The sequence below is a fragment of the Streptomyces sp. NPDC029151 genome (assembly GCF_055564315.1).
Genome location: NZ_JBVHWQ010000003.1, coordinates 390,494 through 492,719, shown reverse-complemented (window position 1 = coordinate 492,719; position 102,226 = coordinate 390,494). Strand labels below are relative to the sequence as shown.

Sequence of the window (102,226 nt, the reverse complement as noted above, 5' to 3'; positions counted from 1 at the left end):
CCACCCCCTCTTTTCTGTGGTGGTGTGTTGCCGTTGTTTTCCCCCTCCCCCCCTTCCCCCGCCGCCGGAACGGCGCGGGCCGGCGTGCGCGGCGCGGACACCGCCGCCCGGGTGGTCCGGGTGGCCCGCAACGCCCTGCCCGGCGCCGGAGGCCACTGGCGGTCCGGCGCCCGCGCCCACCTGGTGGTGCGGCCCCTGGAACAGGAACGGGCACGGCAGGCCGGTGGCACGGCCCACCTGGCGCGCCGGCTGGCCCAGTCCCTGGCCGAGCACCCCGACGTGCTCGTCGCCTACTGGGACGAGGGCCTCGCCCGCCTGGTGGTGACCGCGACCGGCGAGGAGGCCGCCGACCGGGTCATGGAGCACGCGTCCGGCCTCGCCGAGCGGCACGGCCTCGTCCTGGCTGCCGCGGACGTGGAGGAGACCACCCATCCGGCCGACCCGGCGGGCGTGCGGGCCGCGGCCGCCACGCTCGCCGCCGACGGCGTGGGGATCGCCGTGGCCCTCTCCGCGTACGCGCTGCGGCTGCCGCCCTCGCCCCGCATGGTGACCGCGGTCGTGACCCTGTTGCGGGAGAACCCGCGATTCCGTTCCTGGCTGCGCTCCCGGATCGGCGACGCCCCCATGGACCTGGTGCTGGCCTGCGCCAACGCGGCCGTGCACGGTGCCGGCCAGACTCCCACCTCCCTGGTGCTCGACGGCGCCCTGCGCGCCTGCCAGGTGGTCGAGACGGTGGCGCGCTCGGCCGCCTTCGACACGGTGCACGACCGGCTGTGCGCACCCGGCCGGATCAGCCTCGGCGCGAGCCCGGACGACCCGCCGCGCCCGCCGCTGCGCGTCTCCCCGGCCCAGGAGTACGCGGCCCACGCCTCCGCCGGCAGCCTGCTGGGCGCGGCGGCCACCCTGCTGGTGAAGCACGACGCCGCGGAGGCCGCGGAGGCCGTGCTGGCCGGCTCCCCGAAGGCCGCCCGCTACGGTCCCGCCGCCTTCCACGCCCTGCTCAGCGCCGCCCTGGCCCGCACCGGGGTCCTGGTCCGCGACCCGGAGCGGCTGCGCCAGCTGGAGATGGCCGGCACGGTGGTACTGCACCCGAGCGCTCTGCGCACCGAGGGCGGCGAGCCCGACCCGTGGACCGAGCCGGTGCTGGACGCGGCCCGCCGGGCCGGACTGCGGGTCGTGCTCGTGGACGATCCGGCGCTGGAGGACTTCACCGGCCTCGCCGACCAGGTCGTCGACGCCCGCCGGCCGCTGGACGACGTGGTGTACGAGGCGCGCGGCGACGAGGCGGCCGTGCTCGCGGTCGCCCGGGTCGGCTCGCCCGACGAGCACGACGTGCTGGCCGCGCTGCGAGCCGCCGACGTCGCCCTCGCCCTGACCGACCGGGACGGTGCGGTGGTGTGGGGCGCGGACATCCTCGCCCTGCACGGACTGCCCGACGTGTGGCGGGTGCTGACCGCGGTCCCGGCCGCCCGCAGGGTCGGCCACCGGGCGCAGACCCTGGCCCGCTCCGGAGCCGCGCTGTCCGGGCTGCTCGTCGCCATCGGCGAGTCCGGCGGCGGAGGCGGCCGCCGGACCCTGCTGCCGGGGCTGCGGCACGCGCCCGTCGACGCCGGCGCCGCGGCGGCGCTGCTGTCCGGGGCGCGGGCGGCGCTCGGGGTGGCGACCGCCCGCGCCCCGCACCCGCGCCCCCGGGTGCACTGGCACGAGCTGGACCCGGAGCAGGCCCGGGACCGGCTGGCACGGGAACCGGCCGCCGAACCCGGCGCGTTCGACACGCTGACCGCTCGGCTGCGCAAGACGGCCGAGGGCGTCACGGGGCATCCGGCCGCCGCGCCGGTCCGCTGGTCCTACCGGCTGGGCCGGGCCGTCCGCGGGGAACTCCAGGACCCGCTGACCCCGGTCCTGGCCGTGGGGTCCGCCGCGTCGGCGATCCTCGGCTCCGTCGTGGACGCGCTCCTCGTCGTCGGCGCCCTCGACCTGAACGCCCTCGTCGGCGGCGTACAGCGGCTGCGGGCCGAGCGGGCGCTGTCCGGACTGGTCGCCGAGCAGAAGCAGAAGGCGCGCGTGGTACCGCCGGAGGCCGAGGCCCCGGCGGGCGGCACCCGCACCGTGGAGGCGGGCCGGCTCCGGCCGGGCGACGTCATCCAGCTCAAGGCGGACGACGTGGTGCCCGCCGACGCCCGGCTGCTGTGGCAGGAGGGCCTGGAGGTGGACGAGTCCGCCCTGACCGGCGAGTCGCTGCCGGTGGAGAAGCAGACGGACCCCACCCCCCACGCCGTCGTCGCCGACCGGCGCTGCATGGTCTTCGAGGGGACGACCGTCGTGGCGGGGGAGGCGCGGGCCGTCGTGGTCGACACCGGGGAGAGCACCGAGGCCGCCCGCGCCGTGCACCTCGCCGCCCGCACGCCCCCCGCCGGTGGTGTGCAGGCCAGGCTCCAGGAACTCACCCGCAAGGCACTGCCGCTGACCCTCGCGGGCGGTGCCGCCGTCACCGGTCTCGCGCTGTTGCGCGGCACCCCGATCCGCGAGGCGGTCAGCGGCGGGGTGGCCGTGGCGGTGGCGGCCGTGCCCGAAGGGCTGCCGCTGGTGGCGACGGTGGCGCAGCTGGCGGCCGCCCGGCGGCTGAGCCGGGGCGGTGTCCTGGTCCGCACCCCGCGCACACTGGAGGCGCTGGGCCGCATGGACACCATCTGTTTCGACAAGACCGGCACGCTCACCGAGAACCGGCTGCGGCTGGTGCGCACCTCCGACGCCGGGGGCACGGTCCGTCCGGTGGACGACGCCGGCTCGGCGGAGACCGTCCGGGCCGCCGCGCGGGCCTGCCCGCGGCTGAACGGCGGCTCCGACCGGCCGGTGCACGCCACCGACGAGGCCGTCCTGGACGCCGCGCCCCCCGATCCGGACTGGACACAGCTCGCCGACCTGCCGTTCGAGGCCGCGCGCGGATACGCCGCGGCCGTCGGCCGGGTCGGGGACGGCCCGCCCGTGCTGGTCGTCAAGGGCGCTCCGGAAACCGTCCTTCCGGCCTGCTCCGGTCTGCCGGAGCACGCCCCCGAGTCCGCGCACGCGCTGGCCGGCGCCGGGCTGCGGGTACTGGCGGTCGCCGAACGCCGGCTCGCCCCGGGCGAGCAGGAGGCGGACGTCCTCGAACAACCCCTGCGCGACCTGGACTTCACCGGTCTGCTGGCGCTGTCCGACGTACCGCGCGAGACCTCCACGGCCCTGGTGAACGGGCTGAACGGGGCCGGCGTACGCCCCGTCATGCTCACCGGCGACCATCCGCAGACCGCGCGCGCCATCGCCGCCGACCTGGGCTGGCCCGAGGACACCGTGGTGGTCACCGGCGACGAGCTGGCCGCGGCCGACCGCGCCGCCCGGGCCCGGATGCTGCGCGACGCGGGAGTGGTGGCCCGGGTGGCACCCGAGCAGAAGCTGCAGGTCGTGGAGGCCCTGCGGGACGCGGGCCGGGTGGTCGGCATGGTCGGCGACGGCGCCAACGACGCCGCGGCCATCCGTGCCGCCGACATCGGCGTCGGGATCAACGCGCGGGGCTCGGCAGCCGCGCGCAACGCCGCGGACATCGTGCTGACCGACGACGACCTGACGGTCCTGATCGACGCGGTCGGCGAGGGCCGCGCCCTGTGGCACAGCGTGGCCGACGCGATCGCCATTCTGATCGGCGGCAACGCCGGCGAGGTCGGGTTCGGCCTGCTCGGCACCCTGCTGTCCGGGCGGGCCCCGCTGTCCACCCGGCAGATGCTCATGGTGAACCTCTTCACCGACCTGTTCCCGTCGATGGCGGTGGCGGTGACGGAGAAGGAGGACGAGGCGGACCTGGAGCACGTGGAGGAGGCGGCCGGGGTGCTGGGCGACCCGCTGCTGCGGCAGATCCGGCACCGGGCCCTGACCACCTGCCTGGGCGCGCTCACGGCCTGGCTGATCGGCCGCTTCACCCCGGGCACCGCCCGCCGCTCCAGCACCATGGCGCTGTGCGGAGTGGTCGGCACCCAGCTGGCGCAGACCCTGCTGGACCGGCGCGACAGCCGTCTGGTGCAGGTCACCTGCCTGGGCTCCGCGCTGGCCCTGGTGGCCGTGGTCCAGACCCCGGGTGTCAGCCGCGCGGTCGGCTGCACCCCGCTCGGCCCGGTCGCCTGGGCCGGCGTGGTCGCCGCGATCGCCCTGGCCCTCGCGGGCCAGCGCAGCCTGCCCCGGCTGGAGCGCACGGTCGTACGGCTGCTGCCGGACTCGCAGGGCTCACCGGGCGCACCGGCCTGACCGCTCCGACCGGTCGGGCCGGGCGCACCGGGCTCATCCGGTCGACCCCCGCGATCGCCCTGGCGCTCGCGGGTCAGCGGCCTGCCCCGGCTGGAGCGCACGGTCGTACGGCTGCTGCCGGACTCGCAGGGCTCACCGGACTCACCGGGCGCACCGGCCTGACCGCTCCGACCGGTCGGGCCGGGCTCATCCGGTCGACCGGGCGGTCGCGTCGGCCGGGGGCGGGGCCGTCCGCCGCCGGCACCCGCCCGGAGCGGACCGGCGACGGGCGGGCTCAGACCGAGCGGTGGTACTGGTCCGGCACCCGGATCCGCGCGCCCAGCTCGCGGGCGGCGTGCCGGGCCCAGGACGGATTGCGCAACAGCTCGCGGCCGAGGAGGACCACGTCGGCCTCGCCGTTCGCGAGGATCTTCTCGGCCTGTCCGGTCTCGGTGATCAGGCCCACGGCGCCGACGGGCATCGGGGTCGCGGTCTTCACCCGGCTGGCGAAGGGAACCTGGTAGCCCGGCTCGGCCGGAATGGTGACGCCGGAGGCGTTGCCGCCGGTGGAGACGTCGAGCAGGTCGACGCCGTGGGCGTGCAGGTCGCCGGCGAAGCGGACGGTGTCCTCCGTGGTCCAGCCGCCGTCCTGGAGCCAGTCGGTCGCGGAGATGCGGAAGAACACCGGCTTGTCCGCGGGCCACACCTCCCGTACGGCGTCCACCACCTCCAGGGCGAACCGGGTGCGGTTCTCGCACGAGCCGCCGTAGGCGTCGGTGCGGTGGTTGGAGTGCGGGGAGAGGAACTCGTTGACCAGGTAGCCGTGGGCGCCGTGGATCTCGACGGCCTCGAAGCCCGCGGCGAGAGCCCGGCGCGCGGCGGCGGCGAACTGCCCGACGATCTCGCTTATCTGATCGACCGTCAGCTCGGTCGGCACCGGGTGGCGCTCGTCGAACGGCACCGCGCTCGGGGCGAGCGGCTGCCAGCCGTGCTCCTCCGGTCCGATGGGAGCCCCACCCTTCCACGGCCGCTCGGTGGACGCCTTGCGGCCGCTGTGGGCGAGCTGGACCGCCGGCACGGTGCCGTGCGCGGCGAGGAAGCGGGTGATCCGGCGGAACGCCTCCACCTGGGTGTCGTTCCACAGTCCCAGGTCGTACGGCGAGATCCGGCCCTCGGGCGAGACCGCGGTGGCCTCCACCACGATCAGGCCGGTGCCGCCGGCGGCCCGCGCCGCGTAGTGCGCGAAGTGCCAGTCGTGGGGGGCGCCGGCGAGCGGGCCCTCCGGTTCGGCCGAGTACTGGCACATCGGGGCCATCCACACCCGGTTCGGGATGGTCACTTCGCGGAGGGTGAGGGGCTCGAAGAGGGCACTCACGACGGACTCTCCATTCGTCACGGACCACGGACAGGCTCGTACGATACTCCTCGTACTACGAGGAATGTCAAATTACGAAGGCTCTCGTACAATGGGGAACCGACAGATCCCGTGACGAGGGGGCGCCCGCCGTGACCGACACCGCCACCACCGGCCGCGCGCTGCCGCACCCGGAGCGGGGGGAGATCCGGCTGGAGTCCGTGCTGCACGCGCTCTCCGACCCGATGCGGCTGCAGATCGTGCGTGAACTCGCCGCGGGAGAGGCCGAGTTGACCTGTTCGCAGTTCGACCTGCCGGTGACCAAGTCCACCACCACGCACCACTTCCGGGTGCTGCGGGAGAGCGGGGTCATCCGGCAGGTCTACCGGGGCACGGCCAAGATGAACGGCCTGCGCCGGGACGACCTGGAAGGCCTCTTCCCGGGGCTGCTCGACGCCCTCCTCGCCGCCGCCGACCGGCAGTCCGGCCGCATCTGCGACAGCCGCTGAAGGGGCCGTGGCTCACGGGCGGCCCGCCCGCCGGCCGGAAAGAGCCACGGCCTCGCGCCGACCGCGAGGCGCTACGGCACGCGTGCCACCCCGAGCAGCGTGTCCCAGTCGGCCAGCTTCACCACGCCGCGTCCCAGTCTCGCCCCCAGCTCCGCCTCGGCCCGCTCGATCGCCAGCCAGCCGTCCCAGGGCACGGGCTCGACACCCGCCGCCCGGAGGACCGCGACCGGGTCCTCCGGCACGTCCGTGCGCACGAGCGCGGGGGCGTCCGCGAGCAGGGAGGCCACCGTCTCCTTCGCGCAGGGCCGGTTGGTGCCGATGACCCCCGTCGGGCCGCGCTTGATCCAGCCGGCGACGTACTCGCCCGGGGAGGGCGCACCGTCGCGCAGGACCCTGCCCTCGCGGTGCGGGACCGTGCCGCTCGCCGGGTCGAACGGCAGCCCCTCCAGCGGCACTCCGCGATAGCCCACCGAGCGCAGCACCAACTGCGCGGGCACGTCCTCGTACCGGCCCGTGCCGGTCACGCCGCCCGCACCGTCCGGTGTCGTCCGCTCGAAGCGCACCCCGCCCACCCGGCCGCCCTCCTCCAGCAGCTCCACGGGGCGCAGGAAGAACCGCAGCCGGACCCGCCGGGCCGCGGCAGCCGTCGCGGGCCGTGCCGCCCACGCCCGCAGCACCTCCAGATTGCGGCGCGGCCCGGCCGGCAGCGCGCCCGGCCCGGCCGGATCGAGTGCCAGCTCGGCCTCGTCCACGATCACGTCGGTGCCGGGCAGGGCGCCCAGCTCGCGCAGCTCCTTGGTGGTGAACCGGGCCTGGGCGGGCCCGCGCCGGCCCACCATCTGCACCTCGGTCAGCCCGCTCGCCGCCAGCGTGTCCAGCGCGGCCTGCGGGATGTCCGTGGGCCGCAGCTCCGCGGCACCCCGGACCAGCATCCGGGTGACGTCCACGGCGACGTTGCCGACCCCGACGACGACCGCCGACCGCACCCCGCGCAGGAAGCCCGCGTCGGCCGCGTCGGGATGGGCGCTGTACCAGGACACGAACTCGGTCGCGGACCAGCTGCCCGGCAGCTCCTCGCCGGGGATGCCGAGCCGGCGGTCGGTGGCGGCGCCCACGCAGTAGACCACCGCGTGGTAGAGCCCGCGCAGGCGCTCGGCCGGCAGGCCGCCCGGGCCGCCCACCCGGACCCCGCCGAGGAACCGCACCCGCTCGTGCTCCAGCACCGTACGCAGGCTGCCCTGCAGGGACTTGATCTTCTCGTGGTCCGGCGCGACGCCGTAGCGGACCAGGCCGTACGGGCACGGCAGCCGGTCCAGGACGTCCACCAGGACCCCGGGATCACTCTGGACCAGGCTCTGGGCGGTGTAGCACCCACTCGGCCCGGAACCGACGACGGCGACACGCAGCACGGCGGTACTCCTCGCCCCAAGGAGGGTGTGCGGACGGCTCCAGGATGGCACTGCGGGGCGCCCGGCGGCAGGGGCCGGTGGGGTGACCCGATGCGTGTCCGCCGGGGTCCACCGGTTCGGGTTGTGATCATTTGGTTACGTTGCGTGCGTGCTGGAAGCATCCTTTCTTAATCTTTCTGATCGGAACGCGGGGGACTGCGCGGTCTCCGTGCGGCCCGCGTGGGAGGTGCGGGAACACGGCGGCGCGACCTCCTGGTTCCACGTCCGGCTGGCCTTCCCCGACGGTGCCGGGGTCGACGCCCTCGCCGTGGTGCACGCGGGGCGCGTCTCCGTCGAGGACGTCAAGGCCCAACCGCCCCTGTCCCTGGCCGATCTGGCGCTGCTCGCCCACTGGCTCGGCGGACCGCTGTCCGAGACGTGCGGCGCGCACGCGGACGGCGCGGCGGAGGCGGACGGCACCGCGGAGGCGGACGGCGAGGTGGACGCGGACGGCACGGCCGGGACGAGCCGCATCGCCACGACTAACGGCCTGGCCAAGGCGGCCGGTGTGGCGGACGCGGACGGCGTGGCGGAGACGGACGGCGCGGCGGACGGGGACGGCGTGGCGGAGACCGACGGCGCGGCGGACGTGGACGGCACGGGTGGCGCGGAACCGGGTCGGGGCGGTGAACGCGACCCCGTCGACATGGACGCCCGGTGTCCGGCGCCGTCCGGCGGACCCGCACCGGAGGCCGGCCGGCGCCCGGGCGCGCGCCGTGCCCGGCAGGCCTGGCCGCGCGGCATCGAGGGCCGTCGCCTCGTCGCGTGGCACTACCGGACCGCGCAGGACGCGGGCGCCGACCCGGTGCTCGCCGTGATGAACGCGACGGGGCGCGGCCGCCGGCGCGCCCTCCGGCTGATCGCCCAGGCCCGGGACGCGGGCCTGCTGACCCCCCGTCACGCCCGCCGCTGACCCCTCAGGAACCTTCCGGCCGCCGCTCCGTGGCGAAGAACCGGGACAGGTCCCCGCCCCCCGCCCCGGGCTGCGGCTCGCTCTCCGGGGGCACCCCCATCTCCCAGTCCAGCCCGTAGCGCTGGAACAGTTCGGCCCGCAGCGCCGGCACGGGCATCGGCACACCCGGCACCAGCGCCGCGTACACCGCGCCCATCAACAGGGCCCGCAGCAACGGGTAGTCGGCCGAGACGTTCTGCGCGCCGTACCGGGCGACGGTGTCGCTCAGCAGCTCCGCGAGCCGGCGCTGTTCGGGGCACTGCACGAAGCCCTCGGCCTGGAGCAGACCCGCCATGTGCTGGCGCATCAGCACGGGCCGGTCCCGGGCCAGGCCCAGGATCGCGTCGATGGCCCGGGCCAGCCGCTCCCGCCCGTCCTCCGTGCGCGGCTCCCGCTCCAGCGCCTCCTCCAGCGTGCGGTGCATGAGCCGGTGCACGGCGGACTGCACCAACTGGCGCTTGCCGGGGAAGTAGTACGACACCAGTCCGCGCGCCGAGCCGGCCCGGTCCGCGATGTCGCCGAGCGTCGTGGCCTCGAACCCGTGCTCACCGACCAGTTCGACGGCGGCCTGCAGCAGCCGTTCCCGGGAACGCCGCCGCAATTCTTCATTGACCGAGGCGCTTCGCGGGGACATCCTGTAACTCCTGCGTTGACTGGCTGCCAGCCAACTATACTCAACGCATCGGGGGCACCCCCATGCTCGGGGCCGCCCGGAACTGCCGTCCGCCTGGGGCGACGCGGGGGAGCGTCCCAGACGGACGGCGCCGAAGCGCAGGGACCGGTCCGCTGGTTCCGCCGCAGCCGCCCCCCGATTCTGCTACACCGCCGGGACTCGCCGAACCAGCGGCAACCTCCCGGTCCCGCCACGGAGTTGGGTGTGCGGTCGTCGCGCGTCCCTCGGTCCACCAGGTCCGGTACCGGCAGCAGGGCGTCCGGGCGGCGGGGCAGGCGCCGGTCGTGCAGGGCGTCGTACAGGTCCGGATCCGGGACGGGCCCGTGCAGGCGGCCCGCAGCCGGGCCCCCGTGCGCCGGACCCTACCCGCGTCGGCGCGGCGGCAGCCGGCGCCGGCCGTCGCGCGGCCGCTCGTACACCAGCACCGCCACGGCCACCACCAGCGCCCCGGACAGCCAGCCGCCCAGCACGTCCGAGGGCCAGTGGACGCCCAGCCACACCCGGGTCACACCGACGCCCGCCACCGAGACGAGCGCCGCCGCCACCGCCGTGCGCCACAGGGCGCGGCCCGGGCCGGAGCGGTGCAGCAGCCACAGCAGCAGGCCGCAGACGACGGTGGCGGTCATCGCGTGACCGGACGGGAAGGCCGTGTAGTGGGCGGAGTCGACGGGGTCCCGCCAGGCCGGTCGGGGACGGCCCACCACGGCCTTCACCCCCTGCTGCACCCCCGAGGCCACCGCGCAGGTGACCGCCAGCCACAGCGCCGCCCACCAGGCCGCCCGCCGCCACACCAGCCACACCGCGGCCGCCGCGCACAGCAGACGCATGGTCAGCGGGTCCCACACCCAGTCGGTCAGCACCCGGAAGACCCGCGTCACCTCCCGGTCGCGGACCGCCCAGCGGTGGGCGGTGTCGGAGATGTCACCGTCCACGGCGATCAGGGGGTGCCAGCGCAGGGCCACGAGGATCAGCAGCACCAGGAAGCCGGTGCCGAGGGCGGCCGCCGCCCGGGCGGCGGTGCGGGATGCCGTCGACGGCCCGGGGGAGCGGGGTGACGGGGGAGCGGCGGGGTCCTGGTGCATGCGGCGATCTTTGTGGAAGGGACGGGCCGGGCCAAGCAGCCACGGGCGGGCGCGGTCAGCCCAGTGCCCGCAGCCCGGGCACCAGCGCCACCAGGACCGGAACCACGGGCACCAGCGCGGCGGTCGCCGTCAGGCGCAGCCGGCGCAGCGCCGGAAGCCGGTCCGGCGCGGTCAGGAGCCGCCGCACGCGCTGTGGCACGTGCGCCTGCGGAGCCGGGCCGGGCCCGAACACGCCCCGCTCCTCGTTGAGTTCGACCAGGGCCAGGGCCGTGGTCAGCCGGCCGAAGCGCCGGGACGCCGTGTCGTCGGCGGCCAGCTCCACCAGCCGGTGCATCTCGTCACGGAACGCGGCGAACACCGGGACCTGCGGGAAGCCCCCCGCCAGCGCGGCCGAGCAGTGCAGCAGCCAGTCGTGCCGGGCCTGCGCGTGCCCCTGCTCGTGCGCGAGGAGCGCGTCCAGCTGACAGCCCTTCAGGCGGCGCAGCGCGGCTGTGGTGACGACCAGCCGGGGCGCGGCGCCGGGCAGCCACCAGGCGTCGGGCCGGTCCTCCTCCAGCACCACCAGCCGTCCGCCCGCCGGCTCCTCGCCCGGCAGCAGCGGTGCCCGCACCAGCAGTTCGGCGCGCCGACCGCGCCGCCGCGCCCGGGCCCCCGCGACCTCGCGGACCAGCATCGCCAGGCTCCACAGGCCGCCGCACGCGAGCAGGACGGCGGTGGGTGCCGCCCAGGAACCGGCAGCCCCGAGGGCGTACGCGTCCACGACCGCGCTCGGCGCACTGGCGAACACCGGACCGCGCACCGCCTGCCAGGCCGCCGCCGCGCTCAGTGTCATCGACAGGGCGCAGCACACCAGGACGGCCGCCACCACGCACTGCCACACCCAGAGGGCGACGACCGGCTCGCGGTCCGGCCAGTCGGCCCGGGCGAGCAGCCGCGGGGCGACGACGGCGGTCAGGGCGCCGAGCAGCAGCAGGGTCACGGAGACCATCATGGTCGGCAGCCTATGAGCGCGGGGCCGCTCGGCGGTACGGTCCGCGGAGCCGAAGTGACGCAGGCAACGCGTGACGTCCGGCGCCGGGGGTCACATCGTCAGGAGCATCGCCACCATGCCGATCCCCATCGACAGCCGGCAGGCCCGGGCCAGCTCCGGACGGTCGGCCCAGCGGACCGGGCCGGTCCCGGCCACGGGGGTGCCGGCGGGCACCAGACGGACACCGGAGAGCAGGACGTACGCCGTGAAGTACATGAGCAGCGCACCGGTCAGCAGCGGTACGCCGGCGCCGCCGTGCGCGTGGTGGGCGGCGGGCGGGGACGCGGACATCGCCGCCGCCATGTAGACCATCGCGGCGCTGCCCACCAGGTGGTGCAGATGGTGCGGGTCGCCGCGCACGGACCACAGCGCGCGCAGGGCCGCCGCACCGAACACGGCCGCGTACACCGGCCACGCCCACCGCGGCGGTGTGAAGACCGCCGCCGGAACGGCCATCGCGGCCATGCCGAACCCCATCAGCGCCTCCCCGCCCGCGGCCCGGCGCTGCTCCTCGACGGCGCTGCGCATGCGCAGCAGGCAGTAGGCGCCGGTCAGCGCACACAGCGCCACCAGGAGCCAGGCTGTCGACACCGGTCCGTGCACGCGCACCTCCACGCTCGACGGTCGGTCGAGGGATGCGATGCCCACGGCCGATGGAGCGCACGCGAGCGCAAGGGTGTACACGGGGAGCATGCGGGGGAGCACGGCGGGTGACAACCCCTCGCACCCACCGGCTGCCTCCTGCCGCGTACCCGCCACCGGAACTGTTTTACGAGTAAAACACGTGCTAAATTGATGGTATGAGCAGTGCGACCCCCCACCGTCTTCCCCTCGCCGGAGTGCTCCGCCTGGGACGCCCCACCGACATCTGGTTCAAGCCCGCGCTGAGCGTGGTCGCCGCGGTCGCCCCGCCCAACCTCGTCCTCCTCGCGCTCGGCCGCCTCGACCTCGCGATGTACACCATGGCGGGATCGCTGTGCGCCCTCTACGGCCACAACCGGCCCTACGCCGCCCGTGCCCGCGCCCTGGCCTGGGTGGTCCTCGGCATGGTCGGCGGGCTCGCCGCCGCCCTGCTCGCCGCCGCGCTCACCGCGAACGCCGTCGTCCTCGTCACCGTCGGCGCCGTCCTCGCGGCGGTCCAGAAGACCGTCTGCGACGCCACCCGGATCGGACCGCCCGGCAACGTGGTCCTCACCTTCATCAGCTCCGCCTCGCTGTTCGCACCGCAGACCCTCGACCGGCTCCCGGGGCACCTCGGGCTGGCCCTCGCCGCCGGCGCCTGGGCCTGGCTGGTCGGCATGGCGCCCGGGCTGCTCCGCCCGCACGGCCCCGAGCGCCGTGCCACCGCCCAGGCCCTGAACGCCGCCGCCGCGTACGCCGACACGCGCGGCACCGCCGACGGCCACGCCCGGGCCCGGGCCGTGAGCGCCGCCGCGATCCACGCCGCCTGGCAGTCGCTGCTCGCCGCCGGCGCCCGCCCCGACCGCACCCGGCGCGCCCTCGAACGGCTCTTGGTCCGTGCCGAGGTCGCGCTCGCCGCACCCGCCGACGCCGACCCCGTACGGCTGCGCGCCTGGGCCCGCGACCTGCGCGGGACGGGCCGGATCCCGCACGTCGAGTCGCCGCGCGGGGACACCGACGAACTCCTCGGCGTGGCCACCGCCCAGGCGCTCCCGGTCCGGCACCGCCTCGCCCCCCTCGCCCCGCTCGCCGTACGCACCGCGCTCGGCTGCGCCCTCGCCGGATACGCGGCCCTCGCGCTCGGTGTCGGCCGCCCCTACTGGGCGCTGGTCACCGCCGCCTCCCTCTACCAGGCCAACGTCACCCTCACCTGGAGCCGGGGTGTGCAGCGGGTCGTCGGCAACCTCGTCGGCGTCCTCCTCTTCGCCGCCCTCGCGCCACTCGCCCACCTGCACCCCGCGGCCCTGGTGCTGTGCTCGCTCGCCCTCAACTTCGGCGCCGAGGCGCTCATCGGCCGCAACTACTGGCTGGGCAGCGTCTGTGTGACCCCGATGGCCCTGCTCATCACCGAGTTCGCCCGCGCCCAGGACCCGGCCGAGCTGATCACCGACCGGATCGTGGACACCCTCCTCGGCGCCCTGGTCGGCTTCGTCGCCGCCGTCGCCGTCACCAACCGGCGCGCCGGCGACCGCCTGGAACACGCGCTGACCGCGGCCGAGCGCGCCCGGGAGGACGCGGCCCGCCTGCTCGCCGAGCCGCACCCCGCCCCCCGGGCCCTGGAATCGGCCCGCCGCGGCCTCGCCGCCGCCCTCGTCGACCTGCGCGCCACGGCCGACGCCGCCTCCGGCGAGTGGTGGCAGCGCGCCCTGCCCGAGGAGCGGGTCGTGCTCACCGAGCAGTCCGGACACCGTACGCTCGCGGCGACGGTACGACGCCAGGGACTCGTACCGCGGGACCGGGACACGGACCGGGACCCCGCGCGCGACGGCGACCGGGGCCCGGGCAGGACGACGGAGGACATACGGCCATGACGGCGACGAACGGCGGACCGACGCCCGCGAGCGACACGGCCGGTGCCCGGCCGGGGGGCGGCACCGACCCCGCGCGCGGCGACACCGTCTCCGCCGTCGTCCGCCAGTGGCGGGCCGTCCACCCGGAGCTGGACACCGGGCCCATGGAGGTCATCGGCCGCATCAACCGCTGCGCGGCCCTGCTCCAGCAGGCCGAGGACGCCCCGTTGCGCCGGGCCGGCCTGAGCCGTGCCGAGTTCGACCTGCTCGGCGCGTTGCGCCGCACCGGCCACGAGCTGACCCCGGGCGAGCTGGCCCGGGAGACCTTCTCCTCCGGTGCCGCCGTCACCAAGCGGGTCAAGCAGCTGACCGAGCGCGGCCTGGTCGAACGGCGCGGTGACACCCGCGACCGCCGCGTCGCCCACCTCCGCCTCACCGACGCGGGCCGCGACCTGGTCGACGGGATCCTCCCCGAGCAACTCGCCTACGAGACGGCCGTGCTGTCCGTCCTCGACCGGGAGGGCCAGGGTGAACTGGCGGGCCTGCTGGCCGAGTTGCTCACCCGCCTGGAGGGCCGGATCGGCGCGCTGCGGGCGTAGGGGCACCGGTGCGCTACAGCACGTCGTGCACCGTCCGGCGGTACGTCGAGCGACGGTCCTCGATGTCGGCCCACCGGTCGCCGTACACGTTGCGGACGATGGGCGTCTCCCGCAGGAAGTCGTGCGGGAACCCGAGCGGGACCGCGCTCACCTCGTCCAGCCGCGCCACCGCGTCGGCGTCGAGCCGTACCCCGGTGGCGGCCAGGTTGTCCGCGAGCTGCTCCGGCTTCGTCGCCGAGACGATCGGTACGACGTTCCCGGGCCGGCCCAGCAGCCAGGCCAGGGCCACCTGCGCCGGGCTCCAGCCGCCCGCGTCGGCGACGTCGAGGACGGCGCTGACGACGTCCTCCTCCCCGGCCTGGGGCCGCAGCCCGGCCGTGTCGAGACGGCCCCGCTCCCCGCGGCGGTACTTCCCGGTGAGCCGGCCCGCGGCCAGCGGCGCCCAGGCGAACACGGCGAGGTCGAAGGCCCGGGCCTGGGGCAGCAGTTCGCGCTCCGGGGTGCGCTCCAGCAGGCTGTAGCGCAGCTGCGAACCCGCGAAACACGTCCAACCGCGAAGCTCGGCCAGGGTGTTGGCCTGCGCGATCTCCCAGGCCGGCCAGTCCGACACGCCCACGTAGAGCACCTTGCCGGAGCGCACGACGTCGTCCAGGGCACGCATCACCTCGTCCACCGGGGTGAAGTTGTCGCGGGCGTGCACCCACAGCACGTCGAGCCGGTCCGTACCGAGCCGCCGCAGGCTCTCCTCGACCGACCGCACCAGGTTCCGGCGGTGGTTGCCCGCGGAGTTGGGGTCGCCGTCGCGGGTGCCGCAGGTGTACTTGCTCGCCAGCACGAACCGGTCGCGGCGCCCGGCGAGCAGCTCGCCGAGGATCCGCTCGGAGTTGCCCGCGCCGTAGTTGTTCGCGGTGTCGACGAAGTTGCCGCCCGCGTCGGCATAGGTGTCGAGGATCCGGGCGGCGGCGTCCCCGCCGGCACCCCAGCCCGATTCCTCGCCGATGGTCATCGCGCCGAGCGCCAGCTCGCTGACGCGCAGACCGGTCCGTCCGAACAGCGTGTACCGCACGTGTTTCCCCTTCGAGCAGATGGTGCGTACGACGCTAGGAGCTGGAGCGCCCTCCAAGGCAAGCCGCCGCGCAGCGTTCCGTCCACCGGCCGCCCGGCACTCCGGCCGGCCGGTACGGGCGCACCCTCTGCGCCGCCACCGCGGCGCACCGCGGGGCCCGCGGTCGGCCCCCTAGATCCCCGGCCGGTACCGCAGCGGATGGTCCGCCGGGACCTCCACCAGGACCACCGGGGTGCCGTCCGGGTCGGCGAGCCACATCTCGACCAGGCCCCAGGGCTCCCGCACCGGCGGTCGTACGATCTCCACGCCCCGTGCCCGCAGCTCCTCGTGCGCGGCCGAGACGTCCGCCACCTGGAGCCACAACCGTGCCGCCGGGGAGGGAGGGCCCTCGGAGCGGCCGGACAGCTCCAGGAAACCGCCGCCGAGGAAGTAGACCGTGCCGCGCTCGGGGCCGGTACCGAACTCCCGGTACACGGAGAGCCCGAGCTGTTCGCCGTAGAAGGCGCGGGAGCGTTCCGGGTCGGTGGGCCGGAGCAGGATCCGGCTGCTGAGTACATGCACCATGCGGGTGGAGCCTAGTGGCAGGGCTACCCTCGTCCGTGGCTCAGCCACGCCCGAGATCGGAGATCGCGCCATGGACACCCCCGCCACCGGACTGACCTTCCGCGACGCCACCGTCGCGGACGTCGACGCCCTCGTCGCCCTGGTCGAGTCGGCGTACCGGGGAGACAGCAGCCGGGCCGGGTGGACCACCGAGGCGGACATCCTGGAGGGGCAGCGGACCGACCCGCAGGGCGTGCTGAAGGTGATCAAGGGCTCCGAGAGCCGGATGCTCACGGTCGAGCGGGACGGCGGTATCGTCGCCTGCTGCCAGCTGGAACACCGCGGCGACCACGCCTACTTCGGCATGTTCGCGGTCAGCCCCACGGTCCAGGGCAGCGGCCTCGGCAAGATCGTCATGGCGGAGGCGGAGCGCCTGGCCCGGGAGACCTGGGGGGCCACCGAGATGCGGATGACGGTGATCTCCGCGCGGGAGGACCTGATCGCCTGGTACGAGCGCCGCGGCTACCGCCGTACGGGAAAGACGCAGCCCTTCCCGTACGGCGACGAGCGCTTCGGCATCCCGCTCCGCCCCGACCTGCGGTTCGAGGTGCTGGCCAAGCCGCTGGTGTGACGCCCCCGCGGGCGCCGGGGCGCGGACGGGCGCCCTGTCACGCGGTGAAGCGGCCCGTGCGCTTGATCTCCGGGTAGTCGGTCGTCGCCCCGTCCAGCTGCAGGGCGCGCACCAGCCGCAGATGGTCCTGCGTGTTGACCACCCAGCCGATGATCCGCAGCCCGGACGCGCGCGCGTGCTCGACGATCTCCAGGGTGAGCCGGCGGATGTCGAGGCACACGGTCGCGGCACCCACGGCGACGGCGCGGTCCACCACGTCGGTGCCGTACCGGCTCGCGACCAGCGCGGTGCGCACGCCCGGCACCAGCCGCCGGATCTCGGCGACCGCCTCGTCGTGGAACGAGGACACCTCCACCCGTGCGGTCAGGTCGCGCGCGTGCATCACCTCGGCCAGTGCCCGGGCCGCCGCCACGTCCTTGATCTCGGCCTGCAAGGGCGTCTGCACCGCCTCCAGCACCTCCTCGAACACCGGCACCCGCTCCCCGCGGCCCGCGTCCAGCGCGCGCAGCTCGGCGAGGGTCTTGTCGGCGATCGCCCCGGAGCCGTCGGTCGTCCGGTCCACCTCCGCGTCGTGCATGACGACCAGGGCGCCGTCCTTGCTCAGGTGTAGGTCGAGTTCGATCAGGTCGAGGCCGGCCCGCTGCGCGGCGACGAAGGAACGGAGGGTGTTCTCGGGCTCGACGCCCATGACACCGCGGTGACCGATGGTAAGGAAGTTCAAGGTTCGACTCGCTTCCGTCGACGGCGGCTCGGCGACGCGCGGACCGACGCCCCCGTACCGGACCTCGTCGTCCACGCGGCAAGGCCGCAGCCTAACGGCCGGGCCGTCCGTTGAACCCGCGGCTGCGCGGGGCATTCGGGGTGCGGGGCGGGCGCCCGTTGGCCGGTACCCGCCTGAGCCGTCACCCTCTCGTGGGCGAGTCCCCGCGCCCTTGACCGACCTGGCGGCCGCCCGTCAAGTCCGGGAGCCGTTGAGCGGAAGTGAGCGTCGTCACGGTGTAAGGCAGGAAAAACATCGGTGACCAAGGCGGTGGACCGAAGAATTTCCGGACTACGCTCTTGCTGAGAGAAACCGGGTACGCATACGGTGTGCTTACGCGAGCTTCTCCCGTGGAGGATGGGACATGACGGAAATTCTTGTGCAGGCAGGTGCGGAGGAGCAGGTTCCTTCGCTGACCAGGGTGGTTGAGCACCCGGCTTGGCCTGTGCTCAAGGATGCCGTGGAGCAGATTCGGCCATGGCAGTCGAAGGACGGATCGATCGACTTCGACGCCGAGGGCGCCCCCGAGCGGGCCGACGCCGCGGCGGCCGTCGGGCGTGTCGCGGACGCGGTCGAGCAGCTCTCCCCGCTCCTCCCGCACGACGCCGCCTACCACCAGGCGCTGGTCGCGGACCTGCGCCGCTGGGCCGAGGGCGGCTTCCAGGTGCCGGACTTCCTGGACTCCCTGCTGGCCTTCCAGCCCGCCGCGAACCGCGCCCACGGCCTGCAGCACCTGGTCGTCTTCCCGATGTACACGCAGAACGGCAACCCCGACCGCAACCTGGAGGCGGTCGTGCTGCGCATGGTCTGGCCCGACTGGCTGGCCGAGCTGGAGCGCACCCGCTACGACAACCCGCTGTTCTGCGGCATCACCTTCGAGGACTTCACCTCGGGCTACGACACCAACTCCGCGGTGCTCTTCCCGGAGACCATCGCCGTCCGCGAGGCGCCGGAACGCTTCTCCTGGGGTGGCATCTTCTGCGACCGCGAGGCCGCCCGCTTCCGCCGGGTGACCGAGGCCGCGGTGGAGATCCTGGGCCTGGAGCTGCCCCCGGACATCGCCGCGATGGTCCACGACCAGAAGCGCTGCGAGGAGGCCTTCGTCCTGTGGGACATGGTCCACGACCGCACCCACAGCCACGGCGACCTGCCCTTCGACCCGTTCATGATCAAGCAGCGCCAGCCGTTCTGGATGTACGGCCTGGAGGAGCTGCGCTGTGACCTCACCGCCTTCAAGGAGGCCGTGAAGCTCCAGGCGGACGGCGTCCCGCAGGCCCGTGACGTGCAGTACGCGGTGCTCTTCGACCGGATGTTCCGCTTCCCGGTCACCGGCGACCGCAACCGCAACTACGACGGCCTCGGCGGCCAGCTGCTCTTCGCCTACCTGCACAAGCACGACGTCGTCCGCTGGACCGACAACAAGCTCTCCATCGACTGGGAGCGCGCCCCGCAGGTCACCAACCAGCTCTGCGCCGAGATCGAGAAGCTCTACAAGGACGGCATCGACCGCCCGAAGCTGGTGCACTGGTTCGCCGGCTACGAGCTGGTCCGCACCTACCTCGCCCCGCACCCCGGCTCGACGTGGGCCAAGGGCCCCGACGCCCTGGACCTGAGCCAGCCCCCGCGCAAGCTCGTGGACGACGTGCTTCCGGACGAGTTTCCGCTCAGCATGTTCTATGAGGCGCTGTCCAAGAAGCTGAAGAACGTGATCGCCTCCACCAAGGGCATCACGGCGGACGCCGCCGAGCGGATCGCCGCGTGAGCGACCGCGTCCACAACACTGGTCAAGAGGGGAAGATCGTGGCGAACAACGGGTCTCTCAGTGGTGCGGTGATCGCGGTGGCCGGTGCGGGCGGGCCCGCCGGGCACGCGACCCTGGTCCGGCTCGCCGAGGCGGGCGCGGTCGTGGTCGGCGCCGACAACAATCCCGAGCGCCTCGCGGAGTCCGTCGACGCCGCCCGCTACGCCGGCGGCGGCGCCGTCGTCACCGGCGAGACCGTCGACCTGCTCGACCTGCGCTCGACCCGCGACTGGGCCGCGCGCATCGAGAAGGAGCACGGCCGGATCGACGGCCTGGTCCACCTCGTGGGCGGCTGGCGCGGCAGCGCGACCTTCGCCGAGACCGACCTGGCCGACTGGGACCTGCTGGAGAAGCTGCTCGTCCGCACCGTCCAGCACACCTCGCTCGCCTTCTTCGACGCCCTGCAGCGCAGCGACCGCGGCCGGTACCTGCTCACCAGCGCCGCCGGCGCGTCGAAGCCGACGGCGGGCAACGCGGCGTACTCCGCGGCCAAGGCCGCCGCCGAGGCGTGGACGCTCGCCATGGCGGACGGCTTCCGCAAGGCGGGGGGCGAGCAGGGTCCGCGTTCGGCGGCTGCCATCCTGGTGGTGAAGGCACTGGTGCACGACGCGATGCGCGCCGAACGCCCCAACGCGAAGTTCGCGGGCTTCACGGACGTCAAGGACCTGGCCGAGGCCATCGAGGGCGTCTGGAGCAAGCCCGCCGCAGAAGTGAACGGAAACCGTCTGTGGCTGACCGAGAAGCCGTGAACCCTCCCAAGACCGACGCGCGTCGCCACCACGACCCGCAGGTGCGCGGTTTCGCCAGTGACAACTACGCCGGAGCCCACCCGGAGGTGCTGGCCGCCGTGGCCCTGGCCAACGGCGGCCACCAGGTGGCCTACGGCGAGGACGACTACACCGAGAACCTCCAGGGCATCATCCGGAGCCACTTCGGCGCCACGGCGGAAGCCTTCCCGGTCTTCAACGGAACCGGCGCGAACATCGTCGCGCTCCAGGCGGTCACCGACCGCTGGGGCGCGGTGATCTGCGCCGAGAGCGCCCACATCAACGTGGACGAGGGCGGCGCGCCCGAGCGCATGGGCGGGCTGAAGCTGCTCACCGTGCCCACGCCCGACGGCAAGCTCACGCCCGAGCTGATCGACCGGCAGGCCTGGGGCTGGGAGGACGAGCACCGCGCGATGCCGCAGGTCGTGTCGATCACCCAGAGCACCGAGCTGGGCACCCTCTACACGCCCGAGGAGATCCGCGCGATCTGCGAGCACGCCCACGCGCACGGCATGAGGGTGCACCTGGACGGCTCCCGGATAGCGAACGCCGCCGCCTCCCTGGACGTGCCCATGCGGACGTTCACCAACGCGGTCGGCGTCGACATCCTCTCCCTGGGCGGGACGAAGAACGGCGCGCTGTTCGGCGAGGCCGTCGTCGTCATCAACCAGGACGCGGTGCGGAAGATGAAGCACCTGCGGAAGATGTCGATGCAGCTGGCCTCCAAGATGCGCTTCGTCTCGGTGCAGCTGGAGGCCCTCCTCGCCAAGGACCTGTGGCTGCGCAACGCCCGCCACGCCAACGAGATGGCCCAGCGGCTCGCCGAGGGCGTCCGCGCGGTGCACGGCGTGGAGATCCTCTACCCGGTGCAGGCCAACGGCGTCTTCGCCCGGCTGCCGCACGACGTGAGCGAGCGGCTGCAGAAGCGGTTCCGGTTCTACTTCTGGGACGAGGCGGCCGGAGTGGTGCGCTGGATGTGCTCCTTCGACACCACGGAGGAGGACGTCGACCTGTTCGTGGCGGCGCTCAAGGAGGAGATGGCCCGCTGAACCGCGGCCTCACCCTACGTTGCGCATAGGTATGCGGGCACTTGAAAAGTCATTGGCGTTCGGGTGTCCGCATTCCTATGCTCTGCGGACATGCAGCTGATCCAGAACACTGCCGACCTCTCGGCCTATCTGGCCGCGGACGAGGTCATCGACCACCACCACCCGGTGGTCGGGGAGACCGCGGCCCGCCTGGCCGCAGAGGCCACCGACTCGTATGAATATGCACGGGCCGCCTTCGAGTTCGTCCGGGATGCCGTCCCGCACTCCCGGGACTCCGGCGACCTCCGTGTCACCTGGCGCGCCTCCGACGTGCTGGCCCTGCGCACCGGCATCTGCCACGCCAAGTCCCACGCCCTCGCCGCGCTGCTGCGCGCCGAGGACATCCCGGCCGCGCTGTGCTACCAGCGCCTGACCGACGACGCGGGCGGCCACGCCGTTCACGGCCTGGTCGCCGTCCGCTTCCACGGCGCCTGGCACCGGCAGGATCCGCGCGGCAACAAACCGGGCGTCGACGCGCGCTTCTGCCTGGACGGCGAGCGGCTCGCCTGGGTCCCCGACCCCGCGGCCGGCGAACGGGACTACCCGCTCCTCCACGCCGCACCCCACCCGCTTGTCCTCGCCGCCCTGCGATCCGCCCACGACCGGCCGCACCTGGGGAGGCTGCTCCCCGACCGCCTCTGACCACTGGCTGATCGACGCATCATCCTCAAGTAGGGCGCCACTTCTCCTACTTGGGAAGGATGCCGAGGCCGCGCACCCCCTGTGAGGCTAGGTCCCGATCACAGGCGGCATCCCGGTGCAGCCGGTCAACGGGGGATTCACAAGGGGGAATTCAGCAGTTTCCGGGGCGCGTCGATCTTCCGCGCCCCTTCCTTTCGCGTCCTTTTCCGCGACCCGACCTCCAGGACGTGGAGGTCTCGCGCTGTGCCGACCGTGGAGAGATCCGGGTTCGTACCCGGCCGTGCCGCCTGCTCAATTCACGGGGAGAACAGTTGAATCGAAGAATCGCACGCGTGTCGCTCGGCATCGGCACGTCCGCCGCGCTCGCCGTCGCGGGCACGCTGGCCGTCTCGGCGCCCGCCCAGGCGACGTACTACAGCGGGGGCATGCCCACACGGTCGTTCAGCGTCAAGACCGTCGGCATCAACAGCGAGTGGGTGAAGTACTTCGACACCGCTCGCGGCAACTGGAACAACGCCGGTGTCGGGGCGAGCATCAAGCGCAGCTCCAGCGCCAAGCCCAGCTTCACCGCCGGCAACTACAGCCAGAGCTGGTACGGCCTGTACGCACCGTCCGGGACGCGGGCGCACCGCTCCTTCCAGATCAAGGTCAACGCCAGCACCCTGTGGCGGGACACCGGGAACTTCCCCAAGTACGACAAGTGGGTGCGCAGCACCAGCACCCACGAGCTGGGGCACGGGCTCAGCCTCGCCGACAACCCCAACACGAGCAAGGTCTCGCTGATGAAGCACAGCCGCGACCGCTCGAAGGTGCAGACGCCGCAGCCGTACGACAAGTCCGAGGTGAAGAGGATCTACCGATGAACGTGAGACGGAACATCCTCGTCACCGGTACGGCGGTGCTCGCCGCGTTCGCCGCCGTCGGCTGCTCCGCGGACGGCACCTCCGGCCACGCGGCGAAGTCCGGCGCCCCGGACGCCGTCACCTACCACGCGGACTACCCGGCGTACTCCTCGCTCGACGACGTCATCAAGCAGTCCGACGCCGTCGTCGAGGGCACCGTGGTCGGCAGCCGGGTGCAGCGGGTGCTGCCCGACGCGCCCGCGGGCGACGATCCCGCCACCAACCCGCAGGCCGGCCTCTCGCCCGCCGAGGCCAAGAAGGCCAGGAAGGAGGCGGAGGCCAACCCGGTCATCGTCACCGTCTCCCGGGTGAAGGTCACCAGGGCGCTCTCCGGAAAGGTCTCCGCCGGCGACACCATCGAGGTCAGCCAGCTCGGCGGCACGTACAAGGGCGTGGCGTACCAGGAGACGGACACCACCCTGCTCGCCAAGGGCGCCAAGAAGTACGTGCTGATGCTCGCCGCCCACGGCAGGAGCCCGTACGACCTGCTCAACCCGGAGCAGGCGCTCTACACGGTGAAGCCGGACGGCACGGTCGAGGCCGTGTCGGCCGGCGGCTTCACCGACGCGGGCAAGGTCGGCCGACTGGCCGCGAAGGTCGACCGGATCACCCGGAACGCGCGGTAGGCCCACCGCACGCGGCACACCCGCCGGTGCGTCACGGCACCGTCCGTGGCGCGCCGGCGCCGTCTCACCGGCCCCGCGCCGCGAGCCGGAGCGCCTCGCGCACGTCCGGACTCAGGGCCACCCGGTTGCCCTGCGCGGCGACCGCCGCCGCGCCCTCCACCTCGTACCAGCCCTGCGTGGTGTTCACCAGGACGTAGCGCCCGCCCTCGCCCTCGTCCAGCAGGAGCACGTACTCCTTCCCGGCGGTGAGCCCGGCGGTCTCCGGTCCGGTGCCGGGGGTCGTGTACGACACCTCGACGGAGTCGCCCGAAGTCCGGCCCTTGGCGGTCGCCAGCACCTGTGCCGTGGCCACCGTCGTGCGGACACCGTCCGTACGCTCCTCGTGCCCGGCGCCCAGCCGCGCCCGCACGATCACGTCCGCCGCCCTCTCCAGCTCGGCCGTGCTCCCGAAATAGGGCTCGTCGGCCAGGGCGCCGCCGCCCGCGGCCCCGCCCGCGGCGGCCGGCCCGCTCCGCGAACCGGATCGGTGGCCGCCCGGGCCGGCCGGGTCGCCGTGGAGGCTGAGGACGGTGACACCGGCGAGGACGGCGGCGGCCCCGCAGAAGGCCGCGGCCGTCAGCAGGCCCCGGCGGGGCGACCGGCGGACGGCGGCGGGAGGAGTGGCGGGGTGGGGACCGACCAGCGCGGAGAGTTCGTCGGCGGCGCGCGCCGACAGGGTCTCGTCCGCCGTCCCCGGGACCGGATTGGCGTTCGCGATCAGAGACTTGACACGCATCACACGGGCTCCTGAGACAGATCGTAGACGGCACGGAACGCCTTGCGCGCACGGTGCAGCCGGACCCACACCGCGGACGTGCCGCACCCCAGGACCGCCCCGGCCTCCGCCGCGCTCAGGCCGTCCCAGTAGCTCAGCAGCAGCACCTCGCGGTGCGCGGCGGGCAGCCGGTCGAGGGCGTCGAGAACGGCGTCGTCCCGGTCCGGCGCCGGGGCGCGGCCCATCGTCTCGGCGATGGCGCGGTGGATCTCCGACAGGCGTGCCATCGAGCGGCGGTGGTTGTTCAGCAGGTTGCGCGCGGTGACGAACAGCCAGCCGGTTCCCACGTCCTGGCCGTCCGTCATGCGCTCCCACGCGGTGCGGAAGACCTCGGCGGTCAGTTCCTCCGCCGCTGCCCGGTCGCCCGAGCGCCGGTGCACGTACGCGCACACCCGTGGGTGCTCACGGGTGTACAAGGCCGTGAACCGCGCGGCCAACTCGCCGTCGCTGCGGGTCTTGAGGGTCTGCACACCTCTTACATGTCCGGGAGCCGGTGCATCCTTACCGGTCCGTCCGGGAAATCTCCGGCTGACGCGGCGTCACCCGGTCGGCGGGGCGTCACGCCGGGTGCCGGATGCCGGGTGGTGGCTCAGTGGGCCTCCGCCGTGCGCAGTTCCTCCATGGTCGGAGCCGTGCCGCCCAGGTGGGTGGGGAGCCACCAGGAGTCCTCCGGGCCCTTGGGGCGGCCCGGGTAGGCGCGCTGGGCGGCGTCGAGGAGTTCCTGCACGCGCTCGCGCAGCCGGCGCGTGATGGCACCGGCGTACTGGTCGCGGGGCGCCTCCACCGGCTCGCCCACACGGATGGTGACGGGCAGGTGGTCGCGCCGGAAGTTGCGCGGCTGGCCCTTCGTCCACAGCCGCTGGGTGCCCCACACCGCCATCGGGACCAGCGGCACGCCCGCCTCCTGGGCCAGGCGGGCCGCGCCCGACTTGAAGCTCTTCAGCGTGAACGACTGCGAGATCGTGGCCTCCGGGAACACCCCGATGACCTCGCCGGAACGCAGCGAGTCCAGTGCGTGCGCGTACGCCGCCTCGCCCTGCCCGCGGTCCACCGGGATGTGCTTCATCCCGCGCATCAGCGGCCCGGACACCTTGTGCCGGAAGACCGACTCCTTCGCCATGAACCGCACCAGGCGCTTCTGCGGCAGGGCGGCCAGGCCGTTGAAGACGAAGTCCAGGTAGCTGATGTGATTGCTCACCAGCACGGCGCCGCCCGAGCGCGGGATGTTCTCCGAACCCTGGCAGTCGATCTTCAGGTCCCAGACCTTGAACAGCGTCTTGGCGAAACCGATGACGGGACGGTAGACCAGCTCTGCCATGGGCGGGGCGGACCCTTTCTGCTCTGCTCGGGAAAGGGGTTCCCGGCGGGAAGTTACGCAGCCGTAGGTTTACGGCGTCTCGCAGATCGTGCCCGAAGAACGGACGGGGAGCCAGTCCTGGCGCCCCGCGGCGGCGAGATCCTCGTCACGTCGGCCTACAGCCCGTGTCGTATCTTTAAGTCCCCTTTACGCCCGGACCTATGCCGGGCGTGGGGCGGGAATCTTCGCCGTCCTGCGCGCGCTGGGCTTGAGGACGGTGCTCACGACGGGCGGACGGGGTATGGCGGCGGAACGGGAGGACGCGGTGCGCGGGCGCGACGACGACAGGCGGCTCGGGGCGGCCGAACTCGGCGGGGAGCTGGGGGAGCGCGCCACGCTGGTGCAGTTCTCCAGCGCCTTCTGCGCGCCCTGCCGTGCCACCCGGCGCGTCCTCGGCGAGGTCGCCGGACTGGTCCCGGGCGTGGCCCACGTCGAGATCGACGCCGAGGCCCACCTGGACCTCGTACGCGACCTGGAGATCCTGAAGACGCCCACCGTCCTGGTGCTGGACGCCGGCGGCCGGGTGGTGCGGCGCGCCACCGGACAGCCCCGCAAGGCCGATGTCATCGCCGCTCTGGGGGAGGCCGTGTGAGCGGGTTTCAGGGAATCGTGAGACATCTTCCAGATCACGGAACCCGCTTGACTGCGCGCACCACCTATCGTCAGCCTGACCGTATGCCGATCGAACTCCTTCTCTACGGGCGGGTCCACGTCGACCTCGCCCGCACCGCGAGCGCGCGCTGTCCGGACTGCTGAGCAGCCACGGACCTGTTTCTCCTCCCTCGCAGAAGGACAACTCCATGACGGCCACGCCCGACCTCGGCACTCCCCAGCTCGCCTCGCCCGAACTGCTGCGTTCCACCTTCCGCCGCCACGCCGCCGGTGTCGCGGTGATCACCGCGCGTGGGGGCCGGGGCCCGGTCGGCTTCACCGCCACCTCCCTGACCTCCGTCTCCGCCGAGCCGCCGCTGCTCTCCTTCGGCATCGGCACCGGTGCCTCCAGCTGGCCCGCGATAGCCGAGGCCGACCACGTCGGCGTGCACATCCTCGGCGAGCACCAGAGCGAGCTGGCCGCCACCTTCGCCCGCAGCGGCGCCGACCGGTTCGGCCCGGCCACCGCCTGGCAGGACGGCCCGGAAGGCGTACCGGTCCTGGACGACGTGCTCGCCTGGCTGGTCTGCCGGATCGTCGGCCGGGTCCCGGCGGGCGATCACCGCATCGTGCTCGCCGAGGTCGTCCTCGGCGACCCCTCCGGCCCCGGCCGCCCGCTCCTCTACCACCACGGCCGCTTCAACGGCCTGCGGGATTGATCACGTCAGGGTCTCCTGCGGGGCGGTCGAGTTCCGGTTACGCTGCGTTGCGAAGGTCACAGTTCAAAGCGCTTGCTTAGCGGGCAGGAACTGGGTGTACTGACGAGTAATATTTCGGTCGGAGCGCGCGGACGCCCCGACCGGGATCGGCCGCTTGAGGCGCCTATGCTGCCTGCAAGAGGCAGCCCGAAATGACGATGCAGTAGGAGAGCCGGCGTGAGCTTGAGGATCGTTGTCACTGTGAAGTACGTGCCCGACGCCACTGGCGACCGGCACTTCGCCGATGACCTGACCGTCGACCGCGACGACGTGGACGGTCTGCTCTCCGAACTGGACGAGTACGCGGTCGAGCAGGCCCTCCAGATCGCGGAGAACGCGGACGACGCCGAGGTCACCGTCCTGACGGTCGGCCCGGAGGACGCCAAGGACGCGCTCCGCAAGGCCCTCTCGATGGGTGCCGACAAGGCCATCCACGTCGAGGACGACGACCTGCACGGCACCGACGCCATCGGCACCTCCCTCGTGCTGGCCAAGGCCATCGAGAAGGCCGGCTACGACCTGGTGATCTCCGGCATGGCCTCCACCGACGGCACCATGGGCGTCGTCCCGGCGCTGGTCGCCGAGCGCCTCGGCGTCCCCCAGGTCACCCTGCTGTCCGAGGTCTCGGTCGAGGACGGCACGGTCAAGGGCCGCCGCGACGGCGACGCCGCCTCGGAGCAGCTGGAGGCCTCGCTCCCGGCCGTCGTCTCCGTGACCGACCAGTCCGGCGAGGCCCGCTACCCGTCCTTCAAGGGCATCATGGCGGCCAAGAAGAAGCCGGTGGAGTCCTGGGACCTGTCCGACCTGGACATCGAGGCCGAGGAGGTCGGCCTGGACGGCGCGTTCACCAAGGTCGAGAGCGCGACCGAGCGTCCGGCGCGCACGGCCGGCACCATCGTCAAGGACGAGGGCGAGGGCGGCAAGCAGCTCGCTGAGTTCCTCGCGAGCCAGAAGTTCATCTGAGGCTCGCCCCCGCTGACCGCCCCTCAACTTCGTTTCGCAGGAGAGCAATCCCATGGCTGAAGTCCTCGTCTACGTCGACCACGTGGACGGTGCCGTCCGCAAGCCCACCCTGGAGCTGCTGACCCTGGCCCGCCGCCTCGGCGAGCCCGTCGCCGTCGCCCTGGGCAACGGCGCCGCCGACACCGCCGCCACGCTCGCCGAGCACGGCGCGGTGAAGGTCCTCACCCACGACGCGTCCGAGTACGCCGAGTACCTGGTCGTGCCGAAGGTGGACGCCCTGCAGGCCGCCCACGAGGCCGTCTCCCCGGCCGCCGTGCTGGTCCCGTCCTCCGCCGAGGGCAAGGAGATCGCCGCCCGCCTGGCGCTGCGCATCGGCTCCGGCATCATCACCGACGCCGTCGACCTGGAGGCCGGCGACGAGGGCCCGGTGGCCACCCAGTCGGTGTTCGCCGCGTCCTTCACCACCAAGTCCCGCGTCGTCAAGGGCACCCCGGTCATCACGGTCAAGCCGAACTCGGCCGCCGTCGAGGCCGCCCCGGCCGCCGGTGCGGTCGAGGCCCTGTCCGTGACCTTCTCGGACAAGGCGACCGGCACCAAGGTCACCGGCCGTACGCCGCGTGAGTCGACGGGCCGCCCCGAGCTGACCGAGGCCGCGATCGTGGTCTCCGGCGGCCGCGGTGTGAACGGCGCCGAGAACTTCTCGATCATCGAGGCCCTCGCCGACCAGCTCGGCGCGGCCGTCGGTGCCTCGCGTGCCGCCGTCGACGCCGGCTGGTACCCGCACACCAACCAGGTCGGCCAGACCGGCAAGTCCGTCTCGCCGCAGCTGTACATCGCCAACGGCATCTCCGGTGCGATCCAGCACCGCGCCGGTATGCAGACCTCGAAGACGATCGTGGCCGTCAACAAGGACGCCGAGGCCCCGATCTTCGAGCTGGTCGACTTCGGCGTGGTCGGCGACCTCTTCGAGGTCGTCCCGCAGCTGACCGAGGAGATCAAGACCCGCAAGGGCTGATCCCCTCTCGCCGCCAGGCGTACGAGGCCCCCGTGACCGGACGACGGTCACGGGGGCCTTCGCTCGTCCCGGCGCCGGCGAGGACCGCACCGGCAGGTGGTCGCCGGCAGCCGCCCGTCCACCGACGGCGACCGCATCGACCGGATCCTCGCCACCCCGGGCGTCACGGCACATCGGGCCGCGGTCGACACCTTCTCCCCGTCAGGCCGGCGCCCGACCATCGCGTCGTGGACCGGCTTCCCGTGGGTGGTCGCGTCGAAGTCGCCGGTGACGACGAGCGGCGGCGGCCGGTCGAGCCCCGCGATGCGCTGTGCGATCAGGGCGGCGGCACGCGCGCGTGCGTCCTTGCCGCGGTTGCCGAGGCGGGTGTTCAGGGCGTGGAACTCGCGGTCGCCGTCGAGCCGGTCCCGGAGGCGGGCCGGTCCCGGAGGCGGGCCGAAGTGACCGTCCGGCCGGAGCCGCCGCCCCGGGTGCCGGATCCGATCGCGTCCCTGTGCCGGTGAGCCGGACGTGGTCGTCCTCCCGCGGGACGAGTCGGCGGGGCTCCCTGGAAGACCGCCGTGCACTCGCTGCGGCCGCCGCCCGCGCGTCCGGTGCAGATCCAGGCGCAGTGGGCCCCCAGGTCGGCCTCGGTGCCGCGAAGCCGCTGGTGACGGCCTCCCGGGTGCCGAGATACGGGGCGCTCGCGGTGCGGGAGGGTGCGCGTCACGAGCCTGCGGGCGGCCGGGCTGTGGGGCTCGGCGGTGCTCGCCAAGCGGAGGTTGCACGACATGACACGCAGCGGACCGCCGTGTCGTCCGCCCGCCGCGGCGGGGCCGGCGGAGAGTGCTGTACTGGACGGGGGACGGAGATCGCGGCCGCGAGCGCGGCCACCAGACCCAAGCGGCGCGTGACGGGAGGGGAGAGGGGCACGTCTGCTCCTCCCGCGGGGCCGGAGGTGGTGTTGACCAGCGGGAAGGTTGCCGGATAACTTCGCTATACGGATTGTTGATTCCGTACAGCGGAAAGCTTGGAGGGTGTGGGATGGGTCAGCAGGAGAAGGTGGCGACAAGCCTCGCGGGCGCCGTCAGCGAGGAGATCAGCGCCTCCCTCGCACCGGTCGACGCGGAGCTGGAACGCCGCTACCCCGGGGACCCCGGCACCCGGCAGCCCGTCCACACCGTCTACGTCCCCGGCGACGCCTTCACCGCCGGCACCGTCCGCACCTGGGGCGACCAGGCGCTGGCCCTGCTCGACGAGCACGCCCCGGACGCCTCCTCCTTCGCGGCGGTCCTCGGGCTCCCGGACGAGCTGGCCGAGGCGGTCCACTCCCGGGTCCGCGCCAAGCTGGAGCGCGAACCGATCGAAGACCTGCGCGTCGACTTCGAGGACGGGTACGGCCCCCGCCCCGACGCCGAGGAGGACGAGACGGCGGCCCGCGCGGCCCGCCTGATCGCGCAGGCGTACCGGGACGGCACGGCGGCGCCGTACATGGGCATCCGCATGAAGTGCATGGAGGCCCCCGTGCGCGACCGGGGCATCCGCACCCTCGACGTCTTCCTCACCGGCCTGATGGAGGCCGGCGGCCTGCCCGAGGGCCTGGTCCTCACCCTGCCCAAGGTGACCTACCCCGAGCAGGTCGGCGCCTTCGTACGCCTCCTGGAGGCCTTCGAGAAGGCGCACGGACTGGACGCCGGGCGCCTGGGCTTCGAGATCCAGATCGAGACCAGCCAGGCCATCCTCGCCGCCGACGGCACCGCCACCGTCGCCCGCATGATCCAGGCCGCCGAGGGCCGCGCCACCGGGCTGCACTACGGCACCTTCGACTACAGCGCCTGCCTCGGGGTCTCCGCCGCCCACCAGGCAAGCGACCACCCGGCCGCCGACCACGCCAAGGCGGTCATGCAGGTCGCGGCCGCGGGCACCGGCGTACGCGTCTGCGACGGCTCCACCAACGTCCTCCCCGTCGGCCCGACCGCCAAGGTCCACGACGCCTGGCGGCTCCACTACGGCCTCACCCGCCGCGCCCTCGCCCGCGCCTACTACCAGGGCTGGGACATGCACCCCGGCCACATCCCCACCCGCTACGCGGCCGTCTTCGCCTTCTACCGCGAGGGCTTCGAACAGGCGGCGGCCCGGCTCACCCGGTACGCCAACCGGGCCGGCGGCGACGTCATGGACGAGCCCGCCACCGCCAAGGCCCTCAGCGGCTACCTGCTGCGCGGCCTGGACTGCGGCGCCCTGGACATCGCCGAGGTCGCCCGCCTCACCGGCCTCACCCGCGCCGACCTGGAGACCTTCGCGTCCCCGCGCCGCGGCGACCTGACGGCCGCCGCCCAGTAGCGGCCCGGACCGCGTCCCGCCGCACCGGCGCCGGGGAGGCGGGGCGCCGGTGCCGCGAGGCGGCCGCGCGAGGCCCGCTGGGAGGAGCGGACCCGTTCAGTCCGCGGGCGGCAGCTCGCCCGAGCCGCGGGTGATCAGACGGGTCGGCAGCTCGATGCGCTCGGGTGCGACGAGCGATCCGTCCAGCTGGCGGAAGAGGCGCTCGGCGGCGGTACGGCCCAGGGCCGCCGCGTCCTGGGCGACGACCGTGACGCCCGGCTGGAGGAGATCGGCCAGCTCGATGTCGTCGAAGCCGACGAGCGCGACCCGGCGCGACTGCTCGGCCAGCACCCGGATCACGGTGACCGTCACCCGGTTGTTGCCGGCGAAGACCGCCGTGACCGGGTCCGGGCCGGACAGCATCTCCTGCGCGGCCCGGCGCACCCGCTCCGGGTTCGTCGCCCCCAGGGACATCCACCGCTCCTCGACGGCTATGCCCGCGTCGTCCATCGCCGCCCGGTAGCCGCGCAGCCGCTCGGCCGCGGTGTGGATGCGGGGCATGTCGCCGATGAACCCGATCCGGCGGTGGCCGTGCGCGATGAGGTGGGCGACGCCGTCGCGGGCGCCGCCGTAGTTGTCGGACAGGACCACGTCGGCCTCGATCCGGCCGGCCGGGCGGTCCACGAACACGGTCGCCACGCCGGCCCTGATCTCCGGCTCCAGATAGCGGTGGTCGTCCCCGGCCGGGATCACCACCAGACCGTCCACCCGGCGGGCGCACAGCGCCAGTGCCAGCTCCTGCTCGCGCTCGGGGTCCTCGGCGCTGGAGCCGTTGATCAGCAGGGCGCCGTGGGCGCGGGCCACCTCCTCCACGGCCCGGCTGAGCGGGCCGTAGAACGGGTCGGCGAGATCCTCCAGGACCAGGCCGATGCTCGCCGTCCGGCCCTTGCGCAGCACCCGGGCGCTGTCGTTGCGGCGGAACCCGAGCGCCTCGATCGCCTCCTGCACCCGGCGCTCCGTGTCCGGCGTGACCCCGGGCTCGCCGTTGACCACCCGGGAGACCGTCTTGAGCCCGACCCCGGCGCGTGCCGCCACGTCCTTCATGGTCGGGCGGTTGCCGTACCGGTTCCCGGGAAGGCGGTCTGCGCGGTGGGTGGTCTCGGGCACGATGCGTCTGTCCTGTCTCTCGTCCGTCTCGCCGACGGTCCCTCGTCCCTCGCGGCCCACGGACCTCTCGTCCGTCGCGTCGACGGGTTCCCTCCCTCCGGTCCGGGGTCCGGCCGTGGGCTCGCCGGGTTTCTTCCCGGCGGGGGTGCGGGATCCGTGGGCTTGTATGAGGATGTGGCGTCGAGCATAGAGCCTGGACAACGTTGTCAGATGCGAGAGAGACTGTCCACCGCTGTCTCCGGCCTGCGCCCCCACCGCTTGACCGGCCTGCCTTTCCTTGGTTCTCAAGCTTCAACGGGGAGATCTGACTCTGATGCACACCGACCTTGTGGCGGCCCTGGACATCGGCGGCACCAAGATCGCGGGCGCGCTGGTGGACCGCGCCGGACGGATCCTGGCCAGAGCCCAGCGCGCCACGCCCGCCCAGCAGGACGGCGAAACGGTCATGCAGGCCGTGGACGCGGTCCTCGGCGACCTCGCCGGGTCGCCCCTGTGGGGACGCGCGGGCTCCGTCGGCATCGGCAGCGCGGGACCGGTGGACGCCTCGGCCGGCACGGTCAGCCCGGTGAACGTGCCGGGCTGGCGCGACTTCCCCCTGGTCGACCGGGTCCGCGAGCTCACCGGGGGCCTGCCGGTGGAGCTGATCGGCGACGGCGTCGCGATCACCGCGGCCGAGCACTGGCAGGGCGCCGCGCGCGGTCACGACAACGCACTGTGCATGGTGGTCTCGACCGGGGTCGGCGGCGGCCTGGTGCTGGGAGGCCGGCTGCACCCCGGCCCGACCGGCAACGCCGGGCACATCGGTCACATCAGCGTCGACCTCGACGGCGATCCCTGCCCGTGCGGCTCGCGCGGCTGTGTGGAGCGCATCGCCAGCGGGCCCAACATCGCCCGCCGGGCCCTGGAACAGGGCTGGGTCCCGGGACCCGACGGCGACGCCTCGGCCGCCGCGGTGGCCGCCGCCGCCCGTGCGGGCGACCCGGTCGCCGTGGCCTCCTTCGAGCGCGCGGCGCAGGCGCTGGCCGCCGGAATCGCGGCCACCGCGACCCTGGTCGAGATCGACATAGCGGTGATCGGCGGCGGAGTCGGCAAGGCGGGCGAGGTCCTGTTCACGCCCCTGCGCAAGGCCCTCACCGACTACGCGACCCTCTCCTTCGTGCGGCGGCTCACCGTCGTACCCGCGCAGACGGGCACCGACGCCGGGTTGGTCGGCGCCGCCGCTGCGGCCCTCAGCCGCGGCCCGGAGGTACCGGCGGCCGCCCGCTAGGGCCTGCCGTCCATCCGCGCGCGGAGGCGCGAACGAGGTCCGGAGGCCGGAGGGTGCGCCCGTGCGCGCCACGAGCCGCCGAGCCCCGTCACCGCCTGCGCCCTCCGCGTCACCGGCCAGGCCTCCGGGTACGTCCAGTGATCGTCGGCCGCACCGGGTCGCCACGCGCGCGAGGGACGCAGGGCGGCACGCCGGAAACCGCGCGCGTGCCGCCCTGCCCCCGAGGTCAGCAGACCAGCCGGACGTCCGCCCAGTCCGCGTGGTCCGAGTCGATGCCGTCGCCGCCGTCGGTCACGACGAGCCGGACCACCTGGGCGCCGCTGACGTCCGCGCTGAGCGGCTGGGCGGGCAGCGCGTTGGTCAGGACACCCGTGGCGGCGGCCCGGGTGCCGTCCGCCCAGATCTCGAAGGCGACGGTGCCCTTCGTGCCCTTCTCGTCGTCCACGCCGACCTCGGCCGTGACCTTCTCGCAGGCCTTGCCGGTGTAGAAGGAGACGTCGCTGAGCGCGTGGACGCCGAGCCCCTTGGCGTACACGGTCCCGCCGACGGTGAGCGGGGCGCCGTCGCCCGCGGCGCTCTCCCCGTTGCTGGTGTCGTGCTCCACGGGCCCCCAGCCGTTGGTCGCCGACAGCGGGCGCAGGTCGCCGAGGTACGACGTGCCCGCGGGCGGTGCCGTGACGACGGACGCGGTCAGCGGGAGGCTGCCGGTGACCGGAGTGCCGGACGGCGAGCGGTAGCTCGTGCGCAGCGTGAGGGTGTAGGAGCCGTCCGGGGTGCCGGCCGGGGCGGTCACCTGCCAGCCGGTGCGCAGGGTGCCGCCGGTGGCGAGGGCGGCAGCCGAGCTCGCGGAGGTGGCCCGTACGGTCCAGCCGGCGGGGCCGGTCAGCGCCACGGACACCTCCCGCGCGGCCGTGCGGCCGAGGTCGGTGACGGTGCTGGTCAGCGTGGCCGGGGTGGCCGCCTCCAGCAACGGGCTGCCGTCCAGGCCCGGTTCGACGGCAGGCGGCTGGGCGGCCCAGCGCGGGTCGGCCGAGACGCGCAGCAGGACGGTGCCGTGGGCGGGGACGGTGGCGGCGATGGTGCCCGCGGTGTTGTACGAGCGGTGCTGCCACAGGTCGCGCAGGGTGTAGCCGTCGGCGTCGGGCAAACCGACGGCGCTCGCGCTGGTGGCGATGCGCTGGGCGGTGCCGGACTCGTTGAACAGGGCCACCGTGCGGCCGCCGTCCTTCATCTCCTTGGCGACGACCCAGCGCCCGCCCGCGGAGGAGACGACCGTGCCCTGTCTGCCGAGCGGGTCCTGGTCGACGGCGACGACCTCCTTGTTGCCCAGGATGTCGTAGGTCGCCTGGGAGGCCTTGCGCAGGTCGGTCCCGATGAGCAGCGGCGCGGCCATCACCGACCAGAGCGAGAAGTGCGAGCGGTACTCGGTGTCCGTCATGCCGCCGTTGCCGACCTCCAGCATGTCCGGGTCGTTCCAGTGGCCCGGTCCGGCGTACGGCGCGAGGGGGAGGTTCTGCTTGAGGATCGACAGCATCGAACTCCAGCTGTCGCCGATGTCCCCGGTGGTCCGCCACAGGTGGCCGACGTCCGAGGCCCACTGCCAGGGCTTGTTCTGGCCCCACTCGCAGATGCTGTAGACGATCGGCCGGCCGGTCGCCTTCAGCGCGTCCCGCATGGTCCGGTAGCGCTGCCGGGCGTCCACGCCCTGGTTGTTGCAGTTGTCGTACTTCAGGTAGTCGACGCCCCAGTCGGCGAACTGCCGGGCGTCGCTGTACTCGTGGCCGAGCGCGCCGGGGAAGCCCGCGCTGTCGCAGGTCCTGGTGCCGGCGCTGGTGTAGATGCCGAGCTTGAGGCCCTTGGCGTGGACGTAGTCCGCGACCGCCTTGATCCCGTGGGGGAACCGGGCGGGGTCGGGCACCAGCTTGCCGTTCGCGTCGCGGGTCGGCAGGGCCCAGCAGTCGTCCAGGTTGACGTACTGGTAGCCCGCGTCCTTCAGCCCCTTCTGGACGAGGAGGTCCGCGACGCCCTCGACCATGGACTCGTCGAACTCGGCGCGGCAGTGCGTGGAGTTCCAGTTGTTGAAGCCCATCGGCGGGGTGAGCGCGAGGCCGTCGGCGAGGGCGGGGGCGGCCGGTGCGGTGGGAGTGCGGACGGGGGCGGCCAGGGCGGGGGCGGCGAGGCCCGCCGCGCACAGCAGCCCCGCGGCGAGGGCTCCGGCCACTCTTCGGGCGGTGGTGCGGGTCGTGCGGGTGTGAGGGTGACGCATCGTTACGTTCCTCCGACTCGCGAAACCGGATGACGGCACGTACGGCATGTACGTGTCATCGATGCGCGTTTACGGTAGGACGTGTCGGACTCTGTTGGAAGGGGGCGGAGTCGAGCGGCCCGCGATGTGTTCGGATCTGGTGGGTTCGGGTCCAGGTGGCGTCAGTGACCCCGCCCCGGCCCGGCTTCCACCGCGTCGGTGACCCGGCCCCGGCCCGGCAGTGGCGGCTGGGGCCAGGCGGGCGGCCAGGGCAGCGGCTCCGCCGGGCCGTCGACGTCCAGCCCGTCGGGGGGGGGGAGTCGGTGGCCCTCCCCGGAGACCGACGGGCCCTCCGCCGCGAGGCACCAGCGCCGCCCGAGGTCACCGGCCGCCACGGAGGCGAGCGGGAACTCCTGGGCGCGGAGCGTGTCGAGGGTGTCGTCCAGCGCCCAGCGGACGTACCGCTGCGGCCAGTTCCCCATGCCGTAGCCGACGACCGGGTCCAGGGGGTGCGCCTCCGGCTCGCGCAGACAGCGCAGCAGCCGGTGTACCGGGCCGGGTGGCGCCAGCCGGCCAGTGCCGGGACGAGCCGGTCCCGGGCGGGAGCGGGCGCCGTACGCCTCGGTCGTGAACCGGCCGAGAGCGCCCCGCCCAGGGCGGCGAGCCGCCCGACGGGCAGTGCGGCGTCCCGCCCGACCGCCGCGGCCGACGCCGCGTCCGTGCGCGGCCCGGGTTCACGGCCGGTGCGCGAGCCGCGGAAGCCGGACGTAGGCGTCCACCCTGTGGCGGACGTGTGCGAGGACATGATCGCGGGTCCACGGTGCCGGCTCGGAGGGTGTCCGCAGTTGTTTCCCGTGGTGGCCGGTCGCGCTGCGTACCAGCCGTTCGCCCGACCGCTGCGGCCGACGCCGCCGCGTGCGTGCGTGGCCCGGGTTCATGGCCGGTGCGTGCGAGCCGTGGCAGCCTGACGTGGGCGTCCATGCTGGGGTGGACGTGTGCGAGGGCATGATCGCGGGTTCACGGTGCCGGCTCGGAGGGTGTCCGCAGCTGTTTCCCGGAGAGGCCGGCCGCGCCGCGCACCAGCCGCTTGCCCGACCGCTGCGGCTGATGCCGCCGCGTCCGTGCGTGGCCCGGGTTCACGGCCGGTGCGTGCGAGCCGTGGCAGCCTGACGTGGGCGTCCATGCTGGGGCGGGCGTGTTCGAGGGCATGATCGCGGGTTTACGGTGCCGGCTCCGGGGGTGTCCGCAGTTGTTTCCCGGGGAGGCCGGCCGCGCTGCGTACCAGCCGCTCGCCCGACCGCTGCGGCCGACGCCGCCGCGTGCGTGCGTGGCCCGGGTTCACGGCCGGTGCGTGCGAGCCGTGGCAGCCTGACGTGGGCGTCCATGCTGGGGTGGACGTGTGCGAGGGCATGATCGCGGGTTCACGGTGCCGGCTTCGAGGGTGTCCGCAGTTGTTTCCCGGGGTGGCCGGCCGCGCCGCGCACCAGCCGCTCGCCCGACCGCACGACGTCCTCGACGTACTCCCGGGCCGCGGCGCCGGAGGCGGGGGGCACCGTTCACGCGTGCTCCTCGGCGGGCGGAACGTGTGCACGACCTCGATGCGGCCGACGATGTGCGCGTTGAACTCGTCCAGCTCCCCGGCCGGCACCCACAGCTCCAGGATGGTCTCGCCGCCGGCCTGCCGGACCGGGTAGCGGGCGAGGAAGGCGCTGTCGACCGCGAAGCGGGTGACGAAACCGGCGCCGTCGTGCCGGACGTTCCAGTCCCGGGCGATGCGGACCGCGTAGTCCTCGTTCAGCACCGGATAGAAGATCGGCTGCTCCGGAAGCCGCGGCGGCCACGCCCGCCACTCCAGCTCGCGGACCAGTTCCAGCTCCACCGGGCCCGTCGGACGCCAGAGCGTGGTGGTGGGGCGGGGGCTGGTCATGGCTGGGGCCTTCCTGCGGTCACCTCGGACGGTCCCGGCGCCGCCGGGCCTCCCGGAGACTATCCGCCGGTCGATCACCGGTGCCACGAGGTTTCACGCGCCCACGCGCCCACGCGCGGCGGACGGCGGCGGGCCGCGCCTGACGGACGCGCGGACGAAACCGCCGTGCTCCGCGTGACTCCCGGCCGCCCGCGCAGTTGAGCCGGGCATGAAGAAGCGCAGCATGCTCGCCATCGCCACCCTCGCCGCCGGATTCGTCGTGGCCGCCGTCACCCCCTCCCACGCGGCGGACGAGGGGCCGCTCGGCGACCTCAACGTCTCGGACACCCTCACCGGGGCCGGCCGCCTCGTCGCCCAGGACAGCCTGGACGTCGACCACCGGGCCCTCGGGGGCGACTGACCCGACGGCGCAGGCGTGCGTGCCGGTGCTCCCCGCCGTCCGGGGCACCGGCACTCCCGTGTGCGCGGACAGGCGCCCTCAACGGGAGCGGGTTTCCGTGGCAGGGTGGAGCGGGCAAGCCTCAGGGGGCCAACAGAAGAGGGGGAGTCCGTGACCGTCGTCTGGATCAACGGCGCGTTCGGTGCGGGGAAGACCACCACGGCACGCGAACTGATCGAACTGATCCCGAACAGCGCGCTCTTCGACCCCGAGGTCATCGGCGGGGCGCTCACGCACCTGCTGCCGCCCAAGCACCTTGCCGAGGTCGGCGACTTCCAGGACCTGCCGATCTGGCGCCGGCTGGTGGTCGACACCGCCGCCGCGATGCTCGCCGAACTGGGCGGCACCCTCGTGGTGCCCATGACCCTGCTCCGCCAGGAGTACCGCGACGAGATCTTCGGCGCTCTCGCTGCCCGCCGGATCGCCGTGCACCATCTGCTCCTCGCCCCGGCCGAAACGATCCTGCGCGAGCGGATAGCCGGGCGGGAGGCCCCGCCCGACGCACCCGACGGAGAGATACGCACACGGCAGTGGTCGTACGACCACATCGAGCCCTACCGCACCGCCCTCGCCTCCTGGCTCACCGCCGACGCCCACCCCGTCGACACCAGCGCCCTCACCCCGTACGAGACGGCCGTCCGCATCGCCGAGGCCGTCGGCAGCGGGGCGGCCCCCGCCTGCGACATCGTGCAGACCCCCGCGCCGACCGCCGAGACGCTAGCCGCCGGGGTGCTGCTCTTCGACGAACAGGACCGGGTGCTGCTGGTCGACCCCACCTACAAACCGGGCTGGGAGTTCCCCGGCGGTGTGGTGGAGCGGGGCGAGGCCCCGGCCCGCGCCGGGATGCGCGAGGTCGCCGAGGAGACCGGGATACGCCTGCAGGAGGTGCCCCGGTTGCTCGTCGTGGACTGGGAGCGGCCCGCCCCGCCCGGATTCGGCGGGCTGCGGCTGCTGTTCGACGGAGGCCGGCTGGAGCCCGGCGAGGCTGCCCGGGTGCTGCTGCCCGGTCCGGAGCTGCGGGCCTGGCGGTTCGCCACGGAGGAGGAGGCCGCCGGGATGCTGCCGCCGGTCCGCTACGAGCGTCTGCGCTGGGCCCTGCGCGCGCGGGAGCGGGGCAGCGCGCTCTACCTGGAGGCGGGGGTGCCGGTCGGCTGATCCGGCGCCGCACCCAGCGAGCGGAGCACGGCGGAGGCGCCGGACAGCACCGGGTCGCCGTGGCCGAAGCAGGCGACGTCCGCTCCGAGCCCCGCCAACCGCCGTATGGAGGCGAGGAGCCGGGCCCGGTCCAGGTTCAGCACCCCTGGGATGGGCGTGCCGTCCTCCGGGGACGCCGCCACCGTGTCGCCCGTGAAGAGCACGCCGTGCGCGGGCAGGAACACCGCGATGCTGCCGTCGGTGTGCCCGGGGATGTGCACCACGCGGGCCCCGCCGCCGAAGCCGAGCACGTCGCCGTCGGACAGCTCGGTGAGCGCGGGCGGCGGCAGCGGGGGCCCCGGGGGCAGCAGGCCGAGGGCCGCCGCGTGCAGGGGCCGCTCCCACTCCTCCAGCCGCGGCGCCGGGCCCGGCCGCTCCCCGCGGACGAACGGGGCGTCCAGGCGGTGCGCCAGCACCTCGGCCCCGCTCAGCGCGGCGAACTCGCCCGCCCCGCCCACGTGGTCCTCGTGGAAGTGGGTGAGCACCACACGTCGTACGGCCCGGGGGGTGTGCCCCAGCGCGGTGACCGCGTCGGCGATGGGCCGGCCCGCGCCGACGGGGCCGGCGTCGATCAGGGTCAACTCCCCGCCGTCGCGCCAGAGGTAGGCCTGGCCGACGGGGAAGCGGAGCAGGTGCAGCCGGGGCAGCAGTTCGATGACGTCCATGCGCCGACCGTAGGCAGGGCCCGCGCCCGGGGCGAGGGCCGTCTGCCGTGGGCAGAAGAGGTCAGCCCGCCGCGTAATTGCGCAGGAACAGCGCCTCGGCGACGGACAGCCGCTCCAGCTCCTCCGGGGAGACGCTCTCGTTGACCGCGTGGATCTGCGCCTCCGGCTCGCTCAGCCCGATGAGCAGGATCTCCGCCTGCGGGTACAGGCCGGCGAGGGTGTTGCACAGCGGGATGGAGCCGCCCTGCCCGGCGTACTGCATGGTCTCGCCCGGGTAGGCCACCGCCATCGCGTCGGCCATCGCCTGGTAGGCGGGGCTGGAGGTGTCGGCGCGGAACGCCTGGCCCTGGCCGATCTGCTCGACACCGACCCGGGCGCCCCACGGGGTGTGCGCCTCGATGTGCGCCTGGAGCAGCTTGGTGGCCTCGGCGGCGTCCACGCCCGGCGGCACCCGCAGGCTGACCAGGGCCCGGGCGCTCGACTGCACGGACGGGGTGGCGCCGACGACCGGCGGGCAGTCGATGCCGAGGACGGTGACCGCCGGGCGGGCCCAGATGCGGTCGGCGACCGAGCCGTTGCCGACCAGGCCGACCCCGTCCAGCACCCGGGCGTCCGCGCGGAACTGCTCCTCGGTGTACTCCAGGCCATCCCACTCGGCCGTGGCGTCCAGGCCGTCGACGGTCGTCGAGCCGTCCTCGGCGCGCAGCGAGTCCAGCACCCGGATCAGCGCGGCCAGCGCGTCCGGGGCGGCACCGCCGAACTGGCCCGAGTGCAGGTTGCCGGCCAGGGTGTCGATGCGCACCCGGACCAGGGTCATGCCGCGCAGGGTGCTGGTCACCGTCGGCAGGCCGACCCGGAAGTTGCCCGCGTCGCCGATGACGATCGTGTCCGCCGCGAGCAGCTCGGGGTGCTGCTCGGCGTACCGCTCCAGGCCGCCCGTGCCCTGCTCCTCCGAGCCCTCCACGATCACCTTCACGCCGACCGGGACGCCGCCGTTCGCCTTGAGGGCGCGCAGCGCGAGCAGGTGCATGATGAAGCCGCCCTTGCAGTCGGCGGTGCCGCGGCCGTACCAGCGGCCGTCGCGCTCGGTCAGCTCGAAGGGCGGGGTGGCCCAGCCGGCCTCGTCCAGCGGGGGCTGCACGTCGTAGTGCGCGTAGAGGAGAACCGTTTTCGCACCCTCCGGGCCCGGCAGGTGGCCGTACACCGACCGCGTGCCGTCCGGCGTGTCCAGCAGGGCCACGTCCGTGAAGCCCTCGGCGCGCAGCGCGTCGGCGATCCAGTTCGCGGCGGCGTCGCTCTCGCTCTTCGGGAACTGCGTGAAGTCCGCCACCGACTTGAAGGCGACCAGTTCGGCCAGCTCCGCCTTCGCCCGGGGCAGCAGCGAGGCGACGGTCTCGGCGACCGGATTCGACGGCATGGGCACGCTCCTCGTGGGTGCGACGTTGTACGGGGTGAGTACACCGGTGTTGATCGGGGTGAGTACCCCGATACTCCCACAGTGGCCTGCACGGACGGCCGCCGTAGGATGCGACAGGACACTTGGCAGCGGCTTTGATCGGAGCGTTAGACCATCGTGAGCGGCGAGAATTCTTCGGCGGACGACGTGCAGCGGGTGTGGGACGTCGTCGTGGTGGGCGCGGGCCCCGCGGGCGCCTCGGCCGCCTACGCGGCGGCGGTCGCGGGACGGCGCGTGCTGGTGCTGGAGAAGGCCGAGCTGCCGCGCTACAAGACGTGCGGCGGCGGCATCATCGGCCCCTCGCGCGACGCCCTGCCGCCCGGCTTCGAGCTGCCCTTCCGGGACCGGGTGCACGCGGTCACCTTCTCGAACAACGGCCGCTTCACCCGCACCCGCCGCTCCCGGCAGATGCTCTTCGGGCTGATCAACCGCCCCGAGTTCGACCAGCAGCTGGTCGAGCACGCCCAGAAGGCGGGCGCCGAGCTGCGGACGGGCGTCACGGTGCAGCGCGTCGAGCAGCACGGCTCGGCGGTACCGGACCGCCGCACGGTCGCCGTCGTCCTGCAGGGCGGGGAGACGGTGCTGGCCCGCGCGGTCGTCGGGGCCGACGGCAGCGCCAGCCGGATAGGGGCCCACGTCGGTGTGAAGCTCGACCAGGTGGACCTCGGCCTGGAGGCGGAGATCCCGGTGCCGGAGACGGTCGCCGAGGACTGGAAGGGGCGGGTCCTGATCGACTGGGGCCCGATGCCGGGCAGTTACGGCTGGGTCTTCCCGAAGGGCGACACGCTGACCGTCGGCGTGATCTCCGCGCGCGGCGAAGGCGCCGCCACCAAGCGGTACCTGGAGGACTTCATCGCCCGCCTCGGCCTCGCCGGTTTCGAGCCGGCCCTCTCCTCCGGGCACCTGACCCGCTGCCGTGCCGAGGATTCCCCGCTCTCCCGGGGCCGGGTACTGGTCTGCGGCGACGCGGCCGGTCTGCTGGAGCCGTGGACCCGCGAGGGCATCTCCTTCGCGCTCCGCTCGGGCCGGCTGGCGGGGGAGTGGGCGGTGCGCATCGCGGAGGCGCACGACGCCGTGGACACCCGGCGCCAGGCCCTGAACTACGCGTTCGCGATCAAGGCCGGGCTCGGCGTCGAGATGGCCGTCGGCAAGCGGCTGCTGACCGTGTTCGAGAAGCGCCCCGGCCTCTTCCACGCGGCCCTCACCGGATTCCGCCCGGCCTGGCGGGCCTTCCGGGACATCACCCGGGGCTCGACCTCGCTGGGCGAGATCGTCCGCTCCCACCCCCTCGCCCAGCGCGCCCTGACCGCCCTGGACCGGGGGCAGGCCGCCCCGGCGGAGGAGCCCGTCAGTTCCTGACGGTGACGCGGAAGACCGGGTGGTCGGGGGCGATCCGGCGCAGCTCCGCCTCCGGGGAGTCGGGGCCGACGCCGTCGAAGAAGGCCCCGACCTCCGCCTTCCAGCGCTTGAGGTAGGCGCGCAGCAGCGGGACCTTGTCGTCGTCGGCCACCTCGGTGGCGGTGAAGACGTCCACGTTCCTGCCGAGGCGGAGTTCACCGCCGCCGGCCGCGCGGACGTTCCGGGTCCACTGGACGTGACCGCGCGGGGCGACCAGGTAGTCCCGGCCGTCCACCGTCAGCAGGTTCACCGGCGTGGTGCGCCACTGCCCGCTCTTGCGGCCCCGGACCGCGAGGACACGGGAGCCCCAGACGCTGATGCCGCGCCGGGTCAGCCAGGAGACGGCCCGGTTCATGACGTGGACGGTGAACCAGCCCGGCTTGACGACGTGTGTCGACATGGAGACCCCCACGGTGTGAGAGAGCGGTGCTCTCGCTTGTCTCCAGTGTGGGGCAGACAGGTGCTCCGCAGCAAGAGCAGTGCTCTCTTTTCGGTTCAGCGCTCACATCGGTGTGCACCGCTCTCTTCCATGGCACACTGCTGGCATGAGCACCGCACAGGGCGCCCGCGCACGGGCCAGGCAGGAAGTCACCGCGGCCATCAAGGAGGCGGCGCGCAGACAACTGGCGGCGGAGGGGGCGGCGAAGCTGTCGCTGCGGGCGGTGGCTCGCGAGCTGGGCATGGTCTCGTCGGCCCTGTACCGCTACTTCCCCAGCCGGGACGACCTGCTGACCGCCCTGATCATCGACGCCTACGACTCCCTCGGCGAGGCCGCCGAGCGGGCCCGGGACGCCGTGGCCGACGCGGCGCCGGCGGCCCGCTGGGTCGCGGTGTGCGAGGCGGTGCGCGGCTGGGCGCTCGGCCGTCCGCACGAGTACGCGCTCATCTACGGCTCTCCCGTGCCCGGCTACTCCGCCCCCGAGACCACCGTGCCGCCCGCGGCCCGGATCGGCATGGTCCTCATCGGCATCGTCCGGGACGCCCACCAGGGCCCGGGTCTCACCGCCCTCCCCCTCCCGGCCGGTCTGCGCCCCGAGGCCACCCGCATGGCCGCCGACCTCGCCCCCGACCTGCCGGCCGAGGCCGCCGCGGCCCTGGTGGCGGCCTGGGCCCAGCTCTTCGGACTGGTCGGCTTCGAACTGTTCGGCCAGTTCAACCGGGTGGTGGAGGACCGCGAGACGTTCTTCCGGCACGCGGCGGGCCGCCTGGCCGAGGGGGTGGGGCTGGGGCCGGGCTGAGCGGGACGGCGCACACCTTCGCCCCGGCCCGCCGGACCCCGCCACCGCTCACCGGTCGCGTCGCGTCGCCCCCTCCGGGGTGGTTCGGCGGCGGGTCTCCCCGGCGCGGGCCACGGCTGTGGCCCAACTCGGCACGAGAATGCCGTCCGAGCCCGGTCACACCGGAGGTTCGACGCGTTCTCTGCTCGTCGCCGCGGCGGCATTCGCTCTGCTCACGGCGGACACGACCGCCGGCGCCGCCGGGACGGCCCGCGCGGACTGGCGGGATCCGGGACGGCCCGCGCGGGAGCGGTCTGGACGTGCGTCCCCCCGCCCTTCCCCGAGACACCGGGACAGGCGCCGTCCTCGTTTCCGACCACGTTGACGGGACCTCGTGGTACCTCGTGGTCGCATCCGTGCGCGTCCCTGTGTCCGGGGGTCCTGCTCACCCGGAGGCACACGTCCCGCGCACCGGCCGGACCTGCGCCAGGCGCCGGGAGCCGGACAACGGCAGGTGCACCCCCGTCGGACGGCCTGCGAGGACGCGAGCCGGGCGCCGCCGACGACCCGGTGCCGAGCCGCGTACTCCCCCGGGAGTACGGGTGATCACCTCGCCCGGCTGACGTCGTCAGGGGGTGGCGGCGTCTAGCGTGGCCCCCATGGAGGAGCAGCGCGGCGGCGGTCCCGCCCACGGACGGCGGTACGGACCCCCGGGGTGGCACCGCCCGGACGACACCGAGGCGCACCCCGCCGGGCCGCCGTGGCGCTCCACCCTGCTGCTCACCGCCTTCGTGCTGGTCGGTACCTCCTTCGCCGCGCACGGGCAGCCGTACCGGGTGCCGCTCGACGGGCCCGCGCGCGTGCTGCTCCTCGCCGCCTCCGTGCCGCTGCTGTGGCGGCACCGCCACCCCGTGGCCGTGGCGTACGGCACGGCAGCGGCGGCGCTGGCCTACGTCACCCTCGGCTACCCCTACGGGCCGGTCTTCCTGCCCGTGGCGGTCGGCTGCGTCAGCGCGGTCGTCGCCGGGCGCCGGCGGGCCGCCTGGACTGCCGTGGGGCTGCTGTGGGCCGGGCACCTCCTGGCCGCGCTCTGGCTGTACCGGTGGCTCCCGCCCGCCGGGGACCACCGCGCGGGCCTCGGCCAGGAGGCCGTCGCCGCCACCTGGGTGCTGGCCGTCACCGCCGTCGCGGAACTGGCCCGGCTGCGGCGCGAACAGTGGGCGCGGGAGCGCGCGGACCGCGCCGAGGCGGCGCGCCGGCGCGCGGACGAGGAGCGGCTGCGCATGGCGCGAGAGCTGCACGACGTCCTCGCGCACAGCATCTCCGTCATCAACGTCCAGGCGAGCATGGGCCTCGCGCTGCTCGACAGCGACCCGGAGCAGGCCCGGGCCGCGCTCACCACCATCAGATCCGCCGGCAAGGAGGCGCTCGGCGAGGTGCGCCAGGTCCTCGGCGCCCTGCGCGCACCGGGCGCCGCACCCCGCGCCCCCGCGCCCGGCTTCCGGAGCTGGTGCAGCAGGCCGCGGCGGCCGGCCTCACCGTCCGGACCGAGGGCGAGCCGCCCCGGTTGCCGCCCGGTGCCGACCTCGCCGCCTTCCGCATCCTCCAGGAGGCCCTCACCAACGTCGTACGGCACTCCGGTTCGCGGCACGCGCGCGTGCACTTCGGGTACGGCGACGGCGTGCTGCGGCTGCGCATCGACGACGACGGGCCGGCGACCGGGGCGGAGGCCGGCGGCTCCGGGAACGGGCTGGCCGGGATGCGGGAGCGGGCCGCCGCGCTGGGTGGCACCATCGAGGCGGGTCCGCGCCCGGACGGCGGCTTCCGGGTGCTCGCCGTCCTGCCGTCGGACCTCGGGGAGGACCGGTGATCCGGGTACTGCTCGCCGACGACCAGTCACTGGTGCGCGCCGGTTTCAGGGCACTGCTCGACGCGCAGCCGGACATCGAGGTGGCCGGCGAGGCCGCCGACGGGGAGGAGGCGCTGCGCCGGGTGCGGGAACTGCGGCCGGACGTCGTCCTCATGGACATCCGCATGCCGCACCTGGACGGTCTCGCCGCGACCCGGCGCATCACCTCGGCGGCGGACCTCACGGAGGTGAAGGTGGTCATGCTCACCACCTTCGAACTGGACGAGTACGTCTTCGAGGCGATCCGCGCGGGCGCCTCCGGCTTCCTCGTGAAGGACACCGAGCCGGACGAACTCCTGCGTGCCGTACGGGCGGTGGTCGCCGGGGACGCACTGCTGTCGCCGGGAGTGACCCGCCGGCTGATCGCCGAGTTCGCGGCCCGCTCCAAGGAACCCGCCACGGCGGACGCGCTCTCCCGGCTCACCGAACGGGAGCGGGAGGTGATGGCGCTGGTCGGCATCGGTCTGTCCAACGAGGAGATCGCCCGCCGGCTGGTGGTCAGCCCGCTCACCGCCAAGACCCACGTGAGCCGGACCATGGTGAAGCTGGGCGCCCGGGACCGCGCCCAACTGGTCGTCCTCGCCTACGAGTCGGGGTTGGTGCGGCCCGGCTGGCTGGGCTGAGCCGTCTGCCGGAAACGGACCAGCACGCTGACCACCCGGGTCAGGAACACCACCGGCGCGAGGACCGTGCCGAACCGCACCAGGATCCCGGAGAGGAGGTCGGGGAGGTCGAAGAGGAACGCGGGCCCGGCCACGGCGCCGAACAGCACCGCCGCCGCGAACCCCGCGCTGACCAGTGCGTAGCCGATCTCGACCGTCGCCGCGTCCCGCTCCGCCTTGGTCCGGCGGCCCCCGTATGTGTACATTCCGGCAGTCTCACAGACGTGCGCCCGGCGGGCAAGCAACTCCCGCCGGGCGCACGCGTGGAGGCGGTTCCCCCTGACCGCGGCGGCTCACCTGCGGGGCGCCGCGGCCGGTGGCGGCGCGCCCTCCGGTTCGCTCGCCGTCAGTCGCGGACCGGTACGAGGTCCGCGTCCGCCTCCTTCACGGTGGATCCGGTGACCACGACGGACCGGCCCGGCCGGGACCGGCGCAGGCCGGTGAGCGCCAGCAGCAGCCCGGCCACGGCGACGACCGTGACCACGACCAGGCCGGGCCGGTAGCTGTCCAGGACGGCCTGCGGGGTGGCCTTCTCGGGAGCGTGCGCGGTCACCACCGCCGTTACGACGGCCAGGAAGATCGCGCCGCCCAGCTGCACCGAGGTGTTCAGCAGACCGGAGACCATGCCCTGTTCACGCTCGTCCACGCCGTTGGTGGCCTGGACGTTGAGGGACGGGAAGGTCAGGGCGAAGCCGGAACCGACCAGCAGCATGGTCGGCAGGATCACGGCCGCGTAGACCGGGTGCAGGTCGATGCGCAGGAACAGCAGGTATCCGACCGCCAGCAGGACGAAGCCGAGCACGATCAGCCGCGCGGTGCCGAACCGGTCGATGACGTCCCCGACCCTGGTCGCGGAGAGCGCCACCAGCGCGCCCGCCGGGAGGAACGCCAGCGCCGTGTGCAGGGCCGACCAGCCCAGCACCTGCTGCATGGAGAGCGTGACCAGGAACTGGAACCCCGTGTAGCTGCCGACGAACGTCAACGCGCCCAGCTGGGCCCGGACCTGCGGCCCGGAGCGCAGCACTCCGAGCCGGACCAGCGGGCTCGGGCTGCGCAGCTCGACGCGCACGAAGGCGGTCAGCATGAGGGCCACGGCGGCGAAGGACAGCAGTGTCCGGGCCGAGGCCCAGCCGACTTCGGGGGCCTGGACGACGGTGAAGACCAGCAGGAGCATCGAGACGGTGCCGAGGACGGCGCCCGGGACGTCGTAACCGCCGTGGCCGCGTTCGCGCGCGCTGCGCGGCAGCAGCCTCATCCCCACGAGCAGGGCGATCAGGGCGACGGGGGCGGGCAGCAGCATGGTGAACCGCCAGCTGGCCTCGGTGAGCAGGCCGGAGAAGACCAGGCCCATGGAGTAGCCGGCGGCGGCGCAGGTGGTGTAGATGGACAGGGCCCGGTTGCGCAGCGGGCCCTCCGGGAACGTCGTGGTGATGATCGACAGGCCCGCCGGTGCGGTGAAGGCGGCGCTGAGGCCCTTGACGAAGCGGCTGGCGATCAGCAGCGGACCGGAGTCCACGAGCCCGCCGAGCAGCGAGGCCAGCGCGAAGACGCCGAGTGCCACCAGGAACACCTGGCGCCGGCCGAGCAGGTCGGCGGTGCGGCCGCCGAGGAGGAGCAGGCCGCCGTAGCCCAGGATGTAGCCGCTGACGACCCATTGCAGGGCCGACGTCGACATCCCGAGGTCGGCGCCGATGGACGGCAGTGCGACGCCGACCATCGACACGTCCAGCGCGTCCAGGAACATCGCGGCGCACAGCACCAGCAGGGTGCCCCACAGCCGGGCGGTCCAGCGGACCGCCGGGGACGGGGCCGTGGAAGGGGTGAGCGGGAAGGTCATGCCGACGAGATTACATGCGCATGCATGAAGTGCAAGTGCATTTAATGACGATGCAATGAATCGGTTTCTCTGCTACGGTGCGGTCATGGCGGCGAAGAAGCAGCCCGAACAGGCACTCGCGGAGCAGTGGCGGGACATCCTGGCCCTGCACGCCCGCACCCAGTGCGAACTCGACCGGGAGCTGCACGGGCACGGCCTGTGCGCGAGCGACTTCGAGGTCCTCGACCTGCTGTCCGAGGGCGCGGCGGCGGACGGCGGCTGCGCCTACCGGGTGCAGGAGATCTCCGACCGGGTCCATCTCAGCCAGAGCGCGCTGTCCCGGCTCATCGGCCGGCTGGAGAAGGACGGCCTGGTCGAGCGGGCGATGTGCACGGAGGACCGGCGCGGGGTGCGGGTGGCGCTCACCGCGAAGGGGCGCGCGCTGCACGGCGAGGTACGGCCGGTGCAGCGCGCGGTGCTGGCCCGGATGCTGTCCGAGTCCGGCTGACCGGGCCTCAGATCCCGGCGCGCTCCCGCCACAGGGCCGCGAGCGCGGGATCGCCCGTCACCCGTGGCGGCGCCGTCCGGTTCCACAGCGCCAGGTACAACGGCTCGGCCGGGCCGGACAGTTCGGCCTCGGCCGGTCCGTCCTCCGCCCGCACGGTCACCGGCGGCTCCGCCGTGAGCCGTACGGTCCACACCGCGTCCGGCCCCGCGTCCACCGCGCGCATCCGCAGCACGCGGGGCTCCTCGCTGCGCAGCCGGCTCCGGGAGCGGGCGTGGAAGCCGCGCAGCAGTTCGTCGATGCCGTCCACCGCGAAGTCCCGCGCGACCGGGGACGGCGTGCCGCCGCGCGACGCCTCGGCGTCGTAGCGGTGCACGGTGGTCTCGTGGGCCTGCCGCCGGGTCCAGAACGCCAGCGGCGAGGGGTTGGGCGCGGGGTGGAAGGTCCAGCACTCCACGTCGGCGGGTGCGGCGGCCAGTGTGTCCACCAGCAGCCGGTGGCTGTCCCGGTACCAGTCCACCAGCTCGGCGCCGTCCAGCTCCGGCGGGTCGCCGAGGGGCAGGGGGGCGGTGTGCCCGCCGGCGACGAGGGCGGCGGCCCACCGGTGCACGGTACCGGTGTGCCGGAGCAGGTCCCGCACCTGCCACTCCGGGCACGTCGGCACCTTGGCGTCGGTACCCGCCGCGCCGGCCGCGGCCGCCAGCAATCGGCCCTCACGGTCGAGTACTTCAAGGAACTCGGCAGTCTCCATGGGACGAGTGTGCCGGACGGAGTGGGCTTCGGCCCGTGTGGATGTCCGGACCCGACCTGATCGGGCACAGGATGTCGGGTCGGGCAGGGGGCCCGCTGCCTAGCGTGGTGATCACGAAAGAGGAAGGGGACCGGGAGTGCTGGAGCGTCTCAACCAGACCCTGGAGCACATCGAGCACCGTCTCGACCAGGAGATCGACGCGGCCGAACTGGCGCGCGTCGCGGCCACCTCGGAGTACCACCTGCGCCGGATGTTCTCCGCGCTCGCGGGGATGCCGCTGTCGGAGTACATACGACGGCGCCGGCTCACGGTCGCGGGTGCCGAGGTGCTCTCGGGCCGTGAGTCGCTCCTGGAGATCGCGGTGCGCTACGGCTACGGCTCGGGCGAGGCGTTCGCCCGGGCGTTCCGCGCCGTGCACGGGGTCGGGCCGGGCGAGGCCCGGCGCACCGGTGCCGCGCTCGTCTCCCAGGCCCGGTTGTCCTTCCGCCTCACCGTCGAAGGGAGCAGCAGCATGCGCTATCGCGTCGTGGACAGGCCGGACTTCAACGTCGTCGGCCTGAAGGCCCGGGTACCCCTGGTGCACACGGGGCCGAACCAGGCGATCATCGACTTCGTCAGCGGGATCGACCCGGAGATCCTGGGGAGCCTGGAGAAGCTGGCGGACCAGGAGCCGCAGGGGATCGTCGCGGTCTGCGACGACCTGGACCCGAGCCGCGCCGAGGGCACCGAACTCGACTACTACCAGGCGGTGGTCACCTCGGCTCCCGCTCCCGACGGCACCGAGGTCCTCCCGGTCCCGGCCGGGACCTGGGCGGTCTTCACCACGTCCGGGCCGGCCCCGCAGGCCATCCAGGAGCTGTGGCGGGACGTGTTCACGGAGTGGTTCCCGGCCAACCCCTACCGCAGCCGGCCCGGCCCCGAGATCCTGCGCACCCGCCTGTCGCAGGACAGGACGGAGGCCGACGCCGAGCTGTGGCTCCCGGTGGAGCGGGAACAGGGCTGACACCCCGCCCGCGGGAGTGCCCCGGGGCGGGGGGCGTCCCCGGTGATCCGCGGGCCGGTGTCCGCGGCCGCTGCCGCGGACACCGGCCCCCCGGGCGCGCTCAGCGCGCGAGGGCGCCCATGGGGTCCCAGGCGGGGAGGACGATCGGCGGTCCGTCGAGGGCGGCGGCCAGCTCGGGCGGCAGTGCGGAGCGCCGTACCGCGATCTCGAAGACGTGTTCACCGAACCACGAGTCGTTCATGGTCCAGAAGCCCTTGTCGGCCTTGTCCTCACCCCAGCTGTTCTCCACCCGCCACCGGCGCGGGCCGCCGTCCACCACGTCGACGCCGGTGAACAGCATCGCGTGGGTCATCTGCGTGTCGTGGTGGAGCAGCCGGTCGGCCTTGTCCAGGGTGAACGGGGCGTCGTAGACGGCCCCGTAGTCGAAGAGCGCGGCGTCCCAGACACCGGCGTCCGCGCGCATCATCTTGCCCACGTCACAGCCGAACCACACCGGCTCGCCGCCGACGACCGCCTCCATGGCCAGCCGCTTCAGCAGCTCCATCGGCGCGTTGAGATAGACCACCGGCGGGGCGTCCACGACGTTGCCCAGGTACTCGACGGTGAAGGTACGGCCCATGGGGCTGGACTCCCGGGGGTCGTGCACCAGACAGACGTAGTCCTCCAGTGGGAGCTGCACATAGGAGGCGGCGAACTCCGCCGGGGTGAGCCAGCCGTCGCGGTGGAACTCCCGGTTCTTGTCCTCCCACTGCCACAGGAACCGCCGTGGAGGGGTGCCGAGGTGGATGCCGAGCACCCGGTGGACGGCGGCCAGCACCTCCTGCTTCCGTCCTCGCTGCGCCTCCGCCCCTTCGGGAGCCAGTCGGCGCAGGTCGCGGGCGCCCTGGCGGAGCAGGGTCTTCAGGGCGCGGTTCATCGCCCGGGTCGAGGAGGAGCTGTCGGTCTCCGGCATCGCCGACTTCGGGACCAGGCCGTGCTTGGCGACCAGGGCGACGAACATGTTCCACTGGCCGCCGTCGCCGATCGGATCCGCCAGCAGGTGCGCCACGGTGCGGTCGTCCACGTCCCGGTCCGAGGTCTCGACGATGGCTTCGAGGAAGTGGTTGGCCCGCTCGAACTTGTCCCACCACAGCAGGTGGTTCTGCGAGAACTCGAAGTCCTTCACGCCCAGCTTCCGGGCCGCCCCCACGCGGAGCAGGTTGAGTCCGGCGAACATCCAGCAACGCCCGCTCTGGCGCTGGTTGGTGACCTTCCAGTCGTCCAGGTGGTGGGAGACCGAGTGGTCGATACCGGTGAGCACCCGCCGGTCCAGCGCCACATCGTCCACGGGCGTCTGGGTGACCGCGTTCTGCATCAGCCGGTTCGCCGGCCGGGCGGCGAACTCCTTCTCGAACCACTCGATCAGGTCGGGCGTCAGGCTTCGTCCCACGGCCTGGCGGGAGTCCTCGTCTCCGAAGGTCACAGCGGTCCGCCTCCCGTTCCCAGGGTTTCCCGAAAGCAGCGCGTCCTCACCGTCGCACGGCCGTTCACCGCAGTCAACGGAGCGTCGTGGCCGGACGGTTCGCGGGTCAGCGGCCCAGCGCCCGTCGCGTCGTCACCCCGATGACGGCGGCCAGGGCGGCGAGCGCGGCCACGCTGGTGAGGGCGGCGGGCAGGGAGAACCAGTCGGCCATGAAGCCGATCGCGGGCGGCCCCAGGAGCATGCCCCCGTACCCCAGGGTGGACGCGACGGCGACACCGGACGGGCCGGCCAGCGCGCCCGCCCGTTCCACGGCGACCGGGAAGAGGTTGGCGAGTCCGAGCCCGGTGACCGCGAACCCGGCCAGTACCGCCCCCACGGAGGGCGCGAGCGAGCCGAGCAGCATGCCGGCCGCGGCGACGCTGCCACCGGCGATCACGGTACGGGCCCGGCCCAGGCGGGCCAGCAGCGCCGACCCGGTCAGCCGGCCGACGGTCATGGCGAGCGCGAAACACGCGTAGCCGGCGGCCGCGGTGCCGGGGGAGGCCGCGAGGTCCTGCTGGAGGTGGAGCGCGCCCCAGTCGGCCATCGCGCCCTCGCCGTAGGCCGTGCACAGCGCGACGAGCCCGAGCACGACGACCAGTCCGCGCCCGCCCGGCCTCGCCGCCGCCCCGCCGTGCGGCTCCGGCCCCGGCGTCCGCTCCGGCGGGACCGGCGGTTCGTGGCGCAGCAGGGTCCGCCCGGCGACGGCGGTGACGAGCAGTCCGATCACGGAGAGCCCCAGGAGATGGCGGCCGGGGGAGAGGACACCGGCGACCAGCCCGCCGAGCCCCGCGCCGACCATGCCGCCCAGACTGAACGCCGCGTGGAAGCTCGGCATGACCGGCTTGCGCAGCGCGGCGACCAGGTCGACGGCGGCGCTGTTGAAGGCGACGTTGACCCCGCCGTAGGCCGCGCCGAACAACAGCAGCACGGCTCCCAGCACCGGTGCCGAGCGGGTCAGCGGGGGCAGCGCGACACTGAGCGCGAGCACGATCATGCAGACCACGGTCACGGGATGACTGCCGTGGCGCCGGCACAGCCGACCGGTCAGCGTCATGGTGAGCACGGCCCCCGCCGACACCCCGAGCAACGCGAGCCCCAGGGCCCCGGCGGAGGCGTGCGTCTGGTGCTTGATGTCGGGGATGCGCACGACCCACCCCGCGAACAGGAAACCGTCCAGCGCGAAGAAGGCGGTGATCGCGGCACGCAGCGTCGCGAGGTTCCGACCCGGCACGACACTGTGCGAACGGGTTTTGTTTATTTGCGGCACAAATTCAGGGTAGGGGGCTGCGGGGAGGCCTGCAAGGGGCGGCCGCCGCGGCGGCCCGGGGTGACGTGGGGCGGGGGGCGGATCGACGTGGGCGGGAGCGGGCCGAGACGGGGCGCCGGCCGGGCCGACGTGGCGCGTCGAGGGAAGGGACGTGGCGCGTCGCGCGGATCGGAAGTCGCGCGTCGTGGAATCGGAAGTCACGCGTCGTGCGGATCGGGGCTGCGCGTCGTGGGCCTGAGTGGGGCGTCGCGGGAGGCGGTCCGGCCGGGCGGGGCGGGTGGTCCGGGCTGGCGGGGCGGGTGGTCCGGTGTGGGGGAGGAGTTGTTCGATGCGTGGATCCCTGTGCGGATTTCTGAACGCGCGCTGGATACAGGTCGGTTAATGCTCGCTCACGAGCTGGTTGCGGGCGGGTGAGCGCGCCATGATGGGCCCATGACGTTGGCCTCGCGCGCGCTCGCGCAACTGGCGACCTGGCCGGACCTGAGACAGGCCGTCCCGAGCTGCGGTCTCGGGCGGGCGGTGAGTTCGGCCCAGGGGGAGGTCGTCCACTTCCACTCCGAACGTGATGTCGATCTCCGGCTCACCAACCGGGCCATCCGGCGGTTCGCCAAGGACCTCAGGGACGCGGGCGCGATCCGGATCGTGCCCGGCTCGCAGTGGGTGACCCTGCGCCTGGACGCCGCGAGCGACGTCGACCTGCTGCTGACACTGGTGAGTGTGGCGCTCCAGGCGCCGCAGACATGGCCGGACCCGGCCGACCGGCCGGTGACGGGCTGCAACGACCAGCGTGGCGCGGGGTTCGTGAAGGCCGACCTCGGCCGTATCTGAGCCGGGCGGCAGCGGGGACCACCGTCTGCTCACACCGCCAGCACCCGCACGCCCGCCTCCTCGAACCGCCGTACCGTCTCCTCGTCCACCGCCGTGTCCGTCACGAGGGTGTCCACCAGCTCCGTCCCGCAGATACGGGCGAACGCGCGCCGGCCCAGCTTGCTGGAGTCGGCGGCCACCACGACCCGCTCGGCGCGTTCGCACAGCAGCCGGTTGATCGCCGCCTCCGCCTCGTCGTGCGCCGCCGCCCCGTGCGTGACGTCGAAGCCGACGACACCCAGCACCGCCACGTCGAGCGTGATCTGGCTCAGCACACCGTCCGCGAGCGGGCCGATGAGTTCGTACGACTGCGCGCGCGCCACCCCGCCCGTCACCACGATCTTGAACTGGGGGCGGACGGCGAGCTCGTTGGCGATGTTGAGGGCGTTGGTGACGACGGTCAGGGCCGGTGCGCCGGAGGAGAGGTCACCGCGGACCGCCAGGGCGCGGGCCACCTCCGTGGTGGTCGTACCGCCGGTCAGCCCCACCGCCTCGCCGGGCGCGACCAGTTCGGCCACCGCCTTGGCGATGCGCTGCTTCTCCGAGGCGCGCCGGGCCGTCTTGTAGCGCAGCGGGAGTTCGTACGACACCCCGTGCACCACCGCGCCGCCCCGGGTGCGGACCAGCATCTGCTGCTCGGCGAGCCGGTCGAAGTCGCGGCGGATCGTGGCAGCCGACACCGCCAGCTCGGCCGCCGCCTCCTCGACCTCCAGCCGGCCCCGCTCGACGAGCAGCTCCAGCAGCGCTTTCCAGCGGGCGTCCCGGGACATCCGCCGCCTCCGTTCCCCGATCGTTCGCGGCCGTCCGCGGTCCCGCCGCGGTCGTTCCGTGGTTGTTCCGTGGTCGGTCCGCGACCGAGCCGCGAACGGGCCGTGCTCGTCCTCCGTGCTCGATTCTCCGACCGTCCTCGGTCTCCCGGCGACCCTAGCGCACCCGTTGACGCCCTCCGGATGCTTGATAGTGCTCGAAAGCTGGCTATATCTTGCAGGAACAATCAGCTAGGGGAGGGTGTGGGCCATGACCCATGTCGAGAACGAGCTGAACAGCCAGCCCGAGTGCTGGATACGGGCCGCCGAGCAGGCCGAGCGGCACCGTGGCGCGCTGCCGGAGCCGGGGGAGCGGGTCGCGGTCGTGGGGTGCGGGACCTCGTACTTCATGGCCCAGGCGGTGGCCGCGCTGCGCGAGCGCGCCGGGCAGGGCGAGACCGACGCGTTCGCCGCCTCCGAGTTCCCGCACGGGCGCACGTACGAGCGGGTCCTCGCCCTCACCCGCTCCGGCACCACCACCGAAGTGCTGGAACTGCTGAGCGCGTTGGCCGGGCGCACACGCACCACCGCCGTCACCGCCGACCCGGAGACCCCGGTCGCGTCCGCCGCCGACGACCTGGTCGTCCTCGACTTCGCCGACGAACGCTCCGTCGTCCAGACCCGGTTCGCGACCACCGCGCTCACCCTCCTGCGGGCCCACCTCGGCCTGCACACCGACGCCGTCGTCACCGACGCGCGCACCGCCCTCGCCGCCCCCCTGCCCGAAGGGCTCGTGCACTGCACGCAGTTCACCTTCCTCGGACGCGGCTGGACCGTCGGTCTGGCGAACGAGGCCGGACTGAAGATGCGCGAGGCCTCCCTCTCCTGGACCGAGGCCTACCCGGCGATGGAGTACCGGCACGGCCCGATCAGTGTGACCACCGAGGGCACCGCCACCTGGATGCTCGGCAGGGCACCCGACGGACTCGCCGACCAGGTCCGCTCCACCGGAGCGCTGTGGATCGAGGGCGGGCTCGACCCGCTCGCCGAACTCGTCCGGGTCCAGCGGCTCGCGGTCGCCGTCGCCGCCGCCCGGGGACTCGACCCCGACCGGCCGCGGCACCTCACCCGCTCGGTGATCCTCGCCTCCTGAAACCGGTCCCCGCACCGCCCTGGGATTCCCCTCGAAGCGCCTTCAGAGCCCCCTCCGATCCCCCTCAGAGCCCCTGGTACCCCACCGGACCCGTCCCGGAAGGACACCTCACGTGCCCCTCGCGTCCACCGGCGAGCTGGTCACCCGGGCCGCCGCCGCCCGCTCGGCCGTCGCCGCCTTCAACGTCATCACCCTGGAACACGTCGAGGCCGTCATCGCCGGCGCCGAGGCCGCCGGTTCCCCCGTCGTCCTCCAGGTCAGCGAGAACGCCGTCAGGTTCCGCTACGGACGGCTGCTCCCGCTGGCCCGCGCCGCCGTCGCCGCCGCCGAACGGGCCTCCGTACCCGTCGCGTTGCACCTGGACCACGTACAGAGCGACGACCTGCTGCGCCAGGCACCCGGCGCCGGGTTCAGCTCGGTGATGTACGACGCCGCCCGCCTGCCGTACGCCGACAACCTCGCCGCGACCCGGGCCGCGGCCGACTGGGCGCACGCCCAAGGACTCTGGATCGAGGCGGAGTTGGGGCAGATCGGCGGCAAGGGCGGGCCGGGCGGCTGGGGGACGTCCGCCGAGCCCCCGCTGGACGCGCACGCGCCCGGCGCCCGCACCGATCCCGGCCGGGCGCGGGACTTCGTGGCCGGCACCGGCGTCGACGCCCTGGCCGTCGCCATCGGCAGCGTGCACGCCATGACCACCCGCACCGCCGTCCTCGACCTCGCCCTGCTGAAGCGGCTGTCCACGGCGCTGACCGTGCCGCTCGTCCTGCACGGCTCCTCCGGGGTGCCGGACGACGGACTGGTCGCGGCCGTCGGCGGCGGCATCGCCAAGGTCAACGTCGGGACCGCCCTGAACCGTGCCATGACCGGGGCGATCCGCGCCTGCCTCGCGGCCCACCCGGAGGCCGTCGACTCCCGGAAGTACCTGAGCGTCGGCCGGGAGGCGATGGCCCAGGAGGTGCGCCGGATCATCGGGGTACTGTCCCCCGCGCCCGACTGACCGTCCGGCCGCGCCGACCGGGACTCAGCCCTTTCTGACCGCCTTCAGCACCACGAACTTCGGGTCGCTGGCGACCAGTTCACTGTTGCCGAACAACCGCCTCAGCTTCACGTGGTACCCCAGGTGCCGGTTCCCGATCACCCACAGCTCACCCCCCGGCCGCAGCGCGCGCAGGGCCCCCGTGAACATCCGCCACGCCGTCGCGTCCGTGGTGGCCTGGTGGGAGTGGAACGGCGGGTTGTTCAGCACCAGGTCCACACTGCCCGGCGCGACCCCGGCAAGCCCGTCCCCGACCCGGAACTCGGCATGCCCCGGCACGCCGTTCGCCTTGTACGTCGCCTCCGCCGAGGCCACCGCCTGGAACGACTCGTCCACGAACAGCACCTCGGCCGCCGGATCGGCCAGCGCCACCGCCGTACCGACCACGCCGTTGCCGCAGCCGAGGTCCACCACGCGCCCGGCCCCCGGCCCCGGCAGGTGCTGGAGGAAGAAGCGGGTGCCGATGTCCAGGCGGTCGGCGCAGAACACGCCCGCGTGGTTGAACACCGTCCGCCCCGACACCGCGCCGACGCCCTCCGGCAGGACGTAGCTGTACGGCCACGGGTTCACCGGCCGCTCCAGCGCCGGGTCCGGCGTGCAGAAGATCAGCCGGGCCTTCTGCCGGGCCGGCGAGGTCCGGGTCGGCCCGAGGATCCGCTCGAACAGCCGGAGCGTCGAGGTGTGGATCTCCTTCACCATCCCGGTGCCCACCACGACCGTGTCCGCGTGCACCGCCGGCGCCAGCCGCAGCAACTGGTCCTCCAGCAGCGCCAGGCTCTTCGGCACCCGCACCAGCAGCACGTCCACCCGCTCCGGCGGCGCGTCCTGCGTGGTGAGCAGCCGCACGGCACCCGGCTCCACGCCGGCCCGCGCCAGGTTCGCCCGGGTCGCCTCCTGGCCGAGGAAGGAGTCGGTGATCTGCGTCGGACGGCGTTCCGCGAGCGCGGTCACCAGCGCGCCCCAGCGGTCCCCGAGCACCACGACCGTGCCCGTGAGCGGCACCTTCTCCTCGGCGAGGTGGCGCAGCAGGTACGCGTCGGAGGCGTCCCAGGCGCGCAGCCGGTCGCGGGGGTCCTCGGGGAAACGGGTCAGCTCGACCTCGCCCCACGGTGTCGTCATACGGTCGCTCATCGTGCGTCCAGGCTATCCGAACCGCAGATCAGAGCCGGTGGGGGCAGGATGGGGGCATGGAGGACGAGCTGTTCCCCCGGGAGCGCACGGAGGTCGCTCCGGGCGCCGTGCACGTCGTGGACTGGCTGGACGCCGAGCGGCAGCGCGCCCTGCTCACCGCCTGCCGGGACTGGGCCAGGCCCCCCGCCGGACTGCGCACGGTCCGCACTCCGGGCGGCGGCACCATGACCGCCCGCCAGGTCTGCCTCGGCTGGCACTGGTACCCCTACGCCTACACCCGCACCGCCGTCGACGGCGACGGCAGCCCGGTCAAGCCGTTCCCGGACTGGCTCGGCGCGCTCGGCCGCCGCGCCGTGGCCGACGCGCTCGGCCCGGACGCCGTACCGGCCGCGCCGTACGACATCGCGCTGATCAACTTCTACGACGGCGACGCCCGCATGGGCATGCACCGCGACGCCGACGAGAAGACGGACGCGCCCGTGGTCTCGCTGAGCCTCGGCGACAGCTGCGTGTTCCGCTTCGGCAACACCGGGACGCGCACGAAGCCGTACACCGACGTCGAGCTGCGCAGCGGGGACCTGTTCGTCTTCGGCGGCCCGTCCCGGCTCGCCTACCACGGCGTGCCCCGCGTCCGTCCGGGCACGGCCCCGGCCTGGCTGGGACTCACCGGGCGGCTGAACATCACCTTGCGGGTGAGCGGCCTGTAGCCGGCGGCGCGGGCCACTGCGGATACGGATCATGGGAGACTCGCCCTCATGAGCGGCAAGGCGGATCCCCGGACAGCGGGGGAGAGGACCACCTCACGGGCACGGCTGGACCGGGGGCGCGGCGCGCTGGGGCCCGCGCTGGAGCTGGTGCACACCGGGCGGGCGCCGACCCGCGCCGTGCTCACCGCCGAACTCGGCGTCACCCGGGCCACGGCCGGCGCGGTGGCCGCCGAGCTGGAGGCGCTGGGCCTGATCAGGGTGGACGCCCGGCCCGGCTCGGCGGCCGGTTCGCAGGGGCGGCCGTCCCACCGGCTTGAGGTGGCCGAGGACGGTCCCGTCGTCCTCGCCGCGCAGATCCACGCCGACGGTTTCCGGGCCGCGCTGGTCGGCCTCGGCGGACGGATCGTGGCGACCGCGCCCGGCTGCGAGACCGTCGACGCCGACCCGGCGAAGGTGCTCGGCTCCGTGGTCGAGGCGGGCGCGGAGCTGCTGCGCACCACCGGCCGGCGCTGCGTCGGCGCCGGGCTCGCCGTGCCGTCCGCCGTCGCCGAACCCGTCGGCCTGGCCCTCAACCCGCTGCACCTGGCCTGGCCCGTCGGCGCCCCCGTCCGGGAGATCTTCGCCGAGCGCGTGCACGCGGCCGGCATCACCGGCCCGGCCTTCGCCGGCAACGACGTCAACCTCGCCGCGCTCGCCGAACACCGGCACGGCGCCGGCCGGGGCGCACGCGACCTGTTGTGCGTGGCCACCGGGCACCGCGGGGTCGGCGGCGCGCTCGTCCTGGACGGCCGTCTGCACACCGGCAGTTCGGGCCTCGCGCTGGAGGTCGGCCACCTCACCGTCAACCCGGAGGGCCGGCCCTGCCACTGCGGCAGCCGCGGCTGCCTGGACGTCGAGGCGGACCCGCTGGCGCTGCTGGTCGAGGCGGGCCGGGAACCCGGCCCGGAGATGTCGCTGCTCCAGCAGGCCAACGACCTGCTGCGCACCCAGTACGACGACCCGGCCGTCCGCACCGCGGCCGAAGCCCTCGTCGACCGCCTCGGTCTGGGCCTCGCCGGCCTGGTCAACATCCTCAACCCCGACCGCATCATCCTCGGCGGACTGCACCGCACCCTGCTGGACGCCGACCCGGTCCGGCTGCGCGCGGTGGTCGCCGACCGCAGCCTGTGGGGGCAGAGCGGCGGCGTCCCCATCCTGCCGTGCACCCTGGACCACAACAGCCTGGTCGGCGCGGCGGAACTGGCCTGGCAGCCGGTCCTGGACGACCCGCTGGGCGCGCTGGCCGGGGCGGCCTAGCGGAATCCCGGTCCCCGGACTTGCGCCGGTCCGCCGGTTGGCCGGCTCGTCGGGCAGGTCCGCCCGTACGTCGGACCGTCGGCCCGCCGTGGCTCCGGCCCTCCGGTACACCGGTCAGCCGGTCCGCCGCAGGTAGACGGGGAACGTGTCCGAAGTCCCGTCGAGGCCTCCTCCCCGTGGGGGAGCGCCCCGCCGAGACCGTCGGACAGGACGTCCACGACCGGATGGACGGGGTCCGGCACGGCGGCGGACCGGCGCTCGCCCACGACGGGCAGCGGGACGGCTCGGCACCGGGGGGATGCCGGTGCCGAGCCGTCCCGCGCAGCTCGTCCACCCCGACGCCGGCCACGAGCGCGGCCACGACGCGGCCCTCGCCGACCCGGAGCCCGCCGAGGGCCCGTCCCTGCGGGGGGCGGGCGGCGGTCGGCGGGCGGCGGTCGTGGTCCCCCCGGCCGACGGCTGCGACCTCCACGCGGACAGAGATCCACCGGACCGGGCCACGGCCCGCTCAGCTCTTCCAGTCGACCCCGAACGCCCGTCCCGGATGCTCCGTGAGGATGCGTTCCACCAGCTCGGCGCCGATCTCGTCCGCCAGCCGCTGCCGCACCCGACGCAGCAGGTACGGCATTCCGGGCCCACCGTCGACGGAGCGGGCGGCCGGGATCACCGTGTCCCCGCCGAGCAGCAGCCGGTCGGCGAACCCGCCGTCCGCCAGGGCGCGTACCGCCTCCGGCATCCGCCAGTCGGTGGCGTGATGGGCGCGGGAGGGTCCGTCGAAGGCCAGCCAGCACCCGGACTCGGCGGCCCGCCGGTGCACCACCGGGTCGGGGAAGCGGTTGAGGTGGCCCAGGACCACCCGCTCGCCCGGCACGCCCAACTCGTCGCACAGCAGGTCCAGTACGTCCAGTGCGCCGGTGCCCTGCTCCAGGTGGACGGCGATGGGCGCGCCGGTGGCGTGGTGGGCCTCGGCCGCCGCCGTCATCGTCCAGCGGGCGTGCGCGTCGAGCCCGTGGAAACCACCGGCCACCTTGATCAGGCCGGCCCGCACCCCGGTCGCGGCGATGCCCTCGGTGAGTTCCGAGACGAACAGCCCGGCGAGTCCCTGGGCCCGCAGGCGGGCGAGCAGCTCGGGGTCGTAGTGCGTCGCCTGGTGCAGCCCGGTGGCACAGACGATCCGTACGCCGGTCGTCCGGGACAGGGTCGAAAGGTCCGCGGCGTGCCGTCCCATGCCGTACGGCGTCCACTGCACGACGGTCTCGCCGCCCGCCGCGCGGAAGGCCGCCAGCTCGGCCCGCGCGGCGGAGACGTCGTCCAGCGCCGGCAGGTGCGGGCTGCGCAGGAAGAGGTGGTCGTGTGCGTCGCACACGCCCAGCTCGCCCGGCCGGACGTCACCGAGGACCGTGCGGACGCGGGTCACCACTGCCGTCCCCGGGGGAGCCGGTCCCGGCCGGGTGCGGACAGGTGCAGCACCTCGAAGAGGTCGCCGTCGGCCTTCGGCGCGGGGTGCTCCCAGAGGGAGAAGTGCACCAGCTCCCAGGCGCCCGTGTCCACGGCCGCCGCCGCGAGCACCGCGCCGTCCTCGGCCGCGAGCCGCTCCGTCTCGGCCACCGCGTCCGCCGCGTACGACGCCAACTCCACGCTTTGCGGCACCGGTTGGCGCAGGCGGACGGCGAACGCCGGTGCGGAGGCGGTCGCGGTGCCCTCCTGGAACGCCAGACCGGTCCACTGCCGGACCGCCGGCCGCCCGAAGTCGTCGACGGGCCCCTGGAAGGCCCCGCCCCACAGGAAGCGGTTCATGCCCTCCAGGGTGTTCCAGAGGTAGAACGGCCCGTACTGGTTCACCGGGGAGCCGTTCACCCCGCGCTCGCGCATCAGGTACGTCTTGACACCAAGGCCGTCCCAGCCGTCCAGCAGATGTCCGACCCGGGCGACGCGGGCACGGACGACCCCCATGTCGTAGTCGGCGGGCAGGGTGAACTCGTACTGCATGGCGTGCACTCTCGCGGTTCCCTTCTCGCGTCTCAGGCGGGGTAGTCGGACACGTGCGCGTGCCACTCGGTCGTCGTGCCGTCCTCGGCGGCCTCCACGACGGCGAGGTGGGTCATGAAGGTGCGGGGTCCGGCGCCGTGCCAGTGCCATTCGTCCGGCTCGATCCACACGGTGTCGCCCGCCCGGATCTCCCGCACCGCACCGCCCCGGCACTGCACCAGCCCCTCGCCCTCCAGGACGTGCAGCACCTGTCCGTGCGGGTGCCGGTGCCAGGCGGTGTGCGCACCCGGGGCGAAGTGGACGTTGAACATGCGCAGTCGCGAGGGGGCGGGCGGCGCGGCCAGTTCGTCCAGCCAGACCGGGCCGGTGAAGTTCTCCGCTGGCCCCTGCCGGGTGTCGGGGCGGCGCGTGGTGATGTGCACGTGACTCAGTTCTCCTGTCCGGGGGTTCGGGGTGCGAGCAGGGCGAGCAGACCCCGGACACCGGCGTCGAAGGCGGCGGGCGATCCGGACGCGCGGGCGAGGACGTAGCCGCCCTGCACGGTTGCGAGGACGGCGGCGGCGATCTCCTGTCCGTCCAGTGCGGGCGCGAACTGCCCCTGCCGCTTGCCCTCTTCGACCAGCCCGGCGATCCGCTCGCGGATGGCGGCGATCGTCTCGTCGACCGGCGCGCGCAGTTCCTCGCTCGCGATCACGTCCGGGTCCATGGTCAGCCGCCCGACCGGGCAGCCGCGCAGCACGTCACGCTCGCGCAGCAGATACGCCTCGATGCGCTCGTACGGCGTGCCGGGCCCGGCGAGTACGGCCTCGGCGGTGGCCCGCAGTTCCCCGGCGGTGCGCCGGATCGCGGCCAGGGCGAGATCGGGCTTGCCCTTGAAGTGGTGGTACATGCTGCCCTGGCCGGCCCCCGAGCGCTCCAGGATCGCCTTCGGGCTGGTGCCCACGTACCCGCGTTCCCACAGCAGCTCGCGGGTGGACTCGATCAGTCGTTCCGAGGTGCTCATGCGCTCACTGTACATACTAGTAGTTACATTCGGCTAGCCCCTGGGGAGCAGAGGACGGTGCGGCCGTACTCCCGGGGAGGTACCCGGACCGCCGCCACCCGCACGACGACCGGGACCCCCTGCCGGAGGGAACCTCGGAACGTCACCCGCAGACCCGACCCGACGAGGGAGAGACCCGCGATGCAGACCCTGGCGCACTGGGACGGCGGCTCCGGCCCCGGCCCCTGGATCCTGTTCATCCCGCTGGTCTGGGCGGCCGTCGTGATCTGCGCCGTCGCCGTCCTGCGCCGCACCGCCTGGCGCGAACGCGGCACTTCCTGGCGGCCGGCGAACGCGGGGCGTCCGGCCGGCGACTCACCGCTCGCCGTCCTCGGCCGCCGCTTCGCCTCCGGCGAGATCGACGAGGACGAGTACTGGCGCCGCCTGTCCGTCCTGGAGGAGCAGTTCGGCCGCGGCGGCAGGGGGGGCGTCGGGGCATGACGACGACCGCGGCGGGGGCCGCGGTCCGCGTGGGCCAGTTCCGCGCTGTCCCGGCGGCCCGGGCCGCCCGGTCCTGGTGGCCGTCCTGGTAGGAGTGGTCGTCCCGGTGGTTGCGGTCGTCCCGGTCCTGGTGGTCGTCCTGGTCGTTCAGGCCGTCGTGGCTGTCACGGCCGGCGGCCGTCGTGGCTGTCAGGACGGAGCGGGCGTGGGCTCCGGGCGGGGTGCCCGCGGCTCGGCGCGGCGGGGGATGCCGCCGGTGGGAGGCGTCCCGGTGGGAGGCGCCCGCCCGGTCATCGGCGAACGGCCGGCCGTGGGTTCGAGGTCGTGGCGGTGACGGGGGTCGTGGTCGTGCCTCCCCCGCCCCCGGCGACGGCGCCACCGGGCGTCGGGGCCGCCGCCCCGACCGCACCGCTCGCGACCACCGGGGCCGCAGTGACCGCGCCGGCGCCCACGGGCACGGCGGACCGGACTTCCGACGGCGCACCGACCCCCGCCCCGACGGGCGCGACGACCGGTGCCGGCGTACGTGCCGGGGCCGGTGCCGGGGCGGGTGCGGTCCGGGTCAGTCCCTGAGGCGCTGCTTGCGGACGGCCGCGGAGCGGGGCCGTGGCCGGCAGGGTGAACCAGACGACCTTCCCGTTCTCTCCGTCCGGCCGGGCGCCCCAGCTCTCGCTCACCGCGGCCACCATCGCCAGGCCCCGCCCGCAGGTGGCGAGCGGACCGGTGTCCGTGCCGTCCGGCGCGTCGGCCGGAACCGGGAGGCGCGGATCGTGGTCGCGGACCGAGACCGTGAGCCGGTCGGGCAGCAACTCCAGTTCGACGGTGCACGACTTGTCGGGCCTGGCGTGCCGGTGGACGTTGCTCAGCAGCTCCGTCACACCGAGCGCGGCCCGGTCTATCAAGGGGTCCAGATGCCAGTAGCGCAACTGCGCAGATACGATTCTGCGGACCTGGCCGATCCGCGACGGCAGGGCTTGGAGCTCCACCGTGCAGTGCCTGCTTGGGTGACTGATCACGGCTGCGACTCCCCGATGTGAGGTCCGGAAGGAACCGGAGGAACACGGAGAACAACGGATCCAGCAGGGTGCTTGCGTCCAAACGTCCGCCTGCTGTCGTGGCCGGCGGGCTGGTTCGCAGCGTCGTCGCCGGTAAACCCAGAGTGACGTGAGACCAGCGTGACGCAGCGGATGCGCTGCCGCAACTCGCCGCGACCGACCGCTGCGCAGCGTGACCGGCGCCCGGGCGCGCGGCGCCCGGACCCGACGTCGTACGCGGTCCACACGGCTCACCGTGCGCGGCCCGCACCGTACGCGGCCCGCACGGCTCACCATGTGCGGCCCGGGCCATACGCGGCTCACCGCGCACGGCGCGCCGCATCCGCTGCACCGCCACGCGGCGGACGCCTCTCAGCCGCCTCGTCCCGCCGCCCGGCGCACCGCCTCGACGAACCGCCGAGCCGCCGGCGGCCCCGGCTGCCCCGGAGCGGGGTCGTGGTCGCCCAGCGTCAGCAGGTACCGCGTGCCGTTGACGTCGGCCAGCGCCCGGTCGTCCGGTACGAACCATGGCTTGGACGCGCGCACCGCCTGCACCGGCGCGCTGTCTATCTCGCTGCCGTAGCTGGTCAGCAGTTGCAGCCGGCCGTCGCTGATCCGGACCTCCCCGGCCCGGGTGAGCGAACGCAGACGTTTGCCGATGCCCACGCCTGTGGCGCTGAACTCGGGCTCCGCCATGTGTCGCCGCCCCCTTACCGTCTTCCCGTGGTTCCCTGTGCGCCCCCGTCCGGGACGGTGGTCCCGTCGCGTGCAGTCTGCCGCGCTCCGGCGTGGAGCACCAGTACGCACGAGGCGCCCGCGACATCCGCCCGGAGCACTTGCGTCCACGCGCCCCCAGTGGCTCGCACGCGTGTGCCCCAGGGCGCCTTTGAGCCGCCCAAAGATGCGTTTATGCAGGTGGGAAGCGGTGTGAAAGCTGCCTATGCTCGATCTGCCGGCCCGCGTGAGGCGCCGTCGGTGACGAGCGTAAGGAGCCCTGCCGTGAGCACCACTCCCCAGACCAGGACCGGCGCCACCCTCGACGTCGACCGCAGCGACGCCGCCTACCGCGCATGGCTGAAAGACGCCGTGCGCAAGGTCCAGGCGGACGCCAACCGTTCCGCCGACACGCACCTGCTGCGTTTCCCGCTGCCCGAGCAGTGGGGCATCGACCTCTACCTCAAGGACGAGTCCACCCACCCCACCGGCAGCCTCAAGCACCGGCTCGCCCGCTCCCTGTTCCTCTACGGCCTCTGCAATGGCTGGATCCGCCCGGACCGTCCGGTGATCGAGGCGTCCAGCGGCTCGACGGCGGTGTCCGAGGCGTACTTCGCGAAGCTGATCGGCGTGCCCTTCATCGCGGTCATGCCGCGCACGACCAGCGCCGAGAAGATCCGCCTCATCGAGTTCCACGGCGGACAGTGCCACTTCGTGGAGGACTCCCGGAAAATGTACGAGGAGTCCGCCCGCCTCGCGGTGGAGACCGGCGGCCACTACATGGACCAGTTCACGTACGCGGAACGGGCCACGGACTGGCGAGGCAACAACAACATCGCCGAATCGATCTTCCGCCAGCTGTGCCTGGAGCGGTTCCCGGAGCCGGCCTGGATCGTCGCCACGGCGGGCACCGGCGGCACCTCCGCGACCCTCGCCCGCTATGTCCACTACATGCAGTACGACACCCGGATCTGTGTCGCCGACCCCGACAACTCCTGTTTCTTCGAAGGCTGGACCACCGGCGACCCGCACGTCACCTGCGACTGCGGCTCCCGGATCGAGGGCATCGGCCGGCCGCGCATGGAACCGAGCTTCGTGCCCGGTGCGATCGACCGGATGATGAAGGTCCCGGACGCGGCCAGCGTCGCTGCCGTACGGGCCCTGGAGGGTGCCATCGGCCGCAAGGCGGGCGGCTCCACGGGGACCGGCCTGTGGAGCGCGCTGAAGATCGTCGCCGAGATGGTGGCCGCGGGGCGCACCGGCAGTGTCGTCACCCTGCTGTGCGACCCGGGCGACCGCTATCTGGACAAGTACTACTCGGACGCGTGGCTCGCGGAGCAGGGCCTGGACATCACGCCGTACACGGCGGTGCTCGACTCGTTCCTGGCGACCGGCGTGTGGCCGGCCTGACCTCCCCGCCCGCGCCACTCCCACTGCGCTCGCCCAGCCTTGCCGCCCCCCGGACCGCGGCGGCGCGCCGCCCTGACGTGACTGTCCGGGGCGCTGCGGTCGGCCTGTTGTGCAGTGGCTGGCGGGGTTGCTGTGGTGCGCTGCGTTGGCGTGGCGGTCTGGGTCGCTGCGGTCGCTCTGTTGTGCAGTGGTTGCCGGGGTCGGTGCGGTGCGCTGCGTTGGCGTGACTGTCTGGGTCGCTGTGGTCGCTTTGTTGTGCAGTGGCTGGCGGGGTTGCTGCGGTGCGTCGCGCTGGAGTGACCATCCGGGGCGCTGTGGTCGCCTGTTCCGCCGTGACCGTTCGGGTCGCTGCGCTCGCTCTGTTCTGCCGTGGCCGCCTGGGCTGCCGCTGGGATCGCCCTTCCCTGCCGACCGCCCGGACCGCTGCGGCCGGCCGCCCTGACGTGACCGTCCGGGGCGCTGCCCCCGCCCGCCCCGTGGCCTCCGCCCCGGCTGCTGCGGTGATCCGCCCGGTGGCGTCCGCCCTGACTCTCGCGGCGACCCGCCCCGTCGCCTCTGTCCCGACTCTGGCGGTGATCCGTCCGGTGGCGTCCGCCTCGACTCTGGCGGTGACCTGTCCGGTGGCGTCCGCCTCGACTCTGGCGGTGACCCGTCCGGTGGCGTCCGCCTCGACTCTGGCGGTGACCCGTCCGCCTCGACTCTGGCGGTGACCTGTCCGGTGTCGTCCGCCTCGACTCTGGCGGTGACCCGTCCGGTCGCGTCCGCCCCGTCTCCGGCGGTGACCCGTCCGGTCGCGTCCGCCCCGTCTCCCGCGGCGGCCCGCCCCTTCGCGTCCGCCTCGACTCCCGCGGCTGCCCGCCCCGTGACGACCACCTCGACTCCGGCGACGACCCGCCCCGTCGTGTCCACCCCGACTCCGGCGACGCCCCGCCCCGTCGCGTCCGCCTCGACTCCCGCGGCTGCCCGCCCCGTGACGACCACCTCGACTCCGGCGACGACCCGCCCCGTCGTGTCCACCCCGACTCCCGCGACGACCCACCCCTTCGCGTCCGCCCCGACTCCCGCGGCGCCCCACCCCGTGACGACCGCCCCGACTCCCGCAGCGCCCCACCCCCTGACGACCACCCCGCCCCCTCTGCGACGCCCGCCTTCCGCGGACTCCGCGCGACGGGCGGGTTTCGGACGGGTGAGGGTTGTGTGACGTCTCAATTCAGCCTGTGGGCAAGCCGGTTGTATCTGTGTGACTGATAAGATCATCGCACTTTTGAATGGGCTGACGGCGTGTCACCAACGCGTCCGGGGGACAGTCTCAAAGGCACCATCGCGCTGGTCGTGCTCGCCGGCGGGATGCGACTTGAAGAGAGTCTCATGACGTCACTGACCCGGGATCCACTGCTGTGGATCCTGTTTGTCGTGCTCGCCGCTGCGGTCGTCGCAGTGATGCGGGCCCGGAGAACCAACATGGCGCTCCGAAGAACGAGGAAGGAACTGGAGGCAGGGCTGGCGGAGGCCCGCGGTGACGCCGGTCGGCTCCACGCGCACATCGCCGCGCTGACCGCACAGCACCAGCGCGACCTGGCGGACGTACGCGCGGACGCGGAGGCGTCGACCAAGGCGGTGCTGAAGTCCGCTATGGGTACGCTCCAGTCGCTCGCCGAGGAGCAGCAGGTCCTCCTGGACAGCCTGCTGAAGAAGTACGGCGACACCACGGACGTCCTGGCCGACCTGATGACGGTCGACCACACCGGCAGCCAGTTCAGCCGCCGGGCCAAGGGCATCTCCGTGCTGTGCGGCGGCTGGCTGGGCCGACGCGAGCGCGCCGCCACGGTCTACGACGTCGCACGCAGCGCCCAGGGCAGGATCAAGGACTTCGACCGGGTCGCCGTCCACTCGCAGGTCAACGTCTCCCTCGTCGGCAAGGCCGTCGAGCCGGTGGCCGTCGTCCTCGCCGAACTGCTGGACAACGCGACGAACTACAGCGCGCCCGGCACCCCGGTCGAGGTCAACATCCAGACCGTGCCGACCGGTCTGTGCTTCATCGTGGACGACGCCGGGCTGGGCATGGACCAGGAGACCAAGGACCGGGCGGCGGCCCTGCTGTCGGTGGACGGTCCCGTCGACATCACCGGTCTCGGCGATCCGCCGCGGTTCGGCTTCGCCGTGTGCGGCATGCTCGCCGCCCGCTACGGCTTCGCCGTCTCCGTCGGTTCCGTGTCCCCCTACGGTGGAGTACGTGCGGTGATCCGTGTGCCCGAAAGCCTCCTCGCGGCCGACGCGCCCGCCCCCGTCGCCGACGCCCAGGACACCGCGGGTTTGGAGGCGGCCCCGCAACGACTGGCGCCGGTCCCGGTCGTGGGTCCCTCGCACGTGGTGGGAACGACCTCCGGAGGCCTGCCCAAGCGCCGCCGGCGGGGCGGCCCCGTCACGGTGGTCCCCGCCCTCGACGCCGGCGGCCGGGAGGGAACGCCCGAGCCGGCCAGCGAGGTGACGGCGTCGCGGCTCGGGGCGTTCGCGCGCGGAACACAGTTGGGACGGACCACGAACACCACGGAAGGACCTGACCACAAGTGAACATCGACCTGTCCTGGGTGCTGAACGACGTACTCGAAGTACGGGGGGCCCGGCACGCGATCCTCGTCTCGGGCGACGGCCTGCTGCTGCAGCGCTCGGACGACATCGGGCGGGACGACGCCGAGACGAACGCGGCCGCGATGAGTTCCATGCAGTCGCTGAGCCGGGCCGTCGCCGGGTTCGTGGGAGCGGGGCACGGGATCTGGAAGCAGACGCTGCTGGAGTACGACGGCGGCTGGATCTTCCTCATCGCGGCCGGCCAGGGCTCCTACCTCGCCGTCTCGGCCGCGCTGGACGTCGACATGGAGGCCATGTCCTTCCGCATGCAGAAGACGGTGTCCGCGCTGAGCAAGGCGATGAGCGTGGCCCCGCGCTCGGACAACGGCGTGGGCGCATGACGACCCCCGGCGAGGAAGCCTCCGTCACGAGCGACTTCGTCCGGTCCTACGTCATCACAGGCGGCCGGACCCTGCCGGCCGCGGACGACCTGGCACTGCACACCCTGGTCACCCTGGCCCCCGACCGGACGCCCCCGCTGGGAGCCGGCCCGGAGGTGATGGCGATCTGGACGCTGTGCGCGGGCGGCTACCTGTCGGTCGCCGAGGTGGCCGGCCACCTGGGACTGCCGGTGGGGGTGGCCCGGCTGCTGCTGACCGACTTATCCGAGCAGGGCCACCTCCTGCGCCGCGCCGAGCCGCCCCGGGCTCAGAACGTTGACAGAGCGACCCTGGAAAAGGTTCTGAATGGACTCCAATCCCTCATCGGCTGAGACGGCCCCCGGAAACATATACGTCTCCAGCGCGGTGACCAACGCTGCGAAGATCCTGGTCGTCGGGCACTTCGCCGTGGGCAAGACGACCTTCATCGGCTCGCTGTCGGAGATCACCCCGCTGCGCACCGAGGAGAAGATGACGCAGGCGTCGCTCCACGTGGACGACCTCAGGGGCGTGGCGGACAAGACCACCACCACCGTGGCCCTGGACTTCGGCCGGCTCACCCTCAGCGACGACCTCGTGCTGTACCTGTTCGGCACCCCCGGCCAGCAGCGGTTCATGCAGCTGTGGGAGGACATGGCGCGCGGCGCGCTGGGGGCGCTGCTCCTGGTCGACCCCGCCCGGCTGGAGGAGACCTTCCCCGTCATCGACCTCGTCGAGCGGTACGGCCTGGAGTACGCCATCGCGGTCAACAGCTTCGAGCGGGGCACGGTGTACGAGGAGGCGGAGGTGCGGGAGGCCCTCGACCTGCTGCCGGACACCCCGGTCGTCTACTGCGACGCCCGCGACCGGCAGTCCTCGGCCCACGCGCTGATCGCGCTCGTACGCCACCTGCTCACCCGAGCCGCCTGACCTCCCCAGCTCCACTCCCGTTCCGAATCCCCGTCTCCGGGACCGCCGGCCCGGCCCCCGCCCGCCCCCGGCCCGGAACCACCCCCTACGGCCCCCGGCCCGGTCCCCCGGACCCTCGGCCGGAGCCAGCAGAAGGAACCCCATGGACCGCCAGTCAGCCCCCGCCCCCGCCGGCGCCAGATGCCCCATGCACGACGCCGCCTTCGCCGCCGACCCCCACCAGGTCTACGACCGGCTGCGCGCCCACGGTCCGGCCGGGCCGGTCGAACTCGCCCCCGGTGTCGACGCCACCCTGGTCGTCGGCCACGAGACGGCCCTGCGCGTGCTGCAGAACTCCACGCTCTTCGCCCGCGACGCCCGCCGCTGGAAGGCCCTGAACGAAGGGCGGATCGGGCTGGACCACCCGGTGCTGCCGATGATGGCGTACCGGCCGAACTGCCTGTTCACCGACGGTGCCGTGCACCTGCGGCTGCGCAAGGCCGTCACGGACAGCCTGGCCCGCCTCAACATCACCCGGATCCGCCGAGACGTCGAGCCGCTCGCCGACTACCTGATCGACCAGTTCAGCGAGCGGGGCCGGGCCGATCTCCTCAACGACTACGCCAAGCTGCTGCCACTGCTGCTGTTCAACAAGCTCTTCGGCTGCCCCGCGGACATCGGTGACACCCTCACCAGCGCCATGTCGGCGATCTTCGACGGCAAGGACGCCCAGCGCGCCAACGAGGAGCTGACCACCTGCCTCATGGAGCTGATCGCCCTCAAGCGCCGCCGTCCCGGGGACGACGTCACGTCCTGGCTGATCCAGCACCCCGCGGGCCTCACCGACGAGGAACTCAAGGACCAGCTCGTCATGCTGATGGGCGCCGGCGTGGAACCCGAGCGCAACCTCATCGGCAACGCCCTGCTCCTGCTGCTGTCGCCCGACACCAGCGGACGCGACTCCGGCATGCTGATCGAGGAGGCGATCGATCACGTGCTGTGGAACCAGACGCCGATCGCCAACTACGCCACCCACTACCCCGTCCAGGACGTGGACCTCGGGGGCGTGGTGGCGCAGGCGAACACCCCGGTCGTCATCAGCTTCGCCGCAGCCAACAGCGACCCCGCGCTGGCCGAGGCCCGTCGGATGCACAGCAAGGGCGCCCACCTGGCCTGGGGCGCCGGCCCGCACGCGTGCCCGGCCAAGGACCCCGCGCAGGTCATCGCCGTGACCGCGATCGAGAAGATCCTCAACGCCCTGCCCGACCTGACACTCGCCGTCCACGAGAAGGAACTGGAGTGGCGGCCGGGGCCGTTCCACCGGGCCCTGGCCGCCCTGCCCGTGGCCTTCAGCCCCACCCCGGCCACCCGCATGGTCTCCGCGGTGCGCAACCGTACCGTCACCGCCGCGGCGGAACAGCCGCTGCCCACGGCCCCGGTCGCCGCCGCACGTCAGGAACCGGCCAGGAAGAAGGGCTTCTGGAGCAGCTTCCTGGACATCTTCCGGGTCTGATGTGCTCTGTGTGACAGGAGCAACACTGTCAGGCGCATGACGAAGGAGAGGGGAAGGGTAGGTTCCGGCGGTAACGGTAGCGCCCAGCCACCAAAGGAGCTTCGCGTGACCGCCGTTGGCGTCATACGCGGTACCACCCCCGACCGCCGAGCCGTCATCCCCCTCCTTCGCCGCCTGCGGTCCGGCGAGGGACTGGCCGACCCCCTGCCCGTCTGGGACGAGCTGCGCGCGCTGGGCGAGGTGGTGCCCGCTCCCTGGGGCGGGTACTTCGTGACCGGATTCGACACGTGCAACCAGGTCCTGCGCGGCAGGAACTGGCTCGTGCCCGACTTCGACTGGCAGGAGCGCCGGCCCGACCCCGCACGCTGGCGGGAGCCGGCGACCCGGGAGATGACACGGACCCTCTCCCGCCTCAACCCGCCCGTGCACACCGCCCAGCGCCGCGCCCTGGGCAACCTCTTCGACCGCGGCACCCTGGAGACCCTGCGCCCGCAGATCACCCGGCACGTCACCGCGCTCCTGGACCGCCTCGACCTCCGGCTGCGCACCCACGGCACGGCCGAGTTCGTCACCACGGTCGCCGAGCAGCTCCCCATCCACACCGTAGGCGGGTGGCTGGCCGTCCCGGACGAGCACTATCCGCACATCCTGGACTTCACCCACCGCCAGGTCCACGCCCAGGAACTGCTCCCCACCAAGAGCGAACTGGCCGTCTCCGCCCAAGCCACCCTGGAGATGCGGACCTTCTTCACCGGCCTCCTCGCCCACCGGCGCGCCCACCTCGGCAACGATGTCCTCTCCCACTGGATCCGCTACTGGGACGCCCAGTACCCCGACGACCGCTCGGCGGCCGACCAGACGCTGTACGACCTGACGATGTTCGTCACCATCGCCTCCCTGGAGACCACCGCCACGCTGCTCACCAACGCGGTGTGGTTCCTGACCCGGGACCCCGCCCTGGCCGACTGGCTGCGCCGGCACCCCGAGCACATCGACGACGCGATCGACGAGGTGCTGCGCTACGACCCGCCCATCCACCTCAACTCCCGCTTCGCCGCGGACGACACCGTCCTCGCCGGCGTCCCCATCGCCAAGGACACCGTCGTCCACGTCCTCTACGGCGCCGCCAACCACGACCCGCGCCGCAACGCCGACCCGCACGTCTTCGACATCCGCCGCAGAGGCGGCCACCTCACCTTCGGCGGCGGCGCCCACTACTGCCTCGGCGCGGCCCTGGCCCGTCTGGAGGCCCGTCAGCTGCTCACCCAACTCCTCGAACGCTTCCCCACGCTCCGGCCCGCCACGGCCCCGACCTACGCGAACCGGATGGTCTTCCGGCGCGTGACCTCCCTGCGCGTGACCACGTGAGCGCGTGCCCACGTGACCGCGTGCGTGTGCGACCTCCCCGCACGTGACGACATGACCCCCCTGAAAGTGACGACATGACCGCGCTTCCCCTCACGGCTCTCCCGGCCGTCCCCCGACAGCAGATCCTGCGGACCCACCGGGAGGGTCCCGTCCTGACCATCGAACTGAACACCCCCGAGCACGGCAACACGGTCACGGAAGCCCTCCTGGACGCCCTCCTGGCAATCCTCCAGGACCAGGACCCGGCGGTGCGGGTGCTCGTGCTTGCCGGTCGCGGAGACGACTTCTGTCTCGGCGGGGACCGCGGCGAGTTCACCCGGCACCTCGCCGACGACCCCACGGGCGGCGGCATCCGCCTGTCGGGGACCAAGGCCCGGCGCGTCTGCGACGCCCTCACCGGCAACCCGGCCGTCACCATCGCCCGCGTCCACGGCAAGGTCATCGGGGCGGGCATGGCCCTGGCGCTCTCCTGCGATCTGCGGGTGGGCTCCGAGGACGCGACCTTCCGGCTGCCCGAACTGGCCCTCGGGCTGCCCACCGCGTGGGGCGGCCTGCTGCCCCGGCTCGTCAACGAGGTCGGCGCCGCCCGGGTCCGCGAACTGGTCCTCACCGGCCGGGCCTTCGGCGCGGCGGAGGCCCGGTCCCTGTCCATCCTGCAGCGGGTCGTCCCCGCTCACGAGCTGGACGAGGCCGTCGCCGAGTGGGTCAAGCCCATCGTCCGCCGCCCCCCGGCGGCCCTGCGCGTCACCAAGACCCTGCTCAACTCGCTGTCCGCCGCCTCCCGCCTGGCCGACGTCTCCGCACTGGACGCGGAGCTGATGGCGGCGGTGGTCGCCGAGGCGCACCACGCCCGCGGCGACGACTGATCACCGCCCGGACAGGCGCCGGTCCAAGGAGGTCACCGCGTCACGGAAGGCGCGCTTGAGCCCGGGCCGGGCCAGCAGCAGGACGAACCGGAACGGCGCCGTCCCGTCGGCGGTGAACGTCCACCGCACGCGTGTGCCCGTGCCGTGCGGAGCCAGGCGCCACTCCTCGGCCAGGGCACGGACGCCCGGCACGGTGGCGGTGTCGACGCGGTAGGCGTACACCTCGGGCGCCTTCGCCACCAGCACCGTCTCCGTGAACCGCGTCCCGCCCCACAGCCGGATCTCCCGCCCGGCGCCGCCGTCGGTGGACCGGGCGGACGTCACCGCGGAGAACCACTGCGTCCAGCCGGGCACGTCCTCGGCGAGCGCGCGGAAGACCTGCTCGGGAGGGGCGGCGATGTTCCGCGCGAAGACCAGGCGGATCGGCGCGGTGCCGAGGAAGTCGATCCCCACCGGACGCAGACGACGAGCCATGGACGGCATCCCCTCGTGACGGTCGCGCAGGGCGATTGACCGGACACCGTCACGATAGCTGACGACACCTCAGCTGTCTGTGCCGTCCTCGTCCTCGGGCTCGCCCGCCACCACCACCCGCAGGTGCTCGGCGATCTCCGCACGCGCCTCGGCCGGCAGCCCCGCATCGGTCACCAGCGTGTCCACCTGCTCCAGCGCGGCGAACGAACTCAGGCCCACCACACCCCACTTGGTGTGGTCGGCGACCACCACCACGCGGCGCGCCGAGTGCACCAGCCGCCGGTTGGTCTCGGCCTCCGCGAGGTTCGGCGTGGACAGGCCGGCCTCCACCGATATGCCGTGCACACCGAGGAAGAGCAGATCGAAGTGGAGCGCGGCGATCGCCTGGTCGGCCACCGGCCCCACCAGTGAGTCCGAGGGGGTGCGCACCCCGCCGGTCAGCACCACCGTGGCCGCGCCCTGCCGCTGCCCGGACGTGCGCTGGGCCGCGTGGAAGACGTCGGCGACCCGCACCGAGTTCGTCACCACGGTCAGATCGGGCACCTCCAGCAGCTGCTGGGCGAGCGCATACGTCGTCGTACCGCCGGACAGGGCGATCGCCGCCCCCGGGGCGACCAGGCGGGCCGCGGCGCGCGCGATGTCCTCCTTGGCGGTCAGTTCGAGTCCCGACTTCGCCTCGAACCCCGGCTCGTGCGTGCTCGCCTCGACCACCGGCACGGCACCGCCGTGCACCTTCTCCAGCACCCCCTGGCGGGCGAGCGCGTCCAGGTCGCGGCGCACGGTCATGTCCGAGACGCCGAGCTTTCGGGTCAGCTCGTTGACCCGCACCCCGCCCCGGCGCCGGACCTCGTCCAGGATCAGGGCGCGCCGCTGCTCCGCGAGGAGGTTCTGATTCTCACTCACGTACGCTCCGGTCCTTTCGCCGCCAACCGTCCGACACGCCCGGCGTACCGGCCCCGACCAGGAAGTTCCATCCGTCCGGCAGTGCGCGGGCGTCCCATCCTTTCATGGCTCGGTCCCGGCCGCGCCACCACCTGCCGGACCGTGCGCCGTGACACGGTTCGGGGAGATTCGGTGACAGCAGGTGTACGCGACCGCCGGAGAGGACATCCTGAACCGCGCACGGCACAGACGTCAGGGCGTCACGGGGGAAGTGCGAGAACAGTGGAACGTGCACAGGACCGCCCCACGGGGCAGCACACGGACCGCACGGCCGGGCCGGGGGAGCAGGGAGACCGGACGGCCGGACCGGGGGAGTACGGGGAACGTACGGCCGGGCCGTGCCCGGGGCGGCCCGCGGAGCCGGAGGACGAGCTGGAACTGCTGGTGCACGGGGTCGGCGGCACCACACCGGAGAAGATGCTCGGCGACCCGCGCACCGTCCGGGTCACCGGCGACGACACCGCGGCCGTCTTCCGGCGCACCGAGGACACCGAGGCCGCCCCGGCCGGCCGGGCCCCCCGCGGCGAGCCGGTCCGGGAGGCCTACGTCTGGTGCAACCTCACCTCCGGCGACGGCAGCCGCGCCCTGTGGCTGTTACTGCTGCCGTTCATGGTGGTCAACCTCGCCCACTGGATGCGCCCCGCCGCACCCGCCCGGCCGCGCACCGTCCGGCTCTACGGCCTCCTCGTGCGCCTGGCCGCCCTCACCCTGACCGTGCTGCTGGTGGCCGCCACCTGCGAAGTGGCCCTCGACCTGGTCGCCTGGCAGTGCGCCGGCGCCCAGGCCTGCGTCCGCCGCCACTCCTGGCTGGACTTCCTGTCGCCCGCCGCCGGCGGATGGTGGAGCGCCCCCGGCCGCCGCCTCGCCCTAGCCGCCGTCCTGCCCGCCGCGCTGACCGGCCTCCTCTGGTACCTCTCGCACCGCACCTGGCGCGCCTACGAGTCCCACCTCCCGCTGTCCCCCGATCCCGACCCCGAGCCGGAGCCCGGTGACTCCGGGTCCGACGACCACGGCAGCGCGCTGGTCCGGCCCGGCTTCTGGTACGGCCGCCGCCTGGTCGCCCGGCTGCGCGCGGCCCACACCGCGGCCGGCCTGCTCACCGTGGCCGCCGCCGTCACCACCCCGGCTGCCCGCTTCGACCACCGGCCCGGCGGCCCCCCGCTCCTGGACCTGCTCGGCTGGCTGCTGACCGCGGCCCTGCTCGGCTGCGGGGCGGCGGTGGCGGGAGTGGTCTGCCGCCGGGGCCGCAGCGAGAACCGGCTCGACCAGCGGCTCGACCGCCACCTCGTCCGCTCCCTGAAACTCGCCGCGCTGGCCCTGCTGCTGCTCGGCATGGTCTACGCCGGCTGGTCCCGGCCCGGCTGGCGGTCCACGGGCCGGCTGCCCGGCGACCCGGCCTTCGGTGCCCTCATGCTGGCCCAGGGCCTGCTCGTCGTCGCCCTCGCCGTCGTCGCCCGCTACCTGTACCGGCGCCGCCCCGACCCGCGCGCCGCGCTGCGCGGCCTCGGCGGACCCGCCGTCGCGCTCCTCGCCTGCGCACTGGGCGGAGTGATCTCCGGCGGGGTCGCACAGCGGGTCGCCGACTGGCTCGACGGCACCCGCGCCCTGCTCACCGGGCCGCCCGTCCTGCTGACCTGGCAGGCCTCCGCCATCCCGCCGACCCTCGCGGTCCTGCTCGTGCTGGCCGCGGGGCTCGGGCTGCGCACCGCCCGGCTCGCCCGCGCCGAACGCGACCGCATCCGCGAAGAGCACCCCGGCGAGCCCGAGGACGCCTCCCGCACCCGCGCCATCGCCCACGCCCGGGCCATGGCCGGCCTCACCGACCGGGCACCCCTCCTCGTCGGCGTGCTCACCGCCACCACCCTCGTGCTGGGCAGCGCGGCGCTGGCCGGGGCCCTGGCCACCCGCAGGACACCCGACGGAGCGGCCCGGCACGCCCACCACCTCGTCCGGGCCGTGGCCGAGACCTCGCAGGCGGTGGGCTCCTGGCTGGTCGGACTCGGCTTCCTGCTGTTCGTGACCTGGGGCAGGCGCGCCTACAAGGACGCCTCCGCGCGGCGCACCATCGGCATCCTCTGGGACGTCGGCACCTTCTGGCCCCGCGCCGCCCACCCCTTCGCCCCGCCCTGCTACGCCGAGCGCGCGGTGCCGGACCTCACCTGGCGCATGGCCACCTGGACCCGGCGCACCCAGGGAAAGCTGGTCCTGTCCGGCCACTCCCAGGGCAGCGTCCTGGCCGCCGCGGCGGCCTGGCAGCTGCCGCCGTCCGTCCGCGGGCGGGTCGCCCTGCTCACCTACGGCTCCCCGCTGGAACGCCTCTACGGCCGCTGGTTCCCGGCCCACTTCGGTCCGCCCGCGCTCGCCGCCCTGCACCACGACATCGCCTGCTGGCGCAACCTCTACCGGCGCACCGACCCCATCGGCGGCCCCGTCCGCGTCCACGGCGACGCCGCCACCGACGTGGACCACGAGCCCCTGCGGGACCCGCTCGCCTACGGCCGCACCCCGGACCACCCGCTCCCGGCCCCGATCCTCGGCCACTCCGACTACCGGTCGGACCCCGCCTTCACCCGCGAACGCGCCCGCCTCCTGACCCGGCTGCGCCCGGAGCTACCGGCCCAGCGCCCGGAACGGGGAGCCTCCGGCTGAGTCCGCGTGCCGGACCGGCCGGGACGGTCAGGGCAGCTCCGGCAGGTCCTCCGCGTACAGCAGGGTCAGGTCGTCGGTGGTCGGGTCGGGCAGCTGGGCGACACGGCTCGCGTGGCGCTCCACCATCGCCTCGAAGGTCTGCCGGGCGGTGCGGCCGTTGCCGAACGCCGGGCCCTTGGGGATCGCGGTGAAGTACTTCAGCAGCGCCTCGGACGCTCCCGGCGCCAGCCGGTACTCGTGCTCGTCGGCCTGCTGCTCCACGATCCGCAGCAGTTCCCCGGGGCCGTAGTCGCCGAAGGTGATGGTGCGGGAGAAGCGGGACGCCACACCCGGGTTGACGGACAGGAAGCGCTCCATCTCCGCGGTGTACCCGGCGACGATCACCACCACCGAGTCCCGGTGGTCCTCCATCAGCTTCACCAGCGTGTCGATGGCCTCCTTGCCGAAGTCCCGCCCCGCGTCCTCCGGGGACAGCGCGTAGGCCTCGTCGATGAACAGCACACCGCCGCGCGCCCGTTCGAAGGCCTCCTGGGTGCGGATCGCCGTGGAACCGATGTGCTCGCCGACCAGGTCGACCCGGGACACCTCCACCAGGTGGCCCTTCTCCAGCACGTCCAGCGAGGCGAGGATCTCGCCGTAGAGCCGGGCGACCGTCGTCTTGCCGGTGCCGGGAGAACCGGTGAAGACCAGGTGCCGTTTGACGGAGGCCGCCTTCAGCCCCGCCCGCTGCCGGCGCCGGCCCACCTCGATCATGTCGGTCAGCGCCCGCACCTCGCGCTTGACGCTCTCCAGGCCCACCAGCGCGTCGAGTTCGCCGAGCACGTCCTTCGAGGTGCGCTGCGACTGCTCCGGCTCCGCGGCGGCGACCGGCGGTTGCTCCGCCGCCCGCTGCCCGGGGAAGGAGCCCAGCAGCCCGGCGGACCGCGTCGCCGTCCGCACGGCCGCCTCCCGGCCCGCGGGAGCCCGCAGCCCGCCGCTCTCGTCGCTGGTGCAGTCCTCCACGACCGGCCCGCTCCCGGACCCCGCGTCCGGTCCGCCCTCGGCGAACTCGTACCCACCGCGCGCACAGCGCTCCGTACGGCATCTGCGCAGTGTCGTACGGCAGCCGTCGATCACATGGAAGCCGTAGCCGCCGCTGCCGGTGACCTTGCAGTTCAGGAAGCTGCCCCGGCCGCCCGCAGAGACGTAGAAACCGGCCTCGGTGGGGGAGTCGACCGTGCAGCGCTCGATGGTGGGGTCGGCGCCCTTGGTGACGATCACCCCGGTCTGGGTGCCGTCCAGGGTGCAGTTGTCGAGCGTGCCGCCGCTGCCGTGGTCGCGGAACCAGGCCCCGGTGGCCGCCTCCCTGATCCGGCAGTCGACCAGCTGCGCGGTCGCGCCGTCGCTCACCGACACGGCCGTGTTGCGCACCTGTGACAGGTCGCTGTCCACGACGTCCGCGCGCGAGCCGCGGTCCAGCACGAACAGCGCGTCCGGCACGTCGTGCACCCGGCAGGAGTCGAGCACGGCGGTCGCCCCGTCGCTCACCCACACCGCCGGATAGTCGCCGGTGCTGTCGAAGATCTCGCACTGGTTGGCGTCCACCCGGGTCCCCGGGTCCCACACCGACAGGCCGTTGCGCCCGAACTGACGGACCGTCGTCCGGGTCAGCGTGAGCACCGAGCGGGAGCGCAGGTCGACCGCGTTCTCCGGGATGTCGTGGAGGCGGCAGTCGGCGAGCGTGAGCACCGCGTCGGTGTCCAGGGTGATGCCGTCGGCGGTGGTGCGGTGCACGTCGCAGTCGGTGAGCTGCGCGGTGGCCCGCTGGGTGACCTGCACCCCGGAACCGCGCACCTCGTAGATCTCGCAGCCCACCGCCTCCAGCGAGGAGTTCTCACCGGTGACGGTCACCCCGGTGCCGGAGGCGTGGTGCATCCGGCAGCGCTCCAGCCGTGGATGGGACCCGCCGCGTACGGCCACGCCCGCCTGCCCGGCGGCGACGACCTCGCAGTCCTCGAACACCCCGCCGGCGCCGTCGAGTACGGCGATGCCGATGCCGGCCGGGTTGTCGACGGTGCACCGGCGCACGGTGGGCCGGGCGCCGCCGCGCACCTCGATACCGACGGCGGACCGGGTGACGATCCGTACGTCCAGCAGCTCGGGCGTGCCCTCCTCGACCAGCAGCGCGGGCGCCGCCGCGTCCTGCCCCTCCACGTGCACGTCCTGCACGACGGCCGAGGCCCGCACGGTCAGCGGCACCCCGTCCACCGGCGCGATCCGCACCGAACCCGCTGAGCCCTCGGGTCCACGGAGCGTCACCGCCCGCTCGAGGACGAGGTTCTCCCGGTAGGTGCCCGGGGCGATGGTGAGGACGTCGCCGTCGGCGGCGGCCTCCAGGGCGGCGGCGAGCGAAGCGTACTCACCCGTGCGGCGCCGCCACCGCGACGTACCGGTGTGCGTCACCTGGACCGTGCCCTGTGCCATGGTGTTGCCGTGCCCCCACCTCGTCGTGCCTGTGGCGCGCCGACCGTCGGGGCGCGGCCGCCGGTGCCCGGCCGTGACCGTGCCCGGCCTCGGCGGTGTGAGCGCGTTCGCGCCCCGGTGGATCCGCGCGCCCCGGGTTCACGCACCCGCGGGTTGTCGCCGAAAGCGCTTCGGCCGGTCCACCGTAGCGTGTGCGTGCACGCCGGGTTGACCAGAGGCGCAAGGCCGTCAGCTGCCGGTGCCCGCCTTGCCCCAGTCCGGGCCCGCCCGGTCCCAGGCCTGGTCCCAGCGCGTGTACCGCCTGCGGACCAGGCGCCAGACGGTGACGCGCCGGCCGGCCTCGACCAGGCCCGCCGTCAGCAGGGCCGCGCCGGACCCGGCTAGCACGGCGTGCGTCGTCGCCGTGGCGGAGTCCAGCGGGCGGGTCGTTATTCGTCCGTGCGGGTCGGTCCAGAGTCCGAAGCGGTCCCCCCGGTGCGGGGACCCGAGGTCGGCGAGGACCGGGCCGTGCCGCCGGGTGCCGTCCGGCGCGGTCCAGTCCGCGAGGACGCGGCTGCGGGCCTCGCGTGCGGAGCTGGTGTCCGGGTCGGCTTCCGGCACGGCTCCGCCCAGGTCCCGTACCACGGTGGCGGTGACCCGATGGCGGGCGTGCTGCTGCTGCCGTGCCGACCGCTGGAGCGAGTCCTGGGCGGCGGCGCCGACCAGCCAGCCGGTCACGGGCGCGGCCACGGCGATCAGCAGCAGCGCCACGAGGGCCACCCAGGCCTCGGCCAGGTCCGTCGCACGGCGCAGCGGATTGTCCCGCCAGCGCCACAGCCCGCTGAGCGCTCGCACGCCCCCACCCCCCTTCCGGCCCGTCCCGTCCCCGGTGCACGCGGCCTCTCACGAATTTCTCACGCTTCGGCAACGAGCGGGCCGCGTCCGCCGGTTCCCGTCCCCTCGGATCGTCACCGGACCGCTTCGCGCGCCGGTCCTCACCCCAGGACGCGTACCGGGTCGCCGACTCTGATGGTGCCGGGGGAGAGCGGGACGAGGTTCTGGCCGAACAGCAGCCTTCCGTCCGTCCGGCGGTGGCGGGCCAGGGTGTGCAGCGGTTCCCTGCCGCGCACCGCCGTGGTCTGGTCGGTGGTGGTGACGACACACCGTCCGCTGGGCTTCGGGACCCGGAAGACCACCTCGCCGATGGAAATCCGCGTCCAGCGGTCCTCGGCCCAGGGCGCGGTGCCGGCGACGACGACGTTGGGCCGGAACCGGTTCATGGGCAGCGGGCCCTCGGCGGCGTGCGGGCCTTCGCCGATCAGGGAGTTCAGGGCGTCCAGCGAGCCGAGCGTGGTCACCAGCAGGGGGTAGCCGTCGGCGAAGCTCACCGTCTCGCCGGGCAGTGCGTAGTCGGGGTCGACCGGGCGGCGGGTGGCCGGATCGTCCATGTGGACCAGGCGGACCTCGGCCCCCAGGTAGGCGCTGCACCAGGCGTGCGCGGCCGCGGCGGCCGGGACCCCCTCCACCCTGGTGCCGAACACGTGCGCCGGCACGGTCCGCGCCGGCTCCGGTACCTCGACCGTCAGCGGCGTCAGACCGGGCGCGGACAGACGAACGCCGCCGCCGGGCAGAGGCTCGGCGGCGGCCAGTGCGAGGCGTGGCTCCTCGCGTTGTGTAACGACCTTTCCCCCGTCGTCGATCAGTGTCCAGCGTCGGTCTCCGGCCAGGCCCCAGGGCTCCACGACGGCCTCCCGGGGCGACACGCCGCGGAACGCCTTGACCGGATGGACGTGGATCGACTCCACTTCGGTGTTCCCCATGCCGTCCATCGTGCCAGGCGGCACCGACAGCGCGGGCTCCCCGTCAGTAGCCGCGGTACTGCTGGTTGCTGTACGGGTCCTGATAGGAAGCCGGAGCCGGGCGCGGCGCGGCCGGGCGCATGGCCTCGTACCCGTTGCCCTGGGGCATCGGCCGCTGCGGCTGCGGCGCCTGCGGACCGGGGTAGCCGCGCGGGGCGCTCGCCTGCTGCGGGATGTACGCCGTGGGCGCATGCTGCAGCGGTGCGGGCTGCGGCGTCTGCGGGTAGCCGTAGGCGGGGGCCGCCTGCTGGGCGGGGGCCGCAGGGAGGGCGGGGAGGGCCGACGGGAGGGCGGGGAGACTGCTGCCCGTGTCGTAGGCGGCGGGGACCCGGATCGGGGCGATCTGCGGGGTGCCCCGCTCGGCCACGAGCGAGTCGTAGATCGGGGTGTCCGGGAAGGAGGCGGAGTAGTAGCCGCCGCCATAGGTGGAGCGGGGGGAGGTCATGGCACATAAGTTAAGCCCACGATGTGCTGGTTGGGGAGACCGATAAGAGGGTTGTTTTCCGTGTCGGCAGGTGCCTGGGATCCTCAATCCGAGCGAACTCGGCAAAAAGGGACGCCGATCAACGTTTGGATCGTGTAAAAGCCGTGTTCCTCTCGGGTTACCGGCGGTTGACCGGCGATCTTCCTGTGCCGTTCATGGGCGCGCGCCGTCCCCGGGAATAGGTTGGGCGGGTAGGGATCACCCGGGCCGGGACGACACGGACCGGAAAGCGGAACCCGGAGACCGGTACCCGGAAGCCGACACGCGAGGGGGCGGACATGCCGATGTCCAAGGGATCGAACACACCGGTGCCGACGACGGCGCTGCGGGTGGAACTGGGCTGGCGCTCCGGCCCCGGGGTGCCGGACGCCGACGCCTCGGCGCTGCTGCTGGCCGCCGGAAAGGTCCGCTCGGACGGGGACTTCGTCTTCTACAACCAGCCCGCGCACGCCTCGGGCGCGGTACGCCACGAGGGCAAGCGGTCGTCCGGCGGACGCGTCACCGACACCCTGCTGGCCGACCTCGCGCGCGTGGAGGGCGCCGTCGAGCGGATCGTCCTGGCCGCCTCCGCCGACGGCGGAACGTTCGGCCAGGTCCCCGACCTCTACATCGAGCTGACCGACGCGGCCTCCGGCCAGGTCGTCGCCCGCTTCGACAACCCCGGCGCGACCGTGGAGACGGCCTTCGTGCTCGGCGAGCTGTACCGCCGTCAGGGCGGCTGGAAGTTCCGCGCCGTCGGCCAGGGCTACAGCAGCGGACTCGAGGGCCTGGCGACGGACTTCGGCATCACCGTCGACGAACCGCAGCACGCCGCACCGCCCACCGCCCCGGCCCGGGCCACCCCACCACCCCGCCCCGCCGCGGCCCCGCCGCCTCCGTCGGCCGTCACCCCGCCGCCCGCCGCCCCGCCCGCGCCGTCCCCCTCGGCCGCCGCCCCGCCCCCGCCCGCCCCCGCCGCCGCCCAGCCGGTGCGCCTGTCCAAGGTCACCCTCACCAAGGCGGCCCCGTCCGTCTCGCTGGCCAAGCAGGGCGCCACCTCCGGCGCGATGCGGGTGAACCTCAACTGGCAGATGCGCAGGCCGTCCACGGGCTGGAGCCGCTGGAGCGGCGGCGACGTCGACCTCGACCTGTGCGCGCTGTACGAACTCACCGACGGCCGCAAGGGAGTCGTCCAGGCCCTCGGCAACGCCTTCGGCTCGCTGCACCGGCCGCCGTACATCCACCTCGACGGCGACGACCGCACCGGAGCCGTGGCGACCGGCGAGAACCTCACCATCAACCTGGACCACGCCCGGGACTTCCGGCGCATCCTCGTCTTCGTCACCATCTACGAGGGCGCCCGCTCCTTCGCCGACCTGCACGCCACCGTCACCCTCCAGCCGCAGTACGGCGCCCCCATCGAGTTCTCGCTGGACGAGTGCACCGTCGCCTCCCCGGTGTGCGCGCTCGCGCTGATCACCAACACCGGCGGCGACCTCCTCGTCCAGCGCGAGGCGCGGTACCTGGTGCCCGAGCGCGGATCGAGCCCGCAGCGGACCATGGACCGCGCCTACGGCTGGGGCATGAACTGGACGCCCGGCCGCAAGTGAGCCGGGCTCAGCCCTCGTCGGGCAGGGCGTCCGGCCGGGCGTAGGTGCGGCCCTTCCACGCCGCCCCGCGCCCCCGGTAGTGCTGCACGGCGGAGTCGACCGTCATCAGCAGGTACAGGAACGCGGTGAACGGCAGGAGCGGGGCGAGCCACGGAGGCTGCCGGTAGTAGCGCAGCATCGGCAGGTACGTTCCGGCCATCACCGCCCACGCCGCCCCACCGGCGAGCGCGGTCGCCGCACCGCCGCCGGCCGCGCCCACGGCCACGGCGGCCGGCGGCACCAGGTACACCAGCGCCAGCCCGGCGACCGTACCGAGCAGCAGCAGCGGGTTGTGCCGCAGCTGGGCGTAGGCGCTGCGCGAGACCATCCGCCACAGGTCGGCCAGCCGCGGATAGGGGCGGACGCTGTCCACCCGGTCCGCCAGCCCCAGCCAGACGCGGCCCCCCGAGCCCTTCACCGCGCGCGCGAGCGCCACGTCGTCGATGACGGCGTGCCGGATCGCCTCCGGAACGCCCGCCTTCCGGGCCGTCTCCGCGCGCAGCAGGACACAGCCGCCCGCCGCCGCGGCCGTGCGCGAGCCCGGCCGGCCGATCCACCGGAAGGGATACAGCTGCGCGAAGAAGTACACGAACGCCGGGACCACGAGCCGCTCCCACAGGCTCGCCACCCGCAGACGCGCCATCTGCGACACCACGTCGAAGCCCCCGGTGCGGGCCGCCGCCACCAGCTCGCGCAGGCTGTCCGGCGCGTGCGCGATGTCCGCGTCGGTGAGCAGCAGGTACTCGGGGTCACGCGCGCGTGCCAGGCCGATGCCGTACCGCACCGCCCACAGCTTGCCCGTCCAGCCCGCCGGCGGCTCACCAGGCGAGCCCACCGTGAGCGGCAGCCCGCCGTGGCGCCGGGACAGCTCCCGGGCCAGCTCCCCGGTGCCGTCCGTGCTCCCGTCGTCCACCAGGAAGACCTCCGCCCGCCCCGGATAGTCCTGCGCCAGCAGCGACGGCAGGCTCCCGGGCAGCACGGCCGCCTCGTCGCGGGCCGGTACGACCACACAGACCGACGGCCACTCCTCCGGCTCCCGGCGTCCGGGCAGCCGGACGTCCGTACGCCAGAAAAAGCCCTGGCCGAGCAGCAGCCAGCACCAGGAGACCAGTGACACGACGGTGATCCACAGGAAGGCGCTCACGGCCGCAGTCTGCCCCACGCGGCCGGGCCGCGAGGCCGCATCGTCTATCGTGGCCGGGTGAAGATCGCGCTCATGGACTCCGGAATCGGCCTGCTGGCGGCCACCGCCGCGGTACGGCGCCTGCGGCCCGACGCGGACCTCGTGCTCTCCCTGGACCCGGACGGCATGCCCTGGGGACCGCGTACCCCCGAGGACGTCACCCGGCGTGCGCTGGACGTCGCCGAGGCCGCCGCGGCCCACCGGCCCGACGCGTTGATCATCGGCTGCAACACCGCCACCGTGAACTCCCTGCCCGCGCTCCGCGCCCGTCTGGAGCCCGGCATCCCGGTCATCGGCACGGTCCCGGCGATCAAGCCGGCCGCGGCCGGCGGCGGACCCGTCGCCATCTGGGCCACCCCCGCCACGACCGGCAGCGCCTACCAGCGCGGCCTGATCGAGGAGTTCGCCGGTGGTGTGCGAGTGGCCGAGGTGCCGTGCTGGGGGCTCGCCGAGGCCGTCGAGCACGCGGACGAGGCGGCCATCGACGCGGCCGTCGCCGCGGCGGCCGAACTGACGCCCGGCGATGTCACGACCGTCGTCCTGGGCTGCACCCACTACGAGCTGGTGGCGGAACGTATCCGCGCCGCCCTCCAGCGCCCCGGCGCCGCCCCGCTGGTGCTGCACGGATCCGCCGGAGCGGTGGCCGCCCAGGCCCTGCGCCGCCTCGGCGAGCTGCCCGCGCCCGACGCCGCCGCCGAGGGCACCCTCACGGTCCTGCTGAGCGGCCGGCCGGGGCCGCTGCCCGCGCCCGCGCTGCACTACGCCGAGGGGCGGCTGCTCCCGGCCACCGGCCCGCTCGCCGACCGCAGCTGACGCCGGCCGCGCGGCGGCCGCCCGGCGCGGCCCGGACCGGTGTCTGGTCCGCCCGGAGGAGTCACCCTGTGCGAGCGACTACCCGCGCAGCGAAACCTGAGTAACCTCGTAAACATGAGGCACCACCCCGACGCCGACGACAATCCGCACCCGGACGTCTGGACGGGACGCGCCACCAACCGGGTCCAGTGGCTGCTGGCGCTCGCCGGCGCCGCCTGCATGGCGCTCGGGATCCAGCTGGCCGTCGACTCGGCCTGGAGCTCCGGCACCGCCCCGCTGGTGATGTCCGTCGTGGGCTGCATCGCGGCCGGTCTGCTGGTCCTCTTCGGCACGCTCGCCTTCGTCCACGTCGACCTCAAGCTCGACAAGGAGTGCGTCGAGGTGCGCTGCGGGCACATCGGGCTGCCACGCCGCCGCATCCCGCTCTCCCAGGTGGCGGGAGCCGACTTCACCGCCCTCGTCACCCCCCGCCACTGGGGCGGCTGGGGCTACCGCTGGCGCCCGGAGAAGGGCACCGCGGTCGTCGTACGCCGTGGCGAGGGCATCGTGCTGCGCCTGTGGGACGGCCACACGTTCACCATCACCGTGGACGACGCCGAGGCGGCGGTGCTGGCCATCAGGAACCGCCTGCGCACGATCCGCCCCGGCACGGCCGGCTGACGCGCACCTCCGCTGTTCACGGTTGCGCGGCGGGTCCGCCCGCTCACGGTGACACGGCGACGCCCGGCGCTCTCACGCGCCCGCCGTTCACGGTTCCCCCGCGCCGCCCGCCCACGGCCGTGCCGTGGCCCAGCCGGCCAGGAGGGCCGCGCCCGCGGTCACGGCCGTGAAGCTCAGGGCGTCGCTCACGGCGGCGAGGGCGGCCAGCACGGCCAGGGTGGTGCCCGCCGTGACGGCGACCGGTGTGGAGCGGGGGGTGCGCCACAGGACGTACAGGACCCAGAAGAACACCGCGACCAGCAGGAGCACTCCGACCAGGCCCTGTTCGGCCGCCTGCTGGAGCGGGGCGGAGTGCGGTCCGCCCTCGGCCGGCAGGGGCGGGGGCGCGGCGCTCTGCTCGCCGAAGCGGCCGGGGCCGACCCCCAGGCCGCTGTTCCGGCCCGCCAGTGCCAGGGCGTCCCGCCACAGCCGTAGCCGGGGCGCGGTGAACCGGCCTTCGAGCGCCCCGGTGAGACCGTCGGGCAGGGCCCCGGCGGCGGTCGCCCAGACCGTCGCCGTCACCAGGGCCGCCGCCGCGGCCGGTGTCGCCAGCCACGCGGCCCGGCTGCGTGCCGCGCCCGCGGCGAGTGAGCACAGCAGGACGGCCAGGCCGGCCGCGCACCCGGCCACCGACCCCAGCGCGGCCCCGGCCGCCACGACGGCGCAGGCCAGCGCGCGCAGCCCGAGCCGGAGGGCCGCTGCGGCCGTCGCCCAGGCGGCACAGCACGCGGCCCCCGTGGCCAGTGCCAGCAGCGCGGCCGTGGCACCGGCGTGCCCGGGCGGGGCGGCGTACCAGGGGCCGGGGGAGAAGCCGGGCGGCGCCACGGCCAGGGCGAGTCCCGCCACCGCGCCGGCGCAGGGCGCCGCCACCGGCAGCAGCGCGCCGGAGACCCGGCCCGCGGCATACCCGCCGGCCGCGGCGAGCACGGCGAGCAGCATGCCCTCGGGCCGTCCGCCGTGGGCCGCCGCGGTGATCAGCGACCACCCGGCGCAGGCCCCCAACAGGAGCATGCCCGTCCCGTCGGAAACGTTTCTTCGCGTGTTGTAGGTGTCCGCACCGTACGTACCGGTCGCGGATTCCGTCCCCGTCGACCCCACCCGTCGCCCCTCGCACCCCGGTCCCCCGACCTGTGGCAGCCCACGACCGCGTGCCGGATCCGGCCGCGCCGCCGAAGCTGGGCACACCGTAACGGCTCCAGGGCGGTTTGGGCACGAGGCGCGGAGGAACACTGCGATTCCGGCACATACCGGGGGCCTTTCCGCTCCGGGCGCCGTCCCCGTCCGGGGCGGCCCACCGCAGCGGGACATCCGGCCCACGGCGTCCGGGAAGGGGCGCCCACCAGCGACAACCGGCGCGGTCCCGGCGCCGGGCCGTGCTGTCGGGGGTGACGCCGGCCGCCGTACACTCACCCGGGTGACCGTCACCGCAACTTCCGTGGACCAGCCGGACCAGCTCCAGCCGCGCCCCGCCCCCGGCGTGCGCGGCGGCCGGCTGCTGCGCCTGGTCCCGGCCGCCGCCTCCGCGCTCTGCGGAGTGCTGCTCTACGTCAGCTTCCCGCCGCGCGCCCTGTGGTGGCTGGCCCTGCCCGCCTTCGCCGGCTTCGCCTGGGTGCTGCGCGACCGGAGCTGGAAGGCCGCCCTCGGCCTCGGCTACCTCTTCGGGCTGGGCTTCCTGCTGCCGCTGCTGGTGTGGACCGGCGTGGAGGTCGGCCCCGGGCCCTGGCTGGCCCTGGTCGCCATCGAGGCGGTCTTCGTCGCACTCGTCGGCGTGGGCGTCGCCGCCGTCTCCAGGCTGCCCGCCTGGCCGGTGTGGGGCGCCGCCGTGTGGGTCGCGGGCGAGGCGGTCCGCGCGCGCGTGCCCTTCGACGGCTTCCCCTGGGGCAAGATCGCGTTCGGCCAGGCGGACGGCGTCTTCCTGCCGCTCGCCGCGGTCGGCGGCACCCCGGTGCTCGGCTTCGCGGTCGTCCTGTGCGGATTCGGGCTGTACGAGGCCGGACGGCTGCTCGCGGAGCGGCGCCGGACCGGGATCCTGCGACGGTCCGCCGCGGCCGCCGCGCTGCTGAGCGTCGCCGTACCGGTGGCCGGCGCGGTCGCGGCCCGCGCGCTGGTGAGCGACGAGGCGGAGGACGGCACCGCCACCGTGGCGGTCATCCAGGGCAACGTGCCGCGCTCCGGGCTGGAGTTCAACGCCCAGCGGCGGGCCGTGCTCGACTACCACGCGCGCGAGACGCACAAGCTCGCCGCCGATGTCAGGGCGGGCAAGGTGGCCAAGCCGGACTACGTCCTGTGGCCGGAGAACTCCTCCGACATCGACCCCTTCGCGTACCCGGACGCCGCCGCCGTCGTCGAGGAGGCGGCCAAGGACATCGGCGTGCCCGTCTCCGTCGGCGCGGTCGTGGAGAAGGACGGCAAGCTCCTCAACGAGCAGATCCTGTGGGATCCGGTCAAGGGGCCTACGCAGACCTACGACAAGCGGCAGATCCAGCCCTTCGGCGAGTTCCTCCCGCTGCGCTCGCTGGTCGGAGCGATCAACAAGCGGTGGACCGAGATGGCCCACCAGGACTTCAGCCGGGGCACCAGGCCGGGTGTGTTCGACATCGGCGGCGCCGAGGTCGGCCTGGCCACCTGCTACGAGGCGGCCTTCGACTGGGCCGTGCGGGACACCGTCACGCACGGGGCGGAGATGATCTCCGTGCCGAGCAACAACGCCACCTTCGACCGCAGCGAGATGACCTACCAGCAGCTCGCCATGTCCCGCATCCGCGCCGTCGAGCACAGCCGCACCGTCACCGTGCCGGTGACCAGCGGCGTCAGCGCGGTCATCATGCCGGACGGACGGATCACCCGGAAGACCGGCATGTTCGTGCCCGCCTACCTCGTCCAGAAGGTTCCGCTGCGGACGTCCACCACCCCCGCCACCGAACTGGGCATCCTTCCCGAGATCGCCCTGGTGCTGGCCGCCGCGGGCGGGATCGGCTGGGCGGCCGGCTCCGGGCTGCGCTCCCGGCGCGCCGGTGACGCGTAGCCGTACGACCGCCGTACGACCCCCGAATCCCCCGGGTCGCGGCGCGCCGGCCCGTTAGGGTCGGCGCATGGCTACTCCCGACTTCATCCGCACGCTCAGGGCCTCCGCCGGCCGTCAGCTGCTGTGGCTCCCCGGGGTCACCGCGATCGTCTTCGACGACGAGGGCAGGGTGTTGCTCGGCAGACGGACCGACACGCGCAAGTGGGCGGTGATCGGCGGCATCCCCGAACCGGGCGAGCAGCCCGCGGCCTGCGCCGTGCGGGAGGTCTTCGAGGAGACGGCGGTGCACTGCGTCGCCGAGCGGGTCGTCCTGGTCCAGGCCGTGGAGCCGGTGACCTACCCCAACGGCGACACCTGCCAGTACATGGACATCACCATCCGCTGCCGGGCCGTGGGCGGCGAGGCCCGGGTCAACGACGACGAGTCGCTGGAAGTCGGCTGGTTCGCGGTGGACGCGCTGCCCGAACTGCACGAGTTCGCGGTCTTCCGGATCAAGCAAGCCATGTCGGAAGCACCCACATGGTTTGACCCTATGACGGCTGGCTGAAGTATGGGCGGACACCACATGTGGTGACCCTTGGGCGCGGCTTAGGGTCGGCACATGACCTCGCCCACCCCCCTGCCCGGTCCCGAACCCCGATCCCAGGCTCTCGCCCTCGACCTCGGCGGCCGCACCGCGCTCGTCACCGGTGCCGCCAGCGGCATCGGCCGCGCCTGCGCGCTGCGGCTGGCCGCCGCCGGGGCCCAGGTGCGCGCCGTCGACCGGGACGCGGCCGGCCTGGCCGAGCTCGCCCAGCAGGCGGAGCGGGCCGGCGGCCTCGCGGGCACCGTCGTACCGCTGGTCGTGGACCTCACCGACCTGGACGCCGCCGAACGCGCCGCCGCCGGCACCGATGTGCTGGTCAACAATGCCGGGCTGCAACTCGTGCGGCCCCTCGAGGAGTTCCCGCCCGAGGTGTTCCACACGGTGCTCACCGTGATGCTGGAGGCTCCGTTCCGCCTCATCCGCGGCGCCCTCCCGCACATGTACGCGCAAGGCTGGGGCCGGATCGTGAATGTGTCCTCCGTCCACGGTCTGCGCGCCTCCGCCTTCAAGTCCGCCTATGTGGCCGCGAAACACGGTCTCGAAGGCCTGTCCAAGACGGCGGCACTCGAAGGTGCCGCCCACGGGGTGACCTCGAACTGTGTGAACCCGGCCTATGTGCGCACCCCACTGGTCGAGAAGCAGATCGCCGACCAGGCACAGGCACACGGCATCCCGGAGGAACGTGTGCTGTCCGAGGTCCTGCTGAAGGACAGCGCCCTGCGGCGGCTCATCGAGCCGGAGGAGGTCGCCGAGGCCGTGGCCTACCTGTGCAGCCCGCAGGCGTCCTTCGTCACCGGCACCTCCCTCGTCCTGGACGGCGGGTGGACGGCCCACTGACCCGCCCGTCGACGCCGGCCGGCTTCCCCGCCCCGGTCGCGGTGCCCACTCCGGCCACCCTTCCTGCCACGGCTCCGGTCCCCGCTCCGGTGGCCCTTTCCGCCGCGGGTCCGGCCCTCGCTCCGGTGGTCCTCCCCGCCGCGGTTCCGCTCATCGCCCCCTTCCGGGCTGGCGCTCCGGTGGTCCTCCCCGCCGCGGTTCCGCTCATCGCCCCCTTCCGGGCTGGCGCTCCGGCCGCGCTCCCCGCCCGGCTCCGGTCCTCGCTCCGGCTGCCTTGCCCGCCCGCTCCCGGTGTCCCCTCCGGCTGCCCTGCCCGCCCCGGCCGCCCTCCCCGTCCCGGCTGCCTCCCCCGCCCCGGTTCCGGAGGTTGTCCACAGGCCTGCCGGGCCGGGTGGCCCATACGGAATCCTGTGACCATGTCCCGCGATCACCTGCAGTCGGCACCCAGCGGCAGCGCCGAGGCCCCGTACCTCGACCTGCTGGCCCGCGACGCCTCCGTGGAGGCCTACGAGCAGCCCGTCCTGCTCGCCCGGGCCGCGGGCGAGCCCGCCGGCCGGATCGCCGCGCTGGAGGAGGCCAGACTGCGTGCCCTGCGCGTACGCGCGGAGCTGGAGGGCCGCAGGCGGCGCGAGGCGGAGCTGTCGGCGCTCTTCGAGACCGCGCACGACCTCGCCGGGCTCCGCGATCTCGACGCCGTCCTGCAGGCGATCGTGCAGCGCGCCCGCTCCCTGCTCGGCACCGACGTCGCCTACCTCAGCCTCAACGACCCGGTGCGTGGCGACACCTACATGCGGGTCACCGAGGGCTCCGTCTCCGCGCGCTTCCAGCAGCTGCGCCTCGGCATGGGGGAGGGGCTCGGCGGCCTCGTCGCCCAGACCGCGCGGCCGTACGTCACCGACGACTACTTCCAGGACGGCCGCTTCCAGCACACCCGTGCCATCGACGCCGGTGTCCACGACGAGGGCCTGGTCGCCATCCTCGGCGTCCCCCTGATGCTCGGCCCGCACGTGATCGGCGTCCTCTTCGCGGCGGACCGGCGCGCGCGGGTCTTCGAACGCGAGCAGATCGCCCTGCTCGGCTCCTTCGCCGCGCTCGCCGCGGCGGCCATCGACACCGCCAACCTGCTCACCGAGACCCGGGCCGCCCTGGCCGGCTTGGAGCGCGCCAACGAGATCATCCGGGACCGCAGCGCCGCCATCGAGCGCGCGTCCGAGGTCCACGACCGGCTCGCCGAACTCGTCCTGCGCGGCGGCGGCGTGCACGACGTGGCCGCCGCCGTCTCCCAGGTCCTCGACGGAACCGTCGGATTCGCCGAGGCCGCCGCGGCACCGGCCGAGGCGGTGGAGGCGTCCCGCGTCGAGGGACATGCCGTACGGCACGGGAGCGACTGGATCGCCGCGGTGGCCGCCGGCGGGGAACTCCTCGGCGCGCTGGTCCTGCGCGGCCATCCCGGCCTCGATCCGGTCGACCAGCGCACCCTGGAGCGCGCGGCGATGGTCACCTCCCTGCTGCTGCTCGCCCGCCGTTCCGCCGCCGAGGCCGAACAACGCGTCCGCGGCGAGCTGCTGGACGACCTGCTCGACGCCCGCGTCCGCGACCCCCGCCTGCTGCGCGAACGCGCCGGCCGCCTCCAGGCGGACCTGGACGCCACCCATGTCGTCCTCGCCGCCCGCCTCGACGGTCCGGCGGCCGATGCCGAGGAGGAGGCCGCGGCCCGCCGCCGGCTCTGGTCCGCCGCGTCCCACCTCGCGGCGACCCGGCACGGTCTGGCCGCCGCGCGCGACGGTGGTACCGTCCTGCTGCTGCCGCTCGCCGCCCGCGACACCGCCACGGAGACGGCCCGCCGCACCGCCCGCCATCTCGGCACGGCCGTCCACCAACCGGTCACGGTCGGCGCCTCGGCACCCGTCACGGACCTCGCCGTGCACCCCGAGGGGGTGGCCGCCGCCTACGCCGAGGGCCGCCGCTGCCTGGACGCGCTGCGCCTGCTGGGCCGGGCCGGGGACGGCGCGGCGGCCGAGGACTTCGGCTTCCTCGGCCTGCTCCTCGCGGGCGAACGGGACATCGCGGGCTTCGTCGAGCGCACCATCGGCCCGGTGGTGTCGTACGACGAGCGGCGCGGCACGGAACTGGTGCGCACCCTGGACGCGTACTTCGAGGGCGGGATGAGCCCGGCGCGCACGAAGGACGCGCTGCACGTCCACGTGAACACGGTGGCGCAGCGGCTGGAGCGCGTGGGCCGCCTGCTCGGCGCGGACTGGCAGACGCCCGCGCGGGCCCTGGAGATCCAACTCGCGCTGCGGCTGCACCGGTTGGCCGCTCCGGAACGGCGCTGACCAGCCCCCCCGAGGCTGGTCAGCGCGGCGGTGGTGACGGCGTCGGTCAGACCGTCCGGGCCTCGGCGGCCGGTGCCGCCCCGGAGGCCTCCGCGTCCTCCCCGTCGACGTGCGCGAGGTCCCGGTGCCGGGTCTCGCGGGAGACGGCCACCGCGACCAGGGTCAGCACGGCGGCGGCGATCACGTACAGCGCGATCGGTGTGGAGCTGTCGTAGTCCGAGAGCAGCGCGGTGGCGATGAGCGGGGCGGGCGCACCGGCCGCCACGGAGGCGAACTGGGCGCCGATGGACGCGCCCGAGTACCGCATCCGGGTCGCGAACATCTCGGCGAAGAACGCGGCCTGGGGCGCGTACATGGCGCCGTGCAGCACGAGCCCGACGGTGACGGCCACGATCAGGTACCCGAACGAGCCGGTGTCCACCAGCGCGAAGAAGGGGAACATCCACAGCCCGACCCCGGCCGCGCCCAGCAGGTACACGGGCCGCCGCCCGACCCGGTCGGACAGCGCACCCCAGGCCGGGATGACGGCGAAGTGCACGGCGGAACCGATGAGGACGGCGTTGAGCGCGGTCTGCTTGGAGACGCCGGCCGAGGTGGTGGCGTACACGAGGATGAAAGCGGTGATGACGTAGTAGCTGATGTTCTCCGCCATCCGGGCGCCCATCGCCACCAGCACGTCCCGCCAGTGGTACCGCAGAACGGAGACGAGCGGCGTCTTCTCCTCCGCGTCCGACCGCCGCGCCTCCGCCCGCTCCAGCGCCTCCTTGAAGACGGGTGACTCGTCGACGGACAGGCGGATCCACAGACCGACGAGCACGAGCACCCCGGAGAGCAGGAACGGGACCCGCCAGCCCCAGGTGCCGAAGGCGTCGTCCGACAGTACGGCGGTGAGCAGCGACAGCACACCGGTCGCGAGCAACTGCCCGGCCGGCGCGCCGGTCTGCGGCCAGGACGCCCAGAAGCCGCGCCGTCGCGCGTCCCCGTGCTCCGACACCAGCAGGACGGCGCCGCCCCACTCCCCGCCGAGCGCGAACCCCTGCACCAGCCGCAGCACGGTGAGCAGCACCGGCGCGGCGGCCCCGACGGTGGCGTGCGTGGGCAGCAGCCCGATGGCGAACGTGGCGCCGCCCATCAGCACCAGGCTCAACACCAGCAGCTTCTTCCGCCCCAACCGGTCACCGTAGTGCCCGAACACGAGCGCCCCCAGCGGCCGTGCCGCGAACCCGACGGCGTACGTCAGGAACGACAGCAGCGTGCCGACGAGCGGGTCCGAGTCCGGGAAGAACAACTTGTTGAACACCAGCGCGGCGGCCGAGCCGTAGAGGAAGAAGTCGTACCACTCGATGGTGGTCCCGATGAGGCTGGCGGCGACGATGCGGGGGAGACTGGCGGGGGTTGGGGGAGCGGATGCTGCTTCGGAGGCCATGTGCGCCACTTCCTCGTGTGCGGTGGGGACGGGTACGTGTCGGCACACCGTAGGAAGACGCAGGTCAGGGGCACATGTGGTGGGGCACCATAGTTCGGGGGGCGGGTATGCGTGCGGCCACCATGCTGGCTCACGAAAGGGCGGTTCAGGGGCTCGAAGGTGGTCGAAACGAGTGCTGTCTGGTACGCGCATTTCGGGGTAATTTGACGGTGCGGTGCTGACTCCCGTGCTGGTTTGGTGCTGACTAAAAGCCCACGTCATCACCCGTGCTCATCCCTCCCGTGCTGACTTGGTGCTGACTACGCTCCGTTGAACTGCGGGGAGGACTGGTTCAACCCCACCGATTTGATGGCAGCCGGGGCGGAAGCAGGACTGTTTGGAGGTGAGGGTCCGGCCGGCCGGGTGGCCGGCAGTGGGGCCCGGCGAGGCGCGCGAACCGAAGGCGGCCCCTGCATTTCGACCCTGCCACCCTCGTCCTCCTCACCGACGGCTTGTCCAAGCCCATCAACAAGGTGAAGCCGGGTGATCGGGTCGAGAGCGGAGACCCAGCAAGCGGAAAGCACACGGGCTCACGCAAGGTTACGGCCGCGTTCGTCAATCACGACGACGACTTGATCGACGTACAGGTACAGGACCTCGACGGGAAGATCCGGACGCTCCGCACCACCTCCCTTCACCCCTTCTGGGACGACACCACCCACACCTGGGTAGAGGCTGGCAAGCTCAAGCCCGGCCACACGCTCAACACCGCTTCCGACAGGCACGTACGGATCACCAGCGTGAAGGCGCGCGCCGGTTCCGCGGACATGTACAACCTCACCGTCAGCGGCCTCCATGCGTACTATGTGCTGGCCGGTGATACTCCGGTCCTGGTTCATAACTCGACTTGCACCAGACTTCCCTCAACAGGCTCAGAGGAGTTTGCTGTCCTCGGGAACCGAGCTGACACGAAAGTAGCAGCTGAGTGGCCGGACCATGAAGTGCTTAGTTTGAAGCCCTATTCACTGGAGGAGAATGATGCGTGGATCCGAGGAGTCATCGATAAGCGGCAGAAAGTCTATCTTGCTTCACCAATAAATGATCGAACGTTGAACAGCGCCAGAGGGGACTCGATTTTCTCGCGCGAGCTCAATCAACTTCTTGAGGCGGGGTGTAATTTCTCTCGCGACGGACAGTATATGATTCCACCCTCTGTTGCGAAATAATTATGGGAGGCGTGTGTGATTTTGTCGAGTCGGATGTCGTTGATTGTGGACCGCGAGGTGCCAGAGTCTCAACGCCTGGATCTACTTGAGGTGTTGGACGGGCTGGATGAATCGATTTTCGAAAACGAAGATTTGGATCGAATTGCAGCAGCCGTCCTTATTCTCTATGTTGAGGGTGTTGATCTCGGGGCAATCGTCGACGTGGCGGAAAGGGATTGGCGGGACCTCCTGTTGGATGCCGGGCTGGAAGAAGCTCATTGGGGGCATGTGTTGGCTCGCAAATTCGGTTATCCTTATGATCTTTCAGGCTCCGAGGAGATAGCTTGACGCGCTGATCTGCGGGAGCCGGCCGGAGTGCGACGACCGCGGTGACGGCGATACCCATCATGTCCGGGTCGCGGCCCTGATCTCTTCGCCTGGGCCGGGTTTAGAAAGTCGGCTCTGCTCCTCGTCCCGCATCGCGCTGATCGCGGTGTGGGACGAGAGAATTTCTCTGACGGGCAGTGGGCCCGGCCGGGTCGTCCAGCAGGAACTGCCGAGCATCCGCACCGTTCCCCACGTGCTGGACGCGTAGAGCGTCAAGACCGCGCGCTCGGCTCGGCGTCCCGGCCCTCGGCCTCACGGACAAGGCGGCAGGCCCCGATCACCGTTGTGAGTGCTTCTTTGGGGGTCGTCGCGCATCGCGAGATCCCGCCACAGCGAGCACGTACGGGCCTTGACCATCCTCGGACCCCCACCTGACCCGGCGTCACTGCGGGCGCGGGATCAGGATCCGTTGCGGTCGGGTGAGGTGGCGCACTGCAGCCACTTATCCACCACGTCGTGGGAGTCGTCGAGAGCCGGATCGCGACTCCCACTGGGTGCGTAGGCCGGTGGCCGGTCGGCACGCAGCGGCAAGTGGGCGCAGTACCAGGCTCGCTTGGCACCCGCTTGCTCCGCGCCCGTGCCCGTCAGCGCATAGTTGAGCAGTGCCGCCGTGACTCGTCGGCGCCCGAATGCGTAGAGCGCGGGCTCGATGAACCAACGGCAGAAACTGGGGTCAGGGTCATAGACGGCTGCGGCCATCAACGGTGCGAAGAACTCCTCGGACAGGGCGCGTTCGAGTAGTGGCTTGCGCACCGCATGGGCCAGGTGTCGCGCGCGTCGGTCTTCCGGCACGTTTGCTGCGCTGTCCAGGTCCAGCAGCCGAGCCACCTCGGCTGCTGCCGACAGGAATGTCGGTGCCTCTGCCTCGTTCCGCTCTTCGTCGCCCATGGGCAGCATTCTGGGCGGATCCCACCCCGAGAGGTAGATGGACGCTGGTCGCTGATCCGTGCATCCCGCTTGTCGCTCAGCGACCTCGCCCGTGAAACGATCACGGCGTGGCTGGAGTGATCACGGCGTCGGTGCCGTCCTGGATAGGCCCCTTCACAGGGCTGAGCCCGCGCTGCTTCGGCAAGTTGGTAGCCGCAGTACGGCGCGAGCAGGCCGCATATCGACAGCGCGGCCGACCCTGGAGTCTGTCGCTGGAGGATCGCATCCTGCTGGTCACGGCCTACTGGCGCACGAACTTGACCATGCGGCAGCTCGCACCGCTGTTCGGCGTCTCGAAGTCTGCAGCCGATCGGATCATTGACCATCTTGGCCCGCCGTCTCGATGAGCCGTCATCACGCGGGCGCCGGCCCGCAGGTGGCCAAAGCTCCGCTCACACGCTCCAAGCGGACGCCCCGTTAACCTCCCATTGACCTGGAACAGTCCCGTATGAACGAGGCATCGCTCCCCAAGCCGCTTGCCACCCCCGCCGTCCTGTCGGCCATGGCTGGCCGTTTCCTGGCAGGACCTGGCTATATGGAACGCCGCTTCGCCCGAAACGGTGCGATCGTTCCTGATTGGGATGCGGACACCGCCGGCGGATTCGACACTGTGGGTGTCGTCAGCAAGGTCATTCGAGGACCTGCTGCCGGCTTCCGACGACGTCCAGCCCAGTGACATCTACTTGTGGCTCACCGCCCGCGGCGTGTACCAGTGCCCCGGCGCTTCCGGCGTGCTGCAACTGGACGGCAAGAACAAATACCCCCCAACAAGGCGGTGCTCATATGCGAGATCGCCAACCGAGCGGAACCGCGTCCATATTGCTCAGCTGCGGAGTCCTGCCCGACCGGCAGAACCCCGCGAAGTGGGGCACTCCTCCCGACAGCTTCCCCCGTCCCTGGGACAACACCGGGGCGACTTTGCCCTGAGAGGTTCCCGGTTCCGTTCATGTCGAGCATGAGCATGCCTACCCGTCGACGGGCGGGAAGGCGCGTGATCAGGCGGAAGGCGTGCATCGTGAAACGCTCCGGGGGTTCGCCGATCTCATTCCGCCTGAGTGCCACCTCACCGCTGGCAGCGAGTCTTTGTCTGGCTGCTGCAACTGCGGCGGTGTGGCGGTACGGTCGCCAGATCAGGGGTTCGCGCGAGGGGGGGGGCGGCATGTTGGAAGCGGCGTTGACGGCTTTGGCTGCGGCGGGGGGCACGGCAGTGGTGCAAGCCGCAGGCACAGACGCGTGGGACGGGTTCAGGTCCAGGGCGGCCCGGCTGCTGGGCCGCGGGGATCAGGCCCGCGAGCGGACCGAACTCGAACGCCTGAACCAGACCGCGACCGTGCTGGTGGAGGCACGCGTTGACGAGGCCGCACTGGTGCGGGCCCGTCAGGAGTCGTCGTGGCAGACTCGGTTCGAAACGCTGCTGGAGGGCCTGGCGGGCGAAGAACGTGGTCTGGCCGCTGCCCAGCTCCGCGCCCTCGTCGAGCAACAGACCCATGGACCCGGTGCTGTGTCGGCGGGCGACGGTGGCGTTGCCATCGGAGGGAGCGCCACCCTCCGGGCGGACCGCGGAAGCGTCGCCGCGTGGACGGTGGGAGACGTGACCGTCACCCCTCCGACGCCGGGTCCGCACCAGGGCTGAGCGTACTCGGCGTCACTCCGGCCCCGCAGATCGTCGCCCGCACCGCGGTCTACGCCGACCGCCAAGGGCTGTCCGTCGGCCACGCCGACCAGGTCACACACTACGCCACGGCCCGGAGCCCGGCCTCATGGCCGCACCAGGTCGGGGTCGTGCCGCCCAGAGCACGGTCCTTCCAGCACCGGCCCGAGGGACAACGACTGCGGTCGGCGGCCGACGGCACGGCGGTGCTGTGCCAAGTCCTGGTCGGCACGGGCGGGGTGGGTAAGACTCAGCTCGCCGCCGACTATGCGAACAGCTTCTGGGAGGACCGCGCCCTGGACGTGCTGGTGTGGATCACCGCGTCCACCCGCTCCGCGGCCGTGACCGGCTACGCCCAAGCCGGCGTGGAGCTTCTTTGTGCCGATCCCTCAGACCCGGAGCAGGCCGCCAAGCAGTTCCTTGCCTGGCTCACGCCCAAGGGCTCCACCCGCCCGTGCAGATGGCTGGTCGTCCTGGACGACGTCGCCGATCTGACGGACTTGCACGAGCTGTGGCCTCCCGCCGTCCCCAACGGCCACACGGTGATCACCAGCCGCCGGAGGGACGCTGCTCTGACCGGCCGCGGCCGCCTGATCGAGGTCGGCGTGTTCACCGATGCCGAGGCCCTCGCCTACCTCAGCGGCACTCTCGCCGCCCAGGGCCGGACTGAATCCGCCGACCAGCTCGCCGGCCTGGCCCGTGATCTCGGACACCTGCCCCTTGCACTGTCCCAGGCCGCCGCCTATCTCACCGACGCGGGTCTGGACTGCGCCACCTACCGCCGGGACCTGGCTGACCGGGCCCGAGTCCTCGCCGACCTGCTGCCCGAAGCCGGCGCCCTCCCCGACGACCAGCCGACTCCCGTCGCCGCCGCCTGGTCCCTGTCCATCGACCGTGCCCAGAGGCTGCGCCCGGCCGGGCTGGCCCGTCCCATGCTGCAACTCGCTGCCATGCTCGACCCCAACGGCATCCCGGCGTCCGTGCTGACCAGCCCGCCCGCCCTCACCCACCTCTCCGCGTGCCGCGCGGAAGCCGCCGCTCGACGGGCGACGGTATCCCGACCGGAGCTCAGCCGAACTCCTGTCAGCGTCGAGGAGGCGGAGCAGACGCTACGGGTACTGCACCGTCTCAGCCTGGCTGACCACACACCGGGGACTCCTCACCAGGCCGTGCGAATGCATCAGCTGATCCAGCGCGCCGTCCGTGACCAACTCTCCTGCCACCGGTTGGCCGAACTCGCCCGTGTCGCCGCCGATGCCCTGACCTCCGCCTGGCCCGCCCCTGAGCGGGACCCCAGCCATGCCCAGGTACTGCGCGCCAACACAGACGCCCTCACCGGCCACGCAGGGGAAGCACTGTATCGGCCGGACGCGCACATCGTGCTCTACCGTGCAGGTACCAGTCTCGGCCAGAGCGGCCAGGTCACCGCCGCCCGCGACTACTACCGTCACTTCACCCGAACCACCCGCCGCCATCTCGGCCCCGATCACCCCGACACCCTCCGTACTCGAAGCCACCTCGCCTGGTGGCGGGGGGAGGCGGGGGATGCCGCCGGTGCCGCCGCAGCCTTCGCGGACCTGCTGCCAGACCAGCTCCGTGCGCTGGGCCCCGATCACCCCGACACCCTCCGCACCCGGCACAACCTCGCCGAATGGCGGGGAGAGGTGGGGGATGCGGCCGGCGCCGTCGCCGCCTTCGCGGACCTACTGCAGGACCAGCTCCGTACGCTGGGTGCTGATCATCCTGACACCTTCACCACCCGGCACAACCTCGCCTGGTGGCGGGGGCGGGTGGGAGACGCGGCCAGCGCCGTCGCCGAGTTCGAGGACCTGCTGCACGACCAGCTGCGCGTGCTGGGATGCGATCACCCCCATACCCTGCGCACCCGGCACAATCTGGCGTGGTGGCGGGGGGAGGTGGGGGATGCGGCCGGCGCGGTCGCCGAGTTCGCCGACATCTTGCACGACCGTCTGCGTGTGCTGGGGCCCGACCACCCCGACACCCTGCGCACCCGGCACAATCTGGCGTGGTGGCGGGGGGAGGTGGGGGATGCGGCCGGCGCGGTCGCCGAGTTCGCCGACATCTTGCACGACCGT

93 protein-coding genes and 4 pseudogenes are annotated in these 102,226 nt (G+C 73.6%); 55 read left to right on the top strand and 42 right to left on the bottom strand.

The features are described 5' to 3' along the window. Positions 1-24: 24 nt before the first annotated feature. The gene (locus ACZ4VF_RS15210) at positions 25-4,275 is read left to right on the top strand and encodes an HAD-IC family P-type ATPase (protein ID WP_467926236.1); all 4,251 of its coding nucleotides are present in this window, start codon (positions 25-27) and stop codon (positions 4,273-4,275) included. Positions 4,276-4,549: 274 nt separating this feature from the next. Here ACZ4VF_RS15210 and ACZ4VF_RS15205 read toward each other — a convergent pair whose 3' ends face one another. Continuing rightward, positions 4,550-5,629, bottom strand: coding sequence for an NADH:flavin oxidoreductase/NADH oxidase (locus ACZ4VF_RS15205; RefSeq protein WP_467926235.1), 1,080 nt, complete (start codon positions 5,627-5,629; stop codon positions 4,550-4,552). Between the two features lie 131 nt (positions 5,630-5,760). Between ACZ4VF_RS15205 and ACZ4VF_RS15200 the strand changes: the two genes are divergently transcribed. Continuing rightward, positions 5,761-6,117 carry an ArsR/SmtB family transcription factor gene (locus ACZ4VF_RS15200; RefSeq protein ID WP_467926234.1) on the top strand — a complete coding sequence of 119 codons (357 nt, stop codon included), beginning with the start codon at positions 5,761-5,763 and terminating at the stop codon, positions 6,115-6,117. Between the two features lie 71 nt (positions 6,118-6,188). On the opposite strand, the gene ACZ4VF_RS15195 is transcribed toward ACZ4VF_RS15200, so the two are convergent. Continuing rightward, complete coding sequence (locus ACZ4VF_RS15195; RefSeq protein ID WP_467926232.1) at positions 6,189-7,526, bottom strand: FAD-dependent oxidoreductase; 1,338 nt, start codon at positions 7,524-7,526, stop codon at positions 6,189-6,191. A gap of 208 nt (positions 7,527-7,734) precedes the next feature. On the opposite strand from ACZ4VF_RS15195, the pseudogene ACZ4VF_RS15190 reads away from it, so the two are divergent. Further along, a pseudogene (locus ACZ4VF_RS15190) lies at positions 7,735-8,016 on the top strand (DUF6214 family protein); the annotation flags it as partial. Positions 8,017-8,037: 21 nt separating this feature from the next. Then, positions 8,038-8,478 (top strand): DUF6214 family protein, encoded by a 441-nt coding sequence (locus tag ACZ4VF_RS15185; RefSeq protein WP_467926580.1) that lies wholly within the window; start codon positions 8,038-8,040, stop codon positions 8,476-8,478. Between the two features lie 4 nt (positions 8,479-8,482). Here the strand turns inward: ACZ4VF_RS15185 and ACZ4VF_RS15180 are convergent, their stop codons facing one another. The 4 genes from ACZ4VF_RS15180 to ACZ4VF_RS15165 all read right to left on the bottom strand — a co-directional run bounded on the left by ACZ4VF_RS15180 (position 8,483) and on the right by ACZ4VF_RS15165 (position 11,905). Beyond that, complete coding sequence (locus ACZ4VF_RS15180; protein ID WP_467926231.1) at positions 8,483-9,151, bottom strand: TetR/AcrR family transcriptional regulator; 669 nt, start codon at positions 9,149-9,151, stop codon at positions 8,483-8,485. 401 nt (positions 9,152-9,552) lie between these two features. Beyond that, complete coding sequence (locus tag ACZ4VF_RS15175) at positions 9,553-10,272, bottom strand: phosphatase PAP2 family protein (RefSeq protein WP_467926230.1); 720 nt, start codon at positions 10,270-10,272, stop codon at positions 9,553-9,555. Between the two features lie 55 nt (positions 10,273-10,327). Further along, entirely contained in the window at positions 10,328-11,263 is a 936-nt protein-coding gene (locus ACZ4VF_RS15170) for a M56 family metallopeptidase (protein WP_467926229.1), read from the bottom strand. Between the two features lie 90 nt (positions 11,264-11,353). Then, a complete protein-coding gene (locus tag ACZ4VF_RS15165) occupies positions 11,354-11,905 on the bottom strand; it encodes a DUF5134 domain-containing protein (protein WP_467926227.1) in 552 nt (183 codons plus the stop codon). Between the two features lie 197 nt (positions 11,906-12,102). On the opposite strand from ACZ4VF_RS15165, the gene ACZ4VF_RS15160 reads away from it, so the two are divergent. Together ACZ4VF_RS15160 and ACZ4VF_RS15155 are read left to right on the top strand one after the other, a co-directional pair. Next, positions 12,103-13,794 carry an FUSC family protein gene (locus ACZ4VF_RS15160; RefSeq protein ID WP_467926226.1) on the top strand — a complete coding sequence of 564 codons (1,692 nt, stop codon included), beginning with the start codon at positions 12,103-12,105 and terminating at the stop codon, positions 13,792-13,794. Then, on the top strand, positions 13,791-14,372 hold the full coding sequence (locus ACZ4VF_RS15155; protein WP_467926224.1) for a MarR family winged helix-turn-helix transcriptional regulator: 582 nt from the start codon (positions 13,791-13,793) through the stop codon (positions 14,370-14,372). The genes ACZ4VF_RS15160 and ACZ4VF_RS15155 overlap by 4 nt, the downstream gene beginning before the upstream one ends. A 13-nt stretch (positions 14,373-14,385) precedes the next feature. Here ACZ4VF_RS15155 and ACZ4VF_RS15150 read toward each other — a convergent pair whose 3' ends face one another. Further along, complete coding sequence (locus ACZ4VF_RS15150; RefSeq protein WP_467926222.1) at positions 14,386-15,438, bottom strand: aldo/keto reductase; 1,053 nt, start codon at positions 15,436-15,438, stop codon at positions 14,386-14,388. 171 nt (positions 15,439-15,609) lie between these two features. Continuing rightward, the gene (locus ACZ4VF_RS15145) at positions 15,610-16,002 is read right to left on the bottom strand and encodes a VOC family protein (protein WP_467926221.1); all 393 of its coding nucleotides are present in this window, start codon (positions 16,000-16,002) and stop codon (positions 15,610-15,612) included. 70 nt (positions 16,003-16,072) lie between these two features. On the opposite strand from ACZ4VF_RS15145, the gene ACZ4VF_RS15140 reads away from it, so the two are divergent. Then, the gene (locus ACZ4VF_RS15140) at positions 16,073-16,612 is read left to right on the top strand and encodes a GNAT family N-acetyltransferase (protein ID WP_467926220.1); all 540 of its coding nucleotides are present in this window, start codon (positions 16,073-16,075) and stop codon (positions 16,610-16,612) included. A gap of 37 nt (positions 16,613-16,649) precedes the next feature. Here the strand turns inward: ACZ4VF_RS15140 and ACZ4VF_RS15135 are convergent, their stop codons facing one another. Next, positions 16,650-17,333 (bottom strand): glycerophosphodiester phosphodiesterase, encoded by a 684-nt coding sequence (locus ACZ4VF_RS15135; RefSeq protein WP_467926218.1) that lies wholly within the window; start codon positions 17,331-17,333, stop codon positions 16,650-16,652. Between the two features lie 403 nt (positions 17,334-17,736). Between ACZ4VF_RS15135 and ACZ4VF_RS15130 the strand changes: the two genes are divergently transcribed. The 6 genes from ACZ4VF_RS15130 to ACZ4VF_RS15105 all read left to right on the top strand — a co-directional run bounded on the left by ACZ4VF_RS15130 (position 17,737) and on the right by ACZ4VF_RS15105 (position 23,198). Beyond that, on the top strand, positions 17,737-19,134 hold the full coding sequence (locus tag ACZ4VF_RS15130; RefSeq protein WP_467926217.1) for a DUF6421 family protein: 1,398 nt from the start codon (positions 17,737-17,739) through the stop codon (positions 19,132-19,134). Beyond that, entirely contained in the window at positions 19,131-19,922 is a 792-nt protein-coding gene (locus ACZ4VF_RS15125; protein ID WP_467926215.1) for an SDR family NAD(P)-dependent oxidoreductase, read from the top strand. Before ACZ4VF_RS15130 ends, ACZ4VF_RS15125 begins: the two co-directional genes overlap by 4 nt. Next, positions 19,919-20,989 (top strand): threonine aldolase family protein, encoded by a 1,071-nt coding sequence (locus tag ACZ4VF_RS15120; protein ID WP_467926214.1) that lies wholly within the window; start codon positions 19,919-19,921, stop codon positions 20,987-20,989. Before ACZ4VF_RS15125 ends, ACZ4VF_RS15120 begins: the two co-directional genes overlap by 4 nt. A gap of 90 nt (positions 20,990-21,079) precedes the next feature. Continuing rightward, complete coding sequence (locus ACZ4VF_RS15115; protein WP_467926213.1) at positions 21,080-21,670, top strand: transglutaminase-like domain-containing protein; 591 nt, start codon at positions 21,080-21,082, stop codon at positions 21,668-21,670. A 332-nt stretch (positions 21,671-22,002) separates the two neighbouring features. Further along, complete coding sequence (locus ACZ4VF_RS15110) at positions 22,003-22,533, top strand: zinc metalloprotease (RefSeq protein ID WP_467926211.1); 531 nt, start codon at positions 22,003-22,005, stop codon at positions 22,531-22,533. After that, entirely contained in the window at positions 22,530-23,198 is a 669-nt protein-coding gene (locus ACZ4VF_RS15105) for a hypothetical protein (RefSeq protein WP_467926210.1), read from the top strand. Before ACZ4VF_RS15110 ends, ACZ4VF_RS15105 begins: the two co-directional genes overlap by 4 nt. 64 nt (positions 23,199-23,262) lie before the next feature. Here the strand turns inward: ACZ4VF_RS15105 and ACZ4VF_RS15100 are convergent, their stop codons facing one another. The 3 genes from ACZ4VF_RS15100 to ACZ4VF_RS15090 all read right to left on the bottom strand — a co-directional run bounded on the left by ACZ4VF_RS15100 (position 23,263) and on the right by ACZ4VF_RS15090 (position 25,330). Then, complete coding sequence (locus ACZ4VF_RS15100) at positions 23,263-23,973, bottom strand: hypothetical protein (RefSeq protein WP_467926209.1); 711 nt, start codon at positions 23,971-23,973, stop codon at positions 23,263-23,265. Beyond that, positions 23,973-24,482, bottom strand: a complete 510-nt coding sequence (locus tag ACZ4VF_RS15095) for an RNA polymerase sigma factor (protein ID WP_467926207.1) — start codon at positions 24,480-24,482, stop codon at positions 23,973-23,975. The genes ACZ4VF_RS15100 and ACZ4VF_RS15095 overlap by 1 nt, the downstream gene beginning before the upstream one ends. A gap of 119 nt (positions 24,483-24,601) precedes the next feature. After that, positions 24,602-25,330, bottom strand: a complete 729-nt coding sequence (locus ACZ4VF_RS15090; protein ID WP_467926206.1) for a lysophospholipid acyltransferase family protein — start codon at positions 25,328-25,330, stop codon at positions 24,602-24,604. A gap of 280 nt (positions 25,331-25,610) precedes the next feature. Between ACZ4VF_RS15090 and ACZ4VF_RS15085 the strand changes: the two genes are divergently transcribed. The 6 genes from ACZ4VF_RS15085 to ACZ4VF_RS15060 all read left to right on the top strand — a co-directional run bounded on the left by ACZ4VF_RS15085 (position 25,611) and on the right by ACZ4VF_RS15060 (position 31,018). Continuing rightward, a complete protein-coding gene (locus tag ACZ4VF_RS15085) occupies positions 25,611-25,961 on the top strand; it encodes a thioredoxin family protein (protein ID WP_467926205.1) in 351 nt (116 codons plus the stop codon). A 208-nt stretch (positions 25,962-26,169) separates the two neighbouring features. Then, positions 26,170-26,679: a flavin reductase family protein gene (locus ACZ4VF_RS15080; RefSeq protein ID WP_467926204.1), complete on the top strand. Its 510-nt coding sequence runs from the start codon at positions 26,170-26,172 to the stop codon at positions 26,677-26,679. Positions 26,680-26,895: 216 nt separating this feature from the next. Continuing rightward, on the top strand, positions 26,896-27,681 hold the full coding sequence (locus tag ACZ4VF_RS15075) for an electron transfer flavoprotein subunit beta/FixA family protein (protein WP_467926202.1): 786 nt from the start codon (positions 26,896-26,898) through the stop codon (positions 27,679-27,681). A 52-nt stretch (positions 27,682-27,733) separates the two neighbouring features. Then, a complete protein-coding gene (locus ACZ4VF_RS15070) occupies positions 27,734-28,696 on the top strand; it encodes an electron transfer flavoprotein subunit alpha/FixB family protein (RefSeq protein ID WP_467926201.1) in 963 nt (320 codons plus the stop codon). Between the two features lie 227 nt (positions 28,697-28,923). After that, positions 28,924-29,199, top strand: coding sequence for a hypothetical protein (locus ACZ4VF_RS15065; protein WP_467926200.1), 276 nt, complete (start codon positions 28,924-28,926; stop codon positions 29,197-29,199). 520 nt (positions 29,200-29,719) lie between these two features. After that, positions 29,720-31,018: a DUF6986 family protein gene (locus tag ACZ4VF_RS15060; RefSeq protein ID WP_467926199.1), complete on the top strand. Its 1,299-nt coding sequence runs from the start codon at positions 29,720-29,722 to the stop codon at positions 31,016-31,018. 96 nt (positions 31,019-31,114) lie between these two features. Here ACZ4VF_RS15060 and ACZ4VF_RS15055 read toward each other — a convergent pair whose 3' ends face one another. After that, on the bottom strand, positions 31,115-32,164 hold the full coding sequence (locus ACZ4VF_RS15055) for a LacI family DNA-binding transcriptional regulator (protein ID WP_467926197.1): 1,050 nt from the start codon (positions 32,162-32,164) through the stop codon (positions 31,115-31,117). A 313-nt stretch (positions 32,165-32,477) separates the two neighbouring features. Between ACZ4VF_RS15055 and ACZ4VF_RS15050 the strand changes: the two genes are divergently transcribed. Continuing rightward, positions 32,478-33,431 carry an ROK family protein gene (locus tag ACZ4VF_RS15050; RefSeq protein WP_467926196.1) on the top strand — a complete coding sequence of 318 codons (954 nt, stop codon included), beginning with the start codon at positions 32,478-32,480 and terminating at the stop codon, positions 33,429-33,431. A gap of 226 nt (positions 33,432-33,657) precedes the next feature. On the opposite strand, the gene ACZ4VF_RS15045 is transcribed toward ACZ4VF_RS15050, so the two are convergent. The 3 genes and pseudogenes from ACZ4VF_RS15045 to ACZ4VF_RS15035 all read right to left on the bottom strand — a co-directional run. After that, positions 33,658-35,697, bottom strand: coding sequence for an NPCBM/NEW2 domain-containing protein (locus ACZ4VF_RS15045; protein WP_467926195.1), 2,040 nt, complete (start codon positions 35,695-35,697; stop codon positions 33,658-33,660). A gap of 161 nt (positions 35,698-35,858) precedes the next feature. Continuing rightward, entirely contained in the window at positions 35,859-36,158 is a 300-nt protein-coding gene (locus ACZ4VF_RS15040; protein WP_467926193.1) for a hypothetical protein, read from the bottom strand. A 1,094-nt stretch (positions 36,159-37,252) separates the two neighbouring features. Beyond that, positions 37,253-37,603, bottom strand: a pseudogene (locus ACZ4VF_RS15035) (hypothetical protein); the annotation flags it as partial. A 208-nt stretch (positions 37,604-37,811) separates the two neighbouring features. On the opposite strand from ACZ4VF_RS15035, the gene ACZ4VF_RS15030 reads away from it, so the two are divergent. Together ACZ4VF_RS15030 and ACZ4VF_RS15025 are read left to right on the top strand one after the other, a co-directional pair. Beyond that, complete coding sequence (locus ACZ4VF_RS15030; RefSeq protein WP_467926192.1) at positions 37,812-38,003, top strand: hypothetical protein; 192 nt, start codon at positions 37,812-37,814, stop codon at positions 38,001-38,003. A 150-nt stretch (positions 38,004-38,153) separates the two neighbouring features. Then, positions 38,154-39,197 (top strand): NUDIX hydrolase, encoded by a 1,044-nt coding sequence (locus ACZ4VF_RS15025; protein ID WP_467926191.1) that lies wholly within the window; start codon positions 38,154-38,156, stop codon positions 39,195-39,197. Here ACZ4VF_RS15025 and ACZ4VF_RS15020 read toward each other — a convergent pair. Together ACZ4VF_RS15020 and ACZ4VF_RS15015 are read right to left on the bottom strand one after the other, a co-directional pair. Further along, the gene (locus ACZ4VF_RS15020; RefSeq protein WP_467926190.1) at positions 39,167-39,901 is read right to left on the bottom strand and encodes an MBL fold metallo-hydrolase; all 735 of its coding nucleotides are present in this window, start codon (positions 39,899-39,901) and stop codon (positions 39,167-39,169) included. The genes ACZ4VF_RS15025 and ACZ4VF_RS15020 overlap by 31 nt on opposite strands. Positions 39,902-39,962: 61 nt before the next feature. Further along, entirely contained in the window at positions 39,963-41,318 is a 1,356-nt protein-coding gene (locus ACZ4VF_RS15015; RefSeq protein WP_467926189.1) for a M20/M25/M40 family metallo-hydrolase, read from the bottom strand. Between the two features lie 156 nt (positions 41,319-41,474). Between ACZ4VF_RS15015 and ACZ4VF_RS15010 the strand changes: the two genes are divergently transcribed. Beyond that, entirely contained in the window at positions 41,475-42,716 is a 1,242-nt protein-coding gene (locus ACZ4VF_RS15010; protein ID WP_467926187.1) for a geranylgeranyl reductase family protein, read from the top strand. Here the strand turns inward: ACZ4VF_RS15010 and ACZ4VF_RS15005 are convergent. Continuing rightward, on the bottom strand, positions 42,706-43,155 hold the full coding sequence (locus ACZ4VF_RS15005; RefSeq protein ID WP_467926186.1) for a nitroreductase family deazaflavin-dependent oxidoreductase: 450 nt from the start codon (positions 43,153-43,155) through the stop codon (positions 42,706-42,708). The genes ACZ4VF_RS15010 and ACZ4VF_RS15005 overlap by 11 nt on opposite strands. Positions 43,156-43,300: 145 nt before the next feature. Between ACZ4VF_RS15005 and ACZ4VF_RS15000 the strand changes: the two genes are divergently transcribed. The 3 genes and pseudogenes from ACZ4VF_RS15000 (at position 43,301) to ACZ4VF_RS14990 (ending at position 46,504) form a co-directional block, all read left to right on the top strand. After that, a complete protein-coding gene (locus ACZ4VF_RS15000; protein WP_467926185.1) occupies positions 43,301-43,993 on the top strand; it encodes a TetR/AcrR family transcriptional regulator in 693 nt (230 codons plus the stop codon). Positions 43,994-44,631: 638 nt separating this feature from the next. After that, positions 44,632-45,842, top strand: a pseudogene (locus ACZ4VF_RS14995) (sensor histidine kinase). After that, positions 45,839-46,504, top strand: coding sequence for a response regulator (locus ACZ4VF_RS14990; RefSeq protein WP_467926184.1), 666 nt, complete (start codon positions 45,839-45,841; stop codon positions 46,502-46,504). The pseudogene ACZ4VF_RS14995 and the gene ACZ4VF_RS14990 overlap by 4 nt, the downstream one beginning before the upstream one ends. Here the strand turns inward: ACZ4VF_RS14990 and ACZ4VF_RS14985 are convergent. Further along, complete coding sequence (locus ACZ4VF_RS14985; protein ID WP_467926182.1) at positions 46,465-46,749, bottom strand: DUF6332 family protein; 285 nt, start codon at positions 46,747-46,749, stop codon at positions 46,465-46,467. The two genes, ACZ4VF_RS14990 and ACZ4VF_RS14985, sit on opposite strands and share 40 nt — an antisense overlap. 140 nt (positions 46,750-46,889) lie before the next feature. Then, positions 46,890-48,380: an MFS transporter gene (locus tag ACZ4VF_RS14980; RefSeq protein WP_467926181.1), complete on the bottom strand. Its 1,491-nt coding sequence runs from the start codon at positions 48,378-48,380 to the stop codon at positions 46,890-46,892. Between the two features lie 85 nt (positions 48,381-48,465). Here ACZ4VF_RS14980 and ACZ4VF_RS14975 point away from each other — a divergent pair, with 85 nt between their 5' ends. Beyond that, positions 48,466-48,867 (top strand): MarR family winged helix-turn-helix transcriptional regulator, encoded by a 402-nt coding sequence (locus ACZ4VF_RS14975; protein WP_467926180.1) that lies wholly within the window; start codon positions 48,466-48,468, stop codon positions 48,865-48,867. Between the two features lie 7 nt (positions 48,868-48,874). Here the strand turns inward: ACZ4VF_RS14975 and ACZ4VF_RS14970 are convergent, their stop codons facing one another. Then, entirely contained in the window at positions 48,875-49,615 is a 741-nt protein-coding gene (locus tag ACZ4VF_RS14970; protein ID WP_467926178.1) for a maleylpyruvate isomerase family mycothiol-dependent enzyme, read from the bottom strand. Between the two features lie 136 nt (positions 49,616-49,751). Between ACZ4VF_RS14970 and ACZ4VF_RS14965 the strand changes: the two genes are divergently transcribed. After that, the gene (locus ACZ4VF_RS14965; RefSeq protein WP_467926177.1) at positions 49,752-50,618 is read left to right on the top strand and encodes an AraC family transcriptional regulator; all 867 of its coding nucleotides are present in this window, start codon (positions 49,752-49,754) and stop codon (positions 50,616-50,618) included. 100 nt (positions 50,619-50,718) lie between these two features. On the opposite strand, the gene ACZ4VF_RS14960 is transcribed toward ACZ4VF_RS14965, so the two are convergent. Together ACZ4VF_RS14960 and ACZ4VF_RS14955 are read right to left on the bottom strand one after the other, a co-directional pair. Further along, positions 50,719-52,080: a C1 family peptidase gene (locus ACZ4VF_RS14960; RefSeq protein ID WP_467926176.1), complete on the bottom strand. Its 1,362-nt coding sequence runs from the start codon at positions 52,078-52,080 to the stop codon at positions 50,719-50,721. A gap of 106 nt (positions 52,081-52,186) precedes the next feature. After that, a complete protein-coding gene (locus ACZ4VF_RS14955; RefSeq protein WP_467926174.1) occupies positions 52,187-53,353 on the bottom strand; it encodes an MFS transporter in 1,167 nt (388 codons plus the stop codon). 468 nt (positions 53,354-53,821) lie between these two features. Here ACZ4VF_RS14955 and ACZ4VF_RS14950 point away from each other — a divergent pair, with 468 nt between their 5' ends. Next, on the top strand, positions 53,822-54,217 hold the full coding sequence (locus ACZ4VF_RS14950) for a luciferase domain-containing protein (RefSeq protein ID WP_467926173.1): 396 nt from the start codon (positions 53,822-53,824) through the stop codon (positions 54,215-54,217). Positions 54,218-54,246: 29 nt separating this feature from the next. On the opposite strand, the gene ACZ4VF_RS14945 is transcribed toward ACZ4VF_RS14950, so the two are convergent. Then, complete coding sequence (locus ACZ4VF_RS14945) at positions 54,247-55,026, bottom strand: DeoR/GlpR family DNA-binding transcription regulator (protein WP_467926171.1); 780 nt, start codon at positions 55,024-55,026, stop codon at positions 54,247-54,249. Between the two features lie 247 nt (positions 55,027-55,273). Here ACZ4VF_RS14945 and ACZ4VF_RS14940 point away from each other — a divergent pair, with 247 nt between their 5' ends. Both ACZ4VF_RS14940 and ACZ4VF_RS14935 read left to right on the top strand, forming a co-directional pair. Beyond that, complete coding sequence (locus ACZ4VF_RS14940; RefSeq protein ID WP_467926170.1) at positions 55,274-56,155, top strand: SIS domain-containing protein; 882 nt, start codon at positions 55,274-55,276, stop codon at positions 56,153-56,155. 112 nt (positions 56,156-56,267) lie between these two features. Further along, the gene (locus tag ACZ4VF_RS14935) at positions 56,268-57,152 is read left to right on the top strand and encodes a class II fructose-bisphosphate aldolase (RefSeq protein WP_467926169.1); all 885 of its coding nucleotides are present in this window, start codon (positions 56,268-56,270) and stop codon (positions 57,150-57,152) included. A 24-nt stretch (positions 57,153-57,176) separates the two neighbouring features. On the opposite strand, the gene ACZ4VF_RS14930 is transcribed toward ACZ4VF_RS14935, so the two are convergent. After that, positions 57,177-58,310 carry a methyltransferase gene (locus ACZ4VF_RS14930; RefSeq protein ID WP_467926579.1) on the bottom strand — a complete coding sequence of 378 codons (1,134 nt, stop codon included), beginning with the start codon at positions 58,308-58,310 and terminating at the stop codon, positions 57,177-57,179. A gap of 68 nt (positions 58,311-58,378) precedes the next feature. Here ACZ4VF_RS14930 and ACZ4VF_RS14925 point away from each other — a divergent pair, with 68 nt between their 5' ends. Together ACZ4VF_RS14925 and ACZ4VF_RS14920 are read left to right on the top strand one after the other, a co-directional pair. Continuing rightward, positions 58,379-59,029 carry an alpha-ketoglutarate-dependent dioxygenase AlkB family protein gene (locus ACZ4VF_RS14925; protein WP_467926167.1) on the top strand — a complete coding sequence of 217 codons (651 nt, stop codon included), beginning with the start codon at positions 58,379-58,381 and terminating at the stop codon, positions 59,027-59,029. A gap of 48 nt (positions 59,030-59,077) precedes the next feature. Further along, positions 59,078-60,325: an ROK family protein gene (locus ACZ4VF_RS14920; RefSeq protein ID WP_467926166.1), complete on the top strand. Its 1,248-nt coding sequence runs from the start codon at positions 59,078-59,080 to the stop codon at positions 60,323-60,325. Between the two features lie 508 nt (positions 60,326-60,833). On the opposite strand, the gene ACZ4VF_RS14915 is transcribed toward ACZ4VF_RS14920, so the two are convergent. From ACZ4VF_RS14915 to ACZ4VF_RS14900, 4 genes are read right to left on the bottom strand one after another with little or no spacing between them, the layout of a single operon-like run. Continuing rightward, positions 60,834-61,742 carry a phosphotriesterase family protein gene (locus ACZ4VF_RS14915; protein ID WP_467926165.1) on the bottom strand — a complete coding sequence of 303 codons (909 nt, stop codon included), beginning with the start codon at positions 61,740-61,742 and terminating at the stop codon, positions 60,834-60,836. After that, complete coding sequence (locus ACZ4VF_RS14910; RefSeq protein WP_467926164.1) at positions 61,739-62,323, bottom strand: DUF4865 family protein; 585 nt, start codon at positions 62,321-62,323, stop codon at positions 61,739-61,741. Before ACZ4VF_RS14910 ends, ACZ4VF_RS14915 begins: the two co-directional genes overlap by 4 nt. A gap of 23 nt (positions 62,324-62,346) precedes the next feature. Further along, positions 62,347-62,736, bottom strand: a complete 390-nt coding sequence (locus ACZ4VF_RS14905; protein WP_467926162.1) for a (R)-mandelonitrile lyase — start codon at positions 62,734-62,736, stop codon at positions 62,347-62,349. 5 nt (positions 62,737-62,741) lie between these two features. Then, entirely contained in the window at positions 62,742-63,317 is a 576-nt protein-coding gene (locus ACZ4VF_RS14900; protein ID WP_467926161.1) for a TetR/AcrR family transcriptional regulator, read from the bottom strand. A gap of 180 nt (positions 63,318-63,497) precedes the next feature. Here ACZ4VF_RS14900 and ACZ4VF_RS14895 point away from each other — a divergent pair, with 180 nt between their 5' ends. Continuing rightward, positions 63,498-63,797, top strand: coding sequence for an SHOCT domain-containing protein (locus tag ACZ4VF_RS14895; protein WP_467926160.1), 300 nt, complete (start codon positions 63,498-63,500; stop codon positions 63,795-63,797). A gap of 290 nt (positions 63,798-64,087) precedes the next feature. Here ACZ4VF_RS14895 and ACZ4VF_RS14890 read toward each other — a convergent pair whose 3' ends face one another. Next, positions 64,088-64,813, bottom strand: coding sequence for an ATP-binding protein (locus ACZ4VF_RS14890; RefSeq protein WP_467926159.1), 726 nt, complete (start codon positions 64,811-64,813; stop codon positions 64,088-64,090). A gap of 390 nt (positions 64,814-65,203) precedes the next feature. Beyond that, positions 65,204-65,527, bottom strand: coding sequence for a hypothetical protein (locus ACZ4VF_RS14885; protein WP_467926157.1), 324 nt, complete (start codon positions 65,525-65,527; stop codon positions 65,204-65,206). A gap of 303 nt (positions 65,528-65,830) precedes the next feature. On the opposite strand from ACZ4VF_RS14885, the gene cds1 reads away from it, so the two are divergent. From cds1 to ACZ4VF_RS14845, 8 genes are all read left to right on the top strand, one after another. After that, positions 65,831-66,955, top strand: a complete 1,125-nt coding sequence (gene cds1 / locus ACZ4VF_RS14880) for an L-cysteine desulfhydrase Cds1 (RefSeq protein WP_467926156.1) — start codon at positions 65,831-65,833, stop codon at positions 66,953-66,955. 1,368 nt (positions 66,956-68,323) lie between these two features. Further along, positions 68,324-69,526 (top strand): ATP-binding protein, encoded by a 1,203-nt coding sequence (locus ACZ4VF_RS14875; protein ID WP_467926155.1) that lies wholly within the window; start codon positions 68,324-68,326, stop codon positions 69,524-69,526. Continuing rightward, positions 69,523-69,924 (top strand): roadblock/LC7 domain-containing protein, encoded by a 402-nt coding sequence (locus tag ACZ4VF_RS14870; protein ID WP_030340335.1) that lies wholly within the window; start codon positions 69,523-69,525, stop codon positions 69,922-69,924. Before ACZ4VF_RS14875 ends, ACZ4VF_RS14870 begins: the two co-directional genes overlap by 4 nt. Continuing rightward, a complete protein-coding gene (locus ACZ4VF_RS14865) occupies positions 69,921-70,295 on the top strand; it encodes a DUF742 domain-containing protein (protein ID WP_467926153.1) in 375 nt (124 codons plus the stop codon). The genes ACZ4VF_RS14870 and ACZ4VF_RS14865 overlap by 4 nt, the downstream gene beginning before the upstream one ends. After that, complete coding sequence (locus tag ACZ4VF_RS14860; protein ID WP_467926152.1) at positions 70,270-70,872, top strand: GTP-binding protein; 603 nt, start codon at positions 70,270-70,272, stop codon at positions 70,870-70,872. Before ACZ4VF_RS14865 ends, ACZ4VF_RS14860 begins: the two co-directional genes overlap by 26 nt. Before the next feature lie 187 nt (positions 70,873-71,059). Further along, a complete protein-coding gene (locus ACZ4VF_RS14855; RefSeq protein WP_467926578.1) occupies positions 71,060-72,364 on the top strand; it encodes a cytochrome P450 family protein in 1,305 nt (434 codons plus the stop codon). A gap of 105 nt (positions 72,365-72,469) precedes the next feature. After that, a complete protein-coding gene (locus tag ACZ4VF_RS14850; protein ID WP_467926151.1) occupies positions 72,470-73,732 on the top strand; it encodes a cytochrome P450 in 1,263 nt (420 codons plus the stop codon). A 74-nt stretch (positions 73,733-73,806) separates the two neighbouring features. Beyond that, entirely contained in the window at positions 73,807-74,598 is a 792-nt protein-coding gene (locus ACZ4VF_RS14845; RefSeq protein ID WP_467926150.1) for an enoyl-CoA hydratase/isomerase family protein, read from the top strand. Here the strand turns inward: ACZ4VF_RS14845 and ACZ4VF_RS14840 are convergent, their stop codons facing one another. Then, a complete protein-coding gene (locus ACZ4VF_RS14840; RefSeq protein WP_467926148.1) occupies positions 74,599-75,072 on the bottom strand; it encodes an SRPBCC family protein in 474 nt (157 codons plus the stop codon). A 69-nt stretch (positions 75,073-75,141) separates the two neighbouring features. Then, positions 75,142-75,975, bottom strand: a complete 834-nt coding sequence (locus ACZ4VF_RS14835) for a DeoR/GlpR family DNA-binding transcription regulator (protein ID WP_467926147.1) — start codon at positions 75,973-75,975, stop codon at positions 75,142-75,144. Between the two features lie 261 nt (positions 75,976-76,236). Here ACZ4VF_RS14835 and ACZ4VF_RS14830 point away from each other — a divergent pair, with 261 nt between their 5' ends. Continuing rightward, complete coding sequence (locus tag ACZ4VF_RS14830; RefSeq protein WP_467926146.1) at positions 76,237-78,663, top strand: hypothetical protein; 2,427 nt, start codon at positions 76,237-76,239, stop codon at positions 78,661-78,663. Between the two features lie 27 nt (positions 78,664-78,690). Here the strand turns inward: ACZ4VF_RS14830 and ACZ4VF_RS14825 are convergent, their stop codons facing one another. The 4 genes from ACZ4VF_RS14825 to ACZ4VF_RS14810 all read right to left on the bottom strand — a co-directional run bounded on the left by ACZ4VF_RS14825 (position 78,691) and on the right by ACZ4VF_RS14810 (position 83,409). Beyond that, positions 78,691-81,126, bottom strand: a complete 2,436-nt coding sequence (locus ACZ4VF_RS14825; RefSeq protein ID WP_467926144.1) for a right-handed parallel beta-helix repeat-containing protein — start codon at positions 81,124-81,126, stop codon at positions 78,691-78,693. Between the two features lie 228 nt (positions 81,127-81,354). Continuing rightward, a complete protein-coding gene (locus ACZ4VF_RS14820) occupies positions 81,355-81,960 on the bottom strand; it encodes an Rv1733c family protein (RefSeq protein WP_467926143.1) in 606 nt (201 codons plus the stop codon). Positions 81,961-82,100: 140 nt separating this feature from the next. Then, on the bottom strand, positions 82,101-82,925 hold the full coding sequence (locus tag ACZ4VF_RS14815) for an MOSC domain-containing protein (RefSeq protein ID WP_467926142.1): 825 nt from the start codon (positions 82,923-82,925) through the stop codon (positions 82,101-82,103). A 43-nt stretch (positions 82,926-82,968) separates the two neighbouring features. After that, positions 82,969-83,409, bottom strand: a complete 441-nt coding sequence (locus ACZ4VF_RS14810; RefSeq protein ID WP_467926140.1) for a DUF6643 family protein — start codon at positions 83,407-83,409, stop codon at positions 82,969-82,971. A 323-nt stretch (positions 83,410-83,732) separates the two neighbouring features. On the opposite strand from ACZ4VF_RS14810, the gene ACZ4VF_RS14805 reads away from it, so the two are divergent. After that, positions 83,733-85,037, top strand: coding sequence for a TerD family protein (locus ACZ4VF_RS14805; RefSeq protein WP_467926577.1), 1,305 nt, complete (start codon positions 83,733-83,735; stop codon positions 85,035-85,037). A gap of 7 nt (positions 85,038-85,044) precedes the next feature. Here the strand turns inward: ACZ4VF_RS14805 and ACZ4VF_RS14800 are convergent, their stop codons facing one another. Then, positions 85,045-86,238: a glycosyltransferase gene (locus ACZ4VF_RS14800; protein ID WP_467926139.1), complete on the bottom strand. Its 1,194-nt coding sequence runs from the start codon at positions 86,236-86,238 to the stop codon at positions 85,045-85,047. A 39-nt stretch (positions 86,239-86,277) separates the two neighbouring features. Here ACZ4VF_RS14800 and ACZ4VF_RS14795 point away from each other — a divergent pair, with 39 nt between their 5' ends. After that, complete coding sequence (locus ACZ4VF_RS14795; protein ID WP_467926138.1) at positions 86,278-87,072, top strand: glutamate racemase; 795 nt, start codon at positions 86,278-86,280, stop codon at positions 87,070-87,072. A 114-nt stretch (positions 87,073-87,186) separates the two neighbouring features. Next, on the top strand, positions 87,187-87,732 hold the full coding sequence (locus ACZ4VF_RS14790) for a hypothetical protein (protein ID WP_467926136.1): 546 nt from the start codon (positions 87,187-87,189) through the stop codon (positions 87,730-87,732). A gap of 87 nt (positions 87,733-87,819) precedes the next feature. On the opposite strand, the gene ACZ4VF_RS14785 is transcribed toward ACZ4VF_RS14790, so the two are convergent. After that, a complete protein-coding gene (locus tag ACZ4VF_RS14785) occupies positions 87,820-88,782 on the bottom strand; it encodes an O-antigen ligase family protein (RefSeq protein ID WP_467926135.1) in 963 nt (320 codons plus the stop codon). Positions 88,783-89,185: 403 nt separating this feature from the next. Here ACZ4VF_RS14785 and lnt point away from each other — a divergent pair, with 403 nt between their 5' ends. The 4 genes from lnt to ACZ4VF_RS14765 all read left to right on the top strand — a co-directional run bounded on the left by lnt (position 89,186) and on the right by ACZ4VF_RS14765 (position 94,555). Beyond that, positions 89,186-90,796 (top strand): apolipoprotein N-acyltransferase, encoded by a 1,611-nt coding sequence (gene lnt, locus ACZ4VF_RS14780; protein WP_467926134.1) that lies wholly within the window; start codon positions 89,186-89,188, stop codon positions 90,794-90,796. A gap of 67 nt (positions 90,797-90,863) precedes the next feature. Then, the gene (locus tag ACZ4VF_RS14775; RefSeq protein WP_467926132.1) at positions 90,864-91,343 is read left to right on the top strand and encodes an NUDIX hydrolase; all 480 of its coding nucleotides are present in this window, start codon (positions 90,864-90,866) and stop codon (positions 91,341-91,343) included. Between the two features lie 54 nt (positions 91,344-91,397). Further along, the gene (locus tag ACZ4VF_RS14770) at positions 91,398-92,219 is read left to right on the top strand and encodes a 3-hydroxybutyrate dehydrogenase (RefSeq protein ID WP_467926131.1); all 822 of its coding nucleotides are present in this window, start codon (positions 91,398-91,400) and stop codon (positions 92,217-92,219) included. Positions 92,220-92,635: 416 nt separating this feature from the next. Continuing rightward, entirely contained in the window at positions 92,636-94,555 is a 1,920-nt protein-coding gene (locus tag ACZ4VF_RS14765; RefSeq protein ID WP_467926130.1) for a helix-turn-helix domain-containing protein, read from the top strand. Between the two features lie 46 nt (positions 94,556-94,601). Here the strand turns inward: ACZ4VF_RS14765 and ACZ4VF_RS14760 are convergent, their stop codons facing one another. Continuing rightward, complete coding sequence (locus ACZ4VF_RS14760; protein WP_467926129.1) at positions 94,602-95,981, bottom strand: MFS transporter; 1,380 nt, start codon at positions 95,979-95,981, stop codon at positions 94,602-94,604. Between the two features lie 449 nt (positions 95,982-96,430). On the opposite strand from ACZ4VF_RS14760, the gene ACZ4VF_RS14755 reads away from it, so the two are divergent. Beyond that, on the top strand, positions 96,431-97,186 hold the full coding sequence (locus ACZ4VF_RS14755) for a polymorphic toxin-type HINT domain-containing protein (RefSeq protein ID WP_467926575.1): 756 nt from the start codon (positions 96,431-96,433) through the stop codon (positions 97,184-97,186). Between the two features lie 15 nt (positions 97,187-97,201). Further along, the gene (locus ACZ4VF_RS14750) at positions 97,202-97,513 is read left to right on the top strand and encodes a hypothetical protein (RefSeq protein WP_467926127.1); all 312 of its coding nucleotides are present in this window, start codon (positions 97,202-97,204) and stop codon (positions 97,511-97,513) included. A gap of 438 nt (positions 97,514-97,951) precedes the next feature. On the opposite strand, the gene ACZ4VF_RS14745 is transcribed toward ACZ4VF_RS14750, so the two are convergent. Continuing rightward, complete coding sequence (locus ACZ4VF_RS14745) at positions 97,952-98,440, bottom strand: hypothetical protein (protein WP_467926126.1); 489 nt, start codon at positions 98,438-98,440, stop codon at positions 97,952-97,954. Between the two features lie 107 nt (positions 98,441-98,547). On the opposite strand from ACZ4VF_RS14745, the pseudogene ACZ4VF_RS14740 reads away from it, so the two are divergent. The 3 genes and pseudogenes from ACZ4VF_RS14740 to fxsT form a co-directional block, all read left to right on the top strand. Then, positions 98,548-98,814: pseudogene (locus tag ACZ4VF_RS14740) on the top strand (helix-turn-helix domain-containing protein); the annotation flags it as partial. Between the two features lie 824 nt (positions 98,815-99,638). Beyond that, the gene (locus tag ACZ4VF_RS14735) at positions 99,639-100,112 is read left to right on the top strand and encodes a hypothetical protein (RefSeq protein ID WP_467926125.1); all 474 of its coding nucleotides are present in this window, start codon (positions 99,639-99,641) and stop codon (positions 100,110-100,112) included. Then, on the top strand, positions 100,055-102,226 hold a 2,172-nt coding region (gene fxsT / locus ACZ4VF_RS14730; protein WP_467926124.1), incomplete at its 3' end, for an FxSxx-COOH system tetratricopeptide repeat protein. The genes ACZ4VF_RS14735 and fxsT, both read left to right, overlap by 58 nt.

Coding starts and splice junctions, on each gene's coding strand:
- ACZ4VF_RS15145 (WP_467926221.1), bottom strand. CDS start 16,002: ATGGTGCATGTACTCAGCAGCCGGATCCTGCTCCGGCCCACCGACCCG.
- ACZ4VF_RS15020 (WP_467926190.1), bottom strand. CDS start 39,901: ATGGACGTCATCGAACTGCTGCCCCGGCTGCACCTGCTCCGCTTCCCC.
- ACZ4VF_RS14840 (WP_467926148.1), bottom strand. CDS start 75,072: ATGGCTCGTCGTCTGCGTCCGGTGGGGATCGACTTCCTCGGCACCGCG.
- ACZ4VF_RS14760 (WP_467926129.1), bottom strand. CDS start 95,981: ATGGCCTCCGAAGCAGCATCCGCTCCCCCAACCCCCGCCAGTCTCCCC.
- ACZ4VF_RS15070 (WP_467926201.1), top strand. CDS start 27,734: ATGGCTGAAGTCCTCGTCTACGTCGACCACGTGGACGGTGCCGTCCGC.
- ACZ4VF_RS14985 (WP_467926182.1), bottom strand. CDS start 46,749: ATGTACACATACGGGGGCCGCCGGACCAAGGCGGAGCGGGACGCGGCG.
- ACZ4VF_RS15175 (WP_467926230.1), bottom strand. CDS start 10,272: ATGCACCAGGACCCCGCCGCTCCCCCGTCACCCCGCTCCCCCGGGCCG.
- ACZ4VF_RS14930 (WP_467926579.1), bottom strand. CDS start 58,310: ATGACGACACCGTGGGGCGAGGTCGAGCTGACCCGTTTCCCCGAGGAC.
- ACZ4VF_RS15030 (WP_467926192.1), top strand. CDS start 37,812: ATGAAGAAGCGCAGCATGCTCGCCATCGCCACCCTCGCCGCCGGATTC.
- ACZ4VF_RS14945 (WP_467926171.1), bottom strand. CDS start 55,026: ATGTCCCGGGACGCCCGCTGGAAAGCGCTGCTGGAGCTGCTCGTCGAG.
- ACZ4VF_RS14900 (WP_467926161.1), bottom strand. CDS start 63,317: ATGAGCACCTCGGAACGACTGATCGAGTCCACCCGCGAGCTGCTGTGG.
- ACZ4VF_RS14775 (WP_467926132.1), top strand. CDS start 90,864: ATGGCTACTCCCGACTTCATCCGCACGCTCAGGGCCTCCGCCGGCCGT.
- ACZ4VF_RS15100 (WP_467926209.1), bottom strand. CDS start 23,973: ATGCGTGTCAAGTCTCTGATCGCGAACGCCAATCCGGTCCCGGGGACG.
- ACZ4VF_RS15060 (WP_467926199.1), top strand. CDS start 29,720: ATGGGTCAGCAGGAGAAGGTGGCGACAAGCCTCGCGGGCGCCGTCAGC.
- ACZ4VF_RS15050 (WP_467926196.1), top strand. CDS start 32,478: ATGCACACCGACCTTGTGGCGGCCCTGGACATCGGCGGCACCAAGATC.
- ACZ4VF_RS14735 (WP_467926125.1), top strand. CDS start 99,639: ATGTTGGAAGCGGCGTTGACGGCTTTGGCTGCGGCGGGGGGCACGGCA.
- ACZ4VF_RS14885 (WP_467926157.1), bottom strand. CDS start 65,527: ATGGCGGAGCCCGAGTTCAGCGCCACAGGCGTGGGCATCGGCAAACGT.
- ACZ4VF_RS14790 (WP_467926136.1), top strand. CDS start 87,187: ATGAGGCACCACCCCGACGCCGACGACAATCCGCACCCGGACGTCTGG.
- ACZ4VF_RS14975 (WP_467926180.1), top strand. CDS start 48,466: ATGGCGGCGAAGAAGCAGCCCGAACAGGCACTCGCGGAGCAGTGGCGG.
- ACZ4VF_RS14860 (WP_467926152.1), top strand. CDS start 70,270: ATGGACTCCAATCCCTCATCGGCTGAGACGGCCCCCGGAAACATATAC.
- ACZ4VF_RS14925 (WP_467926167.1), top strand. CDS start 58,379: ATGGAGGACGAGCTGTTCCCCCGGGAGCGCACGGAGGTCGCTCCGGGC.
- ACZ4VF_RS15090 (WP_467926206.1), bottom strand. CDS start 25,330: ATGGCAGAGCTGGTCTACCGTCCCGTCATCGGTTTCGCCAAGACGCTG.
- ACZ4VF_RS15105 (WP_467926210.1), top strand. CDS start 22,530: ATGAACGTGAGACGGAACATCCTCGTCACCGGTACGGCGGTGCTCGCC.
- ACZ4VF_RS14785 (WP_467926135.1), bottom strand. CDS start 88,782: ATGCTCCTGTTGGGGGCCTGCGCCGGGTGGTCGCTGATCACCGCGGCG.
- ACZ4VF_RS15000 (WP_467926185.1), top strand. CDS start 43,301: ATGAGCACCGCACAGGGCGCCCGCGCACGGGCCAGGCAGGAAGTCACC.
- ACZ4VF_RS14895 (WP_467926160.1), top strand. CDS start 63,498: ATGCAGACCCTGGCGCACTGGGACGGCGGCTCCGGCCCCGGCCCCTGG.
- ACZ4VF_RS14805 (WP_467926577.1), top strand. CDS start 83,733: ATGTCCAAGGGATCGAACACACCGGTGCCGACGACGGCGCTGCGGGTG.
- ACZ4VF_RS14950 (WP_467926173.1), top strand. CDS start 53,822: ATGACGTTGGCCTCGCGCGCGCTCGCGCAACTGGCGACCTGGCCGGAC.
- ACZ4VF_RS15040 (WP_467926193.1), bottom strand. CDS start 36,158: ATGGGGAACTGGCCGCAGCGGTACGTCCGCTGGGCGCTGGACGACACC.
- ACZ4VF_RS14810 (WP_467926140.1), bottom strand. CDS start 83,409: ATGACCTCCCCCCGCTCCACCTATGGCGGCGGCTACTACTCCGCCTCC.
- ACZ4VF_RS14875 (WP_467926155.1), top strand. CDS start 68,324: ATGACGTCACTGACCCGGGATCCACTGCTGTGGATCCTGTTTGTCGTG.
- ACZ4VF_RS15160 (WP_467926226.1), top strand. CDS start 12,103: ATGAGCAGTGCGACCCCCCACCGTCTTCCCCTCGCCGGAGTGCTCCGC.
- ACZ4VF_RS15085 (WP_467926205.1), top strand. CDS start 25,611: ATGGCGGCGGAACGGGAGGACGCGGTGCGCGGGCGCGACGACGACAGG.
- ACZ4VF_RS15045 (WP_467926195.1), bottom strand. CDS start 35,697: ATGCGTCACCCTCACACCCGCACGACCCGCACCACCGCCCGAAGAGTG.
- ACZ4VF_RS14745 (WP_467926126.1), bottom strand. CDS start 98,440: ATGGGCGACGAAGAGCGGAACGAGGCAGAGGCACCGACATTCCTGTCG.
- ACZ4VF_RS14865 (WP_467926153.1), top strand. CDS start 69,921: ATGACGACCCCCGGCGAGGAAGCCTCCGTCACGAGCGACTTCGTCCGG.
- ACZ4VF_RS14815 (WP_467926142.1), bottom strand. CDS start 82,925: ATGGGGAACACCGAAGTGGAGTCGATCCACGTCCATCCGGTCAAGGCG.
- ACZ4VF_RS15005 (WP_467926186.1), bottom strand. CDS start 43,155: ATGTCGACACACGTCGTCAAGCCGGGCTGGTTCACCGTCCACGTCATG.
- ACZ4VF_RS15115 (WP_467926213.1), top strand. CDS start 21,080: ATGCAGCTGATCCAGAACACTGCCGACCTCTCGGCCTATCTGGCCGCG.
- ACZ4VF_RS15130 (WP_467926217.1), top strand. CDS start 17,737: ATGACGGAAATTCTTGTGCAGGCAGGTGCGGAGGAGCAGGTTCCTTCG.
- ACZ4VF_RS14855 (WP_467926578.1), top strand. CDS start 71,060: ATGCACGACGCCGCCTTCGCCGCCGACCCCCACCAGGTCTACGACCGG.
- ACZ4VF_RS14980 (WP_467926181.1), bottom strand. CDS start 48,380: ATGACCTTCCCGCTCACCCCTTCCACGGCCCCGTCCCCGGCGGTCCGC.
- ACZ4VF_RS14920 (WP_467926166.1), top strand. CDS start 59,078: ATGAGCGGCAAGGCGGATCCCCGGACAGCGGGGGAGAGGACCACCTCA.
- ACZ4VF_RS14770 (WP_467926131.1), top strand. CDS start 91,398: ATGACCTCGCCCACCCCCCTGCCCGGTCCCGAACCCCGATCCCAGGCT.
- ACZ4VF_RS14825 (WP_467926144.1), bottom strand. CDS start 81,126: ATGGCACAGGGCACGGTCCAGGTGACGCACACCGGTACGTCGCGGTGG.
- ACZ4VF_RS15170 (WP_467926229.1), bottom strand. CDS start 11,263: ATGATGGTCTCCGTGACCCTGCTGCTGCTCGGCGCCCTGACCGCCGTC.
- ACZ4VF_RS15180 (WP_467926231.1), bottom strand. CDS start 9,151: ATGTCCCCGCGAAGCGCCTCGGTCAATGAAGAATTGCGGCGGCGTTCC.
- ACZ4VF_RS15140 (WP_467926220.1), top strand. CDS start 16,073: ATGGACACCCCCGCCACCGGACTGACCTTCCGCGACGCCACCGTCGCG.
- ACZ4VF_RS15015 (WP_467926189.1), bottom strand. CDS start 41,318: ATGCCGTCGAATCCGGTCGCCGAGACCGTCGCCTCGCTGCTGCCCCGG.
- ACZ4VF_RS15155 (WP_467926224.1), top strand. CDS start 13,791: ATGACGGCGACGAACGGCGGACCGACGCCCGCGAGCGACACGGCCGGT.
- ACZ4VF_RS14845 (WP_467926150.1), top strand. CDS start 73,807: ATGACCGCGCTTCCCCTCACGGCTCTCCCGGCCGTCCCCCGACAGCAG.
- ACZ4VF_RS14970 (WP_467926178.1), bottom strand. CDS start 49,615: ATGGAGACTGCCGAGTTCCTTGAAGTACTCGACCGTGAGGGCCGATTG.
- ACZ4VF_RS14940 (WP_467926170.1), top strand. CDS start 55,274: ATGACCCATGTCGAGAACGAGCTGAACAGCCAGCCCGAGTGCTGGATA.
- ACZ4VF_RS14765 (WP_467926130.1), top strand. CDS start 92,636: ATGTCCCGCGATCACCTGCAGTCGGCACCCAGCGGCAGCGCCGAGGCC.
- ACZ4VF_RS15080 (WP_467926204.1), top strand. CDS start 26,170: ATGACGGCCACGCCCGACCTCGGCACTCCCCAGCTCGCCTCGCCCGAA.